Raw genomic sequence first — 114,020 nt, forward strand, 5'->3', positions numbered from 1 at the left:
TGCGGCTTCAAGGTAGGAGAGCGCACCGCTGGACGAAGGGTCATAGGTCATGACGGTCTGCTGGTAGCTGGGCGCTTCCGAAATCCGCACCGACCGGGGGATTACTGCCTTGAGAACCTGCTTGGGGAAGTGTTCACGAACCTCAGAAGCTACCTGGGCGGCAAGATTAGTCCTGCCGTCATACATCGTCAGGAGAATCGTGGACACCACGAGCTCCGCATTGAGGTGCTTCTGGATCATTTCAATGTTCTTCAGCAGCTGGCTCAGCCCTTCCAATGCGTAGTACTCACATTGGATTGGGATCAGAACCTCCTGGGCGGCAACAAACGCATTGACGGTGAGAAGGCCAAGGCTGGGCGGACAATCGATAAAGATGTAGTCGAGACGTTCCTCACCTTGCTCCGCACGTTCCCGCGCGTAGACGTCGATTGCGCGCCGCAGTCGTTGTTCCCTGGCTACCAGTGACACCAGCTCAATCTCCGCGCCGGCCAAATGGATGGTCGCAGGAGCGCACAAAAGGTTTGATACGTCGGGGCACTGGGCCACCACCTGCCCGAGGGGGAGGTCATCTATCAGGACATCGTAAATGCTATCCACTTCAGCGTGGTGCGGAACGCCAAGGGCGGTGGAAGCGTTTCCTTGCGGGTCAATATCGATCACCAGCACGTTCAACCCTGCGGCGGCAAGAGCAGCGGCAATGTTGACCGTCGTGGTCGTCTTTCCAACTCCGCCCTTCTGGTTACTGACCGTGAACACCCTGGTGGCCCGGGGACGCGGAAGGGTTCTACCGCTCAACTTTTCCCGGCGTCGGTTCTCGTTGGCTAGTTCCCTGGCCAACGGGGTGCTGTCGTCTATCGCATCCATAATGTTCCTTTGTGGTGCACTTGACGAAGCTGGGCGTTCGGTTCCGATCTTTTGAGCGGCAGCAGTCGATATGGTCGTTTCACGTGAAACATCACCGGTTGTCGACTGCTCAACAACCGCTTCCGGTTGAATAGTCTTCTGGTCGACAGAAAGGGAAGCACGATCAGCAATGAGCGGCTGCGTCCGCTTTGGAGTGTCTTTCGGGGTCACGCGGGATAACTCACTTTCACCATGCCGGGGTCCGGTCCTACTTCAAGAGTAGCCGGTGGGCAAAGACTAACCAGCCCCAGGTAGTCGTTCGCCGGAAGATTCGCTAGACAAAACGAAGAACTACCCGACCAGGACGCGTACTACTGTGGTCGGTTGTTCGAGAAGTTCTCCACCGACCTGTTGCACAGTCACATCCCGGCCCCCAAGCTTGCGGATGAGCTTCCGCGACTTGGCCACTTCCTCGGGCGCACTCTGGCCCTTGATGGCCAGAAGTTCGCCCTTCCCCTGGAGAATTGGGATAGTCATCGCCGCCAGCCCGCCGAGTGCCGACACTGCGCGTGCGGTGACAACTGTTGCTTCGACCTTACCGACGGCTTCCTCAGCGCGACCCCTGAACACCTCAACGTTGGCGAGCTCCAGCTCAGTAATTACCTCACGAAGCCAGATCACGCGGCGCTCAAGTGGTTCGATGAGGGTCAAGGATAGATCCGGGCGCGCGATTGCAAGGGCAATGCCCGGCAGTCCGGCACCACTACCGACGTCGGCAACCCTGGCTTCGGAGGGGAACAACTCAGCAATGACCGCGCAGTTGAGCACATGCCGGCTCCACAGTCGCGGTACCTCCCGGGGGCCCAGGAGCCCACGTTCGATTCCACTTGTTGCCAGGTGCTCGACATAACGTTCCGCCAAGTCGAATCGGGCCCCAAAAAGTGTATGGGCGGCCCGGAGGTCGGACTCACTGATCTCAGCCATGACTAGGTGTCCGGTCCGAAACCGTCAGGAGTCCGCAGGCGAGACGACGATGTGTCGGCCAGAGCCCTCACCCTCGGACTCACTAATGGACCCGAGTTCAGCCACCACATCATGCACAATTTTTCGTTCGTAAGCTGACATAGGTTCGAGCGCAACCTCGTCGCCAGTTTCCTTAGCCTTCTTAACGGCGTCGGCAGCAATGTCACGGAGTTCCTTGCCACGCACCTCACGGAAGCCGTCGATGTCCAATACGAGGCGGGACCGGTTGTCAGTTGAGGTGAGTACAGACAGCCGGGCTAGCTCCTGCAGTGCCTCGAGCACTTCACCATCCTTGCCCACCAAACCGTTCAACGACCCGCTAGAGGGATCCTCGGACACAATCGAAATGTAGGTGCGTCCGTTCCTGACCTCAATGTCGATGTCCCCATCGATATCCGCGATGTCCAGAAGCTCTTCAAGGTAGTCAGCCGCGACGTCACCCTCATCTTCCAAACGACTTATGGTGACCGAAGATTCGCTGTCCTGTGCCGCACTTTCGATCGATTCGTCTGCACCATCTGCTGCGGGAACATTCTCTGCGGTCATTTTTTCTTCCTGTTCTTACGCTGCGGCTGGGTGCGCTGCCCCTTGGTCTCGATTACCTCTTCGACGACTGGCTCGGACTTCTTCTCGCCGAGAAGCGGCATCATCGGCAGGCCCTTCTTGGCACGGCGCTCGGCCAGTGCCTTTGCTGCTGGCGAACCAGGGGTAGGCATGCGACGAATCACATAGAACTGCTGGGCCATCGTCCAGATGTTCGTCGTCGTCCAGTAGATCAGAACGCCGATCGGGAAGTTGATGCCACCAATACCGAAGACCAACGGGAGGATGTAGAGCATCAGTTTCTGCTGTCGCATGAAGGGGCTCTGCATGGCCTCTTCCGACATGTTCTTGGCCATGATCTGCTTCTGGGTGATGAACTGTGACGCCGTCATCGCCAGAATCATGATCACCGACAGAATGATGACGCTGACGTTCGCGTTCTCGCCGAAGCTCCCCAGAAAAGTTGAGGACAGTGGCGCCCCGAAGATGGTCGCATCATCGAACTGACGGACCTCCTGGGTGGTCATTGCACCGATGGTTTCGCCGGTCTCGGAGGCCCGGGAGACACCATTGAGCACAGTAAAGAGGGCGAAGAAGAACGGCATCTGGATCAAAATGGGAAGGCAGGCAGCGAACGGGTTGGTGCCGTGCTTCTTGTACAGGGCCATCTGCTCTTGGGTCATCGCCTGCCGAGAGAGCTGATCGGTTTTGCCCTTGTACTTCTTCTGCAGCTTCCGCAGGTCAGGCTGCAGCGCCTGCATCCCTCGCTGGGCTTTGATCTGCTTGACGAACACCGGGATCAGAGCCGCACGGATCACAACCACGAGGCCGACGATCGAGAGCGTCCAGGTCCAGCCCGACGCCCCATCCATCCCCAGGAAAGTGAACCCGTCGTGGAAGAACGTCATGATCCATGACACCAACCATTGGAACGGGAAAAGGATGGTACCGAAGAAATCCATAGCTATTTGCTCCTCAGGCCGCCGAGCGGCTTTCGTCATCAGCGGGAATCACAGGATGATTCAGCACAACAATTTGGGGTATTTTTCCCGGGGGGAAAGTCCGTCCGCCGGTGGGGACGTGATCCACACCGCCGTCGTTCCAGGGGTGGCATCGGCAGATCCGTCGCATGGCCAGGCCGCTACCTTTGAGGGCGCCATGCACGGTGACCGCTTCGAGGGCGTAGGCCGAGCAGGAAGGAAAGAACCTGCAGACGGGCCCATACAAGGGAGAGATGACCGTTCGATACAGCTTTAGGAGACCGATCATTGAGTTCGCCGGCAGGTCACGGAACTGGGAAACAGGAGAGTCGGCAGTGCTCATGTGCTGCCTCTCTTCCTGCTGGATGCTGAGTCAAATGCCCGGTCGAAGTCGCTAGCGAGCTGACTCCAGGTTGCATCAGCGGCAGGGGGCAGCGCGCGAACCACCACGGCCAGTCCGCTGGGATGCCGAGAGAGGGCTGACGCCGCCATTTGTCTTAGTCTCCTCTTAACGAGGTTTCGTGTCACTGCGTTCCCGACTGCCTTCGAGACGATAAATCCGAACCTGCTGGGATCTGTCTCAGACGTGGTTACCGCATATAACACCAAGTTCCGGCGCCCAGATCGGGAGCCGGAACGTACGGTATGGGTGAAGTCGGTTGCTGTCCGGACCCTGTTGCTACGCGCCAACATTTAGAGATTCCGGAACAGCTGGGTTGCTGTGACGTGTTGCGTCGCTGAACAGACCCGCGTCTTCGTCAAACTAGCTGCGGCAGCTTATGCCGACAGCTCGGTGCGGCCTTTGCCACGGCGTGCTGAAAGGATGGCTCGGCCAGCGCGGGTGCGCATCCGAAGGCGAAAGCCGTGCTTCTTAGCCCGGCGGCGGTTATTCGGCTGAAAGGTCCGCTTGCTCACTGTATTTACTCCAAGACAATCTTAGGATGCGTCCAGTCCGTTGCTACAAGGGGGAAGAACAGACTGGCGATTCGACGTGTGTTGTCTGCGGCTGGAGCAGGGGCCGTGCAGGTCGGTTCAGTGAACCGGTGCGCAGGCATGCAAAATGCAGACATATAGGACTACATAACGTTAGGCGACCGTGCCCACGCCAGTCAAACTGGGGCGGTCCGGTACCGATGGGGCGACCCTGTGGTGTTCTTTTGTTCACAATCTGTGGACAACTCTACTTCCCATGTCCCGAAACACCCCCCGACGTGCTACCTGACGGACCCCCTGCAGGCCCGGAGACCAGCTATCTTCTGCACTACCCATCCTCTAGTCTTGCCCAAGAGCCATTTATCCACTATCTGTGCATAACCCTGTGGATGATGGCCATTTTTTCGATGGACATGGTGAGAGGTATTTGTGGGCCCGGACGAGATAAACGACGTAGGGAGTTCCTGGCGTAAGGTCATCCGCACCCTGGAACACGATGAACGGGTGACTCCGCGGCAACGCGGCTTCGTCGTGCTGGCTCAGGCGCAAGGGTTGATCGGGACCACCTTGTTAGTTGCTGTCCCCAATGAGCTGACACGTGAGGTCCTGCAGACCCATCTGAAGGCCGCGCTCGACGAGGCCCTTCGGGCGGTTTTCCGGGAGGACCTGCAGTGCGCTTTCGTCATCGATCCTGAATTGACCCCGGTCGAGGTGGAAGATTCCGAACCGGCGCAGGTAAGCGAACCTATTCGGGAAGAGACCAAGCCTGCACCCACTCTTCCGAGTAACTCCCACGAGTTTGGGCGCCTCAATCCGAAGTACATCTTCGATACCTTCGTTATCGGTTCGTCGAACCGTTTCGCCCACGCTGCAGCGGTCGCCGTCGCCGAAGCTCCGGCCAAGGCCTACAACCCGCTTTTCATCTATGGGGATTCCGGGCTGGGAAAGACTCACCTGCTCCATGCGATTGGGCACTATGCCCGTCATCTGTACACGGGCATCCGGGTCCGTTACGTGAACTCCGAAGAGTTCACTAACGACTTCATCAACTCCATCCGTGACGATGAAGGAACAAGTTTCAAGCAGACCTACCGCAACGTGGACATCCTGCTCATTGACGACATCCAGTTTCTGTCCGGGAAGGACCGCACCCAGGAGGAGTTCTTCCATACGTTCAATGCGCTCCACAACCACAACAAACAGGTGGTCATCACTTCTGACCTACCCCCGAAGCAACTTTCCGGGTTTGAGGAGCGGATGCGATCACGGTTCGAGTGGGGTCTGCTCACGGACATCCAGCCCCCCGAACTCGAAACGAGAATCGCTATTCTGCGGAAGAAAGCGATCAGTGAGGGGATGAGTGCCCCTGACGATGTTCTTGAATACATCGCATCCAAGATTTCCACCAATATCCGCGAGCTCGAGGGCGCACTGATCCGGGTCACTGCCTTCGCCAGCCTGAATCGCCAGCCAGTCGATGTGACGCTGGCCGAAGTGGTCCTGAAGGATCTGATCACTGACGACGGTGCCCAGGAAATCACTTCCGCGGTGATCATGGCGCAGACGGCTGACTACTTCCAGATCAGCATGGAGGAGCTGTGCAGCAAATCGAGAACGCGCACGCTCGTCACTGCCCGGCAGATTGCCATGTATCTGTGCAGGGAGCTGACCGATATGTCACTTCCCAAGATTGGCCAGGAACTCGGCGGCCGCGACCACACCACCGTCATCCACGCCGACCGGAAGATTCGCGAACTCATGGCAGAGCGCCGCGCCATCTTCAATCAGGTCACGGAACTTACCAACCGGATCAAACATCGCCGGAAAGACGCCTAACTACAGCAGTGGTATTAACAGGTGTGGATAGAACTGTGGATAACCGGTCGAACAACCCGCTTAAAAATGAGGACAACTTTCCCTAGGCTGTGGATCCCCGGAAATTCAACGAATTTGCCCACACCCCGCGCCGAGCGCCCGTAACTTCTATGCACAGGTTGTCAACAGGCGTACCCCAGCGGCTGGCGGCTCAACAGAGGTTATCCACAGTTTCAACAGGCGTTACTACCACTACGAACCTTAAATCCAAGAGTTTTCCAAATAACATTTTCCCTGCTGGCTCACCGCCCCCTGCCCCACGCCAAATGCCAAAAACCCGTCGCGAAACGCCTCGCGCAGTCAGGCTAAGCTTTCTGTAAGTAATGTTGTTCCCTACCCTGCGGCAGATTCCTCCCCACCCGCCGGCTACGCGACTTCGCAAGATCCCCGAAAGAGAAAGGCGGCACCCTTCAGTGAAATTCAGAGTTGAGCGGGATGTACTGGCTGAGGCCGTGACCTGGACAGCGCGCTCCCTGTCCCCTCGCCCACCCGTTCCGGTGCTCTCTGGCCTGCTGATCAAAGCTTCTGGCGGATCGCTCAGCCTTGCCAGCTTCGACTATGAGATCTCAGCCCGCCTTGAAATTCCTGCCGATATCGCCGAAGAGGGAACCATCCTTGTGTCAGGGCGTCTTCTGGCTGACATTTGCCGAAGTCTGCCCTCTGCCCCGGTAGAAGTGGAAACCGAAGGTACCAAGGTCACCTTGACTTGCCGGAACAGCCGGTTCAACCTCGCGACGATGCCCGAGGGAGAGTACCCGGAACTCCCCACACCGCCCGAGGTTAGTGGAGTTGTCGACGGCGACGCCTTCGCCCAGGCCGTTTCCCAGGTGATCATTGCCGCAAGCCGCGACGATACGCTTCCGATCCTGACCGGAGTCAGGATGGAGATCGAGGATGATCTCATTACACTGCTGGCTACTGACCGGTACCGGCTCGCCCTTCGCGAAGTGACCTGGAAGCCCAGGACCCCCGGTATTTCCACAAGCGCTCTCGTAAAAGCGAAAACACTCAACGAGGTCGCCAAGACTCTCGGCAGTTCTGGCGACCTCAGCATCGCGCTATCGAATGACCGTGAGCTGATCGGTTTCGAAAGTGGCGGCCGCAGGACAACTTCGCTGCTTGTCGACGGCGACTATCCCAAGATCCGGGCCCTCTTTCCCGAAAGTACCCCGATTCATGCCACCGTCGAGACAAGTGTCCTTGTCGAAGCGGTTCGACGGGTATCACTGGTGGCCGAACGAAATACCGCTGTCAGGATGGCCTTCAGCCCCGGTCAGGTAACCCTCGACGCTGGCACCGGTGAAGACGCCCAGGCCTCTGAGGCCATCGAGGCGACCTTGGATGGGGATGACATTACGGTCGCCTTCAACCCGCATTACCTGAGCGAGGGTCTTGGCGCCTTCAACAGCAAATTCGTGCGTTTTTCATTCACCACGCCACCAAAGCCCGTGGTTATTTCTGCCCAGGAAGATGCCACCGGCGAGGACCGCACCGACTACAGGTACCTGCTGATGCCGGTACGCATGGCCAACCAGTAACCATCCAGGGAATCAATTCCCCGTCCCCCTTACCGACCCCAGGAAGCGAAGCAGAAATGCACATTGGCCTCATCGGACTCGGAAAAATGGGATTCAACATGCGGGAAAGGCTTCGGCGCAAGGGCCTGACCGTGACTGGGTTTGACCGGAACCCGGAGCTGACCGACGTGCCCTCGCTGGAGGCACTCGTGGCCAACCTCCCAACACCGCGCGTGGTGTGGGTGATGGTCCCATCGGGTGAAGCCACGCGGACGGTTATTGCAGAACTCGGGAACCTGTTGGACGGTGGGGATCTGGTGATCGACGGAGGAAACTCACGCTTCACTGAAGACCAGGCAAACGCTGGAGTGCTCGAGAACCAGGGCATCGCCTTCGTTGATTGTGGAGTTTCCGGGGGAATCTGGGGGCTCGAGAACGGCTATGGGCTAATGGTGGGTGGCTCGGACACCGACGTTGAACGGGTACTCCCCGTCTTTGACGCGTTACGCCCGGACGGCCCTCGTGAAGAAAGCTTTGTCCATGTCGGTGACGTTGGGGCAGGGCATTACGCCAAGATGGTCCACAACGGTATTGAATACGGACTGATGCAGTCCTACGCCGAAGGGTACGAACTTCTGGCAGCGAAAGACATTATCAAGGACGTCCATGGGACTTTCCAGGCCTGGCAACACGGCACTGTTGTCAGATCCTGGCTGCTGGATTTGCTCGTAAAGGCCCTGGAGGAAGACCCTGCACTTGGCCGAATCGCCGGATACGTTGAGGATTCGGGCGAAGGAAGATGGCCAGTGAGGTTCCGGTACCGGCGATCACCGCTGCCCTGTTTGCCCGGTTCTCTTCGCGCCAGGACGATGCACCAGCCATGAAAATGGTTGCGGCGTTGCGTAACCAGTTTGGTGGGCACCCGGTTCGCGCACCCAGGGAATCCGCGTGAGTGGAGCATTGTGTACGTTCAGCATCTGTCTCTGACGGATTTCCGAAGCTATAGCCAGGTAGAGGTCCCTCTTGAGGCCGGCACAACAGTCTTCGTTGGTCCCAATGGGGTTGGTAAAACCAACATCGTCGAAGCCATCGGCTATCTTGCTTCCCTCTCCTCGCATCGTGTCAGCACTGACAAGCCGCTGATTGCTTTCGACGCCGACCGGGCCCTGATTCGTGGCAGGCTCGTCCGAGGAACCCAGACCACGAGCGTCGAGGTGGAAATCAATGCCGAGCGGGCCAACCGTGCCCGGATAAACCGGGCGAATCCAGTCAGGGCCAGCAACGCCGCCGGTATTCTGCGCACCGTACTCTTTGCACCTGAGGATCTGGCGCTGGTGAAGGGGGACCCTTCGAATCGCCGCCGTTTCCTCGACGATCTGATGGTGACGCTGCTCCCGCATCGCGCCGGTATCGGCGGGGACTATGAGCGAGTTCTCAAGCAGCGCAATGCGCTGCTGAAATCCGCACGGACTACGGGTAGGTTTACCGCCTCCCATGAGGCAACCCTTGACGTCTGGGATCAGCACCTTGCCGAGACCGGCGCCAGGCTGGTGCATGCCAGACTTGAGGTCCTTCGGCAGCTACAACCCCATCTGCAGCACGCCTACCACCAGCTCACTGATGGGTCCAAGGTGGCACTGGCGTGTTACCGGTCGACCCTGGCGGGCCCTGCGGGCGAGGGACAGCCCGCCGAGGATGAGGCGCTCAATGGGATGAGCGTGGATGAGATAACTGTGAGATTCCTCGCCGAACTCCTGTCCCACCGGAAAAGGGAACTGGATCGGGGCATCTCGCTGGTCGGCCCGCATCGCGATGACATCGAGCTGATCCTTGGCGGAACCATTGCAAAGGGCTATGCCTCCCACGGTGAGACCTGGTCCATGGCATTATCCTTGCGACTCGGATCCTATTACTTGCTCATCGAGGATGATCACACTCCCGGAGGGACACCTGTCCTCATTCTCGACGACGTTTTCGCCGAACTCGATGCCAACCGCAGGAAGAAACTCGCAGCGATTGTCAGTGGCGCCGAACAGGTGTTGGTCACAGCGGCGGTGGGGGATGACATTCCCGATTCCCTGGCGGGACAGCAGTTCCGGGTAGTCCCGGGAGGGTTGGCCGATGGCGGACAGGACTGACCCAACCTCCGAGGACCCAGTGGGTAATGCCCCTCCTCCGGGTACCCCCTTGTCCGCTGCCCCATTTTCCAGCGCCGCAGCGGACGGAGACGATTCCACCAAGTCCCCGCCCCTGACCGAGGAATCCTATTTTGATGCTCCGCAGTCCCTGCTGAACCGGGTGCGTGATGCCTCGAAAGGCCGCGGAAACACGCGGTTGCCGGCGGGACGCCGTGATTCGGCCCCGCCCAAACGCCGCCATACCGGGTCGGTGACCTACACCGGGCGCGATCCGGAGGGCCTGGGAAATGTCTTTAATAGACTGTTGAGCGAGCGGGGCTGGAAGTCACCGGTAGCCGTCGGCTCGGTGCTTGCGCGCTGGGATGAGTTGGTTGGACAGGAGATAGCACTCCATTGCCGCCCCGAGAGCTTTGATGGAAATACTGTGTTGGTTCGGTGCGATTCGACTGCCTGGGCAACCCAACTGCGGTTGATCAGTCCTATGTTGATCCAGCGGTTCGATGCTGAGCTGGGAAGTGGGGTCGTGACGCGCATTTCGGTGTTGGGTCCTTCATCTCCGAACTGGCGAAAAGGCGGACGGACGGTCAAGGGCCGGGGGCCACGGGACACCTATGGATAGGACCGGAGGTCATATGCTCAGCTCCACCACTCTTGCCAGTTCGGTAAACGCCGTGTAGGGCTCTGCATTGCCCTCGGGAGGTATCCGGACTTGGCAGGTGCCCTCCCGGTCGCTCCTAACCGGCTTTATTCGCCAGTAGGGGCCTGTTTAGTGCGGTATTGGCGCGCACGGCAAGGTAGAATGGCTGTAGTGGGCATTCCCGAGGGGATGCCTTCAAACTGTTACCTGTTCGACAGGAAAAACAGTTCAGCTATTCACCGATTGATTCCTACCTTTGAGGAGCCGACAGCGCCTGTGGCTAATGACAACGAGCTGGACGCCAACACCCAGGGCACTGCGCAGCCGACTGCTGGCGCCCAAAATGGGACCACCGGCTATGACGCGAGTGATATCAGCGTCCTGGAGGGTCTTGAAGCCGTCCGTAAACGCCCCGGCATGTATATCGGTTCCACCGGTCCCCGGGGTCTGCACCACCTGGTCAATGAGGTGGTGGATAACTCGGTTGATGAGGCGCTAGCCGGGTATTGCGACACGATCAAGGTGACGCTTCTGGCGGACGGGGGTGTCCGGGTCATCGACAACGGCCGCGGTATCCCCGTGGACATGCATCCCACCGAAGGACGCCCCACTGTCGAGGTGGTTATGACTATCTTGCACGCCGGAGGCAAGTTCGGTGGCGGAGGCTATGCGGTGTCCGGTGGACTACACGGAGTCGGCATTTCAGTGGTCAACGCGCTCTCGGCGCGGGTGGAAACCGAGGTCAAGCGGCAGGGATATGTTTGGAACCAGTCTTTCGCCGATGGTGGTAAGCCTGTGGGCGAGCTCCGCCGCGGCGCTGAAACTACCGAAACCGGCACCACCCAGACGTTCTACCCCGATGCCACCATCTTTGAGACGGTGGAATTCGATTTCGAAACCCTTCGGGCACGGTTCCAGCAGATGGCCTTCCTCAACAAGGGACTGCGGATCATCCTGGTGGATGAGCGCGTTGTCGAGGTGGAAACCGAAGAAATCGCAGAGTCTTCCGAGGACGATGGCGTCAGCGAGGACGCCCCGAAGCACCGCCAGGTCGACTACATGTATGAGAACGGACTGCTTGACTACGTCAATCACCTGAACTCCTCGAAGCGCGTCGATGTCATCCACGAGGATGTCATCGGATTCGAGACCGAAGATACCGAGCGAAAGATCGCTGTCGAGGTAGCAATGCAGTGGACCAGTGCCTACTCGGAGAGCGTCCACACCTACGCCAATACGATCAACACCCATGAAGGTGGCACGCACGAAGAGGGTTTCCGTGCGGCCATGACCTCGTTGATCAACCGGTACGCCCGTGACAAGAACATCATCAAGGAAAAGGACGAGAACCTCACGGGGGATGACATCCGTGAGGGTCTGACAGCAGTCATTTCCGTCAAGCTTTCCGAACCGCAGTTTGAGGGCCAGACGAAGACCAAGCTGGGCAACTCCGAGGCAAAGGGCTTTGTGCAGCGTGTCGTCACCGATCAGCTCGGTGACTGGTTGGAACGGAACCCCGGCCCTGCCCGGGACGTGATCCGAAAATCAATCCAGGCCGCTCAGGCCCGGCTTGCTGCACGCAAGGCCAGGGAGTCCACCCGCCGGAAGGGGCTCCTGGAATCCGGCGGCATGCCTGGCAAGTTGAAGGACTGCCAGTCAAAGGACCCCTCAAAGTCGGAGATCTACATCGTGGAGGGAGACTCCGCAGGTGGTTCGGCCGTGCGGGGCCGGAATCCTGACACCCAGGCGATCCTCCCGCTGCGAGGGAAGATCCTGAATGTGGAGCGGGCGAGGCTTGATCGCGCGCTGGGCAACAGTGAGGTCCAGGCGATGATCACTGCCTTTGGCGCCGGCATTGGTGAGGACTTCGACGTCGCGAAAGCCAGGTACCACAAGATTGTGCTGATGGCCGATGCCGACGTTGATGGTCAGCACATCACGACGCTGCTCCTGACGCTCCTCTTCCGTTATATGCGGCCGCTGATCGAGAACGGCTACGTGTACCTGGCCCAGCCGCCGCTCTACCGGATCAAGTGGTCAAATGCCACCCACTCTTATGTCTTCAGTGACCGGGAGCGGGATGAAGTGATCAAGATGGGGCTGGCGAACAACCAGCGACTGCCGAAGGAAAACGGTGTCCAGCGTTACAAGGGCCTCGGTGAGATGAACTACACCGAGCTGTGGGAGACCACCATGGATCCGGACAACCGTACGTTGCTCCAGGTCACCGTTGATGATGCTGCTGCCGCCGACCAGATTTTTTCGGTCCTGATGGGTGAAGATGTGGAATCACGGCGAAACTTCATCCAGCAGAACGCGAAGGACGTTAGGTTCCTCGACATTTAGCGGGAATGAGGCGACGGTCGAGCGTCGCCATCCTTTCCAACGGCCTTGATACTTAGAAAACTGAACGGAACTGACGTATGAGCGACGAAGAAACACCCGACCTTCCCCTTGAAGGGCGGGTCCTCGCCGATCGGGTTGAGCAGGTCGACCTGCAGACGGAAATGCAGCGGTCCTACCTGGATTACGCGATGGCAGTGATTGTCGGCCGCGCGCTCCCGGATGTGCGGGACGGGCTTAAGCCGGTGCACCGCAGGGTTCTGTACGCAATGTTCGACGGCGGCTACCGTCCGGACCGCTCCTTCAACAAGTGTGCCCGGGTGGTGGGTGAGGTCATGGGCCAGTATCACCCCCATGGCGACACAGCGATCTACGATGCCCTGGTACGCCTGATCCAGGACTGGACCATGCGCTATCCCCTTGCCCTGGGACAGGGAAACTTCGGCTCACCCGGCAATGATGGCGCTGCTGCTCCCCGGTATACCGAAACCAAAATGGCCCCTCTCGCCATGGAAATGGTGCGGGATATCGACGAGGAAACAGTCGATTTCCAGGACAACTATGACGGGAAGAACCAGGAACCGACGATCCTCCCGGCCCGGTTCCCCAACCTCCTGGTGAACGGATCCTCCGGCATCGCCGTCGGTATGGCCACCAACATCCCCCCGCACAACCTGCGGGAGGTCGCCTCGGGTGTTCAGTGGTACCTCGAGAACCCCGATGCAACCAAGGAGGAGCTCCTCGAGGAACTCCTGATTCGGATCAAGGGACCGGATTTCCCCACCGGCGCACAGATCCTGGGCCACAAGGGCATCGAGGACGCCTATCGGACCGGCCGCGGATCGATCACCATGCGGGCAGTGGTGAACGTTGAGGAGATCCAGGGCCGTACCTGCCTGGTGGTCACCGAGTTGCCGTACCAGGCTAATCCGGACAACCTGGCCATCAAGATTGCAGACCTCGTCAAGGATGGCAAGATCAGTGGTATCGCCGACCTGCGCGATGAGACCTCGGGTCGCACCGGCCAGCGGCTGGTCGTTGTGCTCAAGCGCGACGCCGTCGCGAAGGTGGTCCTGAACAACCTGTACAAGCACACTCAGCTGCAGGACAATTTCAGCGCCAACATGCTGGCCATCGTCGACGATGTTCCCCGCACTCTAAGCCTGGACGCCTTTATCCGCCACTGGGTCACCCACCAGCTCGAAGTGATCGTCCGCCGGACCCAGTACCGCTTGCGGAAAGCTGAGGAGGCCGCCCACATTCTGCGTGGCCTGCTGAAGGCGCTGGATGCACTTGATGATGTCATCGCCCTGATCAGAAGGTCCTCAACCGTCGAGGATGCCAGAAATGGGTTGATCACGCTGCTGGAAATCGACGAGATCCAGGCCCAGGCCATCCTGGACATGCAGCTTCGCCGGCTCGCTGCCCTGGAACGCCAGAAGATCCAGGATCAGCACGCCAAGCTGGAAGCGGAAATTACCGAGTACCAGAAGATACTTGCCTCCAAGCAGCTGCAGCGGGACATTGTGTCCACTGAGCTCCAGGAGATCGTTGACAAGCACGGCGATGACCGACGCACGGAGATTCTTCTGGGCTTCGACTCGGATATGAGCATGGAAGACCTGATCCCTGAAGAGGAAATGGTTGTCACGATCACCCGCGGCGGTTACGTCAAGCGGACCCGTAGCGACAACTACCGTCAGCAGGCCCGCGGCGGCAAGGGAATCAAGGGTGCCCAGCTCCGCGGCGACGACGTGGTCGAGCATTTCTTCGTCACCACCACCCACCACTGGTTGCTGTTCTTCACAAACCTGGGACGGGTATACCGGGCCAAGGCCTACGAGCTGGTTGAGGCCGGCAGGGATGCGAAGGGTCAGCACGTAGCGAATCTTCTGGCTTTCCAGCCGGATGAGACGATCGCCCAGGTTCTTGACCTGCGGGACTACCAGCAGTCCCCTTACCTGGTGCTGGCCACCCAGCGGGGCCTCGTGAAGAAGACACGGCTGGAGGACTACGACACCAACCGCACGGCGGGGGTGATCGCCATCAACCTGCGCGACGGCGATGAACTGGTCTCCGCTCAGCTGGTCTCCGAGAGCGATGACATGATGCTGGTGTCTCGGAAGGGTCAGTCCCTCCGATTCACCGCCACCGACGAGGCATTGCGACCCATGGGTCGTGCCACCTCGGGTGTGACGGGGATGAAGTTCCGCGAGGAGGATGAACTTCTGGCGGCCAACGTGGTCACCGACGAGTCCTTCGTGTTCGTCGTCACCGAAGGTGGTTTCGCGAAGCGGACCAAGGTCGAAGAGTACCGCGTGCAGGGTCGGGGTGGCCTCGGCATCAAGGTGGCCAAGCTGGCCGAGGAACGAGGCGACCTGGTGGGCGCCCTCATCGTCCAGGAAGAAGATGAGGTGCTCGTGGTCATGGGCGGAGGCAAGGTGGTCCGTTCAGCGGTTACCGGTGTCCCAGCCAAGGGCAGGGACACGATGGGCGTCATCTTTGCCAAGCCCGACAAGAAGGACCGGATCATCGCCGTCGCGCGGAACAGCGAACGGGGACTGGCCATTGAGGAAGGTACCGCTGAACTGGTGACCGGAGGGGCTGAATCCGCTGGCCCCGCGGTCGATGAAGTACCGTTGACGTCAGAGGAAGTGGCTGAGCCAGACGCACAGTCGCCGGATAATGGAGGTACCGAGTGAGTTCGCCTAACTCAAACCCGCGGGCAACTGGAAGCGGATCGGTCAAACAGACCGGCACCGGCCCCCGGGTGAACGCGCCCGCACGCCCCGCCCAGAAGCCCTCAAACGCCGCGCCCGGCAACCGGCCGGGGTTGGTGAAACCAGCGCCGAAGGCCAAGGCACGTAAGGCGAGGCTGCTGGTCAGTAAGGTGGACCCCTGGTCTGTACTGAAAATGTCTTTCCTGCTGTCCGTCGCGCTGGGGATCGTGACTGTGGTCGCGGCGATCGTCATCTGGACGGTACTGGACCTCACCGGAATTTTTGACGGCGTGAATGACCTGCTGCGCGAAATTGCGGGAACGGAGAGCGGAGGGTTTGACCTCCGTCAGTTCGCCTCACTGGGCCAGGTGGTGTCTTTCGCGACCATCATTGCGGTCGTGAATGTGGTCCTGTTGACTGCTTTGGCAATGCTTTCGGCCGTCCTGTACAACATTTCCTCCACTCTTGTCGGCGGAATTGGCGTCACCCTCACCGACGACTAACCAGGCATGTCCGAGCCGGGTTCGGGCCGATTTGATGATTGCAGAGATACTCCTGTAAAGTCGTATTTCGGCCCGAACAGGCTTCGGGGCGTATAGCTCAGGCGGTTAGAGCGCTTCGCTGATAACGAAGAGGTCCCAGGTTCAAGTCCTGGTACGCCCACGGACCTACCACCCGCAGGTCACTGCGACAGGAGGAACACTGTGAAGAAGTTGTTGGTAGTTGCAGCAGCTCTCGCCAGTGCTTTCGCCTACAAAAGGTGGCAGGAATCCGAGAGGGAAAAGGCAGTATGGAGCAAGGCAACCGACACGGTTGACTAGGCTATACTGATCAGGTTGCCATAACGGCAATCGTTCGGGGGCATGGCGCAATTGGTAGCGCACCTGCTTTGCAAGCAGGGGGTTCGGGGTTCGAGTCCCCGTGCCTCCACCGAAGGGAAAAGGTCCCGGTCTTCTGACTGGGGCCTTTTCCTTTTAACTTATGTTTCCTGGGTGCTTTAGTGTTACTGGGTGATCATCTTCCTGTCGGTTCTGGGTGTCCTTGGCGTGGCTGCATCAGGTCCTATCATGGCGGCGACAGTGGCGCCGGCACTCGCAATCGCCTTCTGGCGGAATGCGATCGGCGCGCTCGTGATGGGTGGCCCGGCTGCACTGTCGAAACGTCACGAGTTCAAGGCCCTCCGGCGGACCGATTTCATCCGCCTCTCCGTCGCCGCGACCGCGCTTGCCCTCCACTTTGCCTGTTTCATTACAGCCCTCAAGCTCACCTCGGTGGCCGCCGCGACGGCGTTGGTCTGCCTGCAGGTGGCCTGGATTGCCCTGTTCAACGCGATTCAGGGCTCCCGCCCTGCCACCAAGGTGATAGTGGGACTGGGGGTGGCGCTGGCCGGCGTCGTCGTCATCACGGGTTTTGACTTGACTCTGTCCCAGGACGCGATTATCGGTGACCTTCTGGCCCTGGCGGGAGGAGCCCTTGCTGGCATCTACCAGATGGCAGGGGCAGGTGCGCGGAAAACCATGTCGACTGGAACATACACCACTCTCTGCTACGGCGGGTGCGCGGTGATCCTCCTGGCGCTCTGCCTGATCTTCAGGCAACCGCTCACAGGATTCTCCCCGGCAGCCTGGGTCGGAATTCTCGCCGTCACCCTGGTGGCACAGCTCATGGGGCATACGGTCTTCAATCACCTGCTTGCAGTGATGAGCCCCCTGGTGGTTTCGATGATTATCCTGCTGGAGATTCCCGGTGCGGCCCTGCTCGCCGCTGTCTTCCTGGGGGAACAGTTGCCGGCGGGAACCTACGGGGGGCTGCTGCTGATCCTGGTAGGCCTGGCTATCGTGGTTCGGGGTCAGACGAATGGCCGCGCGCGCGCCATCGAAGAGGCCGCGACGGTCCCCCCTCCCGCGATGGGTGGATCCTAGGGGCTCTCTGCCGACTCCTTGGCGACGACCTGGGGTGTGCCGCCACGTTTCGCGGTTTGAGGGCTGCGTGCCGAGTGCACTGCCCGAATCATTTTGGCCGGGTAGTAGATGGACATGAAGATCAGGGGTGGGACCTTTAGGATCCGTTTGTTGATCTGGTGGGCCCTATAGGTGCGGTCAAACCGGGTGACGTAGTAACGATAGTCCTTGGGCGAGTCTTCCAACCGTCGGGCTGACATGCCGCTGACCATTGTGGGCAGGTATCTGATGCTCAGGTCGTGTTCGGCAAGGTGGAGCGACAGGTCAATATCCTCGTGCATCTCGTCGGCTTCGTCGCGGCAGGATGAATCACGGATCTGCTCCCAAGCCGTGCGCCTAATGGCCATGTTTGATCCGAACAGGAAGTGGTACTGATTGCGTGCCAGTTTCAGGACCAGTTGGCGCAGCTTGTCGTCGGCCAGTAGTCCCCAGCGACGCATCGGCATATCGTAATAGACCACGGGGCCGGTGGCTGCAGCCACCTCCGGATCCAGGAAGCCGGCAAGTACCTGTTCCACCCAGTCAGGTTCGGGCACTGAATCCGCGTCGAGGCGGCCGATGACGGTTCCCGCCGCGTTGTCGAACCCGAAATTACGGGTGGGAATCAGGCCCTGTTCGGATGAATACTCAAGAAGCCTGATGGGGCTTTCAGGATATTCCAGTTGCATCTGCCGGACAATCCGGTTGGTGCCGTCGGTGGAGCGGTTATCGACCACCAGGATCTCCTCAGCGGGCACTGACTGGTAGATCGCCGCAATCAGGCACTGCCTGATCACGCTTTCCTCGTTGTACGCCGGAATGACTATCGAGACGGCGTTCTGGGGAGGGGACACGGCGGTAAATCTACCACTGGTCATACGGTTCGGGAGGGAAGTGGCAAAAAGAAGAAGGACGGCTCCACGGGAGCCGCCCTTCTTCTTAGTTACACCAATTGACTACTTGGTGGCATCCTTCGCTTCTTCAGCCGCATCCCGGATCTTTCCGGTGGTGGCCGTCCCCGCCGACTTGGCCGCGTCGGTGGTTTCCTCCACTGCCTCTCCGGCTTTGGCGGCTGCGCGATCGGCGGCTTCCTTGATGTCGGCTACAACATCCTTGGCCTCCTTGGCACGCTCAGCTTCGCCGGTGGGCTTGGTGTCCACCTTGACGGGGGTCTTCCAAGGATCCTCAACGGGCTTGGATGCACGCCAAACGGCTACACCGGCAGTGATCGCTGCGGCGATGATGCCGAAGATCAGCCAGCCCTTGCTGCCACTCTTCTGACGCTTCTTCAGGTCGCGGGAAGCCTTCATGGCTGCCGCAGCGGCAGCCTTCTGGGCCTTCTTGACAGCCTTCTTGTCACCGGTCACCCGGGTGACCGCGCGATTCACTGGCTCCGGGATGGTTGCACCGGACAGTGAGCGGGACACTGAGTCCGCCGCGTCACCCAACTTGTGGGACAGCGTGGGCAGGTAGTCGCCAACAACCTTGTCCCGCGCATTGTTGATGGCAGGGGCGGCCCGATCCAGAGTCTTCTGGATGTGCGGCGTGGTGCTGTCCACCACGTGCGAAATGCGTGGGGCGACTTTGTCCAGTCCGTCCTGAATACGGGGGGTGACGGTCGAGATGCCATCGGAAATTCCGTGGGCGGCTCGCTGCACTCCGTGCTGGATTGCAGGTGAGGCCGATCCGTAGCCTTTTTCGATACGCGGTGCCACCCAGTTGTAGGCGGCATCCACTCGTGGTGCTGCCCAGTCCCGCGCGGCTTCGGCACTCGTTGCGACGGTCTTTTCGATGTCGCGTGTCATACGTTTGTTTTTCTTCACATCTGCCTCCCGGGGATAGTGACTGTTGACTGTCAGCCTACGTGTTATCGCTATGCCGTGCTATTCGTTGCCTGGATTCCCGCTTATTTTTCACTGTGCGCGGAACACTTCATTCTCAGCTCTTTACCAGGGGGTGCATGAAAGAATGGGGACATGACAGCTATTGCAACAGCACAGGCAACTATCCATACCAACCTCGGCGATATCAAGGTAAACCTTTTTGGGAATCACGCCCCGAAGACCGTGCAGAACTTCACCGGTCTCGCCACGGGAGACAAGTCCTGGACTCACCCCAAGACCGGTGAGGAATCCACCAAGCCGCTGTACGACGGCACCATCTTCCACCGCGTCATCAAGGACTTCATGATCCAGGGTGGCGACCCATTGGGTCAGGGAATTGGCGGACCAGGCTACCAGTTTGACGACGAAATCAACCCCGACCTTGACTTCACGGCACCCTACAAACTGGCCATGGCCAACGCGGGAATCCAGGGTGGTCGCGGTACCAACGGATCGCAGTTCTTCATCACCTCCGTACCCACCACGTGGCTGCAGGGCAAGCACACCATCTTCGGTGACGTCACCGATGAAGCGTCGAAGGCGCTCGTGGAGCAGCTCAATGCGATTCCCACTGACTCCCGGGACAAGCCACTCGAAGATGTTGTCATCAACTCGATCACGGTAGAGCAGCTCTAAAGCCCACATGACATACGGAATCCCGGCGGATCAGCCGCAACAGGAAGTCCCCGTGTGCCCCCGACACGCAGACCGCGTCAGCTACGTCCGCTGCCAGCGGTGTGGCAGGCCAGCGTGTCCGGAGTGCCAGCGGCCGGCTGCCGTCGGGATTCAGTGTGTCGATTGCGTGAAGGAAAGCGCACGCAACGCCCCCACTCCACGAACTATCTTCGGCGGGGTGGCCCGGCAGGGGAAACCCATCCTCACCTTCTCCATCATTGGCACCTGCGCGGTGTTATTCCTGCTGCAGAATCTCATCCCCGGATTGACCGGGGCACTGGCTTACGCGCCCGCCTATACCTCTGAGTTCATTCCCCCCGAGCCCTGGCGGATGCTGACGGCCGCATTCCTTCACTCCACCGGTTTCCTGCTGCACATAGCCTTCAACATGTACGCACTGTGGATTATGGGCCAGGCTCTCGAGCCCCTGTTGGGTCGTGGCCGGTTCCTGGCGCTCTATCTCCTCGCCGCCTTCGGCGGCTCTGTAGCCGTCCTGCTGCTTTCGAATCCCCTCCAGTCGGTGGTGGGAGCCTCCGGAGCTGTGTTCGGACTGTTCGGCGCCATGCTGGTGGTGCAGCGCCGGAGGGGCGGCGATGTGCGCCAACTGGTGGTTCTGATTGCCATCAACGGCGTCCTCGGCTTCGTGGTACCGGGAATCTCCTGGCAGGCCCACCTCGGAGGGCTCCTGACCGGTGCTGCCGCCGCCGCGATCATCGCCTACGCCCCGAAGGGAAGCAACCGGGCGCTGATCCACTGGGGCGGTCTGGCAGGACTTGCTCTCATCCTGGTGGCCCTGACCGTCCTTGGTGCCACCCTGGTCGAGCTACCCCTTCGCTGAACGTTGTCCACAGGGTTTATCAACAGCGGGGATAACTTACACACATGTAATTCCACAGCTGTGGATAAGCATGGGCCCGGATCTTAAGGGAACGGAGAGCTAAATCCCCAAAGTTACCCACACCTGTGGATAACTTAGTGCACAACGTGTGTACGAAGCATGGGGTCAGCAATCTGAGGGTTGGGAGCTCATAAAAAAGCGCCCGCCGTGGCCGTGGGAGAGAAGGCCAGCTGGCCACTCTCCGACGGCCACGGCGGGCGCGATCACTAGCGGAGGGTCAGCGCCACCGGGTGGTCATCAGGAACCCGACAATGGCCAAGCCAAAACCAATCAGGATATTCCACGAGTCGATCGAGGGGATGGGAAACCGGGCCTCGGAGACGTAGTAGACAATGATCCAGAGGAGGCCCAGGATCATCAGCCCAAACATCACCGGCTTGTACCAAACCGGGTTCGGCTTCGGTTCGGTGGAGGCGGGGGTCTTGGACTGGGTCGGCTTCTTGCGGGACTTCGACTCGGGCACTGGTCCTCCTAGATGGGTGAAGCCAAAGCAGCTTCGCCATGGTGTTTACCCTCACAAGGGCTCGGCAGTCGGTGATTACACACGCTATCCTGAAAAAAAGGATCAATGTCATCAGCACGGTGGAAGCCTAATTCTAACCAATGAACCGGTCGCAGGGTGCCGTAGCCTCCATGATCGTCGGTGGCAGGTACCCGTCGCGAACACGGTAAATGCTGGGAGCACCGGTCCTACCGCTTTCGATAGTTCAACGATTGGCAGTCCACGAGCCTTATGTCCAAAACCACCCGCATTCTGGTTATCGACAACTACGACAGTTTTGTCTACACCCTGGTCGGCTACCTCCAGGAACTGGGCGCCGAGACAACAGTGGTGAGGAACGACGACGTCACGCTGGCTGAGGCGATTGCTCTCGCCGAAGTGCGCGACGGCGTACTGATCTCCCCAGGCCCCGGAACGCCGGCTGATGCCGGGATCTGCGTCGACATGATCAGGTGGTGTGGTGCGAACTCCCTGCCCATGCTCGGCGTCTGTCTAGGGCACCAGGCCCTCGCTGAAGCCTTTGGGGGGACGGTCACCCACGCCCCGGAGTTGATGCACGGCAAGACCTCGCTTGTGGAGCACGATTCCGGCAGCATCTTCACCGGCCTGCCGTCGCCACTGACGGCCACCCGTTACCACTCGCTGGCTGCGGTGAGCGAGGTGGTGCCGCCGGAGCTGGTGGTGACTGCCCGCACGGCTAGCGGGATCATCATGGGCCTGGAACACCGGACTGCCCCGTTGTGCGGCGTTCAGTTCCACCCCGAGTCCGTCCTCACCGAGGGGGGCTACCGGATGCTGGGGAACTGGCTCGAGTCCCTAGGGCTGGCCGGTGCAGCCGAGAAGTCTTCAACCCTGAGCCCGCTCATCTCCAAGTAGTCAGAACCGCTCAGGGTTCCTCAGGTGCTTCCGAGGGGGTTTCACTGGCTGATGAAGTGGGTTCAGGGTCGCTTGAAGGCTCCTCTTCCGGGGCAGGTTCAACCGCCACGGTCAGAACTATTTCAGTACCTGGTGGGACGGTCGATTCAGGGTCGGCGCTCTGGTCAGTCACAATATTCGGTTCGACCACGGCGTTCTCCACTTCCTCAACCCTGACGGTCAGGCCGCGGACCGGATCCTCCAGCAGGGCTGTTGCCTCCTCGATGGGCAGCTCGATCACCCGCGGTACTTCCACCACCCCCGTCGAGAGGATCAGGTCCACCTCCGAACCGACCGGTACTGATTCACCGACGGCAGGGCTGGTAGAGATCACCCGGCCGGCGGGGACCGTTGCGCTGTTCTCCTCGGTGACTTCTCCCCCGCTGAGATCTGCCGACGAGAGCGCGTCGCGGGCAGATGATTCTGTCATTCCGGTGATGGCCTCGGGGATCACCGCCTCGGAGGGACCTTCGGAGATGGTCACATTGACCGTGGAGCCCGGCTCGATCTCGGCACCAGCCCCGGGATCGGAATCGATCACTAATCCCGGATCGACAGTGTCGCTGAAATCCTCTTCGAACTGCGGGCGAAGGTCGGCGGCAAAGATGGCATTCGCCGCCTCGTCCTGGGTCATTCCCTCGACGGTCGGCACCTCCTGCAGCACCGGACCCTCGGGTTGGGTATTCAGGAGATTGAACAGCACAAATGCTCCACCAGCGAGAACCAATGCCACGATGATGAAGAAGGTGGTGGTCCACGCGCGGCGGGTGGCACGCCGACGATCCTCGTCGTCATCGTTCGGATCTTCGAAGGTTCGCGGCATAGGCAGCGGAGGCTGCTCGTCGGTGACGGGCCCAGAGCTCATGGACCCCCCGGCCAGGACCTTTGCCATGGCGCGGGTCTGTGGACCCTCGTCGTCAGTCGCCGCGGGCAGGGTTGAAAAGGCCTCGGTTGCGCGCTCCTGGGAGGAGGCAAGGATAACTCCGCGCCGTGCTTCCTGCAGCGCGGTGCGGAATGCGACTGCGTCCTGGAAACGGTCCTGGCGGTCCTTCTCCAGGGCCCGTTTCAACACTGCGTCCAGCGCCGGCGACACCTCCGGATTGAACTGGCTCGCGGGTTTTGGCTCCTCCCGGACATGCTGGTAGGCCACCGACACGGGGCTGTCGCCGATGAAGGGTGGGCGGGCGGTGAACAGCTCGTACATCAGGCAACCGGCAGAGTAGAGGTCACTGCGCGCGTCGACTGTCTCTCCTCTCGCCTGCTCAGGTGAGAGGTACTGGGCGGTCCCGATCACTGCCTGGGTCTGGGTCATCGTGGCGGCGGAATCGGCGATGGCCCGGGCGATGCCGAAGTCCATCACTTTGACGTTGCCCTCAGGGGTGATCATCACGTTGGCGGGCTTGATGTCGCGGTGCACAATTCCCGCCTTGTGGCTGTATTCCAGCGCTGACAGGACCCCCACCATGTGTTCAGCAGATTCCTCGAGGGAGAGTTCACCGGCCCGGATCAGGTCACGAAGGGTGCGCCCGGCCACGTACTCCATCACGATGAACGGCACCCGGACATCGTCAATGGAACGCCCAACGATGTCTTCCTCGCCGGTGTCGTAGACCGAAACGATCGTTGGGTGGTTCAGAGCGGCAACAGCCTGTGCCTCACGGCGGAACCGCGACTGGAACAGGGGGTCTCTGGCCAGGTCCCGGCGGAGCACCTTGATGGCGACCGACCGGCCCAACCGGATGTCACGGCCGAGGTGGACATCAGCCATGCCGCCACGGCCGATGAGCTCACCTACTTCGTAACGTCCGTTGAGGACCCTGTCAGTGGTCACGTGGTTGCCTTCCGCCTGCATCTTAGGTGTGAGGGAAGCGCTACGGCGCTTCGGTGGTGGGTGGGGGGCTGGTGGCGGTGGGTACCTCCGCCGCCGGAGGCGTTGTCACCTCGGGCGGACCGGAGGACACCACATAACTGACCGCGCTCCCCGGCTCCACTTCCGAACCTTCGCCGGGGTCGACGCTGAGAACCGTTCCCGCTGGCTCCTCGGACTCCTGTTCACCGGTTCGTGTTCCGCTGAGCCCAGCTTCAGTGAGGGCATCGACCACCTGTTGCTCGGTTGCCCCAACCAACCGCGGAGGTACCGCCACGGTTTCGGGAGCTTCGGGGCCGATCGACGCAGTGACAGTAACGCTATCGCCGGGCCTCAAAGATCCGACGGGCGCCACGGTGATCACAATGCCTTCCTCGACAGTGTCAGAATTTTCTTCCTCCACGACTGGTTCAAGACCTCGGGACCGAAGATCTGCAACCACTACATCAACTGAACGCCCCACAAACTCGACAGCGCTGATGACGATTTCCGGGGCCTCAGTGGTTTCAACAGGCTCGGTGGTCGGCTCTTCTGACGGGGTCTCCGATTCGGTTTCCGTCGCGGACGCGCTGGTGGAGGGACTGGCGGAAGTTGTTGTTGCCGGGGGGACGGTTGGATCGTCGTCGGCGCCGGTGAGGACTGGCCAGAGAAAGAACAGCCCTACAGCCAGGCCCACCAGCAGGAACAGGAGTACCAGAGGTATCAGCCACGGACTGCGTCCACGGGATTCCTGGGCTGGCTCGCCCCGGTCGATCTCCTCTTCCTGCCATTCGCGGGATGCACCTACGGCCCCTGCACCGGCTGCGGCACCGACGATGGGCATTGACGAGGTCGACGTCGGGACCACCCGGGTGGCCGACGTCGCCGGAGCGGGGACTGGCGCGGTGATGGGGCCAGTGTTGCCACCGAAGAGCAGCATCCCGGGAACGGCGGCCTCCGCCGCGCGGATATCGTTCCTTCGGATGGCTGCGACCGCTTGAGCCAGGAGCTCGGCATCTGCTGGACGGTCGGCCGGGTCCTTGGCCAGCATGGAGGCAATGAGTGCCCGAACCGGCCGCGGAATGGTTTCCGGGAGGGGCGGTGGGGCGTCGTTGACCTGGGCCAGGGCGATCGCGATCTGCGATTCTCCGGAGAATGGGCGCCGGCCAGCAAGAAGTTCATACCCAATCACACCGAGCGCATAGATATCACTTGATCCGGTGGCCGCCTGTCCGGTGGCCTGCTCAGGAGCAAGGTACTGGGCTGTCCCCATCACCTGCCCGGTCGCGGTCAGCGGCACTTGGTCTGCCAGTCGTGCGATACCAAAGTCGGTGATCTTGACCCGTCCGTCCGGAAGGATGAGCAGGTTGCCCGGCTTCACATCGCGGTGCACCAGTCCCTGGCGGTGGGCAACCGACAAAGCTGTCGCCGTTTGACCGACGATCGACAGGGTGCGGTCCGGTGAGAGGATCTGTTCGCGTTCGATGATGGTGGACAGCGGCTGGCCAGGAACCAGCTCCATCACGAGGTAGGCGGAACCGCCTTCCTCGCCGTAGTCGAAGACATTGGCAATTCCATCGTGGTTGAGCAGCGCAGTGTGACGTGCTTCGGCGCGGAAGCGGTCAAGGAAGTTGGGGTCACCCGTATATTCCTCCTTGAGAATCTTTATGGCAACCTCGCGGCCCAGGACCTGGTCCATTGCCTTCCAGACCTCGCCCATTCCGCCAATGGCGATCCTGTCGGTCAGCTTAAACCGACCGCCTAAGGTGATACCTGATGTAGGTCTCACTTATTCAACACCGCCTCAATCAATTGCTTTCCGCTTGGACTTGTTAGTTGGCCACCCGTGGCGATGTCAACGTTCTGCATCACGATCGACACGACTACCTCCGGGTTGTCAGCAGGAGCGAACCCGGTGAACCAGGCGTTATCTCCCTGCCCCGACACTTCGGCCGTACCAGTTTTTCCCGCCACCTCGACACCGGGAATTGCGGCAGCCCGTGCGGTGCCGTTGTTGACGACATTGACCATCCAGTCTGTGAGCTGGTTGGAAGTGTCAACGCTCATCGATTCGCTCATCACCTCCGGCTCGGGGGCACTGATCCGTTCGAGGTCGGGGGCACGCAGGGCCTTGATCAGGTTCGGTTTCATCAGGACCCCGTCGTTGGCGATTGCCGCATTTACCATTGCCATTTGGAGTGGGGTGACCCGGACGTCGAACTGGCCGATGGCCGACTGGGCGAGCTCGGGCTCGGAGGGTGCTTCAGGGAACTGGCTTGCCTCGACCCGGACTGGGATACCGAAGGTTTCGCCGAAACCGAAATCCTGCGCCTGCTCCAGGACTGCCTCGGCGCCAAGGTCCCACGCGATCTGTGCGAAGGGAGTGTTGCACGACTGTTCCAGAGCGAACTCGAGATTGGCGGTTGTCTGGGACGCACATCCACCGTTGACGAAGTTGGGGAGGCCCACGTCGGTGCCGGGGAGGTCCAGGACTGCAGGGTTGGGGATAACCGATTCGTCGTCGAAATCTCCGGACTCCAGCGCGGCCGCGGCAACCACCAGCTTGAAGACTGACCCCGGCGCCACCAGGGATTCGGTGGCCGGATTGAAGTAAGGGGAGAGCCCGGGAACGGAGGATAGTTCCTCAAGGTTTTGCAACACAATTGACGTGTCGTGTCCGGCCAGGAGATTCGGGTCGTAGGAGGGTTTGGACACCATAGCGAGAATGTTGCCTGTTGCGGGCTCCATCACAACGATTGATCCCTGCTGGCCATCCGGAATCAGGTCCCAGGCGAGCTGCTGGATTTCCGGGTCGATGGTGAGTTCGACCGAGGCCCCCTGGACCTGTGCCCCCGAGAAGAGTTGGACGATACGGTCGTAGAACAGCTCATCGCTGGTACCTGACAGCTCGTCCGCCATCACGCTTTCCAGATGGGTGGCGCCGTTGGCCAGCGAATAGAAGCCGGTGAGGTGCGCGTAGAGGTTCGGCTCGTTGTAGACGCGTTGGTAGTTGAACTCGTCGTTGGAAGGGACGGATTCTGCGATGGCGCGCCCGTCCACCAGGATTGACCCGCGGTTCTTTCCGAAGTCCTGCAGCAGGGAGCGGTTGTTCCAGTCGTTGTCGCTCAGTGCCTCGGCTTCGAAGAACTGGACAAAGGTGAGGGACCCGAGGACCAGGGTGAACATGGCAAGTGCTACCAGCCACGCGCTTCTTATTGCCTGGTTCATGGGGAGACCTCCCTGGACTGGCGGGTGAGCGACCCGGTGCGGAAATCCTGGGCGTCAGGGAAGGAATCCTTCATCGGTCCAGTGACCGCCGGACGGCGAGCCGATTCAGAGATGAGAAGCAGGATGGCGACGATAATCCAGTTGGCGAGCAGCGATGAGCCGCCCGCTGACATGAACGGTGTGGTGAGACCGGTCAGGGGTATCAGGCGGGTCACGCCGCCCATCACGACGAAGCACTGAAGAGCGATGGTGAACGACAGCCCGCACGCCAACAGTTTGCCAAAGCCGTCCCGGGTACCCAGCGCGGTGCGGATGCCACGGGAGACCAGGAGAACGAAAAGCATGATGATGCCAAAAAGTCCGATCAGGCCGAGTTCCTCACCGAGGGCAGCGATGATCATGTCGCTGTTGGCGTAGATCACCAGATCGGGCCGCCCCTCACCGAGACCTGTCCCAAAGAGTCCACCGTTGGCCAGTCCGAAGAGCCCCTGGACCACCTGGAAGCTACTTCCCGCTTCCCGGTTGAAGACCTCCGGGTCGAAGGCGTTGATCCAGCTATCGATGCGCAGCGAAACGTGGCTGAACAACTGGATCGCGGCGAACCCGCCGGCAATGATCATCAGCAAACCAATGAGGATCCAGCTAAACCGGCTGGTGGCCACGTAGATCATCACCATGAACAGGCCGAAGAACAGCACCGACGACCCCAGGTCGCGTTGGAAGATCAGGACTCCGATGCTGACCAGCCATGCGACAACCATTGGGGCTAGGTCCTTGAACCGCGGCAATTGCAGCGGGCCGACTTTTTTCCCGGCCAGCAGGATCAGATCCCTATTGGTCGATAGATAACCGGCGAAGAATATGGCAAGGGTAATCTTCGCGATCTCCCCAGGCTGGAACGTTCCGAAACCCACATTAATCCAGATGCGTGCGCCGTTAATCTCCAGGCCCAGAGGCGTCAGGGGAAGCAGGAGAAGGACGGCGCTGGCAATCAGTGAGATGTAGGTAAACCGGCGGAGAACCCGGTGGTTCTTGAAGACCAGCAGGACCGCGATCGATGCTGCCATGGCAACCGATGTCCAGAGGAACTGGCTTTCGGCGACGGTCGTGTCATTGGCCAAATCGATCCGGTAGATCATGGCAAGCCCTATACCGTTCAGGGCGATCACGATCGGAAGTATTACCGGGTCGGCATATTTTGCCCTGAATCGCAACACCAGGTGGAAGATCAGGGCTAGGCCAGCGAGGACGCCGCTCTGGGTCCAAAATGCCGAGTCCAGCGGGTTGTCCTTGTCCAGGCCAACGATGAGGTTTGCGCTGATGGCCACCCCCAGGGCTACCACCAGGAGGAGCGCTTCAATGTTGCGCCGGGACTTGGGAACGGTCAGGACGTCACTCATGAGGTCTCATCTCGGCAGTCCTGTGTATCACCCTGGGCGGCCTCTGCACTGCTTTCGGGGCTGGGGGTGCTGCGGGTTGGTTCGTCGGAAGGGTCCGTGGAACGGGTGGGGGAAGCGGAAGGCTCGAGGGATGAGTCAGCTGAGGGCGAATCCGATGGGTCATCGGAGGATGAGGGCGAGGCCGACGGGGATGGCGATGGTGATTCGGGTGGGCAGGCCACGGCACGCAGGTCACCGCGGAGATCTTCGACAATGCGCTGGGCGTGCTCAAGGTCGGTGGCAGGAAGTGAACTCGCCACCCGGGCGCGCTGGTACTCGGGGAGGTTCGAGACGGGGATGTCTGTCTCCTGATCGAGGTGGCTCAGGCGCACCGGACCGATAGTCTGCGACACGCCATTGAAAATGGCGACGTTGTCCTCGTACTCGGCAACGTAATACCGGGTCTGGGTCCAGGCGTAACCGAACCAGAGCACCGCAACAAGAATGAGAGACATCAGGCCCAGGAAGGCAGGGATGAGCCAACGCTTGCGCATCCCCGAGGACTCATCGGCGTCGTCCTCTGGAACTTCGCTGTCGGCACGGTGGGTGAGCATCATGGCGGCGCGGCGCTCGGTAGTGCGTTGCGTGACAATCGGAATCTGACCGGTTTCGGTGGCCAGGGCCGCTGATCCGACGAGCATGTGGGGTCTGGTGGAAAGGTCCTGACGGATGACGTCGGCGCGGATGGCGGTGCCTGGCGAGGGATCGAGCGGAGTGGAATCGTCCTTCTCTCCCGCTGCTTCCTTGGCTGGTGGGATTGTGGTGAGCGCGGCGGTGCGGAGGTCCTCCGGGGTGGTTTCGGCGATCTCGACGACGGCGATCGTGACGTTGTCGGGGGAACCGCCGGCGAGGGTCAACTCGACGAGGGTATTGACACAGTCTTGGAGGTCAGCCGTTTCACGAACGATGCGTTCGATCAGGGTGTCGTTGAGCACGGCGTTCAAACCGTCAGAGCACAGGAGCCATCGCTCACCCGCCGTGACCTCGAAGGACTGAAGGTCCAGTTCAGGACTTGCGTCGACGTCCCCCAGGACCCGCATCAGCACGTTTTTGTGGGGGTGAACGTCTGCTTCCTCAGGCCGGAGCCGTCCTTCGTCGATGAGGCGCTGCACAAACGTGTGATCGACGCTGATCTGCTCAAACACGTCATCCTTGAGCCGGTAGGCCCGTGAATCCCCGATATGTGCGAACTCCAGGCGGTCACCGTTGAGCAGCAGGGCTGTCACAGTGGTTCCCATTCCTGCCAGCTGCGGGTTGACGCTGACCAACTCGGAGAGAAGCGAATTGGCGGTCTGGATTTCGTCAGCGAGCTGATTTGCTGCTTCGCCCTCGTCATAGTCTTTCCGGTCCAGGTGAACCAGGTCCAGGACCGTCGACGCAGAAGCGATGTTCCCGCCTGCGTGACCGCCCATGCCGTCTGCCACCACCGCCAGGTATCTTCCGACATAGGCGGAGTCATCATTCTTGGCGCGGACCATACCGACGTCTGAGCGTGCAGCGAAACGCATGATGTAGGCCAACGCTATGACCTCAATTCAATGACCGTCTTACCGATCCGGACAGGAACGCCCAGATCAACAGGCAACGCGCGGGTCAGTTGGCTGCCCGCGAGGAAAGTGCCGTTGGTGGACCCGAGGTCCTCGATGAACCACCGGCTCCCCTGGGGGAAGAGGCGTGCGTGGCGGCCGGAGGCGTAGTCGTCCTCCAGGACGAGGGTGGCCTCCTGGGCGCGGCCGAGCAGGATGGGACTCGATGCCAGTTGAAGTGTGGTTCCCTGCAACGGACCCTCCGTCACCACGAGTGTCCTCGCGGTGGTGCGGGGCGGTGCTTCCTCGACCAGCTCCGGGTGCTTTCGCACCTGTCGTGCCGAGGGCGTGCCGAGGCGGTTACGACTACCCACGACCAGATCTCGTCGGAGCGCGCTCACGACGCTGATGACCAGGATCCAGATCAATACGAGGAAGCCGTACCGCAGCACCGTGAGGGTCAGTTCACTCAGGTCACTCATTCCTAACGGCCACCATTCGGCACTGGGATGAGGCGGAAGGTCATCCGGGTGCGGCCCATGGTGATGATCGACCCATCCGACAGGTCAGCCTCCCCATGGACGCGCTGCCCATTCACGAAGCTGCCGTTGGTCGATCCGAGATCGACGGCCCGGGTGCTTCCACCGTGAGTGCGGATCTCGAGGTGCTTCCTTGACACGCCGGTATCGTCGACCAGGATGTCGGCTTCCGACGAGCGGCCCAGAATGATCGATCCGGCGTTGAGCGAATACCGCTGCCCGTCGAGGTCGAGCACTGGCTGAAGCCGCGTCGGTTGACGGGTGGGGGCGTTGGGGGTGGTCGGACGCCGGGGACCCGCCTGCTTCTCAGTCGCCGAATCCACTTCAAACACGCCGGCCTTCAGTTCCACGTCGCGGGTAAAGGACACCTTGACTGGGCCACGCAGGGTGTAGCCCTGGCTGTTGACGTGTTTGATCACGACGTCGCACAGTTCTTCAGCGAGCGTGGCGCCCCATTCCTGGGCCAGCGCAAAGTCCGACTCCGACAGGCGGGCAGTGAACACATTCGGGGCAAGTGTGCGCCCCTCAGCGAGGGTAATGGATTTGTTGTCCAGCTCCCGGCGCAGTGCGCTGGCGATCTCGACCGGTTGTACCTGGGACCGTGACCCAGTGGAGAAGGCGCCACGGACCATCTTTTCCAACCCGCGTTCGACGTTGTCCAAAATACCCATCTGCTGCCTCCTCACCGTTCGACTGGCTGGTTGGTCGTTCCACCAACCCACAGCCCAAGTTTGTGTGCGAAGGCATGGTCAACGTACGACATGATCAGTTCGATACTACTGGGGACCTCTGGAAAAGGCCTTAACCGGCGATTTCTGCCGGGAACTATGTGATAACGATTCTTCTACCCGTGACACTGTCCCACTCCACATAGCCGGCACCTACTGAGCTTTGACCAGTCGTTTAGGTTATTTCACTGATGCTCCGTTATGCTTATTTCTGCTGTTCGTGGAGCTCTTCAAGGTAGTTGTGAAGAGTCCAGAGTGGTTGCGCGCGAGTGGCGGAACGGCAGACGCGCTGGCTTCAGGTGCCAGTATCCGAAAGGGTGTGGGGGTTCAAATCCCCCCTCGCGCACGGTAAGACCCCCGGTTATCCGGGGGTCTTTTTCGTTAAACGCCGGCTGGCTCCTAATCGTTGACATCCTGGGGGAACACACTCTCCGGATACTCTTTCCAGGTTTCGCCTCTGCGCTGCACAGGTTGACCTGCCAGGTTGTCTCCCCGCCTGTAGGCGCGGCCCGCCGCCCCCGGAAGCCTCACGGGCACCGTCCAAGTGTTCAGCGCACGTGCACGTTGAAAGTGGGCAACGAGTTGGTGGGCATCCAGAATTTCCGGACCCGCCAGATCCGGCACTCGTTGCGAAGGTTCGCCCAGCGCACGGGCCACGAGTTCCTGGGCGACTGTCTCTGCTGAGACCGGTTCGAGTCGCAGTCCGCTCGGTACTGGAATCAAAGGAGACTTGGTCAGAACCCCCAGAGCGCCACGGACGAAATCGTGTACCTGCGCAACGCGGATGATCGTGTACGGAACACCCGACGTTTTGACAGCTTCTTCTGCTGCGAGTTTCGTCCTGAAATAGTTGATCGGCATGATGTCGGCGCCGATCACCGAGATCAAAATCAGATGACGGACGTCGGTGGTCAAGGCAGCGCTGACAAGGTGCCCGGCAGCCAGGTCATCACCCTTGGCGCCACCGGCTAGGTGAATCACCACGGGCGCGTTGCTCAGAGCTGCCTGCAGGCCGATCCCGCGAACCGTATCGCCGAGCAGGTGGGTGACCCCAGCGGAGTGGGCAGCACCCGCCGGCTGAGGGTTTGCACCTGGTGTCCACTATCCGAGAGTTTCCTGACCACCCGGCGTCCAAGAGTACCTGTGCCTCCGGTGACCAGAACTGGTCCGCTTGTGGTGTCAAACATGATCGCTCCTCTCCAAGTGGTCGGGTTGGTCCCGTCATAGACGTGACGTTTCGACGAGAGAAAATGTGACATGGGGGTGAGGTTTAGGTTGCCCCACGGTTGGCCTACTGGAAATCCCGTGATTTGGTGGTTGCTTTCATGGTGAGGCCCTCAAACTTGTCAGCCACAATATTCACCACACCCTCTGAAGACCTTTCCAGCATGCCCCGTACCAGTACACCACTGGACTCCCTGGCGATACGCCGATACCTCTGCCACACCCCGACCGAACAGATAACATTCACCAGTCCTGTTTCATCCTCAAGGTTCATGAAGGTGATACCACTTGCTGTAGCGGGTCGTTGCCGGTGTGTGACCACACCTCCTACCTCGACCCTTCGCCCTGATTCGGCACTAATGAGGTCCTCTGCTGTGAGGACACCCCGTTTCGTCAGCGTTGATCTGAGGTGGCGAACCGGATGGTCATCCGGGGTGATGCCGGTCGACCATAGGTCGGATGCGACTCGGTCAGCGGCTGTCAGATCAGGGAACAGCGGCGGTTGGATGTAAACGGTTGTTCCCTTTAACTGACCAGCCCGTTCTGTCGATGCAGGGCCTGCGTTCCAGAGGGCCTCCCGTTCTGTTAACCCCATTGATTCAAATGCTCCGGCAGCAGCCAGAGCTTCGAGCTGGGAGGCATTGAGTTCAGTGCGGCGTGCCAGATCGGCCATGTCGGTGAACACTCCGTTGGTCTGTCTTTCGTTGACAATCAGTTCAGCGATCCTGGTCCCGATCGACTGGACGCTATCAAGACCCAACCGCACGGCGAAGTTGCCATCCCGGCGATGATGCGTGGAATCGAAGGGAACTTTTCTGTTAAATGGACCGACCGGGGGTTGCTTCTGGTGGAGGCAGGAGTCAATACCCGTGGGGGATCCGCCGGGTTCACCCGTGCCCGGTACTGGCTCAAGGTCAGCATGTACCCCTGAGTGCAGGAGATCTGGCCGGAGGACTGTCACCCCGTGACGGCGTGCATCAGCCACCAGAGTTTGCGGTGAGTAAAAGCCCATGGGTTGTGCACGCAGTAAAGAGGCAAGGAATGCTCCCGGATAGTGCAGTCGCAACCAAGCGCTGGCATACACCAGAAGAGCGAAGCTAATTGAATGGCTTTCAGCAAACCCGAAATTCGCAAAAGCCTGAATCTTCAGGTAAATCGAATCCGCTGTCTCCCCGGTGATCCCATTGGATGCCATCCCGGCGTAAAGCTTGTCCCGCAGCGTATCGATGCGCTCCAGACCACGTTTGGACCCCATCGCCCTGCGCAATTGATCAGCGTCAGCACCGGAACAGTTTCCGACCACCATTGCCATCTGCATGAGTTGTTCCTGGAACAACGGAACACCAAGTGTTCGTTCAAGTACCGGCTCCAGCTTGGGATGGAGATACGTGACCTCCTCCTCTCCGAGTTTCCGCTTGATATACGGATGCACGGCACCACCCTGGATGGGTCCTGGCCGCACCAACGCCACCTCAATGACCAGGTCGTAAAATTCCCTGGGTTGGAGTCGGGGAAGCATTCCCATCTGGGCACGGCTTTCCACCTGGAACACACCGATGGAGTCAGCGAAGCAGAGCATGTCATAGACACCCTGCTCTTCCTTGGGGAGGCTGTGCAGGTCCCACTTTTCACCGAAGTGTTTCTCAGCCAAATCGAAGTTGTATTGGATGGCGGCAAGGATTCCCAACCCCAACAGATCAAATTTCACCAGGCCCATCCACGCGCAATCATCCTTATCCCACTGCAGAACTGTTCGACCCTCCATCCGTCCATGCTCGATGGGGCATACTTCACCGACTGGCCTGTCAGTGAGTACCATCCCCCCTGAATGGATACCCAGATGGCGTGGGAATTTCAGGACACTTTGTGCCAGCTGGACTACAGTGTCGGGAATGTCATGGTCCTGGCTTGAGACCAGTGCTCCCCAACGTTCCACCTGTTTGGACCAGGCGTCCTGCTGTCCTGGACTATGGCCGAGGGCTTTGGCCATGTCACGAACGGCAAATTTGGGACGATAAGTGATGACATTGGCAACCTGGGCAGCATTGAACCTCCCGTACTTGTTATAGACATACTGGATAACTTCTTCGCGGCGATCGGAATCAAAATCGACATCAATGTCTGGCTCCTCATCGCGCATGCTGGACAGGAAGCGTTCAAACGGAAGGTTGTACAGAATCGAATCGACTGCCGTGATCTCCAACAGGTAACAAACTGCCGAGTTCGCAGCCGATCCCCGACCCTGGCACAGGATCCCCCGGTTCCGGGCGAAATGGACCAGGTCATGAACGATCAGGAAGTAACCGGGAAAATTCTTGTCCTCAATGACGCGGAGTTCCTTTTCGATCCGGTCCTCGACGTCCCTCCGCCCGGGATACAGCTTCTCTGCACCTTGCCACACCAACTTCCTTAGGTAGCTCATCTGGGTGTGGCCGTCAGGGAGGGCAAGGTTGGGCAACCCGGGTTTGACGCTCCGCAGCCGGAAGGCCAGGTCATCAGCCAGGTCGACTGTTCGTTCAACTGCCCCGGGAAAGGCGGCGAACCTGGCAGCCATTTCTGCACCGCTCCGCAGATGAGCAGCCCCGGCAGCGGGTAGCCAACCGTCCATCGCATCAAGGCTTCTTCTGGCTCGTACAGCAGCCAGCGCAGTGGCGAGCCGGTGCTGGGCAGGGGATGCATAGTGCACATTGTTGGTGGCAATAGCTGGAAGCTTCAGCCGCTCAGCAACGGCAGCCAACTCATCATTCAAAGCACTGTCCAACGGGTTTCCCTGATCAATGAGTTCAACGGCTACGTTGTCTTTGCCGAATAGGTCAACCAGGTGTCCAACAGCTGCCTCCGCACCGCGCCTCCCATCTCGGACGAGGGCCTGGCGGACGGTGCCTTTTCGGCAGCCCGTAAGGATCATCCAACTGTTCGCTGCATGTTCAGCCAATGAGCGATAACTGTAGGTCGGCTTTCCTTTCTCCGCGCTATTGCCCAGCTGTGCAGTGGTGATGGCTCCAGCCAGATTGCGGTACCCCTGCGCACCACGGGCAAGAATAAGCAGATGGCTACCTTCCGGGTCAGGTACCCCGTTTTGTGGTTTCGGCAGATCAAGTGAGAGCTCAGCCCCAAATACGGTGGATAACTGGGGGTATTTTTCGGCAGCTTCCGCCAGGTGAACCACACCATAGAATCCGTCATGGTCGGTTAATGCGAGCCCATGCAGCCGCAACCGGTGCGCCTCCTCTACCAACTGTTCAGGGCTTGAGGCGCCGTCGAGGAAGCTGAAGTTTGAATGAACGTGCAACTCTGCATAAGGGACCACTGGACCCGTAGGTTCCGGTTCGGTCAGTTGAGGTGGCAAATAAGGTTGACGTTTGTGGGACCATGCTGGGCTGTCACCACCGTCGGCTCCGGTGGGAGGGGCGCCGGGGCGGCTACGGTCTGAAAGAGTACGTTCGAACTCCGACCACGAAATGGGGGGATTACTAAATCCCATGGCCCCCCCTGATCATTCTGGTAGTGGCTGCTGGACTAGTCATAACTGGCTTCTGCCCACCATTGGTGATCCTCCAGCAGCAGCAACCAGGCTGCCCCCGTGGCATCGACCAGCTGGAATCGATTGAGTGTTCGGCCTGAAGAGTCCCACCAGCGTTCAGTGACAGGCCAGGGACCAGCCCAATGATGAACAGTCATCCTTACTGTCGCACCGGGGGGAGAGAATTCACTGGGTACAGTTATGAGCATTCCCCGGGAGTCAACGTCAACTGAACCTCCCTGAGTATCCAGAACCTGTACCTGTTGGGGCTCATCGAAGACCGTGGCTGGAGCGGGGCCAGGAATTCTTCCAGGCCAGGGCTGGCTTTTCTCCATCGCTGTCAGAGGATTACCGGCTGGTGAATCCCCCCAGGGGATAAACACCCTGCGGTCCTTGAGCATCCGACCACCGGCAATCGAAGCTGTCAGAACCGCCCCATGACCCAACATGCTTTGGACCCGGGCAAGACCATGATGAATGCTTTCATCCGGCCCGGTACCCCAAAGTCCATCGGCATGATCCCCGAGATCCTCAACGGTCTCGGGAATGGTGTGAACCCGGGTAATCCCCGAGTGCAACCCATGCTCAATCAAGCCTCCACCCTGCAGTTGCCACCGCACGCGATCAAGGACGTCGTCGGCATCGAACCAGCGTGGATGCCGCCACAGACGGTCCGAAACCTCACCCGATTCCGAATGCAACACCACCCTCAAAACGGTGCAGACGAGACCTGTTTCACGAAGCCTTTCCACAAAGCGGTCAGCGGCAGTCCTGAAAGCAAAAGCCAGCTGGTCTATCCGTACCAAAGCCGGTTCGAAGTCAACTGCAACATCCAATTCCGGCGGGGGAGTTCGCGCCACCACACTGCGGTGGTCAAGGCCGCATGCTTTCCGGTGGGCAAGGGCACCTTCGATTCCGAACCGGTTACGCACATCTGTTGCATCAAGGGCAGCAAATTCACCGAGCGTTCTGATTCCTAGACGCTTCAACAGCACAGTGAGCCTTGGTTCCTCCAACACCTCCAGCGGGAAAGAACCCAGAAACTGGGCAGATCCTCCTGCTGGGACCACCCAGATGGGATCCTGCTCCACCCCCACCAGCACTTCGGTGGCACGGGCGGCGTGTTCCGCAGCGAACGGTGAATCAGCGATACCGATCCTGGCAGCGGTAAGGCCCAGGGCAGTCAGGGTGGCGATGAGTGCAGCAGCAGCAAGTGACTCCCCACCGTAGTATCTGCTGGGGCCCTGGGTTTGGATGGCGCATAACCCCGGCCTCACCAACTGGACTCCCGGCATGATCTGCTCTATAGCGGTTACCACTGGTTCGAAGACCCGTTCATCAAGATCAGGATCATAATGTTTGACGGTCAATGCAGGGCACCGCGCCTGCGCCTCACGGACCCTCAGGCCCCGCCTTACGCCGTCCAGGCGGGCTGCCGGAGAACAGGCGAAAACTTCCCCCTTATCGATGAGGGCAAGCGGGGCGTTCTCTGGAATGGCGAGATCACGCAGAATTGCCGTGATCGGCCAGTCCGGGCACCACAGCATCATGGTTCTGGTGGCACTTCGTCCAGGGGCCAGGATAGGTGCACGCGAACCCATCAGGCACTCACCATTGTTGGGACAAAGCGGTGGGTATCCCTAAAGTTGTCAGCACCGTCCAGTTGGGGCCACCCGCCATGCTTCAGTTCGGCCAACGAAAGGTCGGTGCTGCGTGAACGACCATTGTTTGCCGTGGCGGTGATTCTGAACTGACGGGTCTGAAGGTGGCCCGATCCCGTGCCCAGGCCTCCCCACCTGTTGTCGGAAACGCTGAGCACAGCCTCGCTTTGAGGCCAGGACCCGATGCTGATAAGAGCTGCACCACGTTGCCTCAGCCTGGCTTTGAGCCGGGCAGCATCCGATCCAGTGATGGTGGCCGGTGCCCTGGTCAGAATGATCGACACTACATCCACCATTGCTGCTGTCACGGTGAGCCACTGGCTATCCACGTGGGGAATGAGGATGAGCCGTTCAAGTTCGATACCCAGATGGGCTGCGGCCTCAACACTGAAATCGGGGATTCCAATCACACTGCACCACGCACCAGATCCGGAGGGGCCGGCAAGGAGAGCCATCGCCAGAGTGGAGGAGTTCTCCACCGAGTAGGTGCCTCCTGCCATCAAGCCACCACCGGGAAGGATCCGGCCAAGTGCGGGAACAGTAGGCAATCTCCGGGAGCCCAGTCTGCTGCCTTGCATCTGGTTGATCTTCTCCTGCAACAAAGAATGATTGCCTTGAGACTCGGCTGGATCGGTGGAGAACAGGTCCTGACCCATGGGGTAACCCGGCGTGTTAGCGGGGCGGGTGGCTACAGAACTCACCCTTTAATATTCGAATATATGTTCGATTAAGTCAATCGGTTTCAGCAGCCTCTACGCCGGTCAAAATGTTGCTTGTCGCTACCCCGGAGTACCCTATCCTCATGTGCGGACGTTTTGTGGTGGCAGGATCGGACCAGGATCTGATCGACCTGTTTGACGTCGACTTCGTCGACAAGTTTCTTCCGGTTCCTTCCTACAATGTGGCACCTACTGACACCGTGCGGATTCTGCTGGAGAGGCTCGATGAGGCAGCTGGTGACCCTATCAGGCGGCTCACCACTGCACGGTGGGGATTGGTGCCCTCCTGGATGAAGGATCCCAAGAAAGGCCCTCCCCTGATAAACGCCCGTGCAGAGACCATCCTCGAAAAACCTTCCTTCCGCACCGCGGCTTCCCGACGACGCGGTATCGTCATGGCCAACGGCTACTACGAGTGGGAAAAGGGCCCAGAGGGCAAGATCCCCACCTATCTACACGGTGAAACAGATGACATGCTTGCCTTCGCTGCACTCTACGAATACTGGCCGGATCCAGCACTACCTGAGGACCACCCCGAGAAGTGGCTGCGCAGCTGCACCATCATCACCACCACGGCCAGCGATACCCTGGGGCACATCCATGATCGAACACCGCTGATCCTGCCGGCCGAGCTTTACTCCGATTGGCTGGACCCCAAGCTGACCGCAGGTGCTGATGTCCAAGGCCTGATGGATGCCATCCCGGAACCCAGGCTGGTACCCAGAGTTGTCGGCAAAGCTGTCGGATCGGTTCGCAACAACGGTCCCCAGCTGATCGAACCGATCCACACCGCATGACAACTCCCTCACAGGATTTTTCGGTCCTGGTCATCAGTTCCCACCGCGATCAACACCTCACAAATCTTGTCTACGGTCTGAACCGCTCAACCCTGAAGCCCACCGAACTGGTGATCGTCTACATGGACCAACCAAACCCGGCGACGATCGAGTCGTCGATCCCGGTCCGGGTGGTGCACATCTCTCCCACCGGCAGCTCTACCCTTCCCCTCGCCGCCGCCCGTAACGCTGCGGCGCAGGCTGCTTCGACAGATACACTCATTTTCCTTGACGTGGATTGCATTCCTGCCAGTACCCTGTGCGAAACCCTGCTGAGGGACCTACACAGTGTCGGTGGCCTGGTCATGGCACAGCCCAGATACCTTGGCCCTGCCGGCTTCCCCCCAGCCGAGGGCGACGACGGTCTGATGAGGGCATCGATTCCCCACCACGCACGCACCTCGCTGGCGCCGCCAGGGGGTGAGCCGCCGGCCGCAACCGACCGGTATGAGCTTTTCTGGTCTCTCGGGTTTGCCGTAACAGCAGCGGATTTTGAACTGATCGGCGGGTTTGATGAGTCCTTCACCGGTTACGGCGGCGAGGACACTGATTTTTCCTTCACTGCGCGGAACAAAGGTGTGCGGCTGTCGTTTTCCTCAGCCACCATGTTCCACCAGCACCACGGGGTCTCCCGGCCACCCCTGCAGCATTTTGCCGATATCGTTGCAAATTCACAGGTATTCAATGAAAAGTGGGGGAGGTGGCCCATGACTGGCTGGCTGGCAGCCTTCACGGACCGTGGGTACCTCAGGTGGATGGACGAGGCACCCACAATCGAAGTGATCCGCCACCCTACTCCCGGAGAAGTGGCTGCGGCGCGGGTGGATGCTCCGTATTAGGAGCCAGCCGCAGCAGCCCGGGAAACCAGGTCGAGGAACGAGTCCCTGAAGCTGTCACTGCTGACAAACAGCTCCCGCTTCAACGCTTCTGGATCAGTCGCCGCTGCCTGCTGGAGAAGCTCAGGCCAGGCTGCGCCGGACCACGATTCAGCCATCGGAATGCCTGCGGTGTCTCGCAGTGCCCGTGCGAAGGCTGCCTGCTCGGCGAAGGGGCGCTCCTCCGGGACCAGAATGGTTGGGCGCCCAGCAGACGCCGCTGCAGCGACCGCGTGGTAACCGGCCGAGGTGATGATGATGTCCGCGCGTGCAAGCTCTGGCCGAGGATCGGCGAGAACACCCAGCAGCCGCACATTTGCCGGCAGATTGGCTGATCCAGTGCTCAGACCCACCACATTCCACTGCCAGTCGGGGCAGGATCGGGCAGCTTCGGCAAGCTCAGTGGCACTCACGCCGTTGCCTCCAAGGCTGGTTTGTACGGTGATCACCTTCCCGCCATTATGGTCCTTCGCCGCTCCGGGCTCTCCGGTGGGAGCGAGCATCCCCAAATAGGTGGTCCGGTGCCCAAACCTTTCCAGATAGGCGGGATCCTCGAGCTCCCGTGGGTAATAGGCGAAGAGGCCGGTCGCGGAAGCGTAAGCCGCTTCGTGGGCAGGATCCCAGCGGTCGCCCGGCATGCGCCGGTAGAGCACAGGGTAGCCACTGAGCCGGGCGAAGACTGCTGCCTCAGCAGAGACATCAATGACTACTACCTGGGGATCGAAATCCTGCCACGCCGCCTGCAACTCGGCGAACCGTTGCCGGATGGCGGGGTTGGTAGGCGTGTAGTGCAGAAACTGGTCCCCGGGCACGGGGTAGGGGGCGCCGTCGGGCCAGGTATCGGCAGTGAGGTGCGCGAACTTGGTCTGGGGGATACCGGACAATCCGTCAGGCTCGGTGGATCCGGTGACCAGAAGGTTGACTGCTTGCAGGCGTGCGATGTTCATCGCATGCCGCAGGTGCCCTGACCCGTGGTGATGGGCGTAGTAGGCGACCCGGGGCCTTGGCGTTTCGGGATTCACCGGAGGGGGTGCCACAGGGAAATTCAATCCGGCCTCACCACCTAGGACGCCACCATGTCGGCGTCGTCGAGGACGCCCGAGCCCACCAGGTCGCCGAGGTGCTGTTCATACCGGGTCATCATCGTTTCCACGGAGAACCGCGCGGCGGATGCACGTACCTGGCGGTTGTCGAGGGTGCGGGACTGTACTACGGCGCGGGCCAGGTCGGCTGCCGAGAACCCTGCTGCGACCACACCACCCCGATCGTCAATGATCTCGCCCATCGCACCGCAGGGCAGGGCGGCAACGGGGGTGCCGCAAGCCATGGCTTCGACGGTGGTCAGTCCAAAGGGTTCGGCCCATAGTGGTGAAGCGATAAATACCGTACCGGACCCCAGAAACGCGGCAAGCTGGCTATGGTCCAAATGGCCCACATGCTCGACCGACTCACTCAACAGCGGCGCAATGGTCCGGTTGAAGTAGTCCTGGTCACTGATGGGTCCGGCGAACCGGATGCGCATCCCGGCAAGGGCAGCCGCCTCGATGGCTACGTGCAGACCCTTTTCCGGAGTAATCCGGCCAGCCCAGACGGCAACGCTCGGGTGGCGGTCCGCTGCCGCATCCGTACCCCATTCCTCCAGGCGGATTCCATTGTGGACCACATCGATGTCGCGAAGGTGGTGCCGCCACTGCCGGGCGTTGGCCGCGGAGACGCTCACTACCCGGTGCGCCGACTGCCGATTGTGGGTCTGGGCATCGAGCGCTGCGGTCACGCGTGGCAGGGGTGGAGTATGCAGAATGGTGAGCATCGGGTGGGCCGGTGGCGTGAGATGAGGCAGGGCGCTGAGCGAATTGTTGATGACGACGTCGAATGTGCCCTCGTTGATTAATTGCAATGTTCTGTTCTGGGCCTCGTCCAGGAGACGGGTCTGGGCTTCCCTGGCCGGCCCCTCGGGATACCTGGTGAAGCTGAAGCCTGCGTCCAGCACGGACATCAGGCGGGCTGATGTGCGGCTGCCGCCCTTGGCGAACAGCGTGACAGTGTGTCCGCGTGCCGACAATTCCTCAGCCAGCAGCGCAGTATGCATTTCCAGCCCACCGGGGAAGGGGCTGGCGATGGGATGGTGCAGGTGGGCCATGACGGCAATGTTCAACGGTTGAGCAAGCAGCATAATGGTAAGTATGCTTCATTTCCGTGAAATGTCGACCCGGTGTGGCGCTTACCACTTAATTTTTGGGGTTCTCCGAGTGCAGCTTCTTGGCAATGAGATCCTGTTTCCGGACCGCCGCGTGAGTTGACCGCTCAGCGACCAACCACTTGGGTGGTTCCGCCAGCAGGGTGGTGATGTCAGCCGTCGTCAGCGCCTCGGTAACCCCGCCCCGCGCCAGTCCGCTGATGGAAATGCCGAGCTTCTGGGCTACCACCGGGCGGGGGTGGGGGCCGTTGCGGCGCAGCTCCGCGAGCCATTCCGGCGGGTTCTGCTGCAGCTGATTGAATTCCGCTCGGGTGACCTCGCTGTCCTGGAAATCCTGGGGTGCGGCTGGCAGGTAGATTCCCAGTTTCTTCGCCGCGGTGGCGGGTTTCATGGTCTGGGTGCTTTTAGCGGGGGTCATCCCTTAACCCTAGCTCCCCCGGCTGCCTCCGGACTGCTCTCCGCACGCATTCCGGCGAAGAACGCGGCCAGCTCAGCGTGAGCATCCAGCGGTAGCACGTGCGCCACGTACTGGTCTGGCCGGACGACAACGATGGCGCCACCGCGGTCCACCCCGCGCAGCTCGAAAATGTCGGCGGCTGGATCGCTTCCGAAGACCTTTTCCAGGTAGTCCAGTTGGAAGGGACCCACCTGGGGTTTGAACACCGCAGGGACGGCATTGATGTCGATGCTCTGATGGTCCTGCTGATAGATCACCCTGACATCGAACCACGCGTCGTCGTCCAGTCCCACAGGGGTTGCGGTGAGTGGGGATTCGGGCGAGGTGCCAAGCCAATCAGCCAACGTGGCCACTTTCGACGGTGTTCCCGGCAGGGGCTGGTCGGCAAATACGTAGATTCTCCAGCGTCCGTCGGCGGTCGCCTGATGGCCCAGGTGCAGAGGATTGGTATCGCAGACACGGACCACCGGTGCAGACTTGAACCGCTTGCCGATCGGAAACCCTGCCGCGAGCTCCTGGTGAACGCGTGCGCCCACGATCAGGGAAGGCGTGTATTCGGTCATGAAGCCAGCAGGAAACTCCATGGTGGAGGTGTAAAAGTTCTCCAGCTCGGCCGGATCCTCAAACTCCTTAGGTTTCCTGGCCATCAGTGAGGACCACTGCTTGTCGAAGTCGATTAGATTCTTCGCCACGACCTGACGTTCGGCGGAGTAGGTGGACAACAGGCTTTCGGGACTGCGTCCTTCCAGGACATGCCCGAGTTTCCAGGCAATGTTGAACCCATCCTGCATCGAAACGTTCATACCCTGACCAGCCTTGGCACTGTGGGTGTGGCAGGCGTCCCCCGTGATGAAGACCCGTGGGGTACGGGTACCGATCTCTTCCGGGAGGACATCGTCGAACCGGTCCGTGAGCCGGTGGCCCACCTCGTACACGCTGTGCCACGCGATGTTGCGGACGTCCAGGGTGTAGGGGTGGAGGATCATGTTGGCCTTTGCGATGATCTCTTCCACTGTGGTGCTGCGGATCCCGCTCTTTGTGTGAGCATCGACGTCACCCAGGTCAACGTACATCCGGAACAGGTGACCGCCCTCCCGCGGAATGAGGAGGATACTCCCACCTGAGCCGGACTGGATGGCGCACTTCAGCCGGATATCGGGGAAGTCGGTCGCCGCCAGCACATCCATCACCCCCCACGCATGGTTCGCGGCGTCTCCGGCGAGGGTACAGCCGATCGCGGCGCGGACCTTGCTGCGGGCACCGTCGGCACCGATCACATACTTGGCCCGCACCGTCTGTTCGGTCCCCGCAAGCGGGCCTGCACTGTGGGTCAGGGTGACGACAACCGGGTAGTCGCCGTCGTCGGAGACGGTGAGGCCGGTAAATTCCAGGCCATAATCGGGCCTCATCCGGGCGGGGGAGTTGGCCATGAATTCAGCGAAATAGTCCAGGACGCGGGCCTGGTTGACGATCAGGTGAGGAAATTCGCTCACGCCGGCAGGGTCATCCAGTGGTCGCGCGGTCCTGACAATACGCGTTGGATCCGCTGGGTCCGGCTTCCAGAACGCCATCTCGGTGATCCGGTATGCCTCGGCGGTAATCCGTTCGGCGAACCCAAATGCCTGGAATGTTTCGACACTGCGTGCCTGGATACCGTCTGCCTGACCGATGGCGAGCCTGCCCGGCCGACGTTCGACGATGCGAGTGGTGATGCCCGGGAATTGGGACAGTTGGGCGGCGGCGAGCATGCCTGCCGGCCCGGTGCCAACGATCAGGACGTCCACCTGGCTGGGCAGCTCCTCTGGTCGGTTGACACCTGATCCGGCGGCTGCCTGGATGCGGGGGTCTCCTGATACGTAGCCGTGATGGTGGAAGTGCACGGGCTGTCCTTACTCACATCTTTGTGACACAACTTGTGAATTTGCAGATCGATGTTCTCTATTTGAACGGCTGATCCAATAATCGAATGACGCTCAAACTGTATGACGAATATAACGCAGGTCACAATAACCCGGAGGCGCCGGGTGGTTGACGTGCCCCACGTCACACACGCTAGGATATCGTATACGATTTCGAACAATCTGCCGGATGAGAAGGAGAACGCTGCAATGGGAACCGCCTCCCAGACCACAGCATTGACCAGCGAGTTGCTTGCACGTACCCGCAAGGTCATTGCCGTCCATCTCAACTACCCCAGCCGGGCTGCCCAGCGTGGACGCACTCCCCTGCAACCCTCCTATTTCCTGAAGCCCCCAACGTCGCTTGCGCTCGGATCAGTCCAGACCCCAGGAGTGGTTGAGCGTCCTTTGGGTTGTGAACTGCTCGGGTTCGAAGGCGAGATAGCCCTCATCATCGGGACCAGGGCGCGGCGTGTCGCCCCCGAAGACGCCTGGAGCCATGTCGCGTGGGTCACCGCCAGCAACGACCTCGGCGTCTATGACCTTCGCTACGCCGACAAGGGATCAAATGTCCGCTCCAAAGGGGGCGACGGGTTCACTCCGGTAGGCCCTCTCCTGATCCCGGCAGACGCCGTCGACCCCGCGTCGCTGCGGATCCGCACCTGGCACAACGACCACCTGGTCCAGGACGACACCACGGCCGACCTTCTCTTCCCGTTTGCCCGGCTGATTGCCGACCTGTCCCAGCTCCTCACGCTTGAGGAGGGCGACATGATCCTCACCGGGACACCCGCGGGCGCTTCGGTGGCCCACCCTGACGACCTGGTTGACGTCGAGGTCACCGCGGGAAGCTATAGCAGTGGACGCCTGAGGACCCAGGTGGTGGAAGGATCGACGCCGTTGGCGGACTTCGGTGCTGGCCCCAAACCCGATGACACCCAGCGCGAGGAAGCCTACGGATCGCGTGATGCGGCAGGACTGGCACCGCTGAAAGGGGCGCTGTCGCCGGACCTGCTGAAGAAACTGGAAAGCGTTGCCACTGCCACCCTTTCTTCCCAGCTGCGCAGACGGGGTTTGAACAACGTCAGCATCGACGGACTGCAGGCCACCAGGCCCGACCGGCGCGTGGTCGGTCTCGCGCGCACCCTGCGCTTCGTGCCCAACCGGGAGGATCTGTTCACCACTCACGGCGGTGGCTTCAACGCACAGAAGCGGGCCATTGACTCGGTCAATGAGGGCGAAATCCTCGTGATGGAGGCACGCGGGGAGAAGGGCACTGGGACAGTCGGCGACATCCTCGCCATGCGGGCCCAGGTGCGCGGGGCAGCAGCAATCATCACCGACGGCGGTGTCCGGGATTACTCGGCGGTGGCTGATCTCGAGATGCCCACCTACTTCGCCAACCCTCACCCGGCGGTCCTCGGCCGGCGCCATGTCCCGTGGGATACCGACATCACGATCGCGTGCGGAGGGGCGACCGTTCAGCCCGGCGACATCATCGTCGCCGACGCGGACGGCATCCTGGTGATCCCCCCGGCCCTGGCAGAGGAACTGGTGGAGGACTGCATCTTGCAGGAGCAGGAGGAGACCTTCATTCTCGAAATGGTGAAACAGGGAAACGGCGTGGACGGGCTCTACCCGATGAACGCCGACTGGAAGGCGAAGTACGCGCAGTGGGTTGCCACAGGAACCCCAGGTGACTGACGCCGTCGTCGCGCGGCGGCCCGGGATCCTGACTAATGATGAGACCGCGCCGGGTAGCAAGTCCGAGCGGGCCTACACAGCGATCAAGGCGCAGATTATCCGGGGCACGTACACCCCCGGATACCGGTTGGTGCTCGCCAAGATCGCCGGGGAGCTGGGGTTCAGCGTGGTTCCCGTGCGGGAGGCCATCCGGCGTCTCGAAGCCGAGGGATTGGTGTCGTTTGAACGCAACGTCGGAGCCACCGTCGCGGGAATCGATCCGACCGAGTACCTCTACACGATGCAGACCCTGAGCATCATCGAGGGCGCGGCCACGGCCCTGTCCGCACCACTGATTGATGCGGTGGAGATAGCCCGCGCCCGCGCTGTCAATGAGGAAATGCGCCAGTGCCTGGAGAACTTCGATCCAGTCCGCTTCACCGCACTCAACCAGGAGTTTCACGGCATCCTGTTTGAGCACTGCCCGAATCCGCACATCCTCGATCTGGTGCGCCGGGGGTGGATCCGGCTGGCAACGCTGCGGTCCTCAACCTTCCGGTTTGTCCCCGAACGGGCCCAGGAATCGGTCCAGGAACATTCCGCCCTGCTCCAGCTGATCGAATCATCCGCCGACGCCGACACGATCGAACGTTTCGCTCGCCGCCACCGCTCCACCACCCTCGATGCCTACCTCGCGCAGGCAACGCACCCCGCCACAGAACAGCAGTCAGGAAAACCATGACCTCCACTGTCCCCGCCTCCACCCATTACATCCCCGAGAACCTGCCCAGCCACCTCCAGCACTACATCAACGGGCACTTCGTTGATTCTGTCGGCGGCGGGACCTTCGACGTGCTGGATCCGGTGTCCAACACCAACTACGCCACCGCGGCCGCAGGCCAACAGGAAGACATTGACCTCGCCGTCGCCGCAGCCCGGGAAGCGTTCGTCAACGGCCCGTGGCCCCAGATGAAACCCCGTGAGCGCGCCAGGATCCTCAACCGGATTGCCGACGCCGTCGAGGCCCAGGAGGTTCGGCTGGCAGACCTTGAGAGCTTCGACACCGGCCTTCCCATCACGCAGGCCAAGGGCCAGGCCCTGCGCGCGGCCGAGAACTTCAGGTTCTTCGCCGACCTGATCGTTGCCCAGTTCGACGACGCCATGAAGGTCCCCGGTTCCCAGATCAACTACGTGAACCGGAAACCCATTGGCGTGGCCGGGCTAATTACGCCGTGGAACACCCCGTTCATGCTGGAATCCTGGAAACTGGCCCCGGCCCTTGCCACCGGCAACACGGTGGTGCTCAAACCCGCCGAGTTCACCCCGCTCTCCGCCTCCCTGTGGGCCCAGATCTTCAAGGACGCCGGACTACCTGACGGGGTCTTCAACCTGGTCAACGGCCTGGGCGAGGAGGCGGGGGACGCGCTGGTCAAACACGCCGACGTGCCGTTGATCTCCTTCACCGGCGAGACCACCACCGGTCAGACGATTTTCCGTAACGCTGCCGCCCACCTCAAGGGCCTCTCAATGGAACTCGGGGGGAAGTCACCCTGCGTGGTGTTCGCCGACGCAGACCTGGACGCGGCTATCGACTCAGCGCTCTTCGGCGTCTTCTCGCTCAACGGTGAACGGTGCACCGCCGGGTCGCGGATCCTCGTGGAACGGGCCATCTATGACGACTTCTGTGACAGGTATGCGGCGCGCGCGAAGGCGATCGTCGTCGGAGACCCGCATGATCCGAAGACCGAGGTGGGAGCGCTGGTCCACCCCGAGCACTTTGACAAGGTTGCCTCCTACGTCGAGATCGGGAAGTCTGAGGGTCGGTTGCTGGCAGGTGGCGGGCGTCCGGAGCACCTGCCGGAAGGCAACTACATTGCTCCGACGGTGTTCGCCGACGTCGCACCCAACGCCCGGATCTTCCAGGAGGAAATCTTCGGCCCGGTCGTGTCGATCACCCCCTTCGAGGACGACGACGAAGCCCTCGCGCTGGCCAACAACACGAAATACGGGCTTGCTGCCTACATCTGGACGCAGAACCTGACCCGTGCCCACACCTTCTCCCACAACATGCAGGCGGGAATGGTGTGGCTCAACAGCCACAACGTCCGCGACCTCCGCACCCCCTTCGGCGGGGTGAAGGCGTCAGGACTGGGCCACGAGGGAGGCTACCGCTCGATCGACTTCTACACCGACCAGCAGGCGGTCCACATCAGTCTCGGTGCCGTCCACACCCCGAAGTTCGGCAGCATCGCCGACCCGTCCGCAGTGCGGCGATAACTCGCTGCCCGCTGCCAGAGACACTGCTCAAAGAAGAGAGTTCATGATGACCAACTTCGTTCCCACGCCCACCGTCCCGGCACCCGACATTGTCAGGTGCGCCTACATGGAAATTGTTGTCACCGACCTGGTGCGCTCCCGGGGGTTTTACGTCGACGTCCTCGGGCTTCACGTCACCGAGGAAGACGAAACCACCATCTACCTGCGCTCGCTGGAGGAGTTCATTCACCACAACCTGGTGCTTCGCCAGGGGCCGGTGGCAGCCGTCGCCGCCTTCGCCTACCGGGTCAAATCCCCGGCCGAGGTGGACGCCGCAGAGGCGTACTACACGGAACTCGGGTGCCGGGTTGAACGCCGGAGGGAAGGTTTCACCAAGGGCGTCGGCGACTCGGTCCGGGTTGAGGACCCGCTGGGCTTCCCCTACGAGTTCTTCTACGACGTCGAACACGTGGAACGGCTCACCCAGCGCTACGATTTGTACTCGGCGGGTGAGCTGGTGCGCCTGGACCATTTCAACCAGGTCACCCCCGATGTGCCCCGCGGACGCAAATACCTTGAGGACCTAGGCTTCCGTGTGTCGGAGGATATCCAGGATTCCGACGGCGTCAGCTACGCCGTCTGGATGCACCGCAAGCAGACAGTCCACGACACCGCGCTCACGGGTGGGAACGGACCGCGAATGCACCACGTTGCGTTCGCCACCCACGAAAAGCACAACATCATCCAGATCTGCGACAAGATGGGGGCCCTTCGCATCTCGGACCGGATTGAACGCGGACCCGGTCGGCACGGTGTATCCAACGCCTTCTACCTCTACATCCTCGACCCGGACGGGCACCGCATCGAGATCTACACGCAGGACTATTACACGGGTGACCCGGACAACCCGACGGTCACCTGGGATGTCCACGACAACCAGCGCCGCGACTGGTGGGGCAACGCGGTTGTCCCCTCCTGGTACAGCGAGGCATCACTGGTACTGGACCTCGACGGGAACCCCCAGCCTGTCGTCGTCCGCGAGGAAAAAAGCGAAATGGCTGTCACCGTAGGCGCAGACGGGTTCTCCTACACTCGCAAGGACGCCGATGACGCTGACGGCGAGCAGCGGGGTTTCAAATTGGGAGCGCAGCTGTAGCCATGCTGGATGCCAGAACAATCGAAGCCATTGCCGACGAGTTGGTGGAGGCAGGACGCAGCCGTACCCCGGTTCCCCGCCTCACCACCCGGTATCCCGGCATGACCGTCGACGACGCCTACGCCGTCCAACGACTGTGGCGCCAGCGCAACGAGGACGCCGGGCGGACCCTCGTGGGACGCAAGATCGGTCTTACCTCCAAAGCCATGCAGGCCGCCACCGGCATCACCGAACCCGACTACGGCGCCATCTTTGATGACATGGTGCTGGACACCGGCTGCTCGGTGGACTGGGGCCGGTACACCCACCCCCGGGTTGAGGTGGAGCTCGCGTTCGTTCTGAAGAGTGACCTGGCCGGTCCGGGCTGCACCATCTTCGATGTCCTCAACGCCACCGACTACGTGGTCCCCGCTCTCGAAATCCTGGACTCCCGGATCGAGATGGAGGGGAGAACCATCGTGGACACCATCTCCGACAACGCGGCAATGGGTGCCATGGTGGTCGGTGGCCGTCCGGTGAAGCCCGACGCCGTTGATCTCCGCTGGATCGCGGCGATCCTGTACAAGAACCAGACGGTCGAGGAGACCGGCGTCGCCGCCGGAGTGCTCGACCATCCCGCGGCCGGCGTCCACTGGTTGGCCAACAAGATTGCCGCGCACGGCGACAGCATGAAAGCGGGGGACATCATCCTCGCGGGGTCCTTTACCCGACCGCTGTGGGTCAACAGAGGCGACACCATCCACGCCGACTACGGACCACTGGGAGCAGTGACATGCCACTTCCACTAGCCGCCACTTTCCGCGCTGGCCTCGCGGTGGCCGACCGGCCACTGGCAGGGATGTGGGTGTGCTCCGGAAGCCCCCTGGTCGCCGAACTCTGCGCTGGCGCCGGCCTGGACTGGCTCCTCATCGATGCCGAACACAGCCCGAATGGCCTCGAATCCATCCTCGCCCAACTGCAGGCCGTCCACGGCTACCCGGTCCATGCGATGGTGCGACCCCCGGTGAACGAGACTGTGCTGATCAAGCAGTACCTGGATCTTGGAGTGCAGAACCTGTTGATTCCGATGGTCAACTCGGTGGCCGACGCCGAAGCGGCCGTAGCAGCGACCCGCTACCCGCCCGCCGGGGTGCGTGGTGTCGGATCAGCCTTGGCCCGGGCCTCCCGCTGGAACAGGGTACCCGGTTATCTGGGCGACGCCGCGGAAACCATCAGCGTAACCGTGCAGATTGAATCCAGCGCCGCCGTCGACGCGGTGGAGTCAATACTTGGAGTGGACGGCGTGGATGCCATCTTTATTGGGCCCTCCGACCTGGCCGCGTCAATGGGCGTGCTCGGCCAGCAGGAACACCCCCTCGTGCGCGCCGCCGTCGAACGGTGCCTTGCGGCGGCGGCAAAAGCCGGCAAGCCGGCGGGCGTGAACGCCTTCAATCACCACACCGCGCGCCACTATCTGGACAGTGGTGCCAGTTTCATCCTGGTCGGAGCCGATGTCGCGGTGTTGGCTCGGGGTTCGGAAGCGCTGGCAGCGCAGTTTATCCCCGTATCCGACGGCGATTCCCCCGCAAGCTACTAACCACCGGGTGAGCTAGGGTGAGCAGATGTCCGAGCCCCAGTCCAGTGTCCTCACCGTCGGTTTCGTTCCAGGTGTGACCCCCGGCAAATGGGTCAGCCGGTGGCGCGACAGGCACCCTGGGAAGCCACTGGAAACCCTCGAATATGACGCTGCCAGCCAGCAGTCGGCGCTGCGGGATGGTTCGGTTGCCCTCGGCTTTGTCCGCCTTCCGGTGGACCGCGAGGGGCTCAGCGTGATCCCGCTCTACGAGGAGCAACCGGTGGTGGTGGCAGGCAAAGACCACGAGCTCTCACTGTTCGACGAGGTTCCCCTCGCCGAACTTGCCGCCGAAAACATCCTCGACGTCCTCGCTCACGGTGGAGCAAAGGCTGCTATCGAACTGGCGGCAACCGGCGCCGGCGTCGTGATTGTGCCAATGTCGCTTGCCCGGCTCTATGCCCGCAGGGATGCTGTCTATCGGCCAGTCCTGGACGTACCGGTCACCACCATCGCCGTTGCCTGGCTTGCCGAGAACACCACCGAGGATATCGAGGAGTTCATCGGTATTGTCCGGGGACGCACCGAGCGCAGCTCGCGGCAGCCATCGGCGAAAGAACCGGCGAAGAAAGAAAAGAAGGCGCAGAAAACGGCCAGCAAAAAACAGGCGTCGGTGCGGGTGCAATCGTCTTCGCCGAAAGCCGGGGGGTCCAGAAAGTCGCCGACCGGGGCCAAGAAACAGAACCCGCGCGGGCGGAAACCCGGCGCCGGTGGGCGTGGTCGCCGCTAGGCATCAGTCCCCGTCACCTGCAGGCCGGCCATTGCTGTGTACCAACTGCGTTGCGTCTTCACCCAAACGACCTTTCCGGCGAGTTGGTGGGGGAGGATTAGGTGGGGAATTGCCGGGTGTCGCTTGGGAAAGGAAAGATCATGAGTCAAGGTAGCGTGCTTCAGCGCAACAACGTGACCGAGCTGGGGTGCGCGGACGGACCGGTGGTGGTGTTTGCTCACGGGTTCGGAACCGACCAGGGCATGTGGAGCAAGATCCTGCCGTATTTCGTTGGCAAATACCGCGTCATCCTCTTCGACCATGTGGGCGCTGGTGGGTCGGACCTGAAGGCCTACGATTCGATCAAATACAGCGATCTCCTGGGCTACGTCAACGACCTCCTGGAGATCTTTGAGGAACTCGACCTTCGCAACGTCACACTCGTTGGGCACAGCATCAGCGCGATGCTGGCCGTCACGGTGGCTGCTGGACCCAGCGAACGTCTCGACAGGGTGGTTTTGCTGGCGGCATCCCCCAGCTACATGGACCGGCCCGAGGACGGGTATGTTGGCGGGTTCTCCCAGGAGGATCTGGAGGAACTCTTTGAGTCGCTGGACGCCAACTATGTGGTGTGGGCCAGCAGGATGGCACCGGTATTCATGAACGCGCCTCACGATCCAGGACTCGGCATGGAGCTGGAGCAGAGGTTCCACAAGACGAATCCACTGATAGCTGGCGAGTTTGCCAGGGTTTCTTTCCTCACGGATGTCAGGCATCTGCTCGGCCAGGTGAAGGTTCCGACGCTGATCATGCAGTGCGCCGACGACGTGGTGGTGCCGCCGCACATCGGCAGGTACCTGGTCGATCACATTCCGCACAGCACCCTAGTGAATATGAAGGCGAAGGGCCACTTCCCGCAGTCCAGTGCCTCCGAGGAGACGGCTACCACCATGCTGAACTTCCTGGAGCAGGTCAGCCCAGAACCTGTGCCGGTCGGGTGAAACCGGTAGATTTCGAGCGGTTCTTCCACGCTGCGCCGGCTGGCTACGTGGTGACCGCTACCGACGGAACCATCGTCGAGGTCAACGAAACGTTCAGCGAATGGGTGGGGACGGACCGTGCCAGTCTCCTGGGAAGCAGCTTCCTCCGGATTCTGCCGGTGGGGGAGCGGATCATGTACGGCACCCATGCCATGGCCCAGTTGGACGAGGTGGGTTCCCTGGCGGAACTCTCCACCGAACTGCTGGGAGTCAACCGCACCCGCATTCCGGTGCTGCTGTCGATTGCCCGCCAGCCTGCGGCGGAGGGGCGCCCAGCGACCGACTGGATTGTCGCGTCACGGGCCACAGAACGGCGCCTGCATGAACGGGAACTCGTCGCAGCGCTCAGGGGCCTACAGGAGGCGGAGAGCGCACGGAACCGGCTTCTGGACGAGGCAAGGCAACAGGCCCTGCACGATCCACTCACCGGGCTCGCCAACCGGGCCCTGCTCCAGCGGAGCATTCGAGACGCCCTCATGGTGGCCGCGAGTACGGGAGAGAAGGTGGGGCTGCTCTTTTGCGACGTGAACAGGTTCAAGCGAATCAACGACAGCCTGGGACACACTGCCGGCGATGAAGTCCTGCGCCACGTCGCCGCCTGCCTCATAGCCGCTGCGGGATTCGGAAACATCGTCGCCCGCTACAGCGGTGACGAATTTGTGGTTCTGGTACCTGCCGTCAATGCTGCCAACGAGCTGGACGTCATCGAGGACCGGATCCGCCTGGCCCTGGCCCCTCCCGCGAAAATCCTGGGTCGCGATGTCACAGTTGACGTTGCGGTGGGATCCGCGCGTGCAGATCCAGAGCAGCATGGCAGCGAGGAAACGCTGCTGTCCCTTGCCACACAACTCATCGACGACGCCGACGCCGCCATGTATCGGTCCAAAGCCCGGTCGCGGGGAAAGCCGCTGGAGCGTATCCACCTGCCCGAACGCATCCGCCTGGAAACCGACCTCAGGGGAGCTGCCGGGCGGGGCGAGTTGACCGTCCACTATCAGCCGCAGTTCGACGCCGAAACCGGCACCATCGTCGGTGCGGAGGCGCTGGTGCGCTGGCAGCACCCCGAGTTGGGCCTGCTCACCCCGGTGGCCTTCATCGACATTGCCGAGGAAAGCGACCTCATCGAGGAGGTCGGAGAGTTCGTCCTCGTCTCAGCGTGCAGCTTCGGCGCGCAACTCCGACGGGAGGGGCATGCCATCGAAATGTCGGTCAACGTATCAGCAAACCAGCTCACCAATCCGCGGTTTGAACCCTTCATCGGCGCGACCCTCGGGAACACTGACTTTCCGGGAGACGCGCTCACCCTGGAAATCACCGAATCCCGGGTTATTTCCGAGGCGGTGATCCACAACGGAGCACTGGAGAATATCCGCAAGCTCGGCGTCGGCCTCTCAGTTGATGACTTTGGCACCGGCTACTCCTCCCTGTACCAACTCCGCCACCTCCCCGTGACCGAGGTGAAAATCGATCGATCGTTCATCAGCAGCCTCTCCGATGAGGGCTCCCTGGCCTTCATCGCAGGGATTGTCAGCCTGGGGCATGGCCTTGGTCTACGCGTCGTCGCCGAGGGCGTGGAACGGCCCGGTCAGCTGACCGTTCTTCGTGGCACGGGCTGCGATCGGCTGCAGGGCTATTATCTGGGGCGGCCAGTGGAGGAGTTGGAGTTCCGTGGGCTGCTGGCCACTTCCCCGTCCCACGGCCAAACTGGGTGGCCTTCCGCCGACGGGCGGCACAGCAGCTAGATCCCGCCCCGTACCGTCCGAATAATCTCCGCGTAGCGGTAGAACGACTCCCGCGGAACGCGCGCCAGCGTCGAGGGTTCCAGGCGCACCAAACCGAACCTCTTGGTGTACCCCTCCTGCCACTCCCAGTTGTCCAGCAGGGTCCAGTGAAAGTAGCCCCTGACATCGACGCCAGCGGTGATCGCGTCCCCGATCGCTGCCAGGTGCTGCTCCAGAAACTCAATCCGGCGGGTGTCATGCAGCACCCCCCTCGCATTCCCCGTTCCGCCTTGCGGTCCATCGTTGTAGGCACACCCGTTCTCGGTGATGTACACCGGCGGGAGCTGGGGGTAGGAGGCTCGTAGCTGCTCCAGGATGGCGGGCAGGCCCGCCGGGAGAACAGGCCACCCGAAGTCGGTGACCGGGACGCCGTCGTACGGTTTCGGCACGAAAGGGACCGGGTAAAAGGGAGGAGCAGCGCCCACCCTGGTGGGGAAATAATAGTTGACCCCATAAAAATCCAGCGGCGAGGAAATAATCTCCATGTCGCCCGGCCGGATCACCTCGAAGGAAATCCCGGCCACCGACTGCAGCTCGGGTGGGTAGGTGCCCGCCAGTACCGGACCCGCGAACTGACCGTTGTGATAGTGGTCGTAGAGCACCGCGAGGCGTGAGTCCCGCTCGGAGTCGGTCGCTGGTTCGACCGGGGAATGGTTGTTCACGATCCCCACGGGGGTGGAGAGCGTTTCGCGAAGAATCCGCACCGCGGTCCCGTGCGCCAGCAGCAGGTGATGGGCGACCAGGAATGCGCTGCCCAGCAACATCAGCCCTGGCGCAGCGTGACCGATCGCGTGACCCACACCCGCGTGGACCACGGGTTCGTTGATGGTCATCCACGCCGCGACCTTTCCGCCATACTCGTCCCGAAGAATCCGCGTGTAGTCAGCGAACGCAGCGACGGTGTCACGGTTCTGCCAACCCCCGGCGTCCTGAAGCGCCAGTGGCAGATCCCAGTGGTAAATGGTGACCCACGGTTGGATGCCCCTCTCCAGCAGTGAATCCAGCAGCCGGTGATAAAAGGCAACCCCTTCGGGGTTTGCGGGCCCGCGCCCGGAGGGTTGAATGCGGGGCCAGGCAATGGACATCCGGTAGGCCTGCACGCCGAGTTCCTCAAGCAGGCCAAAGTCTTCCGCATACCTGTGGAAATGGTCGCAGGCTACCGCTGGGCTTGATCCGTCAAGGATGTTCCGGTGGCCGCTCGCATAGGCGTCCCAGATACTGTCACCCCGCCCGCCCGCATGGGCCCCGCCCTCGATCTGGGCGGCGGCGGTCGCAGTGCCGAACACGAACCCGGGAGGCAACCCGAAGAGGTTCATGGGCCTCCTTCCCCGGCGCTCAGCAGTATTCCTTCACCTAAAACCTCGCGGCCCGCTTTCGTCAATGGCTGTACACCGGTTCGTTCACCACTGGGGCGTCCCACAGCCCAGCCGACAGGTAGTGTGCTGAATATGCGGAGTAAACCCACCACCGGGACTGATGTCCCACCGGCCAATGGCAGGTTGCCAGGGAACCAATCGGGGCCGGTTGACCTTCGGCTCGCCAACCCGGCGCAGGTTAGTCCTACGGGGTTGCTCAAACCCGGGTGGGGGTTGTGGCAGGCCGGAGCCGGCCTGGTCCTCGTCCTGGCGCTGCCGCTGGGGGCCACCCTAGCCCTGTCCACGATGCTTCCCTTCGGACCGGAACTGGTTTTCGTTTCGCTCTGCTTCACCTGGCTGGTGTTGCTGGGAAGCAGTCTGGCGGCCTCGCGTGCGTGGGGATTCGGCTCATTGGCCAAGGATTTTGGCCTCCGGTTCAAATGGATCGACCTGGCGATCGGGTTGGGCGTCGGCATAGCGGCCCGCTTGGTCCTGGCTCTGGTGCAGGTGGTGATCACACTGCTGTGGCCGCTGGAAGAGGGTGAGGTCCTGCAGGGCAACGCGGAACTTTTCCTGACCGGGGACGATGGCTGGATCTTCGTGAACGCTGTGCTGGGAGGGGCCCTGATTGCACCGTTCCTTGAAGAACTGTTCAATCGGGGTCTGGTCCTTCGCGCGGTGCAGAACGCCTGGTGGGTAAAGGGATCGGCAAGGGGCAGGGTCTCGGCAGCCACTGAACGGCGGTCTCTGACCACCGCGACAGTAGTGGCCATCCTGGTCAGCTCACTCGCCTTCGGCCTCCTCCACACGGGCGCAGTCGGCGACCTGCGTTCCTCGGTCTACCTTCTGGTGGGAACTTTCACCGTAGGGGTCATTTGCGGCATTCTGACGGTCTGGACCGGACGGCTGGGTCCGGCCATTATGACCCACATCGTCTTCAACGGCTCGGCCATCGGACTGCTCCTCATGCTTCCCCCCGAACTGCTCACCTAGCGTCGGACCACCACTGAACAAACCCAGTACGCACGCCACCACCACGACAGGGATCCAGTATATGCATTCTAAGGAATATTCAAGTCTTCTGGTTGCTCACCAGGAAGCGATCGTCACCGTCACCCTCAATCGGCCCGCGGCGCTCAATGCGCTCTCGTCCGAGGTGATCGACGAACTGGATCATGTTCTCGATATCCTCGCTGCGGTGAACACCGTTGGGAAGTGGCCCTTCCGCGGGATGATTATCACCGGCGCGGGGGAGAAGGCGTTTGCTGCTGGTGCCGATATCCGCGAAATGACTGATATGAGCCCGGACCAGGCCTGGGCGTACAGCACCAGAATGCAGTCACTGACACTGAAGCTGGAGTCGCTGCACGTGCCGGTGATCGCAGCAGTGAACGGATTCGCACTGGGCGGGGGCTGCGAGCTAGCCATGGCCTGCGACTTCATTTACGCGACCACCCGGGCAGCCTTTGGTCAACCGGAAGTGAGCCTGGGCCTGGTGCCCGGCTTTGGGGGTTCCGTCAGGATGCAGCAGCGGGTGGGGCCCGCTCGTGCCCGCGAGTTGCTCTACACGGGTCAACTGATCAAAGCAGACGAAGCGCACCGGGTGGGACTGGTCAATGCCCTCTTCGATAGCCAGGAGGAGCTGCTGGGCGGCGCCCGAAGCACCCTCCTGAGGATTGCCGGACAGTCTCCGACAGCGGTCGCGGCAGTGAAGTCGACCATGCGCCAGGTTGAGGGCCACGACACCGCCCGTGGTCTGGAGATTGAGGCTGGGGCCTTCAGGGAGGCTTTCAGGACCGCGGACATGCAGGAAGGCACCCGGGCATTCTTGGCCAAGGAAAAACCCGCCTTCCCCGGTCGCTGACAGGGGAAAGCGGGCTGCCGGTGACTAGGCCTTCGCGGGTTTGGTCACGGTGGCGGTGGGCTCCATGTTCTCGGCGTCCACCATCCACGCATACTGCTCCAGCTTCTCGATGAAACCGTGCAGGATGTCCGCGGTGGTGGGGTCCTCCTCGTCGATCTGGTCATGCACACCGCGCATGGTGGCCACGGCGCCCTCCAGCATGGCGACCACCATCGTCACGGTGTCGGCCGTGGACACCAGCCCGGCGGGGAACTGATTGAGGGTGGTGCCCTTCGCGACTGACGCGCTACGTCCATCGGGCACAGCGTGGAGCGCGCGCATCCGTTCGGCGATCTGGTCCGCGAAGAGGCGGGCATCGTCGATGATCTCATCCAGCTGCAGGTGCATGTCGCGGAAGTTCTTCCCGACGACGTTCCAGTGCGCCTGCTTGCCCTGGAGGTGAAGCTCAATGAGCTCGACCAGTACGGCCTGCATGTTGTCAGTCAGTGTCTTTGACGCCTTCATGGGTATCCTCCTGTGTATAGAACCTGCCCTCTCCAGCAGCTAGTAAAGCACCGGATGCGAGGGGTGGATCAATCTTCACCCTAGACCTCGGTTGTTGTTGAAATCCAGCGGCAAGGAATACAATCAGTTTACTTAGTAGTTCATTTGTTGTGGAACTTACAGGAGGAACCAATATGACGACAGTCCAGGAATCCATTGACGTGGCAGTGCCAGTGAATACTGCCTACAACCAGTGGACACAGTTTGAAACGTTCCCCCAGTTCATGGGCGGGGTGGAATCGATCACCCAGACGTCAGAGACCCGCAACCATTGGGTCACCAAGATCGGGGGAGTGGAGCGCGAGTTCGACACCGAGATCACAGAACAGCACCCCGACGAACGCATCGCCTGGAAGAGTGTCGACGGAAAGTCCCACGCAGGTGTGGTTACCTTCCACCGGATCGACGACACCACCTCACGCGTTGCCGTGCAGCTGGATTGGCACCCGGAGACGTTCACCGAAAAGGTAGGCTCGGCAGTCAACGCCGACAACCGGCAGGTGAAGTCCGATCTCCAGCGCTTCAAGGAGTTCATCGAAAGCAACAACGCTGAAACCGGGGCATGGCGGGGCGACATTGATGCGCCACCGTCAGGCACCACGGCGGGGACCGGCGCAGCGGCCGGGTCAGCGGACCTCAGCGATCCCTCACTGGACGATCCCGAGTCGGGCGGCCCGCGCGCAACTGTCGCGCCGAGCTAACCCGCCTGCGGGCATGACCGCCCGCAAGCCGTCATCAAATCGGCCGGATCCTCCCCTACGGGATGGGTCCGGCCGATTTTTGGTTAGGCCAGCTGATGAAAGCCTAGGATGGGTCCCGCTGGGTGATGCTCTGGATCGCGTCGGTGGCCCGTTCGGAGAGTCGGGCGGAGATCGGTGCGTTTTGCGCGGACTCCGCTGCAGCGGCTTGGCCTTCAGGACTGACCACATAGGTACCGAACTCCTTGATGAGTTCAACAGTGGTCTCGTCAGGGTAGGACGAACAGTAGATGTGATAGGACACCAGGATCAGCGGGTACACCCCGGCCTCGGTGGTGGTCCGGTCCAGATTCAAGGCAATGTCGTTCTCAGCCCGCCCGTCCACGGGTGTTGCAATGTCGAGGGCCGCCGCAGCGGCCTCGGTGCTGACCGGGACGTACTCGTCGCCCACCAGGAGGTTGGCACGGCCAAGCGGGGGGCCAACTGCGGAATCGTCGGCATAGGTTACCGCACCCTCGGTGCCGGACACCGTGCTGACAACCCCTGCGTTGCCCTTGGAGTTCTCGTTTCCCAGCTCGCTGGGCCAGGTGCCGTCCGCTTCGGAAGTCCAGAGATCGGGCACCACTGCGTGCAGGTAATCGGTGAAGTTCTCGGTGGTTCCCGAATCGTCAGACCGGCTGACCGGCGTGATCCGCAGGTCGGGCAGGTCGACGTCGGGGTTTTGGTCAGCGATCGCCGGATCATCCCAGGAGGTGATCTCGCCCAGGAAGATGCCGGCGATGGTCTGCGCATCCAGGTCGAGTTCGGTGATACCGGGAAGGTTGAAAGCGATGCTGATGGGTGCCACATAGGTGGGGATGTTGAACGCCCCGTCCGGCCCGCAGGCCTCCTTGGACTCCTCCAGCTCCTCGTCGTTGAGATAGGCATCTGACCCGGCAAACTGCACGGCATCCGCGAGCAGCGCACCGCGGCCCGCCCCCGAACCGTCAGGCGAGTACTGGAGCTGAACCTGTGAATGAAGGGTTCCGAACCCGGAAATCCAACCGTCCATCGCGGGCCCCTGCGCCGATGAGCCAGCTCCGGTGATCGTGCCCCGAAGGTCGGAGTTGGCGCGTAGCGCGGCAGCTTCCTGCTCCGGGCCCAACGGGTAGTCAGAGCCGCACGCCGTAAGTGACAGCCCGAGAAGGGCGGCGATGAGCAGGGGGAGGCGACGCGTGGGGTGGGACAGCACGTTATTTACGATACAGGTGAACAGTAGGTGAACGAATTTCCGCCGGAGTGTCATCCACCCCTGGTGAGGTCCCGGGTGGCAGGGCCTTCCAGAAGGGTGCCCTCGGCCGTGAAGCGCGATCCGTGAAGAGGGCAGTCCCAGGACCGTTCGGCGTCGTTCCAGCCCAGGACTCCGCCAAGATGGGGGCACACGGCCGAGACGCGGTGCGTGACGCCGTCCACCACGCAGACCCCCTCGGGACGGGCACCGGTGCGGACCACCACTCCCTGGCCCTCCGGTGGGTTGACAGTCGAGGTTCGCGCGAGTGACCCCAACCACCCGTTGATCAGTTCGAGCCCGGCACCAGCATTGGACTTCACGGTGCTGAGGGCGTCCTGGGGGGCGACCCTGGTGGCGTACAACTTGCGGGCCCACGGCATGTGGCCGCCGAGGATCTCCGCCGACAGGGCGAGGGCAGCGGCCACTGCGTTGGTCAGACCCCACTTGTTGTAACCGGTGGCCGTATAGATGTTGTGGCGACTCAGGGGCAGCCTGCCCACGTAGGGAACCGCGGAGGCCGGTTCGTAGTCCTGAGCGGACCAGTGATGGACCGGGTGTACCGAGCCGAAGTGTTGCTGGGTCCACCGGACCAAGTCATCGACGAGGCCCTGCGTGTGGGTTTGGCGGCCCACCCGGTGCCCATTACCGCCGGTGATCAGGTACTTCCGGCTGTTGACCACGCTGGTGCGCAGGGAGCGGGTGGGCGGGTCGACTGACAGGTACATCCCGTCCAGTTCCAACGGTGAACCCTCCTCGGCGGTGAAGGCAACAGCATAGGACCTTTGCGGGGTGAGAACCGAGAAGTGCCCGCCCCGGTCGAGAATCGGGGTGCCGGTCGCAAGGATCAGATGTTCGGCCATCACTGGCCCCCTGGCCGTGTTCACCCGGATCTTGTCACCTTTCAGCTTGCCGGTGGTGATCCCTTCAACCCGGACACCTTCGATCAGCGCTCCGCCGTGGGAGCGCAGGTCAGCAACAAGGCCAGCCAGCACCTGCAGGGGATGAAACTGCGCCTGCCCTGCAAGTCGGAGCGAACTGGTCACCGCAAAGGGCAGGGAGGATTCGTTGCCGAGCGTCGGTGACAGTCCCGCTGCTCGACAGGCATCAAGCTCCGCGGCCAGGACGGTGGCGCCGGTGGCGGTGACCGAGTAGTTCACCGCATCGGCGGTATCGAACGGGATTCCGTGCTCACGGCAGAACCGCAGCAACCAGGACTGGCCCTCCAGGTTGCCGGTGACGTAATGGCGCGCTGTCTCGGCACCGTGATGCCGGATGATGGTGGAAAGCTGGGTCCCTTGCAGGAGCGACACCTTTCCCGTGGTGTTGCCGGTAGTGACATCGCCTGCACGACGCGCTTCCAGGACGGCGACCCGTTGCCCGGAGCGCGCCAACAGAAGCGCGGTACTGATTCCGGTGATGCCCGCACCCACCACCACCGAGTCATAGCTGGCGCCGGGGGTGAAAGGATCGGCCGGAACCGGGGGCCGGCTCGCCTGCCACAGGGATGTCATGGGGTACCTTCCGCCGTTGGAGTCTGGGACCTAAGCCCACTCCCAAATCCCCGTCCCGTCAAGGAATTCCAGGTATAGCCGGGTTGCCGCGGTGAGCAGAGACGAGATGGAGTAAGTATGCTGATTATTGTGCCGCCGACGGAAGAGGACGATGTGACGGAACCGAAGCGGTCAGTACTCTTGGACGCCGGGTCAAAGACCCAGGATGCGCTCTACGACCAGGGAACCGCTGCTGCGGGTTCGGTCGCTGGGGCCCTTGCTCTTGCCGCCGAGCTAGGAAGATCAGCCCCTTTGCCCGGGACTGGATCGACTCTTCAGCTCTGGGAAACACTGGCAACCCTCGCCGCCGCCGACCTGACTGTCGCACGTACCGTTGAACCCCACCTGGATGCTCTCGCCATCCTGGCCCAGGCTGGCCAGCCGGCCACTGAGGGAACCTGGGGGGTGTTTGCTGCCGAGGGACCAGGAACCCGCCTTGAGGCACACCCGCACGATCACCAGGGCTGGCTTTTGACCGGACGGAAACCCTGGTGCTCGCTCGCCGGCAGGCTCGACCATGCGGTCGTTACGGCGCATCTGCCCGGCGGTGGACGGCGTGCTTTCGCCGTGGCCCTCGGCCAGCCGGGAGTTACCCCTGTCACGGGCACCTGGGTGAGCAGAGGTTTGAGCGCAGTCGACAGTGGGCCAATCGATTTCGACCAGGCCGTGGCCACGCCGGTGGGTGACGACTCGTGGTACCTGGTGCGTGACGGTTTCGCCTGGGGCGGGCTCGGCGTCGCCGCCTGTTGGTATGGCGGCGCGGTGGGGGTGGCGCGGCGCCTGTTGCGCTCGATCGGTGACCGGGCACCGGACCAGCTTGCCCTGATGCACCTGGGCGAGGTGGATCGTCAACTGCACGCCGCCCGGGTTTCGCTCGCCACTGCCGCGGACGCCATCGACGCGGGCAGGGCCAGCGGCGACGCCGGCGCGCTCCTCGCCGCGCGGGTACGAAGCATTGTGGCTGACGCTGCAGAGGCAATCCTTACGACGGTAGGCCACGCTCTGGGGCCAGCACCCCTGGTTCTTGAGGAGGAGCATGCTCGCCGGGTCGCCGACCTGCAGGTCTACCTGAGGCAGCATCACGCCGAGCGGGATGCCGTCTCCCTGGGGCAACGGCTCATGGGAACGGGGGAAGGCCAGTGGTGAGCTTCACGCACGACGACGGCGGTACACCGGAACATCGCTGGAGCCAGGACTGGCGCAGCGACGCACGGCTCAGTGTCGAGTCTCTGTTCGACGGCCGCTTGCCGGAGCGGGTGATCGTCGTCGCAGCGCACCCGGACGACGAGACGCTCGGCGCTGCGGGGCTGGTGCGGCGCCTGGCGCACGCCGGAGTTGTTACCGACATCGTGGTCGCCACCAACGGCGAGGCCTCCCACCCGCACTCGCCGACGCACACTCCCGTTCAGTTGGGGGGCGTACGGCGCCGCGAACTTGAGGACGCCGTCGAGATGCTCGCACCTTCCGCGCGGGTACGCTTCCTTGGCCTCCCGGACGGATCGCTGGCAGCCGACGAACTGGTGGGGCTGCTCCGCCAGGAGATTGACTCCGGCGGACGAACCGGTGAGCGCACGCTGCTGGTGGCACCGTGGCGTGGGGACGGGCATGGTGACCACGAAGCTGCCGGACATGCCGCAGCCCAGCTCGCCGCCGAACTGAACCTGCCGCTGCTGGAATACCCGGTGTGGCTCTGGCATTGGGCAACCCCGGACTCGCCGGAGGTGCCCTGGGATCAGCTCGCGGTGCTGGACCTGGCCGGCGACGAACAAACGCTCAAACAGTCGGCGCTGCTCATGCATGCCAGCCAGACCGCGCCGCTTTCCGAGGAGCCGGGCGACGAAGCGCTGTTGGCCCCCGGTTTCCTGGAGCACTTCACCCGCGGGTTCGAGACCTTCATTCCCACGCCCTCATCGGGAGTCTTCGAGCGCCTCCATGCGGCCTCGGAAGACCCATGGGGACTGCAGGACCGCTTCTACGAACGCCGAAAGCGGTCGGTCGCCCTGGCGCTGCTCCCGCGGGAACGCTTCGTTGCAACCCTTGAACTGGGGTGTTCGATCGGAGTGCTGTCAGCCGAACTCGCGGCGCGCAGCGACTCCCTGCTCGCCCTGGACATCAGCCCGACCGCGGTGGCCGCCACTCATCGCCGGCTCGCCGACTTCCCGCGGGCGGAGGCTCGTGTGGCGTCAATTCCGCAGGACTGGCCGGCGGGCCAGTTCGACCTTGTGGTGATCTCCGAGGTGGGGTACTTCCTGACCCGCACGCAACTGCTCGACGTCGTCGCCCGCGTCGTCGACTCCCTGGCGCCCGACGGCGTGGTCCTGCTCTGTCACTGGCGTCACCCGGTGGACGGTTGGGAACTCGACGGCGACACTGTGCACGAACTCTTCCGCAGCTCCGCACCGCTGGCGGTGTTCGCCGAGCACAGCGAGGAGGACTTCCGCATCGACCTCCTGGTGCACCCTCCCGCAGTGTCTGTGGCGCGGTCCACGGGGGTGCTGTGAGCGGGCTGCAGCTACCCGGCGCGGTGACCGTCGTCGTCCCCGCCCGGAATGAGGAGGAAAGCCTCCCCCCGTGTCTCGCGGCGATTACGACTGCCGCACAGGTGCTGGCCGCCACCTACCCGAGTATCGACCTTACTGTGACAGTGGTGCTGGACGGATGCACCGACGGGTCGGCAGGGGTGGTTGCTGACTACCCATTGGCCCAGTCGCTGGAGGTCGATTTTGCCTCGGTGGGGCTGGCTCGCCGCGCGGGTATTGGCTACGCCCTCTCCCGGTTGGCCCGACCCATGGAGGAGGTTTGGGTGGCCAACACTGACGCGGATACCGTGGTGCCCGCGGACTGGCTGGTCGAACAATGCCGGCTCGCGGGGCAGGGTGTGCAGCTGGTGTTGGGCACCGTGGTGCCCGACCCGGTGGGCCTCGACTCGGAGCGCGCCCGCGCCTGGCATCAGGCACATCCGCTCGACGACGGGCACTCGTACGTCCATGGAGCGAATCTGGGTTTCCGTGCCGACGGCTATCTGGCGGTTGGGGAATTCGCTGCACTCCAGGTCCATGAGGACGCGGACCTCACGGACCGGTTGAAGGCGCATGGCATCACCTGGGCTGCGGTCGACAGCATCAGGGCCACCACGTCGGCAAGGATGCTGGGTCGCACACCGGGCGGGTTTGCCGGTTACCTCCGGGAACTACCCCTGACTGGTCGTGGGGCCGCGGGTTAGCCAGCCCGTTTGAGCCGGTACCCGTCGTCGCAGTGAATCAGCCGGCGTCCGCCGCCATTATCGAGCTGAATCCACAGGACCGAGGCGTCATCGGTGCGCATTTCCACTGCACCGGCCACCGGGCCGTCACTGCGGTGGGTGAAGGCGACCTGCTGCCCACGGCGCAGAGTCGACCAATCCACAACGTCCTCTCGTAAATGCGATGAGCTGTCCACGGGGGTCCTTTCGGTACGGGAGGTGATTCCCTCAACGTACTGATCCCGCCTGAACGGCAGGTGAATTCCCCCTGGGAGTCCGGGGTAGGCCCGAGCCGCTAGACCGTGCGCCACTTCCCACTGGTGAGGTGCGAACCTGCCTGCGGGCCCATCTGCAGCATGCCCCCGTCGACAACCCAGGACGCCCCGTTTACATAGCTGGACGCGGGGGAGGCCAGGAACGCAATCACTGCAGCGACTTCCTCGGAAGCTCCGGGGCGGCCCAGCGGAATGCCCGGGCGGTCGATCTCGTGAGGGTCGTCGTCCTCGGCATCGTTCATCGCCGTTGAGATCTCACCGGGAAGCACAGCGTTAGCGGTGATTCCCTGATCGCCCAACTCCAAGGCGATGGTCTTGATCAGCCCGCCGAGGCCGTGCTTCGACGCATCATAGGCTGCGGAGCCGACGCGGGGCTGCTCCTGGTGCACGCTGGTGACGGCGATAATCCTGCCGCCGTTCCCTGCCGAAATCATCTGTGCCGCGGCGCGCTGGATGCAGACGAACGCACCGTCGAGGTTCGCGGCGAGGGTGCCACGCCATTCGTCGTAGCTGGTCTCCATGAAGGGGGTCCCCCCGTTGACGCCCGCATTGTTGACGAACACATCGAGTCCGCCGAGTTCGCTGATCATCTTCTCGACCACATCTCCGCAGGCGGGAGCGTCAGTGGTGTCCAACTGGGAGACCACTGCCTTCTGTCCAAACTCGCGGACTAGACGCGCGGTCTCGTTGGCGCCGTCTTCATCGGAGTGCCAGGTAATTCCGACGTCGCACCCTGCCTCGGCGAGGGCGAGGGCGGTGGCCCGGCCGATGCCGGAATCGGAACCGGTGACTATTGCTGTGCTGGGTGTGTATGCCATGGTCCCTATCCTTCCGAGGATTCAACAGGGAAAGCAAGCCTGCTGACCTTGCCGGGACACAAAACCGGCCCAACGCTGAGGCGTTGGGCCGGTGGTGGTGCCTGCGCGGGGCCTTGATCCCCGGGCCTTCCGCGTGTGAAGCGGATGCTCTACCAGACTGAGCTACACAGGCGGGTGTGACTCCCTGCAACTACAGGAGGACAGTTGTTAGTTTAGGCCATACTCGGGCCACAGGAAATTCGCCGGTCCTGCTACACGGAATCGCGGATGACGAGGGAGGTGGGAAGCATCGTCACCCGGTCGGTCGGGATTCCCTCGATCAGGTTCACCAGGGTCTCAGCCATCTTCTTGCCCAACTCGATGATCGGATGGTGCACGGTGGTCAACGCTGGTGTCACCGAGGTGGCGAAGGAATCGTCGTCGAAACCGACGACGGCGATATCCTCGGGGATGCGCAGACCCCTCCCCTGAATCGCGGTGTACGCTCCCGCGGCCATCTGGTCGTTACCCGCAAAGACGGCGTCCAGGGGGCCGCCGCGGTCCAGCAGGCGCTGCATCGCGCGGGTCCCGGACACCTGGGTGAAGTCACCGGTCTCCACCAGGGACTCCCCGAGTCCAGCCTCCTGGACAGCGGCCCGCCAGCCGGCGAGCCGGTCGATACCGGGCGGCATGTCCTGGGGCCCGGCGATCGTCGCTACATGCACCCGCCCGGAGTCGGTGAGTTGGCGGGTGGCGTTGTAGGCGGCCTGCTCGTTGTCGACCTCGACGTAGTAGCTCTCCCTGCCGCCCACCAGCGGGCGTCCAGCGAACACCATCGGCAGTGACCCCGAGAGGTGCGTCCAGGAGTGGTCCCCGCTGTGGTGGGAGACCACCAGGACGCCGTCGACGTTGCCGCCGAGCAGGAAACTGCGGGTCTTCTCCGGCTTCGATTCGGACGAGATCACCATGTTGAGGGTGTAGTCGGTGTCGGTCAGGTACATGGCGATGCCCTCCACCACCGAGGCGAAGAACGGGTCGGCGAAGACCTTCGACGTCGACTCGGGGACGATCAGGGTTACCGTGTTCGCCCGGCGCTTGGCGAGGGAACGGGCGGCACGGTTCGGCGTGTAGTCCAGCGCGAGGATCGCCTTTTTCACCGATTGCGCAAGCTCAGGGTCGACGCTTGGGGAGCCGTTGACAACGCGGGATACCGTGGCCCGTGAAACCCCGGCCAGCGCCGCCACCATTTCCAGGGTGGCGACCGGCCGGGGTCCGCTTGTGTCCTGCGTCATTGTCTTCTCCGAGGTCTCGAACGTACTGCTGAGACTACTTTAAGCTCCTGTCGGGGAGAGCGACGCTGTCCGGGCACCGGAAATGACACGAGCGTACGCGAGCCCACTGTCTTTGACTGTCCGCTCGAACGAGTCGTAGTCCACCCGCACTATCCCGAATCGCTTGCCGTACCCCCAGGACCATTCGAAGTTGTCCAGGAGAGACCACACGAAGTAGCCGCGGACGTCCGCGCCCTTGTCGAGTGCTTCGCCGACGGCGGCGATGTGATCGAGGATGAAGCGCGTGCGCTCCTCGTCGTGAACCATCCCGTCGCTGCTGACGTCGTCGTCGTACGCGGCACCGTTCTCGGTGACGTACAACGGGGGCAGCGTCGGGTACTCGTCGCCCAGCCGGAGGAGGAGGTCGCGCAGCCCATCCGGGTTGACCTCCCAGTCCATTGCGGTCCGAGGCAGCCCGCGGCTCGGGAACGCGATGTCCTCCGAACCGATCCAGCAGGACGACGTCGGCCGGGTGGCGCCCCCGGAATGACCGTCGCCCCCCTCGGTGTTCGGGTGTCCGCTGATCAGGTCGTCGTGATAATGGTTGACGCCCAGGAAATCGAGGGGGGTGCCGATCACATCGAGATCACCCGGCTGGATCACCTCCCGGATGCCGAACTGTTCAAGGTCCGCGAGGGTGTCCTCCGGGTAGGCGCCGCGAAGAATCGGGTCCAGGAAGATCCGGTTCTGGAGGGAGTCGAACCTGCGGGCCGCGTCGAGGTCCACCGGGTCGGCGGGATCGCGGGGAATCGAGTTGCTCAGGTTGAGCGTGATCCCAAGATGCTGGGCCCCCCGGTCCCGGAGTTCGTTAACTGCCAGGCCGTGCGCCAGGTGCTGGTGATGAATGGCTGCCACCGCTGCGCGTGGATCCTGTCGACCGGGCGCGTGAACGCCAGCGGCATAGCCCAGCAGGGACGAGCAGAAGGGTTCGTTGAAGGTGGTCCAGTGCTGCACCCGGTCTCCGAGTGCTGAATAGACGTCATTGGCGTAGTCAACGAACCGCAACGCCGTATCCCGGTTCGCCCAGCCCCCCTTCTCCTCAAGCGCCTGCGGGAGGTCCCAGTGGTAAAGGGTCAGCCAGGGCAGGATCCCGGCCTCCAGGAGGTTGTCGACGAGACGGGAGTAGAAGTCCAGTCCTTCGGTGTTGGGCCCGCGACCGCCGGGACGCACCCGCGCCCAGCTGGTCGAGAACCGGTAGGAGCCAAGCCCCAGTTCCTTCATGAGCGCTACATCCTCGGGCATCCGGTGATAGTGCTGCACCGCATCCTCGGGGGTGTCCCCGTGGGCGACCGCACCCGGTACCCGGGCGAAAGCGTCCCAGACGGAGTCCTCCTTCCCGCCCTCGTGGCCTGCGCCCTCCACCTGGGCAGCGGCGGTGGCTGAACCCCACAGGAAGCCCTGCGGCCAGTGGCGGGCGGGGTCGGCGCCGGTGGCACCGTGGTGTGTTGCATTCAATGGCATTAGCCCTTCACTGCTCCTTGCATGATTCCGGAAATGAGTTGACGGCCCGCGACGGCGAACAGCACCAGCAGCGGAAGTGTTGCCAGTACAGCGCCAGCGAGAACAATCGAGTAGTCGACGTAGCGTGCCGACTGCAGTTGGCTGAGTGCCGTCTGCAGGGTGGGGTTGCCGGCGTCGAGCACCAGTAGCGGCCAGAGGAAGTCAGTCCACGCGGTCATGAATGTGAACAATCCGAGGATAGCCATCGCTGGCCGTGCCGCGGGGAGAGCGACATGAAAGAAGGTGGAAATCATTGAGGCTCCGTCCATTCGGGCGGATTCAATGAGTTCATCGGGGATGACATCCACCAGATACTGGCGCATGAAAAAGACTCCAAACGCGGTGACCAGGGTGGGGATGACGACGGCGCCGATCTCACCCGTCCACCCGAGGGTGCGCATCAGCATGAACAGCGGAATGATGCCGAGCTGCGTAGGAATGGCCATCGTCGCCACGACGGCGACCATCAGGCCGGTGCGTCCCTTGAATTTGAGTTTCGCGAACGAGTAACCGGCGAGGGTGGAAAACCCCACCACCGAGACAGTGATGATGCTCGAAATCAGTACGCTGTTCCCGAGCGCGAGCCAGAAGGGAATCGTGTCGAATACTTCGCCGACATTCGTCCAGAAGTTACCGCCCGGGAGAAGCGGGGGCCAGGTCTGTCCCAGGGCCTCGTTGGAACGGCTCCCGATGATTACCGACCACCAAAGGGGGTAGGCCGAGGCCAGGAAGAAGGCGATCAGGAGTCCATAGGTGAGAAAACCCGGCCGGCGACCATTCCCGAACAGTGCCTTGCGTGTGGCTAGCGACCGCGGCGTCGACGGCTTACTTGCCGCGGGGCGGGTCTGGGTGACAGTCATCGTCCACTCCTTGTAGTTGGTCCCGCCAGTGGCTCCCCGGCAGTATCAGCCGAGGGTGCCGGTGGCTGCGCGCCGACGGCGGGGAGGACTGCCGCAGGGGCGACAGGTCGCTTTCGGCGGCGCGCCCGCCGGTTTCCACCACGGTCATCGCCACTGGTGGCGATCCTTCGCGAGATGAGCCAGTTGATCACACCGAAGAGCACGATGATCAGGAAAAGGATCCACGCGATCGTGGCAGCCTTCCCGAAGTTCTGGCGCTGGAACGCCATTTCCCAGAGGTAGAGCACAGTGGTCTGGAACTGCTTTGCCGTCCCGCCTGCGGTCCGGGGGTCAAAGAGCCGAGGCTCAGTGAAGATCTGGAGTCCGCCGATGGTCGCGGTAATGACCACGAAGATCATGGTGGGCCGGATGCTTGGCAGGGTGATGCTGAAGAATCGCCGGAATGGCCCGGCGCCGTCGATGGCCGCCGATTCGTAGATGTCCCGGGGCACTGCCTGCATCGCGGCGAGCAGGATCAGCGCGTTGTATCCGGTCCACCGCCAGTTCACCATGGTGGCGATAGCAATGTGGCTGGGGAGGGTCTCGTTCTTCCACATGATCGGGTCGACGCCGAAGCTTGCGAGAATGTTGTTGATCAACCCGTACTGCTCGCCGAACATGTTAGCGAAAATCATTGCCACGGCCACCGGGGTGACCACGTAGGGCAGGAGGATGCTCATCCGCCAGAATGTCCTGGCCCGCAGGTTCTGGTCCAGTACGGCAGCGATGGAGATAGCCACCACGAGCTGCGGGATGGTGGAGAGTAGGAAAATGCTCATGGTGTTGAACAGGGAGTTCCAGAAGAAGCGGTCCTGGAAGACTTCCTGGAAGTTTTGCAGGCCCACAAACTCGCCCTGTCCCCTGAGCAGGTGCCAGTCGAACAGCGAGACGAAGAAGGTGTAGCCCAGGGGAAACAGTCCCACCAATGCGAACAGGATGAAGAACGGGGCGATGTAGAGGTAGGGGGAAACCTTCAGGTCGAAAACGCTGAGGCGTTGCCGGAAGGTGACTGCGGGTTTCGTCGCGGCCTTGCCGGCCGCCGGGCGGTTCAATGTCGTGGTCATGATGATTTCAGACTCCCTGCGGGGCCCCCGGTTCTCCCGGAGGCCCCGCGGCCGGGTGCTGCTAGTTGTTGACGACCTGGTCGTTGAGGAGGGTCAGTGCTTCTTCCCAGGCCTCGTCTGCCGTGCCCTCACCTGTGTCGAGGAGCTTCACCGCGGGTGCGAACACGTTCTCCTGGATCACCGAGTCGTAGGGACCCTTGAACTGGGCGACAACGCCTTCGGCGCGGGACTCGAAGATGGCGCCGTAGGGAGCGTCGTTGAACAGCTCATTGGGGACGGCCGCTTCCACGATTTCCGCCTGCGCCTCAAGGGTGCTCGGGAAGTTGTTCGCTGCTGCGGACTGCTTGACCTGCTGCTCAGGAGCGGTCAGCCATGCGGCCAGCTTGGCTGCCTCAACGGGGTGCTCAGAGCTCTGGGGAACGGAGAGGAAAGCTCCACCCCAGTTCGAGGCCCCGCCGGGGAAGACGTCTGCAACGTCCCACCCGCTCTCGGGACCGCCGCCGGCTGACTCAAGTTGTTCCTTGATGGTGCCGAGCATCCAGGCCGGGCAGACGTGAACGGCGAAGGAGCCGTCCACAAAGGCCTGACCGTTGCCCCAGTCGAACTGGGTCTGGTTGGCCGACAGGCCATCCAGGGTTCCACTGGCCAGGAGATCGAACTGGGCGCGCATCGCCTCGTTGCCCTCGACGTTCAGCTCGCCGTCGGCCGTGTAGTAGCCCTCCTCCATCTGGTTGACCATCGAGTTCCAGACGAAGCTGGACTGGTCGTACCAGGCCTTGCCGGTGTCTTCGTGGTACTGGCGGCCCAGATCGAAGTAGGTTTCCCAGGTGGCCTCGTCGCCGCCGAACAGCTCGGCGACTTCCTCGCGGTCGGTCGGCAGGCCGGCCTCCTCGAAGAGGGTGCGGTTGAAGCAGAGGGCCTGGGGTCCAATGTCGGTGCCGTACCCGATCACCCGTCCCTCGGGGTCGGTGCCCTGCTCGAACTTCCAGTCCACCCAGTTGTCCTTGATGTCCGCAGCGCCGTATTCGTTGAGGTCGACGAACTGATCCGACACCTCCATGATGGAGCCGAGCCACCCTTCCTCGACGGCAACAACATCGCTGAGACCTGATCCCGCCGCAAGCTTGGTGAAGGCGTCGGTGCGGGCATTGGCGCTGCCGTCAATATTCGTTGCCTCGATGGTGACGCCGGGGTTCTGGTCCTCGTACTCGGCGTAGAGGTCGTCGTAGCCGAACTGTCCGAAGGTGGTGACGGTCAAGGCAACGGGATTGTCGGCGCTGGCTGGCTCACCGTTCCCGCCGCCGCAGCCCGACGCCACGAACGCAAGGGATGCGACGCTGGCGAGGGCGGTGATTTTCCTGAGTCGCGAGTATTCCACGATCACTCCTTTGTGTGTGTGAGCGACATACGCCGACTAGGCGAGAGAGCGCTCTCTGAGGTGTGAATCCACTGTATGTGCGGAATGTCACATCGTCAAGAGAGCGCTCTCTCGAGTTTGAAGGTTGCGGGGCCGTGCAAGGTTCCCCACATTCTCGGCCCCGGGGTGCGCGTCGGAGTGGAACACGCCGTCAAACCGAGCCCTCAGCGGCCAGAACCTGGGGAAACTTGCACACGGCGGCGTCTAAAACCGGCGGCGTCTCGAAGAAGGGGTCTAAAAATGGCGTGGAAATTCCGCCCCTTGACTGTGGCGTCCCGGCTACTCGGGACAGTGAGGGGACAGTGACCTGGTTACGCGACTGTTAGCGTGTGGCCAGCCAGCCGAGGGTGAGACCGCCCATGGTCCGGCGGAATCCGCTCTCGCCGCGGGTTAGCTCCAGTACTGCCCACAGGCAGAGGCACACCCGGCTGAGGGTTCGCAGCAGCACCCGGTTTTCCTCGCGCAGGGCCATCCGGGAAGCGAGCCCGAAAAGTGTCCAGCCGAGTACGGGAGCGTTGGGGGCCTGCGCGATGGTCTGTTCTCCACGCGCATTGGTGAAGAAGCTGGGGAGGGATGATCCGGTGTGTGCCACTAGGCGCCCTTTGCCTTGGATTTGGATGGTGCCTTTTTCGACTCGGTTGTTTTCGAGTCCGACGTGCCCTTTTTCTCGCGATTCTTCTCCACGCTGCGCCGTAGCGCCTCCATCAGGTCGAGGACCTTCCCGCCGCCGTCGTCGTCACCGGACTCTCCGAAGGTCTCCTCCGTGTCGAGGGCTTCTCCCTTCTCAAGCTTCGCCTCGATCAGGGTCCGGAGCTGAACCTGGTACTCGTCGGTGAAGTTCTCGGGGTCGAAGTCGGTCGAGAAGGACTCCACCAGCGCGGCGGACATCTCCCTCTCCTTCGCCGAAATCCGGACCCGCTCGTCAAGGGAGGGGAACTTGGCGTCCCGCACCTCGTCATCCCACAACAGCGACTGCAGCATCAGCACATCGCCGCGGACCCGCAGTGCACCGAGCCGGCTCTTCTGCCGCAGCGTGAACTGCACAATCGCTGTGCGGTCCGTCTCCTCAAGGGTCCTGCGCAGCAGGACGTACGCCTTGGTCGATGTCGAATCCGGTTCCAGGAAGTAGGAGCGGTCCAGCATGATCGGGTCGATCTGGTCGCTCGGCACAAACTCGACGACGCCGATTTCCCGGCTCTTCTCGACGGGGAGCGTCGCAAAGTCCTCCTCGGTGAGCACCACGGTGCGCTCGCCGTCGTCGTACGCCTTATCGATGTTCTTGTACTCGACTACCTCGCCGCAGATCTCGCAGCGGCGCTGGTAGCGGATCCGGCCGCCGTCCTTGTCGTGGACCTGATGGAGACTAATGTCGTGGTCCTCGGTGGCGCTGTAGACCTTGACCGGCACGTTGACCAGCCCAAACGCAACTGCGCCCTTCCAAATGGCTCTCATGTAACTAGTGAACCAGTGTTTGGGTTCCGCGGATACGATGAATTGGTGAATCCTGAAAAAGCTGAGCCCCTGGTTGCCAAGACGTCGGTGGACGGCAAGCCCGCCCTGTGGTTTGAGATGCGGTACGACTTCCCCGCGTCGGTGCTCTGGAAGCACCTGACCGATCCGCGGAAGCTGAAGTACTGGTTCCCGTGCGAAATGGACCTGCTGCCACGGAAGGGCGCCGAAGTGACGTTCACCTTCCCCGGGGAGCGTCCCACCAAGGGCAAGGTCCTCGAGGCGGAGAAGCCGCAGCTCCTCACCTTCACCTGGGACCGCGAGGTGTTGACCTGGACGCTTGAGGACGACGGCGACAACGGTAGCCGGCTGACCCTCACCAACACCCTCCAGGACCCGGACACTGCGGCAAATGTGGCGGCAGGCTGGCGGTTCACGTTGATCGGCCTCGACGATCTGCTGAACGAGCGCGCCCTGGGCCAGAACCCGGCCGACTGGGAACGGTACGTGGCGCTCTACCGCGAGCAGTTCACCGACTAACGCCCCGCCGCAGAAGCGGTCAGGGGGCTGGACACCCCGGCCTGAACGGACGCGTGTGGAGTTTGCACCGCTTCCGGACAAGACTGGACCCATGGGTTCGAGCAAAGGCCAGCAGCAACAGACTGTCACAGTGGACGGTCGGCGCCTCCGGCTGACCAGCCTGGACCGCGTGATCTACCCCGACACCGCTACCACCAAGGCCGATGTCCTCGCCTACTACGCGGCCATCGCCGACTACCTGATCCCGCACGCCCGGGACCGGGCAGTCACCCGCAAACGCTGGGTCAATGGTGTGGGGACGAAGGAGAATCCCGGTCAGGTGTTCTTTCAGAAGAACCTGGACCAGTCCGCCCCCGATTGGGTGCAGCGCCACCGAATTTCGCACTCCGACCATGTCAACGTGTATCCACTGGTCAACGACCTGGCCACCCTGACCTGGTTGGGACAGATTTCTGCACTGGAGATCCATGTGCCGCAGTGGAGGTTTGGTCCAGGCGGGGAGATCAGCAACCCCGACCGCATGGTGCTCGACCTCGATCCGGGCGAGGGAGTCAGCCTTGCCGAATGCGCGGAGGTTGCCCGCCACGCCCGCTCAATCCTGCAGGATATGGGCCTGAATCCGTACCCAGTCACCAGCGGGTCGAAGGGCATTCACCTGTACGCGGCGCTGGATGGGTCGCAGACCTCCGACGAGGTGTCGACCGTCGCCCACGAACTGGCCCGGGCGCTTGAGGCCGACCATCCAGACAGTGTGGTCAGCGACATGAAGAAGTCACTCCGCGGCGGCAAGGTCCTGGTCGACTGGAGCCAGAACAACCGGAACAAGACCACTGTGGCGCCCTACTCCCTGCGTGGGAAGCTCCTTCCGACAGTCGCCGCACCCCGTACCTGGGCGGAAATGGCGGAACCAGGGCTCGCGCAGATCGACTACCGCCAGATGATGCACCGGGTGCTGGAACTGGGTGACCTGCTGGCTGGATTGGACGGGACACCCTCCGGGACTGGCGGCGGCCCGGAAACAGGTGAGGATCAGGCAGCGATGGGAGCACCTCCTGCCAATCCCGCCGACCGGTTGAATACGTACCGCTCCATGCGCGACGGCGCGAAGACCCCGGAGCCGATCCCCGCCGAGGTCGGCGACTCCGGTGGCAACCGGTTCGTCATCCAGGAACACCACGCCCGCCGGCTGCACTATGACTTCCGGCTGGAGCGCGACGGCGTCCTCGTTTCCTGGGCTGTGCCCAAAGGTCCGCCGGATACCCCGAACAGGAATCACCTCGCTGTTCAGACCGAGGATCACCCACTGGAATACGCCTCGTTCGAGGGCACCATTCCCAAGGGGGAGTATGGTGCCGGAGAGATGTACATCTGGGACTCCGGCACGTACGAGGCCGAGAAGTGGCGGGAGGGCAAGGAAGTCATCTGCACCATTCAGGGGCGCGACGACGGCGGGCTGGCCCGGAGCGGCAGCCCGGTGCGGCGGTACGCGCTCATCCACACCGGGGGAGGCGACGGATCAGGTGAAAGGAACTGGCTGATGCACCTGATGAAGGACCAGGGCGATGGCGGTAGCGCGGCAAACCACCCGATCGACGGCATGGCGACCCCGCCTGACCTGACGCCGATGCTGGCTACCCCCGGCAGTGCGGCGGACGTCACCTCCGACCAGGAGTGGGCTTTCGAAATGAAGTGGGACGGCGTGCGGGCAATCGCCACCGTGACACCGGACGGGGTGCACCTGACCAGCCGGAACGGCAACGACATGACAGCCCTGTATCCCGAACTCGCAGACCTGGGTGACTACGTCAACGCCGAGAACGCGGTGCTGGATGGCGAAATTGTCGCCCTGAACCGGTCCGGCCGCCCCGATTTCGGGCTCCTGCAGAACCGGTTCAACCTCACCAAGGCCTCCGAGATTGAGGCTGCCCGCCGGAAAGCCCCGGTGCACTTCATGCTGTTCGACCTGCTCTACCTTGACGGTAACTCCCTGCTACAGCTCCAGTACGACCAGCGCCGCGAGATTCTCGAACAGGCAGTGGACAGCCCGGCGGATGGTCACGTCCAGGTGCCGCCAGCCCTCGACGCCACCCTTGAGGAAGCTGTCGCAGCAAGCAAGGAGCTCGGCCTTGAAGGCGTGATGGCCAAACTCACGCACGGCAGCTACGCCGCCGGACGGCGCTCGCGGGGCTGGATCAAGATCAAGCAGCAGCTCACCCAGGAGGTGGTGGTGGTCGGCTGGCGTCCTGGCAAGGGCAGCCGGGCGCACAAGGTGGGTTCACTGCTGGTCGCCGTGCCCGACGGCGTCGACCTGAAGTATGTGGGGCGGGTCGGATCCGGGCTGGCCGAACGCGATCTCGCCGAAATCGGCTCCCGCCTCCGGAAGATGTCCCGGAAAACCGCCCCGCTGGCCGATGTACCGGCCGCCGACGCCTCGGATGCGCACTGGGTGCGCCCCGCACTGGTGGGGGAGGTCCAGTTCAGTGAACGCACCGACGGCGGGAAACTCCGCCACCCCGTCTGGCGCGGCTGGCGACCCGACAAACGGCCGTCCGACGTCGTCGTCGAACTGTAGCCTGGCAGAACCTCATAGACTGCACCCCATGGTGTCCAAGACCAACAACATCAAAGGAGAACCACAATGAGTGAGAAATCCATCGCCGCAACCCGAGTCATCGACGCGTCAGCGGCCGCGATCTTCAACGTCCTGTCCAACCCCGAGCGGCATGCGCAGATAGACGGCTCGGGCATGGTGCAGTCAGACGACAAGTCGGATCGGATCACCGCCGTCGGCCAGGTATTCACCATGAACCAGCACTGGGACAAGATGGGCGGCGACTACAAAACGGACAACCATGTGGTGGGCTACGACCACAACAAGCTGCTCGCGTGGAAGACGGCCGAAGCTGGCACCGAGCCAGCGGGATGGCAGTGGGTGTGGGAGCTGACCCCGCAGGGTCCTGACTCCACCGAAGTGGCCCTGACCTACGACTGGGCAGCCGTCACCGACACCAAGGTGCTCAAGATGGTGTCCTTCCCGGCGGTTTCCGCCCACGACCTGGAGTCCTCGTTGAACAACCTTGCTGCTGCGGTGTCGGAGGCATAACTTCGGTGTAACGATTCCGTCGGGCGGCGACTATCCAGGCGATAGTCGCCGCCCGACGGAAGTTGTCGACCCCTGGGATGCATTACCGGACAGGAGCGGGTCGTGTACCGTCCATAGGGTGGCGCCCGACACATTCCGGGCGGTGGGGGACCGCACGGGTACTTCAGCGACCAACCAGTTCCGCTTCGGTGGGAGGGTTTTGTCGTATCGGAGATTTCCGGCCACTCATCCTTATCGAATCCCACAGAAGGGGCTGTAGTGGACCTCAGTCAATTTATCGGTCTCGGCATCATACTTGCCGTCCTGGTGGTGGTGGCAATCATCGCCGCCGTCATCGCGCGTCTCGCCTTACGAATCGCCAGCCCGTCCGAAGCGCTGATCATCACCGGCAAAGGTAGCCAGGAAAGCCAGCGCGTGGTCTTCGGCCGTACATTTATCAACCCGTTCAGCCAGAAGGCGTTTTCGATCTCCCTGGCCTCCCGCCAGGTGACCCTCCAAATTGAGGGCATCTCCAAGAACGGCATCAAGCTGCGCCTGACCGGCGTCGCCCAGATCAAGGTCGGAGGCGACGAGGAAGCGGTCCGCCGGGCTGCCCAGCGTTTCCTCAACCAGCAGGAACAGATCGACCACTACACCCAGGAAACCCTCTCCGGTTCGCTGCGCTCCATAGTGGGTACGTTGACGGTGGACTCCATCATCAAGGACCGTGCGTCCTTCGCCAAGAGTGTGAAGGAAGAAGCCGAGCACTCGATGCACAACCAGGGCCTGGAGATCGACACCTTCCAGATTCAGTCGGTTGACGACGATTCCAGCTACCTGAAGAACCTTGGCCGGCCGGAAGCCGCGCTCGCCGAGAAGCAGGCAAAGATCGCCGAAGCGAACGCGGCCCAGGAAGCCGCCGAGGCGGCAGCGATCGCCGACGAGCAGGTGGCCCTCGCGGAACAGCGACTCGCCCTCCGCCGCGCCGAGCTTAAGGAAGCAGCGGACGCACGGCAAGCCCAGGCCGACGCCGCGGGCCCTCTGGCCGCCGCCGAGCAGCGTCAGTCGATCCTGGTCAAGGAACAGCAGGTTGCCTCCCGGCAGTCCGAGCTGCGCGAACGTGAACTCGACATCGAGATCCGCAAGCCTGCCGACGCCGAGAAGTACCGCGTCGAACAGGAAGCCGCGGGTAAGCTCGAGCAGCGCAAGCGCCAGTCCGAGGCCGACCAGGTCGAGGCCGAAGTGGCCCTGACCAAGCGCCGTCTCAGCGCCGAAGGCGACAAGGTCACCGCCGAAGCAGAAGCGGCAGCCAACACCGCCCGCGGTAACGCGGCAGCTTCGGTCACCCGCGCCAACGGTGCAGCGGAGGCTGAGATCATCGCGCTCCGCGGTCAGGCCGAGGCCGACGTCGTCCGCCAGAAGGGCATTGCGCAGGCTGAGGGAATCGAAGCGCAGGCCAAGGCTTACGAGCAGTTCAACGAGGCGGCAATCCTCAACAAGGTGATGGAGATCCTGCCGGAGATTGCCCGGGAAATCGCTGCGCCAATGGCAGGGATCGACAACATGACTGTCATCTCGAACGACGGTGCCACCCAGCTGAGCAAGAACGTCACCGGTGGGTTGCAGCAGACCTTCCAGCTGCTCAAGGACACTACCGGGCTGGATGCCGTCGAAATGCTCAAGAACTGGGGAGCGAAGGACGGCGGGGCCTCCACAACGGCGGCGCCCTCCGAGAATACCCACCCCGTCTGATAGGTAGGATCACCGATCGATGAAGTCGGCCGTCGCCCGGAGGAACGATGCCGCTGCACGGGCACGTGCAGCGGCATCCTCTGCGGCGGCGGTCGGAGCGCTTGCAGCCGCCTCTACCGGGCGCTGGCCGTCCAGGGTGGGTGCCGGTGCGGTCAGGGGTGCCAGGAACGTCCTGGCCGAGGCTGCCGCTGGACCGTAGGAGTATGGGTTCTGCCGTGGCTGGTGCGAGAACGACTCCAGCACCTTGGTCAGGAAATCACCGTTGGTCACCCTCAGGGCGCTGGGAGCCACCAGCAGGCTAGCCGCAACGGTGAAGTCTCCGTGTCCGCCGGTCTCATAGGCCACCTCGTCCGGCCTGCAGGCACTGAAAAGCAGTTCGCGGGCATTGGCTCGCGGACCACCGTTCACAGGGGTTCCACGCCGCAACCTGAAATTTGCCGTGGTTGTCTCATCGGGCACCAGGAACCGGGCGCGCCGGCCATGGTCGGCGGCCCGCTCGGCGCCGTCGGCCACTGTCGAGCTCAAGGACGGCAGCAGCCGGGTGCCGTCGCCGGAATGGCAGGAATCGAAGAAGGCGGTCAGGTTGACCCCCTCAGGCAGTAGATCGAAGATCTCCCCGAGGTCATCGTCGATGATCAGGTTCCCGTCCTGGAAGTCCACTGGACACAGGGCCTCGTCGTGGAGCTTCTCGGCGTTTCCCTCTTCCTTTTCGTCGCCATCCAGATCGTCGACATACGTTCCGTGCCCCGCATACTGCACCACCAGGACGTCCCCTGCGGCGCTGTGGCTGACCAGGTCAAAAATTCCCTGCAGTATGTTGACCCGGGTCGCCTGCGCATCGAGGAGGGTGGTCACTTCGAAGCCCACCGACTCCAACTGGCTGCCCCAGGCCTGTGCGTCGGCCACGCAGCCGAAGAGCTCGCTTCCCGGCGGGTACGCGTTGATCCCGATGCACAGCGCCCGACGGGCATTACCCCGCGCCAGCTCGGCGGTGGGGGCGGCATTGACCAACGGCTCGTCAAGGGTCCGGGCGGCGCCGAAGGGTTTCGGCTTTTTGCCGGTCACCCGGCGGGCGACGCTCTCCATGGTGGCGGCATCATCGTCAAACCCGCCGTGCGATGTGGCGGTGCTGCGATGTGTTTCCGGACCGCTTCGGGTGACCGACCAGATCACCTCTGCCTTGGCCGTGTCCCCCTCGACGCCGAAGAACTTCCGTAGCTCCGGGTCGGTGTTAACGCATTCCTGGAGTCCGAGGATGGGTGTGAATTCTTCTTTTTCGAAGGACGCCCGAACCAGGTACAACAGGGACTTGCCGTAGAGGACGCCGCCGACGGTATCGTCCAGTTCAGTCTGCTGCTTCATGGTGAACATGGCCAGGGACTTGATGCCCTTCCCCACCTCGGGTACCAGCCGCGCCTTGAACGTGTCAGTGCGGACTGCTGGGGCCAACAGGTTCAGTGACGTGAATTCCGGCAGGCCAGCCCGCAACGCGGCCGGCACGAAATAGGAATGGAAGATGGACCCGGCGCTGTGCCCGACGGCGTGCACGGTGGTCTTTGGATTCGCGGCCACGTATTTCCCGAGGGCCTGTGCCACGTACAGCGCCCCACCACCGGCGGCCGATGCGACCTCGGCGAAGCGCTTCATTTCACCCCAGATCCGTTCGCCGCCGGCAGCTCGTGCAGTGAGTTCGACAGCCCTGTCTTTCAGGTCACCCACCACGCCGCGGGCGCCGGGAAGGGCGCCGAAGAGGGCGTCGAGGAATCCGGTCTCCCAGACGAAGAAGATCGGGTACACGCCGTTCGCTGTCCACCACTCGCGCTGCCGGTGCGCGGACCGCAGTCCTGACGACTCGCTGACCAGCCCGCCGTGCGCGTAGATCACGATCGGCACCCCGGTCCTGGCTGCGGCGAAAGCCGGCAGATGCTGCTCAAAGATGGCATCGACGTCCGCGGCAGTGGTGCTGATCTCGCCCCCGGAGGAGAACTTTCCGCGGCTCAGGTTCACAACATGCGGCTTCAGCAAAGCGAGCTGTTCAGCACTCAGGCCCGACCCTCGCGCAGCGGCGACAGACGCAGCAGATTCCGCAGTGGTGGACTCCATCGTCCTGGGCTCCATGGCTACTCCTCGGTGAGAACTGTCGGCTGGTACTGCCACTACGCCCGGCGCGGTGGCTGCCAGTATCAGTCCGAGCCTGTTACTGGGGCGTTACTGGGGGTTTGCCTTGACGCTGCGTTTGCCGCGCGGGATATTTCTCCTACCTGTTCGACGGGTCGCCGGGGACCGCAGGGAATCCCGCGGGCCGACGGCGGGTGATAGGGAGGGAACCAGATGGCAGGCGTGATGCTCGGTCCCGGCAGTCACACGGGGGAGTTGCGCCCCCTCACGATCCTGGCCGAGGGTCCTTTCACTGTGGGCCCGGATGGTCCGATGACGACGACGCTGCGGGTGCCAGTGGAGCGCATCGGTGGCGGACCGCGGGGTGCACGGTTCGACGTCGTCGTCCGCGGCCAACGGGGTAAGCCGCTTGACCTGCTGCTTGGGGATGAGACCGACCCGTGGATGCTGATGGACGAGTGCCCTCCTCCCAATTTGTCCGACCTGCTGGCTGATCGTCGGTTCCTCGCGCAGCACACCTACGCGGTCGCGGCGTCGACCCTTGCCGCATTTGAATCGACCCTGGGCCGCCGGATGGGCTGGGCCCGCGGCAGGAGGCTCCGGATCCACGCCTACGATACGGTTCCCTACGCCGACTCCGGCTACGACCGGGAGGAGGGGGTGATCCGCTTCGGGCACCGGAGGGATCGCCGTGAGCGGCTGGCTGTCCCGTTGGCGTTGTACCGGGACCTTGTCGCGCACGAGGTGACCCATGCGATCCTTGCCGGGTACCGACCTCGCTGGTCGGACCAGGTGGCCTCCCTGGACCAGTTCGCTCTCCATGAGGCTATCTCCGACCTGGTGGCCATGCTGTCGGTGTTTTCGTCAGCCGAGCGGGTGGAGCAGCTCCTTGATCCCCGCGGCGTTGGGGTGCCGGACCTTGAAGGTCTCGATGAGCAGATCCTTTTGAGTGGTCTGTTCAGCTTCGGCGATGGATTGTTCTCGCATGGGCCGGCGAGGCAATCCATGCGGACTCCGGTGCCTGGCGACTGGCGTACGCTGCCGGACCCGCACCGTCGGGCGGAGCCGGTGGTGCAGGCGGTCCTGAACGTGGTGGCCCGGCTCTGGAAGACCCGGCTGGACCAGCCGGGGGGACGATCCAGTCTGTATCAGGTGGCGAAGTCAGGCGCGAAGGTGGGCGAGCAGGTGCTGGCGATGCTGATCCGCGGACTAGGCTACATGGCACCGGTGGATGTGACGTGGTCCGATTTCCTGCGCGGGATCCTTTCAGCCGATCTGGTGCTCGTCCCGCAGGACAGGTATCGGTATCGGCAGGTGGTCCGGGATGCGTTCGCTGAGGTGGGAGTCACCGTCCCCGCCGATGAACTGCTGGCCGGGACGGGCGGAATGCGCAGCCTCAGGTACCCGGTCCGATTGTCAGCTCTTGGCACAGACCCGGAGGAGATTGTCAGATTCATCTGGGAGAACAGTGACCTGCTGCGGGAAACCGCAATGGATGAGCGGCACTCGATCACTGTGGACCGGGTGCGGCCCAGCATCAGGGTCAGTCCCGACGGTTTCGTTGTTTCGGAGATCGGCGCCTCCTTTGTGCAGGAGTTCACGGTGGGCCGTTCGGAGATGCGCAGGATGGGTCTTTCCGGGCCGGGCCCGGTGACGCTGCGGGGAGGCGGGTTGCTTCGCTTCGATGAGGGAGGCCACCTTTGTTACGCCGCGTTGAAGCCGGTCTACGACCCGGTGCGGCAGCAGGAGTATCAGCAGGCCAAGGCCCGTGACGCTGCCATGCTCAGGCAGATCACCACCCCTGAAGCCGGAGCGGGGACCGGGCCGGCGAAGCTCACATTCCACAGCCAGGGGAGGGGGAGATAGGGCCGAGGACCTCCCGCTTAACCTTGGAACGCGGCGCCCCAGGCTGTGCCCTTTGCTGCCGCCGGGGCTTCGAGTTGCGCGCGTTGGGTGAATTTCCCGCCGCGCAGGTCTGCGCTGACCTGCTTCAACACATCGCGTCGGCTTTTTGCTGGATCCTCCCTCAGTGCTTTGAGGAAAAAGTAGCTGAAGGCGCCACTGTACCGCCCCGAGAAGTCAGCATCGGCGGCCGTCTGGTCCGATCGGCAGGCCGCGAACAGGACTGGCTTTGCCGCGGCGTCGGACCGGACCAGGTCGCGGAAAGCGCGCGGATCCGCCGATTCAGTCCGTTCCAGGCCAAGCGGTGTGGGAGGCGGGACGAACCGGGGCCGCCTGGTGGGAAGCAGATCCAGTGCGCGCAACCCGGACCCGCTATGGCAGGTGTCCAGGACGACGTCGAGCAGCACGCCGTCAGGCAGGGTAGCCAGCAGGTCATGCAACTCGTCGTCGAGGATCAGGGTGGAGGCGTCCCACTGGTCGCCCTTCTGTCTCATGTCGAAGGTAACGAACGCTTCGTCGGCCCCGTCCGGCTCGTCCCCCGACACGTCGAGGACCTGAGTGCCGTGGCTGGAGAACGTGAACACCAGGTGGTCACCCGGTTTGGCCCGCTTCACCATCGCCTGCAGCTTGCCGATGACCGCAGCCTTGGTGGCCTTCGAGTCCAGGAGTACCGTCACGTTCCGTTTCGCGAACCCATACTGTTCGGCGAGTATCGCCGCGAAGTCCTTGGCGTCGTTGACGCATCCGTTGAGCCAACCGTTGGTCGGCAGGTTCTCAAACTTGTTGATGCCGACACAGAGCGCGTACTTGGACATGGCACCGTCCTCCCTCGGTTCCTGCCCCGTCGCAGGTACGCGGCAACCTAGCGGAGGAGGTGTTACTGGGCTGTTACTGGCCAGACGGAGCGGGATGCCAGTGAGGGGCTAGCGGCTGGACTTCAGAGCCCTGAAAGTGGCCATCTGCCGGTGCCGACGTTGCAGGCTGTCGCGGCGTGGGGTGGGGTTCGCCTCGGCGGGTTCAGCCGTCAGGTCAATGTGGCGTTCCCCGTAGTGCCACAGCAGCACATCATCGAGGAGCCGGTCGGGTCCCGGCGAGTACCTGTGGTCGAGGGCGCGGCGCACCGAAGTGATGGTGTCCGCCTGCAGCAGTGACGCAAGGGCCGTCGTCGTCGTCAGTCCGTGGGCGGCAAGCAGCTCGGCCGCCCAGCCCCAGTTGTCGTCAGTCTTCCGGTCGACGTGCGGGAGGAGCGTCTGCCACACGTCCCGTACCCGGTTCGGGGTTAGCGGGACGCTGCCCTCCCCGTACTCGTCCCAGAAACCGGTGACCGTTTCATACCGTTCATGCAGTTCGGCGAATGCCGACTCAACGGATTCGAGCATCGCCGCGGTACCGGTGAACTGGCGGTCGAAGTACGGACTCCATGCCTTGGGGTTGGAGGCCTTGAATCGGATGTCGTGTTCGATTTCGGACCATGCGTGGGCCAGGACGGTGCGGATCTGGACTTCAAACATGTAACTGCCGCCGGCTTTCGCTGCCGGGTCCAGTGCCTTCTGGTAGTCCTTGACGGCTTCGCTCTGGATTGTCCGCAGGATCAGGTGACGGCTGGAGTATCCGTAGGTGCCCGATTCGATGGTGCCGATGTCCTTTTCCCGATCCCCCCGGCAGTCGAAGTCCTGCCGCTGCCGCTTGATCAGATTTGCCGCGACATCCACCTCGTGCGGCAGGGTGGTGATCACCCTGACACCGACAACGTCGGTGAGGTTTCGCAGCGGGTCAGGAAACACCAGGGTCGGCAGGTCACCGGGAACGGTTGCGGCGAGCATGCGGGAGGCCTTGTCGCGGAACGACTCGACGGTCTTGGTGCGGGCCGTGACGAACAGTGGGTTCAGTTCGGTGCCGACAAAAATTTCCTGGATACCGGCCTGCATCTGACGGGTGACCTCTTCGAGGCGCGGCCGGACCCGCTCGAACTCGCGGGTGCTCGCTTCCACCGCGGGGCGGAGACGGTCATCCAACTGATCCCAGGCGCTCATTTAGACTCCTCCGACGATGGCTTCCAGTCATCCTATCGGGCGGGTCTGACAGTTCCGGTGGAGCGGTGCTTAGAGCACACCGCCGATCTGCCCCTGGCGTCCGGCGGTGGGCATTGAGTGGCCGTCCACTGGCCGGTCCTCGTCGCTGGTGGTGCCCTGCCGCGTGTCATAGCTGCGGGGGGTACGCAGATCACGCGACCGCTTCACCAGCCCGGTGATCACCAGAAACAGGCCCCCAACCAGGAGGACTACTCCCAGCCCGAAGAGCGCCAGCGACAGCCCCTCGGCCGTTCCACTGAAAACCTCGAACAGTGGTGTCGGCAGGATAAATAGTGTGGCTACCAATGCCACGCCGCCCGTGATGAGCCGCCGTGTTCCTTTGGTGAGCATCGTTCCCCCTTGATTGGTCATTCCATTCAAACACCCGGCACCTCACCTGGGAAGGGTGGCACCGGTGCGAGTGAGGTGCGCCGGTTACGCTGTGCGGTGTGGACAACCTACGCCGACGCACCGTTCTGGGCGCCGCTGGCCTCGCCGCCGCGGCTGCACTCGCGGGCTGCGCGGCGGCCAGGCCCGGCCCGTCACCGAAGCAACCGGAGGAACCAGTGACACCCCAGCGCTACACCTATGGCGATGATCCCAGCCAGTTTGCCGAGCTGTACCTGCCGGCTGGTGAGAGGCTCCCGGGCGTCGTTGTGATTATCCACGGTGGATACTGGCGATCCGGGTACGGCCTGGATCTGGGGCAACCGCTGGCCGAGGACCTCGCGTCCCGTGGCTACGCCTGCTGGAACCTCGAGTACCGGCGGGCGGGGAATGGTGGCGGCTGGCCGGAGACCTTCGCCGATGTGGACGCCGGAATAGACCTTCTGGCCACGGCGGCAAGTGATCACGGTCTGGACCTGGCGGTGACAACGGCACTTGGACACTCCGCAGGCGGCCACCTTGCGGTATGGGCGGCGGGACGGTCATCGTTGCCCGGCGGCGCTCCAGGAGCCGGGGTACCAGCGGTGCCGCTGACCGGTGTCGTCAGCCAGTCCGGGGTGCTCAACCTCGTGGAGGCACACAACCTGGGGTTGGGTGACGGAGCGGTATTGAACCTGATGGGCGTGGATCCGGCCGGGGACGCGGAGCGTTACCGCACGGCCGATCCCATGGCAGCCATTCCGTTGGCTGTCCCGGTCCTTGCACTGCACGGAGAGGAGGACTCGACAGTGCCGGTCAGCCAGTCCCAAAGCTACGTAACGGCTGCCCTTGCCGCCGGGGCGGAGGCGGAGTTGCAGCTGATCCCCGGGGACCACTTCGCGATGATTACCCCGGGAACCGATGCCTGGGCGCAGGTGGTGGGGGCGGTGGACCGCCTGATGGGTCGCTGATCCAAAGAAAGCGCAATGGTTACTGTTGCTCCGGTTCGGCGATACGGTGTTCAGACCGGCTGAAAGGGCTACGTCAGATGAGCAGCACCATCATCCCCGTGCTCGAAATTGGAGGCACCCACCTCACTGCTGCCCTGGTGGAATCCGGAACGTGGGCGATTGATCGACCTTCCCTGGCCCGGGTCGACCTTCAGGCTCAGGGGACCGCGGAGAGCCTGATTGAAGCGATCGGCGTGGCCGCGGATGCTCTCACCGCCGCCCCAGGAGCCATCTGGTCCGTCGCGATTCCCGGCCCCTTCGACTATGCAACGGGGGTTGGCCGTTTTGAGAACGTAGGAAAGTTCGACAGCCTCAACGGCGTTCACGTTCGGAATGCCCTAATGGACCGCATCACTCCCACTCCGGGGATGATTCACTTCCTCAACGACGCTGACGCTTTCGGGGTGGGGGAGTACGCCCTCGGAGCTGCCCGGGGTCACGACCGGGCGCTCTGCATCACCCTCGGTACCGGCGTGGGTTCGACCTTCCTGAACCACGGCGAACCGGTCGGCACTGGTCCGACAGTCTCACCGGATGGCAGCATCCATCACGAAATCTATCGGGGAAGCCCACTGGAGCACACCGTGTCCCGACGGGCTATCCGGGCAGCCTATGCAGCGGCGGCCGGAATGGACCCGGCAACAGGTCCCGACGTCCACGCCATCGCCACCCGGAGCCGCGCCGGCGATGACACCGCCCGCCAGGTGCTGGATACGGCATTCGGTGCACTGGGGGAAACCCTCGCGATGGTGCTGAAACGCTTCGACGCCGGCATTCTGGTGATCGGCGGCTCAATGGCCCGATCCTGGGATCTGGTGGAACCGGCGATCCGCGCGGGAATGACTCTCGAAGACCGGCGGCTCGCGGACTTCAGGATCGAGCGGGCCATCCTGCCCGACGACGCCGCCCTGGTGGGTGCCGCGTACTGGGCTTCACGCCGCGAGGATCACGGCCGCTGAGCACCTGATGCTCCCTGCAGCCCAGCCGTCAGCCTCGCGGGCTGACGGCCGGATGCCGCATTACTCCGAGGGAAGTTCGGCGTCAGGGGTTTCTTCCAGGTAGGTGGCCTTCCAGGCACCGTCGGTGTAGACCACTGTCGCTGAGTAGATGGTGCCGGCGGGATCGAACGGGCGGGTCTCCTGGACCTCTCCGGCCTCGTCGAATGACGTGTAGGCGTCAGGGTTGACGGTGATCAGAGCGTCAACCTCAACGTCCTCCGCCACTTCTTCTGCCGGGGTAGTGACGATGATCTGCTTGACCTTTGGCTGTCCGCCCAGAACCCAGCCGCCGTCCGCATACATTGCCGCAAATTCCTCGGCCTCGGCGGTAGCCGCTTCTGCGCCGTCGAGGGTGGCAAGCAGTTCCTCGGTTTCGCCGGTCCGCTGGTTGTAGGACTTCAGCTGGAAAACGTGGTGCAGGAAGGCCCGTGCGCCCTCGGGGCTGGCTTCGCTCATCAGATCGTTGGTCTCCGGCGCCTGAACATTCTGGGCGGGAGCAGTGGAACTCGCAGGGGTTGGGGCGGCAGCCTCGGACGGGGCGGCGGACTCGGTCGACTCACCGCAGGCGGTCAGCGTGGCGAGTGCGATGGCGGCAATAGCCGCAGCATTTCTGATCTTCATGGTGTCCCCAAAATTAGTGTGTTTCTGGCGCGCTTCAGAGCGCAGTATCAGGCCCATCCTAGCGGTAGCCTTAGGCAACTAGCGGCTCGTTCGGGGGTGGTGTGCCGGAGATCACACCGAACCTCCTCACCCACTCAGGTGATCACACCCGGCCATTCCTGAAGCAACCACAGGCTCCCCGGTGGGTGGGGGTGCTAACTTGTTAGCGTGCTCACCGTGATCGGGGAAACCCTCATAGACGAAGTAATCAGCGATGTCGCGTCGCCCCGCGCCCATGTGGGCGGCAGCCCGATGAACGTGGCTGTCGGTCTGGCCAGGCTGGGGCATCCCTGCCGGTTCATCGGACGCTGGGGCGATGATGAGTATGGGCGGATGATCCAGGAACACCTTCGCGGCAACTCGGTGCTCACCCCGATGGGACCCGACAAGCACCCCACCAGCATCGCCACCGCGCGGCTGGATCCTGCAGGCGGTGCCTCGTACAAATTCCAGCTGGTGTGGGAGCTGCAAGGAATCCGTGAAGAGACGGACAGGATTCTCGAGGGAACCACGCTCCTACACACGGGATCTATCGCCACCATGCTGGAACCTGGGGCGACTGACGTGCTGGCAGTCGTCGAGCAGGCGCACCCGCTGGCCACCATCTCCTATGACCCCAACTGTCGGCCCAGCATTGTCACCGATGTTGCCTATGCCCGGGATCAGGCAGAGAAGTTTGTGGCGCTCGCCGACGTCGTCAAGGCCTCCGATGAGGACCTTGAGTGGCTCTACCCCGGGCAGGACGTCCTCGAGACAGCACGTCTCTGGTTGGCGAAAGGCCCGGCCATGGTGGTGGTCACGCGCGGTTCCCTCGGCCCCTGGGCCGTCGTCGCGGGCGGCGAAACCTCGGTCCCCGCGCCAGCCGCCCAGGTGGTGGATACGGTGGGTGCCGGAGACTCGTTCATGTCCGCGTTGTTGGGTTCACTCGTGGACCGGGGCTTCGCCGGCGCGCAGCAGCGGAATGACCTGCGCCACATTTCCGTTGAACAGATGGAAGCAGTCCTCGTGTATGCGGCAAGAGCGGCAGCCGTTACCGTTTCCCGTGCCGGTGCTAATCCGCCGGACCGCAATGAGCTAATGACAGACCCGAAACTGAACCAGGAGTAGTTATGACCCGTGACCCGTACGCAGACCTCCCCCCAGTCCCCGAGTTCACCCTGACCAGCACAGATATTGAGAACAACCAGCCGTTGGATGCGAAGCATGCTTCCGGAGCGATGGGTATCGACGGCGGGAAGGATCTGTCGCCGCAGCTCTCCTGGAGCGGGTTCCCGGAAGGGACCAAAAGCTTCGCAGTGACTGTCTACGATCCCGATGCCCCCACGGCGAGCGGATTCTGGCATTGGGCTGTGTTCAACCTCCCGGCGTCCACCACGTCACTGCCGACGGGTGCCGGCGTCGACGGGAGCCCCAATCTGCCCGACGGTGCCACCCAGCTGAAGAACGACGGCGGCTTCACGGGTTTTATCGGCGCTGCGCCTCCGGCAGGACACGGCCCACACCACTACCACGTGGTGGTGCACGCGGTGGATGTCGAAAACCTTGAGGTGCCGGCTGACGGCAGCAACGCTTATCTTGGGTTCAACCTGTTCTCCCATACCCTTGGGCGGGCTCGCCTGATCGCCACGTTCGAGCAGTAGATAAGGTCCTGCTATTGTTCCGCTGAGCCCCGGGAATCCACTGGATTCCCGGGGCTCAGCGCTCTTCCCGGACGGGTAGGCTTAAAGTCACCCGCTTAGTGAAGGAGTACCCGCATGCGCCTGGTCGCCAGCGATATGGATGGAACGATTGTTGGCCACGACGGCAGGATCAGCCCACGGACGGTCGAAGCATTTCAGGCGTGCCTGGACGCGGGCGTTGAAGTGGTGTTCGTGACCGGCAGGCCACCCCGCTGGCTGGATCCGCTGCGCGAGCAGTTGGGACACCGCGGAACGGTGATCTGCTCCAACGGTGCGGTCACCTACAACCTGGAAGACGAACAGGTGCTGAGCGCCCACTTGTTGGAACACAGCAACATTCTGGCTGCCCGCAAGATCATCCTGGACCTCTATCCGGCGGCGTCCTTCGCTGCGGAGACGGTCGATGGATTCCACATCGAGCACGGGTTTGCCGAGGAAGGCTCGGTGGAGTTGCTCGCTGGCGCTGTGGCGCGGCCGCTGGCAGAATCCCTCGTCGGGGCAGGAGTTATCAAGTTCCTGGCCCGGGAACGCGAGGTCTTGCCGGACAGGTTCCTCAATACCGTGCGGCCCGCCGTCGCTCACCTGGTCACCGCTACCCATTCCGCCCCGAGCGTTGCGCTGCTGGAAATGTCCATGCCCGGCATCAACAAGTCGGTCACCCTCGCTGAGTTCGCGGCCAGCCGTGGCATCAGCCAGGCCGATGTCGTCGCCTTCGGCGACATGCCCAACGATGTGCAGATGCTGAACTGGGCAGGCACCGGCTACGCGATGGCATCCGGGCACCCGGAGGCGATTGCGGCCGCGGACCTGCAGGCTCCGGCGTTCGAGGACGACGGCGTCGCCCAGATTCTTGAAGAACGCCTCTCCGCGCTCAGGGCGACCCGCTAACCCGTGCTGCCGTACCTGCTCAACACCGGACCGGATGGGGTGCAGCAGCCCCTTGCCCTGTCGCACCGCGGGTTCTCGGTCGACGGGCTGGAAAACTCGATGGTGGCCTTTGAGGCTGCCGTGGACCTCGGATTCGGATACCTGGAAATCGATGTCCGGACCTCTCAGGACGGCGTCGTGATGGTGTTCCACGACGAGCTGCTGGACCGGGTGTGCGATGCTCAGGGCCCCCTGGCGGAGCGCACCCTGGACGAGCTGGACAAGGTCCGGATCAACGGCGTCGAACCCATCCCCACTCTGGAAGCCGTCCTGACCCGATGGCCCGACCTGAAGCTGAACATTGACCTCAAAGATGACGCCTCCGTGGAGCCGTTCGTCCGGCTCGTGGAACGGCTGGGGGCCCATGACCGGGTGCTGGTGGCCTCATTCTCCGACCGGAGGCGGCGGCGGACCCTGAACCTGCTGTCCCGCCCGGTGGCGTCCTCCGCCGGACGGGTTAGCTCGGCTCTGATCTGGCTGTTGAGTCCGCTTGGCCTAACCAAGCGGCTCGCCCGGCTCACCCGGGTAGATTGTCTTCAGCTGCCGTTCCAGCACACAGGCGTGACGGTGGTGACCGACCGCTTTATCCTAAGGTGTCGCGCCGCCGGGCTGCCGGTCCATGTCTGGACCGTCAATGAGACCGACGCGATGGAGCAGCTGCTGACGCTGGGCGGCGGCGTGGACGGGCTCGTGTCCGACCGTGCGGATCGCCTGGCCGAGACAATGCGACGCCGGGGGCAGTGGCCGCAGACCGCCTCACCCGAGGGCAGCGGAAAAGCACCGTAGCCGCAGCGGGGCTGTGGGCCACCACTATCGTGCGGGAGCGCCACGTTTCTTGCCGGATCTGTTCACAGGGGTTCGCGGTGGATAGGTCGCTTCGGTCCACAAATGGAACAACGCGTACGCCCGGTGTGGGCGCCACCGCTCGGCGATGGCCTCCGCCTCACGGATGCTGGGATTGCCCATCGCCCGTCGCAGCACCAGGTCACCCGGCGTGAAGGCGTCCCGATCTCCCAGCACCCGGACAGCCAGGTAGTCGGCTGACCACTGGCCGATCCCGGGGATAGCCAGCAGATCCGCACGGACGGCCGTATGGTCGCCCGTGAGGGTGAGTCCGTCGCTGAAGGCCCGGGCTACGTGTTGGACCGTCGCTCCGCGGGTGCCGGTGACACCGACGGCGCTGCGTAGCTCCTCGGACGGAGCAGCGGCGAGCACTTCCGGCGTGGGGAAGATCGTCAGCCCGGCTGGGCCGGGGGTGCCGTAGGCAGCGGCAAGGCGCCCGGCAAACGTGCCCGCAGCGGTGACGGAGACCTGCTGTCCGAGGACAGTCATGATTGCAGCCTCGAAGGGCTCGGGATACCCCACTGCCCGCAGGCCGGGGCGCCGACTGACCAGGGGGCCAAGCAGGGTGTCCGGTTCAAAGGCCCGAGCGACCGCCTCAAGATCAGCGTCCAGGTCCAGCCAGCGGCGGATTGTCGCTGCCAGGCTGGGAAGGTCCTCGACGGGCGCGGAGGTATCGACGTCGACACCCAGCGCACCGATGGTCAGGGTGACGGCGTGGTGGCCGCCAGCGGAACCGAGCAACCGGGTGTGGGACATCCCCTGGCGGTCGGGGACTTCACAGCCGGGAATGAAGTGGTTTGCGAGCAGGGACACCATGGGCCCTGCCTCGATCACCCCGTTGGCTGCCAGGAAGAAGCGTGCGGTCACCCCAGCACCGGGTCGGTCAATGTCCTCAGGTACTCCAGGGCATGCGGACCGTACTGGCGCATCGATGCGTCGTCCGCGTGGATCAGCAGTCGCAGCCAAGACCCGTACCGGTGCAGCCGCGCCAGTTTGAGTGCAGGCTCGACCACCAGCCGTAGCTCAGCAAGCGGCGCGTAGTCAGTCCACCGTTCGAGGTACGCGGTGACCACCGCCCGGATACGGGGGTCGTCCACCGTGGTCTGCCACTGCTCCTGCATGACCGTCAATGGCACGTACAGCGAACTGAAGGGGTGCGCCCAGTAGGAGTCACCGAAGTCGAAGAACCGCAGTGGGGCATTCGTCGCGCCAGGTATGAAGGCGTTGTCGGCGTGCAGGTCATTGTGTTCAAGGCTCAGGGGGACGCCCAGGGCACTCATTGCACCGGCTGCTTCCTCAAGGGCGGGAATGCTGGCATAGATGCCGTCGGCGGCCTGGGAGGACAGGTGCAGGGGATGATCGGGCGGTAGACCGGTATGAAGGAGAAGCTGGTTGCTCACGAAGTTCCCGGCGATCGCTGGATCCATGCTGATCAGGCCGACCGCGGCCAACGGCGACCGATGGGGAACGAGTTGCCGCTGGAAGTCGGCGAAGCCGGTCACCACCCGGACCCACAACTGGTAGTCAGCCGACTTCAGTGAGGCGAGCGTCTTCCCGTGGTCGGGCGTCAGCATCCATCCCCTTGCGGGTTCGATGGCGAGGGGAGCTGCCACATGGTCGGGTGTCAGTTCCGCCAGGGAGGCCACGATCGCTGCCTCCGCGAACTGGCCCGGGTTGTTTTCCTTGAACCACAATTGCCCGTGGTCGGTCGGCACGGTGACCTGGGTGGACCAGAAGCGAATCCGCGCCTGCTCCAGTGGGCCGGTCTGCGTCAGGCAACTACTCTGCAGAACCTGCGTAATCCACTGCTGGATCTCCTGATGCCACGCCGGAGATGCCCAGACCTGCTGGAGGTCCATCAGAACTGGTTCCGGTGGGTTGGCGTGCGGCGCAGCCCCAGGACGAGCGGCTGTGGGCGGACGTGGCCGGGCCAGCGCCGAGAGCTCATGCCACTCTGCAACCCGATCCGCACCATGCCACCAGTTTAGGCATTCCGATCGCCTTGAAGGCAGCACTCCCGCAGAGAGTGCTCAGGCGAAGGTTCCGAGCCAGTCGATCGCGTCGTCCTCGGAGGTGAAGAACTGCGCAGGGTGCGCCTCGTTGTCAGCAAAGGCGGCGACCACCCGATCAACTGGCCCGTCGCCCACCAGGGCGATCGCTGTGATGCCTTCTTCATCGCAAATGACGCGGCGAGCTGCGCTCGTGAAGGCGACGGCGGTCATGCTCATGAGGATTCGGCGTGCGCCCTCACTCAGTAGCGATGCGTCCAGCGTGGCGCGGGCCTGATCCACAGTGACCACTGTTGCGGGCCGCCACTGGACATGCAGGATTCCATCCTCCCTGAGAGCGAGGCGCTGGGTTTCGTCTGCGGTGGAGTGTCGTGCGACGTCGTTGATCTGGCGGTTGTTCATGGTGTCCCGAGACCTCAGCAAATATGTTGAAGGTTTAAGTAAGCGTCTATTGGGTTATTTCGTCGCCGGCAGCCATTTGGATGTGTGAGGTAGGCCACTGTTGCTTAAGGACACCAAGAACTGCTGCGGCGACACTGCGCGGGTCCCTTCCGTCGGTGTGGAGGACCGCGTCGTCGACGTCAGCCGAGCTGAGAATCGCCTGCAACTCGATGGCACGATCAAGATGCCAGTCGAGCGATGGATCGAGTGGATCATGGCGGCGTCGCAACCTGTGTTGCACTGTCGCTGGGCCAGCCTCCAGCCGGACGACCAGCAACTGATCCAGTACCTGCTCGTACTCCTCGCGCTGGAGGGTCCCTTCAATGACTCCGGCAAGCACCAGGAGGCGGGTGCCGGCGGCACGGAAATTGGGGATGACGGCCGACAGGTTCGCCAGCTCGAGCCGCCGGTTGAAGGGGTCGCCGGTGGGGGCGGGCCACGCAAACCGCAGCCAGTCGAGGTCGATTACTGCATTCGGTACACCGCGGATCGTCAGCAGGTCCGCCAGGGCATCAGCGGTCGATGTTTTTCCCACGCCAACCGTGCCGTTGAGGAAGACGCAATGCAGGGCGGTGGTCACCGCATCAGCCTAATCGTCGCGGGGCGGTCAGGTCCGGCAGATCGGAAGGATCTTCCCCTCCCCCTACAGCCCTCCGGGGGACTAGCTTTGGAGCATGAGCATGAGCATGAGCATGAGCATGAGCAACGACGACGACGTCCGCGGCCTATCGCTTGCACTCCCAGAAACCACCGAGCGTTCCTCCTATGGACGGCCAGCATTCAGGGTGAAGGACAAGGTGTTCGCCTGCCTGTACAAGGAACCCGGAGTGCTGGTCCTCTGGCGTGAGACGGAAGAGGAGAAACTCGAACTGATCGCCGCTGACCCCGACAAGTTCTTCACCACTGCCCACTACGACGGGTACCCGATGGTGCTCGTCCGGCTTGACGCAGTGGGCCGGGAGGAGCTGGCGGAGCTCCTGGAAGAAGCGTGGCTGACCCGGGCCTCTGCCAGTCTCCGAACGGGAAGGGGCCGGGGCTAGGAAAGCCGGCTCAGCCCAGTTTGGAAGGGCGGGACCCCTGGTCAGAGGCGTCGACGTCGTTCGGCCCAGTGACATGTTCGCTTTCCCGCCACCGGGCGAGAGCGTTCATCACGTGGTAAATCACCAGGGTTGCCGCAGTGCCCAGGGCGATACCTTCGAAAGTGAGTTCACCGATGGTCCAGGTGAAGTTGGCAATGCCCACTACCAACGCCACCCCCGCCGTCGACAGGTTGATGGGGTTGGAGAAGTTGACCTGGTTCTGTACCCAGATCCGGACCCCGAGGATACCGATCATGCCGTAGAGCACCACCCCGGCGCCGCCGATGACGCCCGGCGGGACAGTAGCGATTAGCGCGCCGAACTTGGGGAACAGGCTGAGCAGGATGGCGACGATCCCTGCCACCCAGTAGGCGGCAGTCGAGTACACACGAGACGCGGCCATCACACCGATGTTCTCTGCGTACGTGGTGGTTCCGGAGCCACCGCCTGACCCGGCGAGCATGGTGGCCAGACCGTCAGCCATCAGGGCACGGCCGGTGACTGGGTCAAGGTCACGCCCGGTCATCGCAGCCACCGACTTCACATGGCCAATATTCTCGGCAACCAGGACCAGGACCACGGGGATGAACAACCCGACGACTGACAGGTGGAACTCGGGGGTCTGGAACGGTGGAAGGCCTATCCACGCGGCATCCCCAATCGCCGCGAAGTCCACTTCCCCGCGAAGCATCGCGACCGCGTACCCGGCGAGGACACCCACCAGGATGGACAGTCGCCCGAGGATGCCCTTGAAGAGCACGGTGACCAGGAGGATCACCACCACGGTGATGAGGGCGGTCAGTGGTGCCTGCTCAAAACTGGCCTTCGCGGTGGGGGCGAGGTTCAGCCCGATCAGGGCGACGATGGCTCCGGTGACAATGGGCGGCATCACGATCTGGATCCAGCGCGAACCCGCCCGATGGACGACGGCGCCGATAATCGCCAGGACGGCCCCGGCCATGATGATGCCACCGAGCGCCCCCGCCGGTCCGTGCTGGCTTTGGGCTGCGGCGATCGGGGCGATGAAAGCGAAGCTCGACCCCAGGTAGCTGGGCACCTTGCCGGCCGTGATGATCAGGAACAGGATGGTGCCCAGGCCCGAGAACAGCAGGGTGGTGGCGGGTGGGAATCCGGTGATCAGGGGAACCAGGAACGTGGCACCGAACATCGCCACAACATGCTGGGCGCCGATCCCCACCGTCCGTGGCCAGCTGAGCCGTTCATCAGGGGCAACAAACTGCCCGGGTAGGACGTTCTTTCCATCACCGTGAAGCGTCCACGACGTGCCGAACCTGCTCATGGCTGTGCCTTCCAAGAATGTGCGGGGTGATCTGTCGGAAAGCCTACCGTCCGGGCGGAGTGTTACGTTGCACTCATGTCATTCACTGTCGAAGGCCGAACAGTCCTCATTACCGGAGCCGCCAGCGGGATGGGTCGGCTCTACGCGGAACGCGCCGTCCAGGAGCGGGCCGCGGCCGTCGTCCTGTGGGACGTCGACGCCGAAGCCCTTCACGCGACCGCCGATTTGCTGGCCGGATCCGGCCCGGCTGTGCACAGTTATGTGGTTGATCTCGCGTCCCTGAGCGAGATCACGACGGCGGCGGCCGCGGTCCGGAACGATGTCGGGGTTCCGTCGGTCCTGATCAACAACGCCGGGATCGTCCGCGGAAAATACTTCTGGGACCACGACCAGCAGGCTGACATCGCGCTGGTGATGCAGATTAACACGCTTGCGCTGATGCACCTGACCCGGGAGTTCCTGCCGGACCTGATTGCCTCCCGGGAACCGGCGCGTATCCTCAACGTCGCTTCGGCATCAGGCACCCTCTCCGTGCCCAGGATGAGTGTGTACACCGCCTCGAAATGGGCCGTGATCGGGTGGAGCGACTCCCTGCGGCTGGAGCTTCGCCAAGCGGGGCACCGGCAGATCAAGGTGACCACTTTGATCCCCAGCTACATCCGGACCGGTATGTTCGAGGGCGCCCGCGGTCCCCTGTTCACACCGCTGATGGACCCCGCCGACGTCGTCGACCGGGCCTGGAGGGCGCTGCTCGCTGGCCGCCCCCGACTTCAGTTGCCGTGGTCGGTGGCACTGGGCAGCGCGCTCCGCGGCGTCCTGCCGCAGCCTCTCTGGGATGTGGTGGCCGGACGTGTCTTCAAGGTGTACAGCTCGATGGAGCATTTCACCGGCCGTCCCAGCTGACCTGCATGCCCGCACCCGACGACCCGCGACCGAAGACCACGACGCGTCCGCCGCGTCCTGAAAGGACCCCCAGATGAGCACTACCCCCCGGGAAACCACCGATCTGTCACCGCTGGTGGAGCGCCTGCGTGGGACCTTCGACGGGGGGACCACCCGGCCCCTGTCCTGGCGGCGTGCCCAACTCCAGGGTCTGATCCGGATGGTCACCGAACGGGAAACGGACTTCACCGACGCGCTGTACTCGGATCTGGGGAAGAACCGGCTGGAGGCGGTTGTGTCCGAGTTGTCCCTGGTGCGGGCCGAAGCCGAGCACGCGCTGAAACATCTGCGGAAGTGGACCAGCGTCGGGAAGGTCCAGGTCCCCGCGGGTCTCCTGCCTGCGAGGGCCTACCGGCAGGCCCAGCCCCTCGGCGTCGTACTGATCATCGGTCCGTGGAACTATCCGGTCCAGCTGCTTCTGGCCCCCCTGGTCGGCGCGCTCGCCGCCGGGAACTGTGCGGTCCTGAAGCCGAGCGAACACGCCCCCGCCACGTCGGCGGTGATGGCCGACCTACTGCCCCGGTACCTCGACCAGAGTGCCGTCGCGGTGGTGGAAGGCGGTGCAGCGGTTGGCGAGGAGTTGCTCGCCCAGCGGTACGACTCCATCTTCTTCACCGGGGGCGAGCGGGTTGGGCGGATCGTGGCCGCCGCTGCGGCGCGGACGCTCACGCCCGTCACCCTCGAACTTGGAGGGAAATCTCCCGCAGTGGTGCTCGGTGGCGACCTGCAGGCGGTGGCCCGGCGGCTGGTGTTCGGCAAGTTTCTCAACGCGGGTCAGACCTGCGTTGCCCCCGACTACGTCCTGGTGAAACGTGGGCTTGAGGAGCAGCTCCTCGCGCACATGAAACGTGCGGTCACCGGGTTCTACGGCGCCGATCCGGGCCGAAGCGCTGACTACGGCCGGATCGTCGACGACAGTCACTTCGACCGGCTGGTTGGCTTCCTGGCGGACGGCAACGGCACCGTGTACACCGGGGGTGCCCACGACCGGGCCACCCGGTACCTCGAACCGACGCTGCTGACGGAGGTGCCGACGGATTCGCGGGTGATGCAGGAGGAAATCTTCGGTCCGATCCTGCCCGTCCTGTCCGTCAACGGCATGGACGAGGCCGTTGCTTTCGTCAATGCCCGGCCAGCCCCGCTCGCCGCGTACCTGTTCAGCAACCAGCCGGCCGAGCAGCAGCAGTTCGAGGACCAGGTCCGCGCGGGTGGGATCGGCCACAACGCCTGCAACCTGCATCTCACGGTGCCCGGCCTGCCGTTCGGCGGGGTGGGCCCCAGCGGTATCGGCGCCTATCACGGCCGCTATTCATTCGACACGTTCAGCCAGCTCCGGGGGGTACTTTCGAAGGGCACAGGCATTGACACCCTGCGCCTGGCCTACCCACCGTATCGGGGCCTGAAGAAGTGGCTCCTCCGGCGGGTTCTCTGACCCCACCCTTCAGCTGAACCGTGAGCTAAGGCGGAACGGACGCCGTCGGACCCGCTCTAGCTCACGGTTCGGGTGGGTTAGCCGCCGATAACCCCGTCGACCAGCGCCTTCGCCTCGTCCTGGACCTGTGCCAGGTGCTCGGCGCCCTTGAAGGACTCGGCGTAGATCTTGTACACGTCCTCGGTGCCCGACGGACGGGCGGCGAACCAAGCATTCTCTGTGGTGACCTTCAGGCCACCAATCGACGCCCCGTTGCCGGGGGCCTCGGTTAGCCTGGCGGTGATGGACTCACCGGCAAGCGTGGTGGCCGCAACGTCCGACGGCGACAGCTTGCCCAGTGCTGCCTTCTGGCTCCGCGAGGCCGCCGCATCGATGCGCGCGTAGACGGGGGACCCGAAGCGGTCGGTCAGGCCCTGGTAGTGCTGCGACGGTGTCCGTCCGGTGACCGCGGTGATTTCCGAGGCGAGCAGGGCCAGCAGGATGCCGTCCTTGTCGGTGGTCCACGGGGATCCGTTCAACCGCAGGAAAGAGGCTCCGGCGGATTCCTCGCCGCCGAAGGCAAGGGATCCGGAGAGCAGCCCGGGAACAAACCACTTGAAGCCAACCGGCACTTCCTCAAGCTTCCGGCCGAGATCCGCAGCCACCCGATCGATGATCGAGGAGGACACGAGGGTCTTCCCGACGACGGCGTCCTGCCGCCACTGGGGACGGTTGCGGTAGAGGTAGTCAATGGCCACGGCTAGGTAGTGATTGGGGTTCATCAGCCCGGCGTCGGGGGTGACGATCCCGTGCCGGTCGGCGTCGGCGTCGTTGCCCGTGGAGATATCAAACTCGTTGGCCCGGGCAATGAGCGAGGCCATTGCCGACGGTGACGAGCAGTCCATCCGGATCTTTTCATCCCAATCCAGGGTCATGAACGCCCACTGTGGGTCGACGGCGGGATTGACGACCGTCAGATTCAGGTTGTGCGTTTCACCGATGGCACCCCAATAGTCGACAGCCGCCCCACCCATCGGGTCCGCGCCAATGTGCAGCCCGGACTCTCGGATCGCGTCGAGGTTCAGGACGGTGGGTAGGTCCTCAACATAGTGCTGCAGGAAGTCGTAAGTCCCGATTCCATCTGCCTGCTGCGCCTGACTCGCGGGGACGCGACGGACTTCCTTGAGGCCGCCCTCCATCAGCGTATTGGCCCGATCGGCGATCCAGTTGGTGGCATCGGAATCGGCGGGGCCGCCGTGCGGGGGGTTGTACTTGAATCCGCCGTCGCCGGGAGGGTTGTGGGAGGGAGTGATGACAATGCCATCCGCCTGGTCTGCGCCCTGCGCGTTATAGACGAGGATGGCGTGCGACACCGCGGGGGTGGGGGTGTAGGCGCCGCGCGCGTCCACCCGCACCGTGACGTTGTTCGCTGCAAGCACTTCCAGCGCGGTTTGCTGGGCCGGCTCGGACAGCGCATGCGTGTCCCGGCCCATGAACAGGGGACCGGTGATGCCCTGACCCGCCCGGTACTCCACAATCGCCTGGGTGATGGCGGCGATGTGCCCCTCATTGAAGGAGGCCTTCAGGGAGGACCCGCGGTGCCCTGATGTCCCGAAGGCCACCCGTTGGGCGGGGTCGCCAAGGTCGGGAACAACGTCAAAGTACGCGTCCAGAAGTGCGGAAATGTCGACGAGATCGCTGGGGAGGGCGACTGTGCCCGCTCGGTTTGCCATGGCTACAGCATGCCAAAGAACTGGTGCTATTACAGCCCCGGCGTCGTAAACCCCTTCGCGCCGCCATGGTGGTAGGTTCACCGTGTACATAGCCACAGGCAGGAAAGGCACCACCATGAGCGAACAGAACGATACCGAACGCGACGATTCAGAACAGCGGGTCGGCGGGTCGGACAAGATCGACGCCGGCGGTTACGGAGGCCCCGGACCGGAGAACGAGCTGCCGGACGGCAAAGAGATCGAGACCGAGGACAACCGGGACGACGACGACTCCTGATCCTCGGCGTCAGTCTCCACTGACCGCCCGTGAAGCCCCCGCTAGATTCGGATCTCGCGTTTGAGGATCTTGCCGGTGGGACCCTTGGGGAGTGCTTCCACCAGGACCACCCGGCGGGGATACTTGTAGGCCGCCACCCGTTCCTTGGTGAACTCGAGGATTTCGGCAGCGAGGCGCTCGCGGGCTGCATCGTCAGCGGGCGCAGCTTCCGCCTTCAGGCCCACTACCGCGGCAATCTCCTCGCCCTGCAACTCGTCCGGGACGCCTATCACTGCGGCCTCGGCCACCGCGGCGTGCTCGTACAGGACCTCTTCGATCTCCCGCGGGTACACGTTGTACCCGCCACGGACGATGATGTCCTTCTTGCGGTCGACAATGAAGATCGCACCGTCGTCGTCGTACCTAGCCAGGTCCCCGGTACGGAACCAGCCATCGGGGATCGCGGCCGCTGTGGCGTCGTCGTTGTTCCAGTAGCCCTTCATCACGCAGTGTCCCCTGACGGAGAGTTCACCGACTTCGCCGGTGGGCACCTCCACCCCCTCGGGGTCCAGCATGCGGACCTCGACGCCGTCCACCGGCGTGCCGATCGATCCGGGCTTGCGTTCGGTGCCGCGCCGGTTGAAGCTCACGATGGGGGACGTTTCGGACAACCCGTAGCCCTCCAGCAGCTCGGCACCGAAGACGCGTTCAAACTCGTGCAGCACCTCCACTGGCAGTGCCGACCCACCAGACACGGCGACCCGCAGCGTGGACACGTCGGTGGTGGAAACGGCCGGGTGCCGAAGCATCGCGATGTACATCGTGGGGACGCCCTCAAAGATAGTCACACCGTCGCGGGCAATGATCTCCAGGGCCCGGCCGGGCTCGAACCGGGGGAGCAGGGTGACGGTGGCCCCGGTCAGCACTGCCGCATTCAGCGCACAGGTCTGCCCGAAGATGTGGAAGAACGGCAACCCGCCAAACAATACGTCGCCAACAGCGGTGCCCATCAGGTCGCGGGAGATCTCCGCATTCCGGTGCAGGCTTGCGTGGGTTAGCGCGGCGCCCTTGGGCCGTCCGGTGGTTCCCGAGGTGTAGAGCAGCACTGCTGTGTCGTCTGCCGCCACCTCCGCGATGATCTGCAGCGGATCGACCGACGACAGCAGCTCGAGGAAGGTGCCCGAGTTCACCGCCAGCACATCCAGGGTGGTTCCCTGATTGGCGGCCGCGACCGCCTGGCCCACTCCGGACTCGGCCTCAGCTGCCACCGACTCCCACGCGAACACAAGCCTCGCGCCGGAGTCGCCCAGGTGATAGGCGATTTCCCGCGACTTCAGCAGCGGGTTGAGTGGGACCACCACTGCCCCAAAGCGCAGGACACCGTAATAGATAAATGCCATCTGGGGAATATTCGGCATGATCAGCGCAACCCGGTCGCCCGGCTGGACGCCCTTCTGCGCCAGGAGGCCTGCCACCCGCTGGCTCCACTCATCGAGCGCCGCGAATGTCAGGGACGTGTCATCCAGTTTGATCGCCACCGCCTCGGGGTGCTCCTGGACAGTTGACGCGAGATTATTGGCAAGGTTGGGCACGCGATCTCCTTTGATCTTGTAAGTTACCGATGAGTAATAGTCTGTTTCATCGACCCCAGGGACGCAATGGCGTCACTTCGCAGCGAACATGTCACCCGCACCGGCGGCCTGCTCCAACTGGGCGGACACGGCCAGGAGCTGCGCCTCCGAGCTCGGCCGTCCGATGAGCTGGATCCCCATGGAGAGGCCCGTGGAGGTGGTGATCGTGGGCAGCGCAATCGCCGGCAAACCGCAGACGTTGACCATCGAGGTGAATGGAGAGTATTGGCATTGCCTCCGGTAGTCGGTGTCCGCATCCTCGGAGGTGTACCAGCCGATGGGACGTGGCGTCTGCCCTAGGGCGGGAGTGAGGATGAAATCGTACTCCGCGTAGGCGCTGATCGTGTTCTGCTCGAACTGCCGCAGGATGTCGATCGCCGTGACCAGGTCCGGCGCGCTGCGGGCCTGCGACCGCTCACGCATCGTCCGGGTCAGCGGCGTTAACAGCTTCTCGTTCCCCGCAGGGATGGGTGCGGTGGCGAGGGACGCCGTCCACACCGTCTGGAATGCCTGGTGGTAACGGGGGTCATAGCTCAGGTCCGCCTCGAGAACGTCATGGCCCACCGAGGAGAGCGCGCGAATTCCCGCCAGGTAGGCGTCCAGCGCTTCCTGGTCCAGCACGATGTCGAACGCTGCGGCGAAGGGCGACAGGGTGCTCGCCCCGATCCTGAAGGTCCCCTCGGCGCGCAGCGCCGCGGTCAGGAACGACGACGACGGCGGCGCGGCGCTGGTTGCCCGGTGATTCGGTTCGTCGACCATCGCGTCGAGCAGTAGCGCAGCGTCGGTGGTGGTCCGCGCCAAGGGTCCAGCCACCACGAACTGGCCCAGGTCCGCCTGCCCGGACAGCGCCGGAATTCGACCGCGATTCGGTTTGAGTCCGATCAGGCCGGTTGCTGAGGCCGGGATGCGGACTGAGCCGCCGCCGTCGCTGCCGGGGGCGAAGGGGATCATGCCCGCAGCGACAGCCGCAGCACTGCCCCCGGACGAGCCCCCAGGGCTGAGGCGGGGGTCGAGCGGATTGCGGGCCGCCGGGGCGATGTCGTTCTCGCTGTGACAGCTCAGACCGAATTCGGGAACCTGGGTTTTGCCGAGGCTGATCGCGCCAGCGCGGCGCAGGATTGCCACCAGGGGAGAGTCTTCGGTTGGAACCGGCGGAGTCAGGGCAGCCGACCCGAAGCTGGTGGCGACACCCGCCACGTCGGCCAGATCCTTGTGCGCCAACGGCATGCCGTGCAGGACCGGAAGTCCGTCGCCCGTACCCCGGGACGAGTGGTAACCCTCATCCGCGGCGGCGGCCTCTTTCAGGGCGAGATCCGCGGTGACAGCAGTGAAGGAGCCAAGTCCCGGGTTGAGATCATCGATCCGGCCGAGGTAGTGGGCAGTCAGCTCACGGGCACTCAGGTCTCCCCGGGCGAGAGCGTCACGCTGGGCGAGGGCGGTGAGCTGATGAAGTTCGGTCATGGAGCGCCGCCCAGCAACCGGGCTTCGAGGGGCTCTTCGACCGCGACGGCGTCGACGCTATCCCCGGCTCCTGCACGCACAATATAGGCATTCTTGCCGGCGGTTTCGGTGACCGCCTCGATGAGGATGGTGTCGTGGTAAACCAGACCGACGCCGTCGTCGGTACAGTGCGTTTCCCCCAGGGTGCCAGCGGCGACCATCCGGTGGATGAGGGGGCGCCGCCCTTCCTCGGAGTCGTAGTGGACGCCATTGCCGTAGGGAAGAAACCCCAGGCCGTTCGTCACTGGCTGCAGCTCTGGGCCAAAGGAATCAGTAGCGCCACCGCGGAACCAGCACAGGGAACCGGCGGAGACTCCGCCGAGGACCACCCCGGCCTGCCAGGCGCGGTGCATCAGCTGATCGAGCCCATGGACCCGCCAGACGGCCAGCAGGTTAGCCACCGACCCGCCGCCTACCCACACCACATCCTGGGACAGCAGGTGGTCCTCCAGTGGGTCGATATTCGGCATGGTGAATAGATTCAGGCAGGCGGCATCAAAGCCGGCAATCCGCGCGGCCTCGGTGAACCGCTGGTTCCACTCCCGCGAATCACCGCCAGCTGTACCCACATAGGTGACGCGGGGGCGGCGCCCCGTGACCTGCGCGAGCTCAACGGCATGATGCATGAGGAGATTGAACTCCAGGTCCACTCTGAGTCCCCGACGGTAGCCGCCGGACGTGGCAAGGATGGTGGGACGGTCAGCAGTCATTGTTACCTCCCGGTGGGGTGGGGCAGTGTGGGCGAGGTTCGCCTCCCACTATAGGCTTGGGCGAAATACGACCATTGGGAAGGGGCAAGTCATGAGCGAGTTTGAGAACGTGTCGATTGATTCGATCGGCGAGAACACAACCGTCCTGGACGTCCGGGAGGACTACGAGTGGGCGGCCGGCCACATTGAGGGAGCGATGCATATCCCAGTGGAACAGATTCCCGACCGGCTGGACGAACTCGACCCCGACACTGACCTGCATGTGATCTGCCGAACCGGCGGGCGCTCGCACCGGGTGGCCCAATGGCTGGTGGCCAACGGCTATTCGGCGGTCAATGTCACCGGAGGGATGGGCGCCTGGCTGGAAGCATCCCGCCCCATGGTCTCGGACACCGACCAGCCGCCCACTGTCCTCTAAGAGGCACCTCCACTCGAAGGAAACCATGAGCACGTCCGTCCCAGAGGTGTCCTACACCTTCCTCGGCCCCGAGGGCACGTTCACCGAGGCAGCCCTGCTGCAGGTCCCCGGGGCCGATACCGCCCGAAGAGTCCCAGCGCCGACCGTGACTTCTGCGCTGGACCTGGTGCGGACCGGCGCCGTCGACGCCGCGATGGTCCCGATCGAGAACTCGGTGGAGGGCGGTGTCAGCGCAACGCTCGATGCCATCGCGCAGGGCGACCCGCTGAGGATCATCAGGGAAGTGTTGGTCCCCATCACCTTTGTCCTGGTTGCCAAACCTGGGTTGCCCCTGAGCGGGGTGCGGACCATTTCCACCCATGGGCACGCCTGGGCGCAGTGCCAGGCGTGGATCTCCCAACATATTCCACAAGCAGAATATCTTCCCGGATCGTCAACCGCTGCAGCCGCTGTCGGCTTGCTGGACGCTGACTGCCCCTATGATGCCGCGATCTGCTCACCGTTTGTCGCTGAACGGTTGGGCCTGACGGTGCTCGGTAGCCACATCGGCGATGTGGCTGATGCAGTGACCCGCTTCATCCTGGTCAGTCGCCCCACCCTCCTCCCGGCACCGACCGGTGCCGACAAGACCACCCTGGTGATCCCGCTGCCCGAGGATCATCCCGGTGCCCTGATGGAAATCCTCGATCAGTTCGCCGCGCGCGGAGTCAACCTCAGCAGGATCGAATCAAGGCCAACGGGCCAGTTCCTCGGAGACTACTTCTTCAGCATTGATGCCGAGGGGCACATCGCCGATGCCCGGGTCGCCGATGCACTCAAGGGCCTGCATCGGATCAGCCCCCAACTTCGGTTCCTCGGTTCCTACGCCCGAGCCGATCGGCGGGAACACACGGTGGCCCGGCATACCTCCGACGAGGCATTCAGGGCCGCGCGGATCTGGGTGGAGTCCCTTCTGAAAGTGGGGTAGGCGGCACCGCCGGTCGAACGGGATTCCTGCCGGCCCTGCGCTACCCTGAGCTGGACATGGGCTTACACATTGGCACCTCCGGGTGGAGCTACGACCACTGGGATGACGTGCTGTACCCGAGGGGCACTCCGGCGGGCAGGCGGCTCGGCTACTACGCGCAGCGCTTCGACACCGTCGAACTCAATGCCAGCTTCTACCGGTGGCCACGCGACACGGCATTCGCTGGCTGGCGCCGGAGGCTCCCGGACGGATTCCTCCTTTCCGTAAAAGCGCCACGAGGGCTTACCCACGGCAAGAAGCTGTATCAGCCGGAGGTCTGGGTGCAGCGGATCATCACCTGCTGGCACGAACTCGGCGACAGGCGCGCGGTTCTGCTCGTTCAGCTTCCGCCTGGCCTGGAGCGCGACGATCTGCGGCTCGGATACTTCCTCGGCCTGCTGCCGGACTGGATCCGGGTGGCCGTCGAGTTCCGCCACGCCAGCTGGGACCACCAGGAGGTGTACTCCCTGCTCGAACGCCACGGAGCCGCCTACTGCGTCATGAGCGGCGCCTTCCTGCCCTGCGTGCTCCGTGCCACAGCACCCTTCGTGTACCTGCGGATGCACGGTCCAGACCACCACCACCTCTACGGAGGCTCCTACTCGGAGGCCGACCTGTCGTGGTGGGCGGACCGGATCCGCGAGTGGCAGGGGGCCGGCAAGGACGTGTTCGTCTACTTCAATAACGACGGCGGCGGGAACGCGGTGCGGAACGCCCACACCCTGCGGGACATCCTCGGTCACGGGTAGCCGCCGACGGACGGCAAGTGCCTGCCTGGCGGATAGGCAGTAGGCTGATCTTCTCGATCCGGAAAGGTCACCACCATGCCTCGACTCCGCCGCAGCGATTGCGAAAAGCCGGGAATCACCCGACGCCGTCACGGTAAAGGTTTCAGCTACCGCACCATCGACGGGACACCGTTGCGGGATGCCGAAGAACTTCGGCGCATCAAGGACCTGGCCATCCCACCGGCCTGGAAGGATGTCTGGATTGCGCCCTACCCCAACGGACACATCCAGGCACTCGGTACTGACGCCGCGGGCCGCCGCCAGTACGTTTACCACACGGCCTGGCGGGAGAAAAAGGACCGCGAGAAGTTTGATCGAGCCCTCGAGTTCGGCGAAAAGCTGCCCGCCGCCCGTAGGGTGATCACTTCGCACCTCCGTAGCGAGGGACTGCCGAGGGAACGCGCCTTCGCGGCCGCCCTGCGCATTGTCGACTCGGGCTCGCTGCGGATTGGCTCCGAACAGTATGCGGAGACCAACGGGTCCTTTGGGGTCACCACGCTGCAGGTGGAGCACGTCCGTATCAAGGGCCCCATGATCACCTTTGAGTTCCCCGGCAAGAGCGGGCAGCAGTGGGAATCCACGCTTGAAGACGCCGACCTGTCAGCGGCCATGCGGCCGATGCTGAAACGCGAACAGGCCGACACCGCGTTGGCCTACCGCACCCCCGACGGCGAATGGCACCGCGTCGACGCCTCGCAACTGAACGGGTTTCTCCGGCAGGTCACAGGCGAGGGTTTCACGGCCAAGGACTTCCGGACCTGGCAGGCCACAGTGGTCGCGGCGATGGACCTCGCCCGAAGTGACCTGTTGGCTACTACCAAGACCGCCCGGCAGAAGGCCGTCGCCGCCACCATGCGTGCAGTGGCGGAGAAACTTGGCAATACTCCGGCGGTCGCCAAACGCTCCTACGTTGACCCCCGCCTCGTCGACCGGTTCATGGCCGGTGAGGTGATTGAGATCGCGAGCTACTCGGCGTCCGAGAAGGCTGTTCGCGGGCTGCTTAAAGCGTAGCGATCCTTCCCACTGGAAGCGGTTCATCAGTAGGCTTCACTCAGGGCGCCAGTGTTCGGCGCATACCGCAACGAGAGGCGCATCATGAGCGAGCAGGCCAACGAAGGACAGATCGTTACCCCGAACGACGGCGGCGGAGCCACCTCCGACGAAAACTACCGTGGAGACGCGGGAGACCAGGCCAACGACCTGCGGTTTTCCGAAGAGCAGCAATTGATCAACAGCCAGGCAAAGGGCGAGTTCCCCGACTCGGACACCGAGAACCTTGAGCCCGTGCCCGGGGGCGGTTACACCGGCGCGCAGAAGCGCGGTGCGACCGACAGCGGCTTCACCGGCGAGCAGGACCCGGCCAAGGAGGGTGAGTACACCGACATCGAAGAGGATCCGGCGGACGGCACCGGCCCTGAGGGTGAGTACACCGACGCCGACAGCGTCCCCTCGATCCAGGAGGGCGGCGATCCCTCGAATGAAGAGGGCTCCCGCTAGCTTCTCCCCTTCCGCATCACTTGCCTGGTGCGCTGACGGTCCAGTCCGGGATGTGAGCGGACGATCAGCGCACCAGGGTCGATGCGCACATCAAGCGAGGTAACGGCTCCCGACAGGTCGCCGTCGAGCTGGGTCTCGGTGGGATCGGGGACAGTGACCCTTACCCGCCGGGCCTGGTAATAGTTGATCACCGGGATGGCGGCCCGCGGCCGCAGGACAATCGTGGCGCCCAACCAGATCCAGCCCAGGATACTGCGCGGACTCATCACCACCACGTCCAGATAGCCGTCATCGATGGTCGAATCGGGAATCAGCTCAATGCCTCCGGGAAGCCTCCCGCAGTTGGCGAATAGGACGCTGTGGACCGTTCTGGACTGCGCCGGCTGGCCATCAAGGCTGATCAGCATCCGCTGCCGTTTTCCCGGCAGGCTCCGGAACCCCGCCTCGCTGTAGGCCAGCCAGCCGAACTTCGCTTTCAGGTCATCCTTGGTGGCAGCCACCACCACCGCGTCCAGCCCCACGCCACCCATCACCAGGAAAACGTGGTCGGTATGTGTTCCGGTCCGGTCATTGCGCAACGCGATCCGACCCATATCGATCCGGCGGCCGGTGCCGTGCAGGGCGTTGCGCACGCCTGCCCCGACATCCGAGACCGGGATCCCCAGGTTCCGTGCGAGCAGGTTACCGGTCCCGAGCGGAACAATGCCCAGCACCGCGTCCTGGTGGGCCAGCGCCCGCGCAACAGCCCGAACGGTCCCGTCGCCGCCAGCCGCGATGACGACGTCGGCCCCCTCCCGCAACGCCTGGCTGGCCTGCCCAAATCCGGGATCCAGCACTGTCGTCTCAAGGACCAGCGGGGCGGCCCACCCAGCGTCGGTACAGGCCGCCTCGACCAGACGGCGTGCGAAACCGGCATTGAGTTTCCCGGGGTGCAGCACCAGGGCAACCCGCTGCGGCCCGGTCGGAGCCGGCAGGGGAGGTGCAGCGGCAGGGGTGGGATGTTTCGGGGAATGCAGGCGGCGGACACCCAGCCAGCTCACGGCTGAAGCCACAGTGGCCAGGGCCAGGGCAACCAGGATGATCAGGCGAAGTGGCATGGTGTCCCTCAGCGTATCGCCCGGCGAAGTATCCCGGGGAAATACAGCCCCGGGCCATTGATAGTCTTGGCGGGTGATCGATGTAAATGAGCTCCGCGACAACCCCGAGAAATTCCGCACCTCACAGCGCGCCCGCCGCGGCGATGAAGCCCTGGTGGACGCGATCATCGCGGCTGACTCCCACCGTCGTGAAGTGGTGACCCATGCCGAGTCCCTGCGGGCTGACCAGAACGCGTTCGGCAAGCGGGTGGCCCAGGCCAAGGGTGAGCAGAAGCAGGAGCTGCTCGCCGAGGTCAAGGAACTAGCTGCGTCGGTGAAGGCTGCCGCGGCGCAGGCCGAGACGGCCAGGCAGGAACAGGACGCGCTCCTCCGCAGCCTGCCCAACGCCATCCAGGACGGCGTCCCAGCTGGCGGCGAAGATGACTTTGAGGTCATCAAGACGGTCGGCACCCCCCGCGATTTCGACGCTGACGGCTTCACCCCCAGGGATCACCTGGAGATCGGTGAACTGATCGGTGCAATCGACATGGAGCGTGGAGCCAAGGTCTCAGGTTCCCGTTTCTACTTCCTCAAGGGCGTCGGTGCCCGGCTGGAGCTCGCACTGCTCAACATGGCCATGGACCAGGCGGTCCAGGCCGGTTTTGTCCCGATGATCACCCCCACCCTGGTCAGGCCGGAGATCATGCAGGGGACCGGATTCGACGTCGCACACGACGCCGAAATCTACCGGCTAGCCGAGGACGATCTCTACCTGGTAGGAACCTCCGAGGTGGCAATGGCCGGCTACCACTCCGACGAGATCATCGATCTTTCGGACGGTCCGGTCCGCTACGCCGGGTGGTCCTCCTGCTACCGGCGTGAAGCCGGCTCGCACGGCAAGGACACTCGCGGCATCATCCGGGTGCACCAGTTCAACAAGGTCGAAATGTTCGCGTACACCACCGAGGAGGAGTCCTACGCCGAGCACGCACGGATGCTCGCCTGGGAGGAGGAAATGCTCGCCAAGGTGGAACTGCCCTACCGGGTCATCGACACCGCCGCGGGCGACCTCGGCATGTCAGCTGCCCGCAAGTTCGACTGTGAGGCATGGGTCCCCACCCAGGGCGCCTACCGCGAGCTGACCTCTACCTCCAACTGCACCACCTTCCAGGCCCGCCGCCTGAACATCAGGGAACGGCTCCCCGAGGGCAACAAGGGCACCCGGGCGGTTGCAACACTGAATGGCACGCTCGCCACCACCCGCTGGATCGTCGCCATCCTCGAGCATCACCAGAACGCCGACGGTTCCGTAACCGTGCCGCAGGCACTCAGGCCCTACCTGGGCGGGCTCGAAGTCCTCCCGGTACTCGGCGCCTCCTGACCCGCCTACCTCGCGACCCGGCGAATCTGGTTCACTTGAGTAATGAAGGAATTCAGTACTGCCGGCACCGAGGACCGGCAGCCCCAGCGTAAACTCATCGCCCTGGACATCGACGGGACGCTCGTCGACCACGACGGCCACATGTCCGACGAGGTGCGTGACGCCGCACGCGCCGTCGTCGGCGCCGGGCACGAGGTCATCATTGCGACAGGCCGCTCACTGGGTGCCGCGCTGCCGATCATCGAGCAGCTCGGGATTGAGCGCGGCTACAGCGTGTGCTCGAACGGCGGAGTGACGCTGCGTGTCGACTCCGGGACTGCCCAGGGGTTTGAGATCGTCGACCGGGTCACCTTCGATCCCCGGCCCGCGCTCGTCGCACTCCGCGAACGGCTGCCGACAGCCAAGTATGCGCTTGAGGACGACGACGGCAACTTCCTCGCCACCGAACCGTTCCAGGATGCCAGCTTCGGCGCCGAAACCCGCACCGTCGATTTCGAGGACATGCTCGACGCCGCCGCCGTCAGGGTGGTCGTCTTCAGCACTGACAGCACCGCCGAGCAGTTCGGTGAGGCGGTCGAGGCCATCGGCCTTCACGGTGTCACCTACTCGGTGGGATGGACGGCCTGGCTCGACATCGCCGCCGCCGGTGTCACCAAGGCCAGCGCCCTTGAGCTGTTGCGACGCCGGCTGGACATCGACCCCTCGCACACCGTGGCGATCGGGGATGGACGCAATGACATTGAAATGCTCGTCTGGGCGGCGCGGTCCGTGGCGATGGGCCAGTCGCCTGATGAGGTACTGGCCGCGGCCACCGAGGTGACGGCGAGCGTGTACGACGACGGCGCCGCCAAGGTACTGCGCACCCTCCTCTAGGCACGCCCGGGCGTTGCCGGATGGACGGACCAGTCAGCGGCTGGCGGCCGGCTCATACGGCAGGGACGCCGGCGGCAGCGCGGTTGGTCCGTAGGACAGATCGAGGAGTCTCGCGGCGGCAGGCCGGGTTGCCCACTCCTCCACCCAGTGCGACCGGACTACTGCCTTGCTGACTGCCTGCGTGGTGATGCCCAGTTCAGCGGCGATCAGCTTCTGCTGCCCCCGGGCGCCGGGCGTCAACAGGTCAAGGACGTTCCATTCCGCGTCGGTCCGCGTGAACACGATCTGGCCCAGCAGGCGGAGCACTGCCTCAGCCTCCGCAGCAATGGTCGAGTCGGGGCCCTCGACGGCGAGCGGGATCCGCTCGCCGGTCTTCTGGGCCCTGGTCACGGCGCGCCGGGCGTAGATCAGCCCATACCCCTGCGCTTCAAGAATGTTTTCCGGGACCGGAGTGTGCAACCCTCCGACGCCGATTCCCACGTGCCACCGTCGGTACCTCAGGGCAGTGAGGGCGACGTCGACCGCTGTCGCGGCGCTGTCCACCACACCCTGCAGCTCATCACCGGTGGAGCGCTGGAACGGCACCACTGTTTCGACGTTCCGCAGGCCACGCAGCAGGTCGCCGACGAGGTCTCCGACCTCGCGGGAGTCCCGCTGATTGATCGTTAAAACGTAGAGCATGGCTTCAGTATGCCTGAAGCCATGCCCTAGAACGCTCTAATCAACCGAAAAAAGTTGTTTTGATGGGGCCTAGCGGCCTTGTGGGTTTGCAGTGGCGTTCTCGACGTCGGCGTCGACGTCCCTACCCTGCGGCTCGTCCTCTTCGCGCTGTTCCCCGAGATCCTGGAACCGCTTCAGCGAGGCCTTCACTTCGGCTTCGGCTGCCGCGCGGTCGGCCCAGTCGGCTGCCTCAACCCATTTGCCCGGTTCCAGGTCCTTGTACCGCTCGAAGAAGTGCTTGATCTCATCGAGCAGGAACGGCGACACATCGGAGAGATCTTTGATGTGCTCAAAACGCGGGTCGTTGGGCACGCACAGCACCTTCGCGTCGCCGCCGCCGTCGTCGGTCATGTTGAACACGCCGATGGGACGGGCCTCGACCAGCACGCCGGGGATCAGGTCGAAGTCCTGCAGCATCACCATTGCGTCCAGCGGATCGCCGTCCTCGCCGAGGGTGTTCTCGAAGTAGCCGTAGTGGGTGGGGTACTGCATCGAGGTGAAGAGGACGCGGTCCAGGCGCAACCGGTGCGTTTCGTGGTCGATTTCGTACTTGACGCGTGATCCTTTGGGGATCTCGATGGTGACGTCGAGGTTCATGGCACTCTCCTGTGGAATCCTTTGGGCAGCGCGCGGCGGTAGGCCCCAGGGGCTGCCGCGTCGGTCTAGTCTTAAACATATAGGTTTGGGACGCATCCCGTAGCCCGAACCAATTCTTTGCTCTCGCCGATTGGGGACTTTCATGCTGCGTA

At 63.1% G+C, this 114,020-nt stretch carries 107 protein-coding genes, 4 tRNA genes and 2 pseudogenes (1 of these 113 only partly in view); 56 read left to right on the top strand and 57 right to left on the bottom strand.

All coding sequences use genetic code 11. From position 1 onward, the window contains the following. The 7 genes from HMI57_RS05115 to rpmH all read right to left on the bottom strand — a co-directional run. Positions 1-912: the 5' portion of a ParA family protein gene (locus tag HMI57_RS05115; protein WP_346655140.1), read on the bottom strand. The gene continues 24 nt to the left of window position 1, outside the view; only the first 912 of its 936 coding nucleotides appear in the window; its start codon is at positions 910-912; the stop codon falls past the left edge of the window. A gap of 282 nt (positions 913-1,194) precedes the next feature. Then, on the bottom strand, positions 1,195-1,827 hold the full coding sequence (gene rsmG, locus HMI57_RS05120; protein WP_171584863.1) for a 16S rRNA (guanine(527)-N(7))-methyltransferase RsmG: 633 nt from the start codon (positions 1,825-1,827) through the stop codon (positions 1,195-1,197). 24 nt (positions 1,828-1,851) lie between these two features. Then, positions 1,852-2,412: a R3H domain-containing nucleic acid-binding protein gene (locus HMI57_RS05125; protein WP_171584864.1), complete on the bottom strand. Its 561-nt coding sequence runs from the start codon at positions 2,410-2,412 to the stop codon at positions 1,852-1,854. Then, positions 2,409-3,371, bottom strand: a complete 963-nt coding sequence (yidC, locus tag HMI57_RS05130) for a membrane protein insertase YidC (protein WP_171584865.1) — start codon at positions 3,369-3,371, stop codon at positions 2,409-2,411. Before yidC ends, HMI57_RS05125 begins: the two co-directional genes overlap by 4 nt. A 13-nt stretch (positions 3,372-3,384) precedes the next feature. Next, positions 3,385-3,732, bottom strand: coding sequence for a membrane protein insertion efficiency factor YidD (gene yidD, locus HMI57_RS05135; protein ID WP_171584866.1), 348 nt, complete (start codon positions 3,730-3,732; stop codon positions 3,385-3,387). Further along, a complete protein-coding gene (gene rnpA, locus HMI57_RS05140; protein ID WP_171584867.1) occupies positions 3,729-4,082 on the bottom strand; it encodes a ribonuclease P protein component in 354 nt (117 codons plus the stop codon). Before rnpA ends, yidD begins: the two co-directional genes overlap by 4 nt. A gap of 84 nt (positions 4,083-4,166) precedes the next feature. Next, entirely contained in the window at positions 4,167-4,304 is a 138-nt protein-coding gene (gene rpmH, locus HMI57_RS05145; RefSeq protein WP_022892375.1) for a 50S ribosomal protein L34, read from the bottom strand. A gap of 447 nt (positions 4,305-4,751) precedes the next feature. On the opposite strand from rpmH, the gene dnaA reads away from it, so the two are divergent. The 12 genes and pseudogenes from dnaA to HMI57_RS05200 all read left to right on the top strand — a co-directional run bounded on the left by dnaA (position 4,752) and on the right by HMI57_RS05200 (position 17,474). After that, positions 4,752-6,158 (top strand): chromosomal replication initiator protein DnaA, encoded by a 1,407-nt coding sequence (gene dnaA, locus HMI57_RS05150; protein WP_171584868.1) that lies wholly within the window; start codon positions 4,752-4,754, stop codon positions 6,156-6,158. Positions 6,159-6,610: 452 nt separating this feature from the next. After that, on the top strand, positions 6,611-7,735 hold the full coding sequence (gene dnaN / locus HMI57_RS05155) for a DNA polymerase III subunit beta (RefSeq protein WP_171584869.1): 1,125 nt from the start codon (positions 6,611-6,613) through the stop codon (positions 7,733-7,735). 56 nt (positions 7,736-7,791) lie between these two features. Beyond that, positions 7,792-8,666: pseudogene (gene gnd / locus HMI57_RS05160) on the top strand (phosphogluconate dehydrogenase (NAD(+)-dependent, decarboxylating)). A 10-nt stretch (positions 8,667-8,676) separates the two neighbouring features. Then, positions 8,677-9,852 (top strand): DNA replication/repair protein RecF, encoded by a 1,176-nt coding sequence (gene recF, locus HMI57_RS05165; protein WP_171584870.1) that lies wholly within the window; start codon positions 8,677-8,679, stop codon positions 9,850-9,852. 112 nt (positions 9,853-9,964) lie between these two features. Beyond that, on the top strand, positions 9,965-10,471 hold the full coding sequence (locus tag HMI57_RS05170) for a DciA family protein (protein ID WP_225667846.1): 507 nt from the start codon (positions 9,965-9,967) through the stop codon (positions 10,469-10,471). Between the two features lie 312 nt (positions 10,472-10,783). Then, complete coding sequence (gene gyrB, locus HMI57_RS05175; protein ID WP_205207818.1) at positions 10,784-12,835, top strand: DNA topoisomerase (ATP-hydrolyzing) subunit B; 2,052 nt, start codon at positions 10,784-10,786, stop codon at positions 12,833-12,835. A 77-nt stretch (positions 12,836-12,912) separates the two neighbouring features. Further along, positions 12,913-15,534, top strand: coding sequence for a DNA gyrase subunit A (gene gyrA, locus HMI57_RS05180; protein WP_171584873.1), 2,622 nt, complete (start codon positions 12,913-12,915; stop codon positions 15,532-15,534). Beyond that, positions 15,531-16,055 (top strand): DUF3566 domain-containing protein, encoded by a 525-nt coding sequence (locus tag HMI57_RS05185; protein ID WP_171584874.1) that lies wholly within the window; start codon positions 15,531-15,533, stop codon positions 16,053-16,055. Before gyrA ends, HMI57_RS05185 begins: the two co-directional genes overlap by 4 nt. Before the next feature lie 86 nt (positions 16,056-16,141). Then, a tRNA-Ile gene (locus HMI57_RS05190) sits at positions 16,142-16,215 on the top strand. Between the two features lie 41 nt (positions 16,216-16,256). Then, entirely contained in the window at positions 16,257-16,373 is a 117-nt protein-coding gene (locus tag HMI57_RS18820) for a DLW-39 family protein (RefSeq protein ID WP_318779110.1), read from the top strand. 36 nt (positions 16,374-16,409) lie between these two features. After that, positions 16,410-16,482, top strand: a tRNA-Ala gene (locus HMI57_RS05195). Between the two features lie 80 nt (positions 16,483-16,562). Beyond that, positions 16,563-17,474 carry an EamA family transporter gene (locus tag HMI57_RS05200; RefSeq protein ID WP_171584875.1) on the top strand — a complete coding sequence of 304 codons (912 nt, stop codon included), beginning with the start codon at positions 16,563-16,565 and terminating at the stop codon, positions 17,472-17,474. On the opposite strand, the gene HMI57_RS05205 is transcribed toward HMI57_RS05200, so the two are convergent. Then, positions 17,471-18,346 carry a glycosyltransferase family A protein gene (locus HMI57_RS05205; RefSeq protein ID WP_346655137.1) on the bottom strand — a complete coding sequence of 292 codons (876 nt, stop codon included), beginning with the start codon at positions 18,344-18,346 and terminating at the stop codon, positions 17,471-17,473. The two genes, HMI57_RS05200 and HMI57_RS05205, sit on opposite strands and share 4 nt — an antisense overlap. Before the next feature lie 102 nt (positions 18,347-18,448). Continuing rightward, on the bottom strand, positions 18,449-19,297 hold the full coding sequence (locus HMI57_RS05210) for a hypothetical protein (protein ID WP_171584877.1): 849 nt from the start codon (positions 19,295-19,297) through the stop codon (positions 18,449-18,451). Between the two features lie 171 nt (positions 19,298-19,468). Here HMI57_RS05210 and HMI57_RS05215 point away from each other — a divergent pair, with 171 nt between their 5' ends. Together HMI57_RS05215 and HMI57_RS05220 are read left to right on the top strand one after the other, a co-directional pair. Further along, a complete protein-coding gene (locus HMI57_RS05215) occupies positions 19,469-20,011 on the top strand; it encodes a peptidylprolyl isomerase (protein ID WP_171584878.1) in 543 nt (180 codons plus the stop codon). Between the two features lie 7 nt (positions 20,012-20,018). Then, on the top strand, positions 20,019-20,888 hold the full coding sequence (locus tag HMI57_RS05220; RefSeq protein WP_171584879.1) for a rhomboid family intramembrane serine protease: 870 nt from the start codon (positions 20,019-20,021) through the stop codon (positions 20,886-20,888). A gap of 277 nt (positions 20,889-21,165) precedes the next feature. On the opposite strand, the gene HMI57_RS05225 is transcribed toward HMI57_RS05220, so the two are convergent. Continuing rightward, a complete protein-coding gene (locus tag HMI57_RS05225) occupies positions 21,166-21,411 on the bottom strand; it encodes a cell division protein CrgA (protein ID WP_171584880.1) in 246 nt (81 codons plus the stop codon). 270 nt (positions 21,412-21,681) lie between these two features. Between HMI57_RS05225 and HMI57_RS05230 the strand changes: the two genes are divergently transcribed. Beyond that, positions 21,682-22,326 carry a gamma-glutamyl-gamma-aminobutyrate hydrolase family protein gene (locus HMI57_RS05230; protein WP_171584881.1) on the top strand — a complete coding sequence of 215 codons (645 nt, stop codon included), beginning with the start codon at positions 21,682-21,684 and terminating at the stop codon, positions 22,324-22,326. A 10-nt stretch (positions 22,327-22,336) separates the two neighbouring features. Here the strand turns inward: HMI57_RS05230 and pknB are convergent, their stop codons facing one another. From pknB to HMI57_RS05265, 7 genes are read right to left on the bottom strand one after another with little or no spacing between them, the layout of a single operon-like run. After that, positions 22,337-24,196 carry a Stk1 family PASTA domain-containing Ser/Thr kinase gene (gene pknB, locus HMI57_RS05235; RefSeq protein ID WP_171584882.1) on the bottom strand — a complete coding sequence of 620 codons (1,860 nt, stop codon included), beginning with the start codon at positions 24,194-24,196 and terminating at the stop codon, positions 22,337-22,339. 40 nt (positions 24,197-24,236) lie between these two features. Then, a complete protein-coding gene (locus tag HMI57_RS05240) occupies positions 24,237-26,000 on the bottom strand; it encodes a protein kinase (RefSeq protein ID WP_171584883.1) in 1,764 nt (587 codons plus the stop codon). Continuing rightward, positions 25,997-27,439 carry a penicillin-binding protein 2 gene (locus tag HMI57_RS05245; RefSeq protein ID WP_171584884.1) on the bottom strand — a complete coding sequence of 481 codons (1,443 nt, stop codon included), beginning with the start codon at positions 27,437-27,439 and terminating at the stop codon, positions 25,997-25,999. Before HMI57_RS05245 ends, HMI57_RS05240 begins: the two co-directional genes overlap by 4 nt. Next, positions 27,436-28,839 (bottom strand): FtsW/RodA/SpoVE family cell cycle protein, encoded by a 1,404-nt coding sequence (locus tag HMI57_RS05250; protein WP_171584885.1) that lies wholly within the window; start codon positions 28,837-28,839, stop codon positions 27,436-27,438. Before HMI57_RS05250 ends, HMI57_RS05245 begins: the two co-directional genes overlap by 4 nt. Then, on the bottom strand, positions 28,836-30,386 hold the full coding sequence (locus HMI57_RS05255; protein WP_225667818.1) for a protein phosphatase 2C domain-containing protein: 1,551 nt from the start codon (positions 30,384-30,386) through the stop codon (positions 28,836-28,838). Before HMI57_RS05255 ends, HMI57_RS05250 begins: the two co-directional genes overlap by 4 nt. Before the next feature lie 14 nt (positions 30,387-30,400). Next, the gene (locus HMI57_RS05260; RefSeq protein WP_275690913.1) at positions 30,401-30,886 is read right to left on the bottom strand and encodes an FHA domain-containing protein; all 486 of its coding nucleotides are present in this window, start codon (positions 30,884-30,886) and stop codon (positions 30,401-30,403) included. Positions 30,887-30,888: 2 nt separating this feature from the next. Beyond that, complete coding sequence (locus HMI57_RS05265; RefSeq protein ID WP_171584886.1) at positions 30,889-31,614, bottom strand: DUF3662 and FHA domain-containing protein; 726 nt, start codon at positions 31,612-31,614, stop codon at positions 30,889-30,891. Positions 31,615-31,934: 320 nt separating this feature from the next. Here HMI57_RS05265 and HMI57_RS05270 point away from each other — a divergent pair. After that, positions 31,935-32,017 (top strand) — tRNA-Leu (locus tag HMI57_RS05270). 53 nt (positions 32,018-32,070) lie between these two features. Here the strand turns inward: HMI57_RS05270 and HMI57_RS05275 are convergent. From HMI57_RS05275 to HMI57_RS05285, 3 genes are all read right to left on the bottom strand, one after another. Continuing rightward, positions 32,071-32,712, bottom strand: coding sequence for an NAD(P)H-binding protein (locus HMI57_RS05275; RefSeq protein ID WP_171585030.1), 642 nt, complete (start codon positions 32,710-32,712; stop codon positions 32,071-32,073). After that, the gene (locus HMI57_RS05280; RefSeq protein ID WP_171584887.1) at positions 32,667-32,858 is read right to left on the bottom strand and encodes an NAD-dependent epimerase/dehydratase family protein; all 192 of its coding nucleotides are present in this window, start codon (positions 32,856-32,858) and stop codon (positions 32,667-32,669) included. Before HMI57_RS05280 ends, HMI57_RS05275 begins: the two co-directional genes overlap by 46 nt. Before the next feature lie 104 nt (positions 32,859-32,962). Further along, on the bottom strand, positions 32,963-36,379 hold the full coding sequence (locus tag HMI57_RS05285) for an error-prone DNA polymerase (protein ID WP_171584888.1): 3,417 nt from the start codon (positions 36,377-36,379) through the stop codon (positions 32,963-32,965). A gap of 476 nt (positions 36,380-36,855) precedes the next feature. Between HMI57_RS05285 and HMI57_RS19015 the strand changes: the two genes are divergently transcribed. After that, positions 36,856-37,398: a hypothetical protein gene (locus HMI57_RS19015; RefSeq protein WP_228720962.1), complete on the top strand. Its 543-nt coding sequence runs from the start codon at positions 36,856-36,858 to the stop codon at positions 37,396-37,398. A 147-nt stretch (positions 37,399-37,545) separates the two neighbouring features. On the opposite strand, the pseudogene HMI57_RS19020 reads toward HMI57_RS19015, so the two are convergent. Beyond that, positions 37,546-38,019: pseudogene (locus HMI57_RS19020) on the bottom strand (DNA polymerase Y family protein); the annotation flags it as partial. Further along, a complete protein-coding gene (locus tag HMI57_RS05295; protein ID WP_216607125.1) occupies positions 38,019-38,780 on the bottom strand; it encodes a hypothetical protein in 762 nt (253 codons plus the stop codon). The pseudogene HMI57_RS19020 and the gene HMI57_RS05295, both read right to left, overlap by 1 nt. Before the next feature lie 101 nt (positions 38,781-38,881). Here HMI57_RS05295 and HMI57_RS05300 point away from each other — a divergent pair, with 101 nt between their 5' ends. Together HMI57_RS05300 and HMI57_RS05305 are read left to right on the top strand one after the other, a co-directional pair. Then, positions 38,882-39,595, top strand: coding sequence for an SOS response-associated peptidase (locus tag HMI57_RS05300; protein ID WP_171584890.1), 714 nt, complete (start codon positions 38,882-38,884; stop codon positions 39,593-39,595). Next, positions 39,592-40,473, top strand: a complete 882-nt coding sequence (locus HMI57_RS05305) for a galactosyltransferase-related protein (RefSeq protein WP_171584891.1) — start codon at positions 39,592-39,594, stop codon at positions 40,471-40,473. The genes HMI57_RS05300 and HMI57_RS05305 overlap by 4 nt, the downstream gene beginning before the upstream one ends. Here HMI57_RS05305 and HMI57_RS19490 read toward each other — a convergent pair. The 4 genes from HMI57_RS19490 to HMI57_RS05325 are packed head-to-tail and all read right to left on the bottom strand — an operon-like array spanning position 40,470 to position 45,043. Further along, the gene (locus HMI57_RS19490) at positions 40,470-41,546 is read right to left on the bottom strand and encodes a glycosyltransferase (protein ID WP_171584892.1); all 1,077 of its coding nucleotides are present in this window, start codon (positions 41,544-41,546) and stop codon (positions 40,470-40,472) included. The genes HMI57_RS05305 and HMI57_RS19490 overlap by 4 nt on opposite strands. Before the next feature lie 26 nt (positions 41,547-41,572). Next, positions 41,573-42,682, bottom strand: coding sequence for a glycosyltransferase (locus HMI57_RS05315; RefSeq protein WP_171584893.1), 1,110 nt, complete (start codon positions 42,680-42,682; stop codon positions 41,573-41,575). 55 nt (positions 42,683-42,737) lie between these two features. Further along, positions 42,738-43,124 (bottom strand): DUF5997 family protein, encoded by a 387-nt coding sequence (locus HMI57_RS05320; RefSeq protein ID WP_171584894.1) that lies wholly within the window; start codon positions 43,122-43,124, stop codon positions 42,738-42,740. Then, positions 43,121-45,043 carry an FAD-dependent monooxygenase gene (locus HMI57_RS05325; RefSeq protein ID WP_171584895.1) on the bottom strand — a complete coding sequence of 641 codons (1,923 nt, stop codon included), beginning with the start codon at positions 45,041-45,043 and terminating at the stop codon, positions 43,121-43,123. Before HMI57_RS05325 ends, HMI57_RS05320 begins: the two co-directional genes overlap by 4 nt. A gap of 228 nt (positions 45,044-45,271) precedes the next feature. Between HMI57_RS05325 and HMI57_RS05330 the strand changes: the two genes are divergently transcribed. The 9 genes from HMI57_RS05330 (at position 45,272) to HMI57_RS19495 (ending at position 55,259) form a co-directional block, all read left to right on the top strand. Beyond that, positions 45,272-46,765 (top strand): fumarylacetoacetate hydrolase family protein, encoded by a 1,494-nt coding sequence (locus HMI57_RS05330; RefSeq protein WP_171584896.1) that lies wholly within the window; start codon positions 45,272-45,274, stop codon positions 46,763-46,765. A 25-nt stretch (positions 46,766-46,790) separates the two neighbouring features. Further along, on the top strand, positions 46,791-47,486 hold the full coding sequence (locus tag HMI57_RS05335; RefSeq protein ID WP_171585031.1) for an FCD domain-containing protein: 696 nt from the start codon (positions 46,791-46,793) through the stop codon (positions 47,484-47,486). Next, the gene (gene hpaE, locus HMI57_RS05340) at positions 47,483-49,021 is read left to right on the top strand and encodes a 5-carboxymethyl-2-hydroxymuconate semialdehyde dehydrogenase (RefSeq protein ID WP_171584897.1); all 1,539 of its coding nucleotides are present in this window, start codon (positions 47,483-47,485) and stop codon (positions 49,019-49,021) included. The genes HMI57_RS05335 and hpaE overlap by 4 nt, the downstream gene beginning before the upstream one ends. Positions 49,022-49,067: 46 nt before the next feature. After that, a complete protein-coding gene (hpaD, locus tag HMI57_RS05345; protein WP_171585032.1) occupies positions 49,068-50,156 on the top strand; it encodes a 3,4-dihydroxyphenylacetate 2,3-dioxygenase in 1,089 nt (362 codons plus the stop codon). 2 nt (positions 50,157-50,158) lie between these two features. Further along, entirely contained in the window at positions 50,159-50,944 is a 786-nt protein-coding gene (hpaH, locus tag HMI57_RS05350) for a 2-oxo-hept-4-ene-1,7-dioate hydratase (RefSeq protein WP_171584898.1), read from the top strand. Further along, positions 50,929-51,732, top strand: a complete 804-nt coding sequence (locus HMI57_RS05355; protein WP_171584899.1) for an aldolase/citrate lyase family protein — start codon at positions 50,929-50,931, stop codon at positions 51,730-51,732. Before hpaH ends, HMI57_RS05355 begins: the two co-directional genes overlap by 16 nt. A gap of 25 nt (positions 51,733-51,757) precedes the next feature. Then, entirely contained in the window at positions 51,758-52,498 is a 741-nt protein-coding gene (locus HMI57_RS05360) for a LysR family substrate-binding domain-containing protein (protein ID WP_171584900.1), read from the top strand. Positions 52,499-52,638: 140 nt separating this feature from the next. After that, positions 52,639-53,478 carry an alpha/beta hydrolase gene (locus tag HMI57_RS05365; RefSeq protein WP_171584901.1) on the top strand — a complete coding sequence of 280 codons (840 nt, stop codon included), beginning with the start codon at positions 52,639-52,641 and terminating at the stop codon, positions 53,476-53,478. Further along, positions 53,475-55,259, top strand: a complete 1,785-nt coding sequence (locus HMI57_RS19495) for an EAL domain-containing protein (RefSeq protein WP_171584902.1) — start codon at positions 53,475-53,477, stop codon at positions 55,257-55,259. Before HMI57_RS05365 ends, HMI57_RS19495 begins: the two co-directional genes overlap by 4 nt. On the opposite strand, the gene HMI57_RS05375 is transcribed toward HMI57_RS19495, so the two are convergent. Next, positions 55,256-56,614 carry a GH1 family beta-glucosidase gene (locus tag HMI57_RS05375; protein ID WP_171584903.1) on the bottom strand — a complete coding sequence of 453 codons (1,359 nt, stop codon included), beginning with the start codon at positions 56,612-56,614 and terminating at the stop codon, positions 55,256-55,258. The two genes, HMI57_RS19495 and HMI57_RS05375, sit on opposite strands and share 4 nt — an antisense overlap. Positions 56,615-56,746: 132 nt before the next feature. On the opposite strand from HMI57_RS05375, the gene HMI57_RS05380 reads away from it, so the two are divergent. Then, on the top strand, positions 56,747-57,646 hold the full coding sequence (locus HMI57_RS05380; RefSeq protein ID WP_171584904.1) for a type II CAAX endopeptidase family protein: 900 nt from the start codon (positions 56,747-56,749) through the stop codon (positions 57,644-57,646). 61 nt (positions 57,647-57,707) lie between these two features. Next, a complete protein-coding gene (locus tag HMI57_RS05385; RefSeq protein ID WP_171584905.1) occupies positions 57,708-58,517 on the top strand; it encodes an enoyl-CoA hydratase-related protein in 810 nt (269 codons plus the stop codon). 24 nt (positions 58,518-58,541) lie between these two features. On the opposite strand, the gene HMI57_RS05390 is transcribed toward HMI57_RS05385, so the two are convergent. Then, on the bottom strand, positions 58,542-59,021 hold the full coding sequence (locus HMI57_RS05390; RefSeq protein ID WP_171584906.1) for a DNA starvation/stationary phase protection protein: 480 nt from the start codon (positions 59,019-59,021) through the stop codon (positions 58,542-58,544). A gap of 173 nt (positions 59,022-59,194) precedes the next feature. Between HMI57_RS05390 and HMI57_RS05395 the strand changes: the two genes are divergently transcribed. Then, positions 59,195-59,761, top strand: coding sequence for an SRPBCC family protein (locus HMI57_RS05395; RefSeq protein ID WP_171584907.1), 567 nt, complete (start codon positions 59,195-59,197; stop codon positions 59,759-59,761). Between the two features lie 103 nt (positions 59,762-59,864). Here HMI57_RS05395 and pstS read toward each other — a convergent pair whose 3' ends face one another. Together pstS and HMI57_RS05405 are read right to left on the bottom strand one after the other, a co-directional pair. Further along, entirely contained in the window at positions 59,865-60,989 is a 1,125-nt protein-coding gene (gene pstS / locus HMI57_RS05400) for a phosphate ABC transporter substrate-binding protein PstS (RefSeq protein WP_346655138.1), read from the bottom strand. Positions 60,990-61,039: 50 nt separating this feature from the next. Beyond that, positions 61,040-62,539 (bottom strand): FAD-dependent oxidoreductase, encoded by a 1,500-nt coding sequence (locus HMI57_RS05405; protein WP_171584909.1) that lies wholly within the window; start codon positions 62,537-62,539, stop codon positions 61,040-61,042. 117 nt (positions 62,540-62,656) lie between these two features. Here HMI57_RS05405 and HMI57_RS05410 point away from each other — a divergent pair, with 117 nt between their 5' ends. Genes HMI57_RS05410 through HMI57_RS05420 form a run of 3 tightly spaced genes read left to right on the top strand, consistent with a single transcriptional unit; the run spans position 62,657 to position 65,801 of the window. Next, on the top strand, positions 62,657-63,724 hold the full coding sequence (locus HMI57_RS05410; RefSeq protein WP_171584910.1) for an acyl-CoA dehydrogenase: 1,068 nt from the start codon (positions 62,657-62,659) through the stop codon (positions 63,722-63,724). Next, a complete protein-coding gene (locus tag HMI57_RS05415) occupies positions 63,721-65,079 on the top strand; it encodes a PIG-L family deacetylase (RefSeq protein WP_171584911.1) in 1,359 nt (452 codons plus the stop codon). The genes HMI57_RS05410 and HMI57_RS05415 overlap by 4 nt, the downstream gene beginning before the upstream one ends. Then, the gene (locus tag HMI57_RS05420) at positions 65,076-65,801 is read left to right on the top strand and encodes a glycosyltransferase (protein WP_171584912.1); all 726 of its coding nucleotides are present in this window, start codon (positions 65,076-65,078) and stop codon (positions 65,799-65,801) included. The genes HMI57_RS05415 and HMI57_RS05420 overlap by 4 nt, the downstream gene beginning before the upstream one ends. Here HMI57_RS05420 and HMI57_RS05425 read toward each other — a convergent pair. From HMI57_RS05425 to HMI57_RS05470, 10 genes are all read right to left on the bottom strand, one after another. Further along, entirely contained in the window at positions 65,798-65,983 is a 186-nt protein-coding gene (locus HMI57_RS05425; RefSeq protein ID WP_171584913.1) for a hypothetical protein, read from the bottom strand. The two genes, HMI57_RS05420 and HMI57_RS05425, sit on opposite strands and share 4 nt — an antisense overlap. A 131-nt stretch (positions 65,984-66,114) precedes the next feature. After that, positions 66,115-66,912 carry an SDR family oxidoreductase gene (locus HMI57_RS05430; RefSeq protein WP_171584914.1) on the bottom strand — a complete coding sequence of 266 codons (798 nt, stop codon included), beginning with the start codon at positions 66,910-66,912 and terminating at the stop codon, positions 66,115-66,117. Between the two features lie 95 nt (positions 66,913-67,007). Next, positions 67,008-67,084: transfer RNA gene (locus HMI57_RS05435), tRNA-Val, on the bottom strand. Positions 67,085-67,163: 79 nt separating this feature from the next. Continuing rightward, a complete protein-coding gene (locus tag HMI57_RS05440; protein ID WP_171584915.1) occupies positions 67,164-68,183 on the bottom strand; it encodes a LacI family DNA-binding transcriptional regulator in 1,020 nt (339 codons plus the stop codon). 39 nt (positions 68,184-68,222) lie between these two features. Next, complete coding sequence (locus HMI57_RS05445) at positions 68,223-69,683, bottom strand: GH1 family beta-glucosidase (RefSeq protein ID WP_171584916.1); 1,461 nt, start codon at positions 69,681-69,683, stop codon at positions 68,223-68,225. Further along, entirely contained in the window at positions 69,683-70,582 is a 900-nt protein-coding gene (locus tag HMI57_RS05450) for a carbohydrate ABC transporter permease (protein WP_171584917.1), read from the bottom strand. Before HMI57_RS05450 ends, HMI57_RS05445 begins: the two co-directional genes overlap by 1 nt. Further along, positions 70,579-71,685, bottom strand: a complete 1,107-nt coding sequence (locus tag HMI57_RS05455) for a sugar ABC transporter permease (RefSeq protein WP_171584918.1) — start codon at positions 71,683-71,685, stop codon at positions 70,579-70,581. Before HMI57_RS05455 ends, HMI57_RS05450 begins: the two co-directional genes overlap by 4 nt. A 61-nt stretch (positions 71,686-71,746) precedes the next feature. Then, positions 71,747-73,063: an extracellular solute-binding protein gene (locus tag HMI57_RS05460; protein WP_171584919.1), complete on the bottom strand. Its 1,317-nt coding sequence runs from the start codon at positions 73,061-73,063 to the stop codon at positions 71,747-71,749. A 361-nt stretch (positions 73,064-73,424) separates the two neighbouring features. Beyond that, the gene (locus HMI57_RS05465) at positions 73,425-73,694 is read right to left on the bottom strand and encodes a hypothetical protein (RefSeq protein WP_171584920.1); all 270 of its coding nucleotides are present in this window, start codon (positions 73,692-73,694) and stop codon (positions 73,425-73,427) included. Continuing rightward, the gene (locus HMI57_RS05470; RefSeq protein ID WP_171584921.1) at positions 73,694-74,554 is read right to left on the bottom strand and encodes a Ku protein; all 861 of its coding nucleotides are present in this window, start codon (positions 74,552-74,554) and stop codon (positions 73,694-73,696) included. Before HMI57_RS05470 ends, HMI57_RS05465 begins: the two co-directional genes overlap by 1 nt. 45 nt (positions 74,555-74,599) lie before the next feature. Here HMI57_RS05470 and HMI57_RS05475 point away from each other — a divergent pair, with 45 nt between their 5' ends. The 4 genes from HMI57_RS05475 (at position 74,600) to HMI57_RS05490 (ending at position 79,925) form a co-directional block, all read left to right on the top strand. Next, entirely contained in the window at positions 74,600-75,091 is a 492-nt protein-coding gene (locus HMI57_RS05475; RefSeq protein WP_171584922.1) for an SRPBCC domain-containing protein, read from the top strand. 91 nt (positions 75,092-75,182) lie between these two features. Then, positions 75,183-77,663, top strand: coding sequence for an ATP-dependent DNA ligase (locus tag HMI57_RS05480; RefSeq protein ID WP_171584923.1), 2,481 nt, complete (start codon positions 75,183-75,185; stop codon positions 77,661-77,663). Positions 77,664-77,729: 66 nt separating this feature from the next. Next, complete coding sequence (locus HMI57_RS05485; RefSeq protein WP_171584924.1) at positions 77,730-78,194, top strand: SRPBCC family protein; 465 nt, start codon at positions 77,730-77,732, stop codon at positions 78,192-78,194. 258 nt (positions 78,195-78,452) lie between these two features. Next, positions 78,453-79,925 (top strand): SPFH domain-containing protein, encoded by a 1,473-nt coding sequence (locus tag HMI57_RS05490; RefSeq protein ID WP_171584925.1) that lies wholly within the window; start codon positions 78,453-78,455, stop codon positions 79,923-79,925. A 9-nt stretch (positions 79,926-79,934) separates the two neighbouring features. On the opposite strand, the gene HMI57_RS05495 is transcribed toward HMI57_RS05490, so the two are convergent. Beyond that, positions 79,935-82,043 carry a caspase family protein gene (locus tag HMI57_RS05495; RefSeq protein ID WP_171584926.1) on the bottom strand — a complete coding sequence of 703 codons (2,109 nt, stop codon included), beginning with the start codon at positions 82,041-82,043 and terminating at the stop codon, positions 79,935-79,937. A gap of 213 nt (positions 82,044-82,256) precedes the next feature. Between HMI57_RS05495 and HMI57_RS05500 the strand changes: the two genes are divergently transcribed. Continuing rightward, complete coding sequence (locus tag HMI57_RS05500; protein WP_171584927.1) at positions 82,257-83,909, top strand: hypothetical protein; 1,653 nt, start codon at positions 82,257-82,259, stop codon at positions 83,907-83,909. A gap of 17 nt (positions 83,910-83,926) precedes the next feature. Here the strand turns inward: HMI57_RS05500 and HMI57_RS05505 are convergent, their stop codons facing one another. From HMI57_RS05505 to HMI57_RS05515, 3 genes are all read right to left on the bottom strand, one after another. Continuing rightward, positions 83,927-84,760, bottom strand: a complete 834-nt coding sequence (locus HMI57_RS05505) for a caspase family protein (RefSeq protein ID WP_171584928.1) — start codon at positions 84,758-84,760, stop codon at positions 83,927-83,929. A 108-nt stretch (positions 84,761-84,868) separates the two neighbouring features. Beyond that, positions 84,869-85,978, bottom strand: coding sequence for a (p)ppGpp synthetase (locus HMI57_RS05510; RefSeq protein WP_171584929.1), 1,110 nt, complete (start codon positions 85,976-85,978; stop codon positions 84,869-84,871). Positions 85,979-86,047: 69 nt separating this feature from the next. Further along, positions 86,048-86,368, bottom strand: coding sequence for a hypothetical protein (locus HMI57_RS05515; RefSeq protein WP_171584930.1), 321 nt, complete (start codon positions 86,366-86,368; stop codon positions 86,048-86,050). A 215-nt stretch (positions 86,369-86,583) separates the two neighbouring features. On the opposite strand from HMI57_RS05515, the gene HMI57_RS05520 reads away from it, so the two are divergent. Together HMI57_RS05520 and HMI57_RS05525 are read left to right on the top strand one after the other, a co-directional pair. Beyond that, on the top strand, positions 86,584-87,354 hold the full coding sequence (locus tag HMI57_RS05520; RefSeq protein ID WP_171585033.1) for a prolyl oligopeptidase family serine peptidase: 771 nt from the start codon (positions 86,584-86,586) through the stop codon (positions 87,352-87,354). 77 nt (positions 87,355-87,431) lie between these two features. Then, positions 87,432-88,352 (top strand): ROK family protein, encoded by a 921-nt coding sequence (locus HMI57_RS05525; RefSeq protein WP_171584931.1) that lies wholly within the window; start codon positions 87,432-87,434, stop codon positions 88,350-88,352. A 60-nt stretch (positions 88,353-88,412) separates the two neighbouring features. Here HMI57_RS05525 and HMI57_RS05530 read toward each other — a convergent pair whose 3' ends face one another. After that, complete coding sequence (locus HMI57_RS05530; RefSeq protein WP_171584932.1) at positions 88,413-89,012, bottom strand: DUF6318 family protein; 600 nt, start codon at positions 89,010-89,012, stop codon at positions 88,413-88,415. Positions 89,013-89,219: 207 nt separating this feature from the next. Between HMI57_RS05530 and HMI57_RS05535 the strand changes: the two genes are divergently transcribed. The 4 genes from HMI57_RS05535 to HMI57_RS05550 all read left to right on the top strand — a co-directional run bounded on the left by HMI57_RS05535 (position 89,220) and on the right by HMI57_RS05550 (position 92,443). Next, entirely contained in the window at positions 89,220-90,158 is a 939-nt protein-coding gene (locus HMI57_RS05535; RefSeq protein WP_171584933.1) for a carbohydrate kinase, read from the top strand. A gap of 2 nt (positions 90,159-90,160) precedes the next feature. Continuing rightward, positions 90,161-90,691, top strand: a complete 531-nt coding sequence (locus HMI57_RS05540) for a YbhB/YbcL family Raf kinase inhibitor-like protein (RefSeq protein ID WP_171584934.1) — start codon at positions 90,161-90,163, stop codon at positions 90,689-90,691. 114 nt (positions 90,692-90,805) lie between these two features. Further along, positions 90,806-91,618 carry an HAD-IIB family hydrolase gene (locus tag HMI57_RS05545; protein WP_171584935.1) on the top strand — a complete coding sequence of 271 codons (813 nt, stop codon included), beginning with the start codon at positions 90,806-90,808 and terminating at the stop codon, positions 91,616-91,618. Between the two features lie 3 nt (positions 91,619-91,621). Further along, positions 91,622-92,443: a glycerophosphodiester phosphodiesterase family protein gene (locus HMI57_RS05550; RefSeq protein ID WP_171584936.1), complete on the top strand. Its 822-nt coding sequence runs from the start codon at positions 91,622-91,624 to the stop codon at positions 92,441-92,443. 24 nt (positions 92,444-92,467) lie between these two features. On the opposite strand, the gene HMI57_RS05555 is transcribed toward HMI57_RS05550, so the two are convergent. The 4 genes from HMI57_RS05555 to HMI57_RS05570 all read right to left on the bottom strand — a co-directional run bounded on the left by HMI57_RS05555 (position 92,468) and on the right by HMI57_RS05570 (position 95,530). After that, positions 92,468-93,367, bottom strand: a complete 900-nt coding sequence (locus HMI57_RS05555) for an AlkA N-terminal domain-containing protein (protein ID WP_216607127.1) — start codon at positions 93,365-93,367, stop codon at positions 92,468-92,470. Continuing rightward, the gene (locus HMI57_RS05560) at positions 93,364-94,359 is read right to left on the bottom strand and encodes a phosphotransferase (protein WP_171584937.1); all 996 of its coding nucleotides are present in this window, start codon (positions 94,357-94,359) and stop codon (positions 93,364-93,366) included. The genes HMI57_RS05555 and HMI57_RS05560 overlap by 4 nt, the downstream gene beginning before the upstream one ends. Before the next feature lie 171 nt (positions 94,360-94,530). Next, a complete protein-coding gene (locus HMI57_RS05565) occupies positions 94,531-94,911 on the bottom strand; it encodes an STAS/SEC14 domain-containing protein (protein ID WP_171584938.1) in 381 nt (126 codons plus the stop codon). Between the two features lie 46 nt (positions 94,912-94,957). Then, complete coding sequence (locus HMI57_RS05570; RefSeq protein ID WP_216607128.1) at positions 94,958-95,530, bottom strand: hypothetical protein; 573 nt, start codon at positions 95,528-95,530, stop codon at positions 94,958-94,960. Between the two features lie 94 nt (positions 95,531-95,624). Between HMI57_RS05570 and HMI57_RS05575 the strand changes: the two genes are divergently transcribed. Then, entirely contained in the window at positions 95,625-95,990 is a 366-nt protein-coding gene (locus HMI57_RS05575) for an MmcQ/YjbR family DNA-binding protein (RefSeq protein WP_228720936.1), read from the top strand. A gap of 10 nt (positions 95,991-96,000) precedes the next feature. Here HMI57_RS05575 and HMI57_RS05580 read toward each other — a convergent pair whose 3' ends face one another. Beyond that, positions 96,001-97,329 carry a solute carrier family 23 protein gene (locus tag HMI57_RS05580; protein ID WP_171584939.1) on the bottom strand — a complete coding sequence of 443 codons (1,329 nt, stop codon included), beginning with the start codon at positions 97,327-97,329 and terminating at the stop codon, positions 96,001-96,003. A 75-nt stretch (positions 97,330-97,404) separates the two neighbouring features. On the opposite strand from HMI57_RS05580, the gene HMI57_RS05585 reads away from it, so the two are divergent. Together HMI57_RS05585 and HMI57_RS05590 are read left to right on the top strand one after the other, a co-directional pair. Continuing rightward, positions 97,405-98,232 (top strand): SDR family NAD(P)-dependent oxidoreductase, encoded by an 828-nt coding sequence (locus HMI57_RS05585; RefSeq protein ID WP_171584940.1) that lies wholly within the window; start codon positions 97,405-97,407, stop codon positions 98,230-98,232. Between the two features lie 73 nt (positions 98,233-98,305). Next, positions 98,306-99,703 carry an aldehyde dehydrogenase family protein gene (locus HMI57_RS05590; RefSeq protein WP_171584941.1) on the top strand — a complete coding sequence of 466 codons (1,398 nt, stop codon included), beginning with the start codon at positions 98,306-98,308 and terminating at the stop codon, positions 99,701-99,703. A 77-nt stretch (positions 99,704-99,780) separates the two neighbouring features. Here HMI57_RS05590 and pgm read toward each other — a convergent pair whose 3' ends face one another. After that, on the bottom strand, positions 99,781-101,415 hold the full coding sequence (gene pgm / locus HMI57_RS05595) for a phosphoglucomutase (alpha-D-glucose-1,6-bisphosphate-dependent) (RefSeq protein ID WP_171584942.1): 1,635 nt from the start codon (positions 101,413-101,415) through the stop codon (positions 99,781-99,783). A gap of 115 nt (positions 101,416-101,530) precedes the next feature. On the opposite strand from pgm, the gene HMI57_RS05600 reads away from it, so the two are divergent. Then, positions 101,531-101,692 carry a hypothetical protein gene (locus HMI57_RS05600; protein ID WP_171584943.1) on the top strand — a complete coding sequence of 54 codons (162 nt, stop codon included), beginning with the start codon at positions 101,531-101,533 and terminating at the stop codon, positions 101,690-101,692. A gap of 41 nt (positions 101,693-101,733) precedes the next feature. On the opposite strand, the gene HMI57_RS05605 is transcribed toward HMI57_RS05600, so the two are convergent. From HMI57_RS05605 to HMI57_RS05615, 3 genes are all read right to left on the bottom strand, one after another. Then, positions 101,734-103,263: an AMP-binding protein gene (locus HMI57_RS05605; RefSeq protein WP_171584944.1), complete on the bottom strand. Its 1,530-nt coding sequence runs from the start codon at positions 103,261-103,263 to the stop codon at positions 101,734-101,736. A gap of 72 nt (positions 103,264-103,335) precedes the next feature. Further along, a complete protein-coding gene (locus tag HMI57_RS05610) occupies positions 103,336-104,763 on the bottom strand; it encodes an amidase (RefSeq protein ID WP_171584945.1) in 1,428 nt (475 codons plus the stop codon). Next, positions 104,760-105,512 (bottom strand): peptidase E, encoded by a 753-nt coding sequence (locus HMI57_RS05615; protein ID WP_171584946.1) that lies wholly within the window; start codon positions 105,510-105,512, stop codon positions 104,760-104,762. The genes HMI57_RS05610 and HMI57_RS05615 overlap by 4 nt, the downstream gene beginning before the upstream one ends. Positions 105,513-105,603: 91 nt before the next feature. Here HMI57_RS05615 and HMI57_RS05620 point away from each other — a divergent pair, with 91 nt between their 5' ends. The 5 genes from HMI57_RS05620 to HMI57_RS05640 all read left to right on the top strand — a co-directional run bounded on the left by HMI57_RS05620 (position 105,604) and on the right by HMI57_RS05640 (position 109,221). Continuing rightward, positions 105,604-105,930: a rhodanese-like domain-containing protein gene (locus HMI57_RS05620; protein ID WP_171584947.1), complete on the top strand. Its 327-nt coding sequence runs from the start codon at positions 105,604-105,606 to the stop codon at positions 105,928-105,930. A 25-nt stretch (positions 105,931-105,955) separates the two neighbouring features. Further along, on the top strand, positions 105,956-106,897 hold the full coding sequence (gene pheA / locus HMI57_RS05625; RefSeq protein WP_171584948.1) for a prephenate dehydratase: 942 nt from the start codon (positions 105,956-105,958) through the stop codon (positions 106,895-106,897). 56 nt (positions 106,898-106,953) lie between these two features. Beyond that, a complete protein-coding gene (locus tag HMI57_RS05630; protein WP_171584949.1) occupies positions 106,954-107,685 on the top strand; it encodes a DUF72 domain-containing protein in 732 nt (243 codons plus the stop codon). Between the two features lie 75 nt (positions 107,686-107,760). After that, positions 107,761-108,735, top strand: a complete 975-nt coding sequence (locus HMI57_RS05635) for a DNA topoisomerase IB (protein ID WP_171584950.1) — start codon at positions 107,761-107,763, stop codon at positions 108,733-108,735. An 84-nt stretch (positions 108,736-108,819) separates the two neighbouring features. Then, the gene (locus tag HMI57_RS05640; RefSeq protein ID WP_171584951.1) at positions 108,820-109,221 is read left to right on the top strand and encodes a hypothetical protein; all 402 of its coding nucleotides are present in this window, start codon (positions 108,820-108,822) and stop codon (positions 109,219-109,221) included. Here the strand turns inward: HMI57_RS05640 and HMI57_RS05645 are convergent. Beyond that, on the bottom strand, positions 109,218-110,318 hold the full coding sequence (locus HMI57_RS05645; RefSeq protein ID WP_171584952.1) for a diacylglycerol kinase family protein: 1,101 nt from the start codon (positions 110,316-110,318) through the stop codon (positions 109,218-109,220). The two genes, HMI57_RS05640 and HMI57_RS05645, sit on opposite strands and share 4 nt — an antisense overlap. Positions 110,319-110,391: 73 nt before the next feature. On the opposite strand from HMI57_RS05645, the gene serS reads away from it, so the two are divergent. Continuing rightward, a complete protein-coding gene (gene serS / locus HMI57_RS05650) occupies positions 110,392-111,678 on the top strand; it encodes a serine--tRNA ligase (RefSeq protein WP_171584953.1) in 1,287 nt (428 codons plus the stop codon). A gap of 42 nt (positions 111,679-111,720) precedes the next feature. Further along, positions 111,721-112,551, top strand: coding sequence for an HAD family hydrolase (locus tag HMI57_RS05655; protein ID WP_171584954.1), 831 nt, complete (start codon positions 111,721-111,723; stop codon positions 112,549-112,551). A gap of 33 nt (positions 112,552-112,584) precedes the next feature. Here the strand turns inward: HMI57_RS05655 and HMI57_RS05660 are convergent, their stop codons facing one another. Beyond that, positions 112,585-113,232 (bottom strand): hypothetical protein, encoded by a 648-nt coding sequence (locus HMI57_RS05660; RefSeq protein WP_171584955.1) that lies wholly within the window; start codon positions 113,230-113,232, stop codon positions 112,585-112,587. Between the two features lie 69 nt (positions 113,233-113,301). After that, positions 113,302-113,868, bottom strand: coding sequence for an inorganic diphosphatase (locus tag HMI57_RS05665; RefSeq protein ID WP_171584956.1), 567 nt, complete (start codon positions 113,866-113,868; stop codon positions 113,302-113,304). Positions 113,869-114,020 lie beyond the last annotated feature (152 nt).

Source organism: Arthrobacter sp. 260 (assembly GCF_013116745.1).
Taxonomy (GTDB): Bacteria; Actinomycetota; Actinomycetes; order Actinomycetales; family Micrococcaceae; genus Arthrobacter_D.

Bases quoted from the DNA above. Each gene is read 5' to 3' on its own strand.
- HMI57_RS05355 (WP_171584899.1), top strand. From the start codon at position 50,929: ATGCCACTTCCACTAGCCGCCACTTTCCGCGCTGGCCTCGCGGTGGCC.
- HMI57_RS05365 (WP_171584901.1), top strand. From the start codon at position 52,639: ATGAGTCAAGGTAGCGTGCTTCAGCGCAACAACGTGACCGAGCTGGGG.
- HMI57_RS05480 (WP_171584923.1), top strand. From the start codon at position 75,183: ATGGGTTCGAGCAAAGGCCAGCAGCAACAGACTGTCACAGTGGACGGT.
- HMI57_RS05645 (WP_171584952.1), bottom strand. From the start codon at position 110,318: ATGCCACTTCGCCTGATCATCCTGGTTGCCCTGGCCCTGGCCACTGTG.
- HMI57_RS05635 (WP_171584950.1), top strand. From the start codon at position 107,761: ATGCCTCGACTCCGCCGCAGCGATTGCGAAAAGCCGGGAATCACCCGA.
- HMI57_RS05255 (WP_225667818.1), bottom strand. From the start codon at position 30,386: ATGCGTTTCGCTGCACGCTCAGACGTCGGTATGGTCCGCGCCAAGAAT.
- yidD (WP_171584866.1), bottom strand. From the start codon at position 3,732: ATGAGCACTGCCGACTCTCCTGTTTCCCAGTTCCGTGACCTGCCGGCG.
- HMI57_RS05220 (WP_171584879.1), top strand. From the start codon at position 20,019: ATGACATACGGAATCCCGGCGGATCAGCCGCAACAGGAAGTCCCCGTG.
- HMI57_RS05315 (WP_171584893.1), bottom strand. From the start codon at position 42,682: ATGCTGCTTGCTCAACCGTTGAACATTGCCGTCATGGCCCACCTGCAC.
- pgm (WP_171584942.1), bottom strand. From the start codon at position 101,415: ATGGCAAACCGAGCGGGCACAGTCGCCCTCCCCAGCGATCTCGTCGAC.
- HMI57_RS05395 (WP_171584907.1), top strand. From the start codon at position 59,195: ATGACGACAGTCCAGGAATCCATTGACGTGGCAGTGCCAGTGAATACT.
- HMI57_RS05525 (WP_171584931.1), top strand. From the start codon at position 87,432: ATGAGCAGCACCATCATCCCCGTGCTCGAAATTGGAGGCACCCACCTC.
- HMI57_RS05620 (WP_171584947.1), top strand. From the start codon at position 105,604: ATGAGCGAGTTTGAGAACGTGTCGATTGATTCGATCGGCGAGAACACA.
- HMI57_RS05495 (WP_171584926.1), bottom strand. From the start codon at position 82,043: ATGGAGCCCAGGACGATGGAGTCCACCACTGCGGAATCTGCTGCGTCT.
- HMI57_RS05245 (WP_171584884.1), bottom strand. From the start codon at position 27,439: ATGAACCAGGCAATAAGAAGCGCGTGGCTGGTAGCACTTGCCATGTTC.
- HMI57_RS05375 (WP_171584903.1), bottom strand. From the start codon at position 56,614: ATGAACCTCTTCGGGTTGCCTCCCGGGTTCGTGTTCGGCACTGCGACC.
- HMI57_RS05580 (WP_171584939.1), bottom strand. From the start codon at position 97,329: ATGAGCAGGTTCGGCACGTCGTGGACGCTTCACGGTGATGGAAAGAAC.
- HMI57_RS05250 (WP_171584885.1), bottom strand. From the start codon at position 28,839: ATGAGTGACGTCCTGACCGTTCCCAAGTCCCGGCGCAACATTGAAGCG.
- HMI57_RS05300 (WP_171584890.1), top strand. From the start codon at position 38,882: ATGTGCGGACGTTTTGTGGTGGCAGGATCGGACCAGGATCTGATCGAC.
- rsmG (WP_171584863.1), bottom strand. From the start codon at position 1,827: ATGGCTGAGATCAGTGAGTCCGACCTCCGGGCCGCCCATACACTTTTT.
- HMI57_RS05380 (WP_171584904.1), top strand. From the start codon at position 56,747: ATGCGGAGTAAACCCACCACCGGGACTGATGTCCCACCGGCCAATGGC.
- HMI57_RS05320 (WP_171584894.1), bottom strand. From the start codon at position 43,124: ATGACCCCCGCTAAAAGCACCCAGACCATGAAACCCGCCACCGCGGCG.
- HMI57_RS05530 (WP_171584932.1), bottom strand. From the start codon at position 89,012: ATGAAGATCAGAAATGCTGCGGCTATTGCCGCCATCGCACTCGCCACG.
- gyrA (WP_171584873.1), top strand. From the start codon at position 12,913: ATGAGCGACGAAGAAACACCCGACCTTCCCCTTGAAGGGCGGGTCCTC.
- HMI57_RS05600 (WP_171584943.1), top strand. From the start codon at position 101,531: ATGAGCGAACAGAACGATACCGAACGCGACGATTCAGAACAGCGGGTC.
- hpaD (WP_171585032.1), top strand. From the start codon at position 49,068: ATGACCAACTTCGTTCCCACGCCCACCGTCCCGGCACCCGACATTGTC.
- HMI57_RS05630 (WP_171584949.1), top strand. From the start codon at position 106,954: ATGGGCTTACACATTGGCACCTCCGGGTGGAGCTACGACCACTGGGAT.
- HMI57_RS05560 (WP_171584937.1), bottom strand. From the start codon at position 94,359: ATGGACCTCCAGCAGGTCTGGGCATCTCCGGCGTGGCATCAGGAGATC.
- HMI57_RS05510 (WP_171584929.1), bottom strand. From the start codon at position 85,978: ATGAGCGCCTGGGATCAGTTGGATGACCGTCTCCGCCCCGCGGTGGAA.
- hpaE (WP_171584897.1), top strand. From the start codon at position 47,483: ATGACCTCCACTGTCCCCGCCTCCACCCATTACATCCCCGAGAACCTG.
- HMI57_RS05485 (WP_171584924.1), top strand. From the start codon at position 77,730: ATGAGTGAGAAATCCATCGCCGCAACCCGAGTCATCGACGCGTCAGCG.
- rnpA (WP_171584867.1), bottom strand. From the start codon at position 4,082: ATGTTGGCGCGTAGCAACAGGGTCCGGACAGCAACCGACTTCACCCAT.
- HMI57_RS05610 (WP_171584945.1), bottom strand. From the start codon at position 104,763: ATGACCGAACTTCATCAGCTCACCGCCCTCGCCCAGCGTGACGCTCTC.
- HMI57_RS05390 (WP_171584906.1), bottom strand. From the start codon at position 59,021: ATGAAGGCGTCAAAGACACTGACTGACAACATGCAGGCCGTACTGGTC.
- HMI57_RS05280 (WP_171584887.1), bottom strand. From the start codon at position 32,858: ATGTTTGACACCACAAGCGGACCAGTTCTGGTCACCGGAGGCACAGGT.
- HMI57_RS05665 (WP_171584956.1), bottom strand. From the start codon at position 113,868: ATGAACCTCGACGTCACCATCGAGATCCCCAAAGGATCACGCGTCAAG.
- yidC (WP_171584865.1), bottom strand. From the start codon at position 3,371: ATGGATTTCTTCGGTACCATCCTTTTCCCGTTCCAATGGTTGGTGTCA.
- HMI57_RS05640 (WP_171584951.1), top strand. From the start codon at position 108,820: ATGAGCGAGCAGGCCAACGAAGGACAGATCGTTACCCCGAACGACGGC.
- HMI57_RS05615 (WP_171584946.1), bottom strand. From the start codon at position 105,512: ATGACTGCTGACCGTCCCACCATCCTTGCCACGTCCGGCGGCTACCGT.
- HMI57_RS05285 (WP_171584888.1), bottom strand. From the start codon at position 36,379: ATGGGATTTAGTAATCCCCCCATTTCGTGGTCGGAGTTCGAACGTACT.
- HMI57_RS05260 (WP_275690913.1), bottom strand. From the start codon at position 30,886: ATGAGTGACCTGAGTGAACTGACCCTCACGGTGCTGCGGTACGGCTTC.
- hpaH (WP_171584898.1), top strand. From the start codon at position 50,159: ATGCTGGATGCCAGAACAATCGAAGCCATTGCCGACGAGTTGGTGGAG.
- HMI57_RS05450 (WP_171584917.1), bottom strand. From the start codon at position 70,582: ATGACTGTCACCCAGACCCGCCCCGCGGCAAGTAAGCCGTCGACGCCG.
- HMI57_RS05405 (WP_171584909.1), bottom strand. From the start codon at position 62,539: ATGACATCCCTGTGGCAGGCGAGCCGGCCCCCGGTTCCGGCCGATCCT.
- HMI57_RS19015 (WP_228720962.1), top strand. From the start codon at position 36,856: ATGACCCAACATGCTTTGGACCCGGGCAAGACCATGATGAATGCTTTC.
- HMI57_RS05505 (WP_171584928.1), bottom strand. From the start codon at position 84,760: ATGTCCAAGTACGCGCTCTGTGTCGGCATCAACAAGTTTGAGAACCTG.
- HMI57_RS05305 (WP_171584891.1), top strand. From the start codon at position 39,592: ATGACAACTCCCTCACAGGATTTTTCGGTCCTGGTCATCAGTTCCCAC.
- HMI57_RS05575 (WP_228720936.1), top strand. From the start codon at position 95,625: ATGAGCATGAGCATGAGCATGAGCATGAGCAACGACGACGACGTCCGC.
- HMI57_RS05215 (WP_171584878.1), top strand. From the start codon at position 19,469: ATGACAGCTATTGCAACAGCACAGGCAACTATCCATACCAACCTCGGC.
- HMI57_RS05230 (WP_171584881.1), top strand. From the start codon at position 21,682: ATGTCCAAAACCACCCGCATTCTGGTTATCGACAACTACGACAGTTTT.
- HMI57_RS05515 (WP_171584930.1), bottom strand. From the start codon at position 86,368: ATGCTCACCAAAGGAACACGGCGGCTCATCACGGGCGGCGTGGCATTG.
- HMI57_RS05360 (WP_171584900.1), top strand. From the start codon at position 51,758: ATGTCCGAGCCCCAGTCCAGTGTCCTCACCGTCGGTTTCGTTCCAGGT.
- HMI57_RS05385 (WP_171584905.1), top strand. From the start codon at position 57,708: ATGCATTCTAAGGAATATTCAAGTCTTCTGGTTGCTCACCAGGAAGCG.
- HMI57_RS05540 (WP_171584934.1), top strand. From the start codon at position 90,161: ATGACCCGTGACCCGTACGCAGACCTCCCCCCAGTCCCCGAGTTCACC.
- HMI57_RS05265 (WP_171584886.1), bottom strand. From the start codon at position 31,614: ATGGGTATTTTGGACAACGTCGAACGCGGGTTGGAAAAGATGGTCCGT.
- HMI57_RS05470 (WP_171584921.1), bottom strand. From the start codon at position 74,554: ATGAGAGCCATTTGGAAGGGCGCAGTTGCGTTTGGGCTGGTCAACGTG.
- HMI57_RS05455 (WP_171584918.1), bottom strand. From the start codon at position 71,685: ATGACCACGACATTGAACCGCCCGGCGGCCGGCAAGGCCGCGACGAAA.
- HMI57_RS05210 (WP_171584877.1), bottom strand. From the start codon at position 19,297: ATGACACGCGACATCGAAAAGACCGTCGCAACGAGTGCCGAAGCCGCG.
- HMI57_RS05440 (WP_171584915.1), bottom strand. From the start codon at position 68,183: ATGACGCAGGACACAAGCGGACCCCGGCCGGTCGCCACCCTGGAAATG.
- HMI57_RS05430 (WP_171584914.1), bottom strand. From the start codon at position 66,912: ATGGCATACACACCCAGCACAGCAATAGTCACCGGTTCCGATTCCGGC.
- HMI57_RS05125 (WP_171584864.1), bottom strand. From the start codon at position 2,412: ATGACCGCAGAGAATGTTCCCGCAGCAGATGGTGCAGACGAATCGATC.
- HMI57_RS05585 (WP_171584940.1), top strand. From the start codon at position 97,405: ATGTCATTCACTGTCGAAGGCCGAACAGTCCTCATTACCGGAGCCGCC.
- HMI57_RS05655 (WP_171584954.1), top strand. From the start codon at position 111,721: ATGAAGGAATTCAGTACTGCCGGCACCGAGGACCGGCAGCCCCAGCGT.
- HMI57_RS05590 (WP_171584941.1), top strand. From the start codon at position 98,306: ATGAGCACTACCCCCCGGGAAACCACCGATCTGTCACCGCTGGTGGAG.
- pheA (WP_171584948.1), top strand. From the start codon at position 105,956: ATGAGCACGTCCGTCCCAGAGGTGTCCTACACCTTCCTCGGCCCCGAG.
- HMI57_RS05330 (WP_171584896.1), top strand. From the start codon at position 45,272: ATGGGAACCGCCTCCCAGACCACAGCATTGACCAGCGAGTTGCTTGCA.
- HMI57_RS05545 (WP_171584935.1), top strand. From the start codon at position 90,806: ATGCGCCTGGTCGCCAGCGATATGGATGGAACGATTGTTGGCCACGAC.
- HMI57_RS05565 (WP_171584938.1), bottom strand. From the start codon at position 94,911: ATGAACAACCGCCAGATCAACGACGTCGCACGACACTCCACCGCAGAC.
- HMI57_RS05660 (WP_171584955.1), bottom strand. From the start codon at position 113,232: ATGCTCTACGTTTTAACGATCAATCAGCGGGACTCCCGCGAGGTCGGA.
- HMI57_RS05410 (WP_171584910.1), top strand. From the start codon at position 62,657: ATGCTGATTATTGTGCCGCCGACGGAAGAGGACGATGTGACGGAACCG.
- HMI57_RS05445 (WP_171584916.1), bottom strand. From the start codon at position 69,683: ATGCCATTGAATGCAACACACCACGGTGCCACCGGCGCCGACCCCGCC.
- HMI57_RS05500 (WP_171584927.1), top strand. From the start codon at position 82,257: ATGGCAGGCGTGATGCTCGGTCCCGGCAGTCACACGGGGGAGTTGCGC.